This window comes from Amycolatopsis sp. NPDC003865 (genome assembly GCF_053605345.1).
The window spans coordinates 221,335-325,786 of record NZ_JBSGJA010000012.1 but is presented as its reverse complement, the minus strand read 5'-3'; the positions used below and the strand labels follow the sequence as shown (position 1 = coordinate 325,786).

At 72.9% G+C, this 104,452-nt stretch carries 103 protein-coding genes (1 of these 103 cut by a window edge); 55 read left to right on the top strand and 48 right to left on the bottom strand.

The features are described 5' to 3' along the window. Positions 1–112 precede the first annotated feature (112 nt). The 4 genes from ACWEVP_RS28320 to ACWEVP_RS28305 all read right to left on the bottom strand — a co-directional run bounded on the left by ACWEVP_RS28320 (position 113) and on the right by ACWEVP_RS28305 (position 4,925). Complete coding sequence (locus ACWEVP_RS28320) at positions 113–1,225, bottom strand: family 2 encapsulin nanocompartment cargo protein terpene cyclase (protein WP_452065599.1); 1,113 nt, start codon at positions 1,223–1,225, stop codon at positions 113–115. Between the two features lie 28 nt (positions 1,226–1,253). After that, positions 1,254–2,105: a geranyl diphosphate 2-C-methyltransferase gene (locus tag ACWEVP_RS28315; RefSeq protein ID WP_452065598.1), complete on the bottom strand. Its 852-nt coding sequence runs from the start codon at positions 2,103–2,105 to the stop codon at positions 1,254–1,256. A 263-nt stretch (positions 2,106–2,368) separates the two neighbouring features. After that, a complete protein-coding gene (locus tag ACWEVP_RS28310; protein ID WP_452065597.1) occupies positions 2,369–3,472 on the bottom strand; it encodes a DUF3152 domain-containing protein in 1,104 nt (367 codons plus the stop codon). 454 nt (positions 3,473–3,926) lie between these two features. Next, the gene (locus ACWEVP_RS28305; protein WP_452065596.1) at positions 3,927–4,925 is read right to left on the bottom strand and encodes a polysaccharide deacetylase family protein; all 999 of its coding nucleotides are present in this window, start codon (positions 4,923–4,925) and stop codon (positions 3,927–3,929) included. A 195-nt stretch (positions 4,926–5,120) separates the two neighbouring features. On the opposite strand from ACWEVP_RS28305, the gene ACWEVP_RS28300 reads away from it, so the two are divergent. Continuing rightward, positions 5,121–6,059 carry a hypothetical protein gene (locus ACWEVP_RS28300; protein WP_452065595.1) on the top strand — a complete coding sequence of 313 codons (939 nt, stop codon included), beginning with the start codon at positions 5,121–5,123 and terminating at the stop codon, positions 6,057–6,059. A gap of 134 nt (positions 6,060–6,193) precedes the next feature. On the opposite strand, the gene ACWEVP_RS28295 is transcribed toward ACWEVP_RS28300, so the two are convergent. After that, positions 6,194–6,664: a hypothetical protein gene (locus ACWEVP_RS28295; RefSeq protein ID WP_452065594.1), complete on the bottom strand. Its 471-nt coding sequence runs from the start codon at positions 6,662–6,664 to the stop codon at positions 6,194–6,196. A gap of 728 nt (positions 6,665–7,392) precedes the next feature. Next, positions 7,393–7,722, bottom strand: a complete 330-nt coding sequence (locus ACWEVP_RS28290; protein WP_452065593.1) for a WGxxGxxG family protein — start codon at positions 7,720–7,722, stop codon at positions 7,393–7,395. A 254-nt stretch (positions 7,723–7,976) separates the two neighbouring features. Between ACWEVP_RS28290 and ACWEVP_RS28285 the strand changes: the two genes are divergently transcribed. The 3 genes from ACWEVP_RS28285 (at position 7,977) to ACWEVP_RS28275 (ending at position 9,667) form a co-directional block, all read left to right on the top strand. Next, positions 7,977–8,318: a hypothetical protein gene (locus ACWEVP_RS28285; RefSeq protein ID WP_452065592.1), complete on the top strand. Its 342-nt coding sequence runs from the start codon at positions 7,977–7,979 to the stop codon at positions 8,316–8,318. A gap of 307 nt (positions 8,319–8,625) precedes the next feature. Further along, a complete protein-coding gene (locus ACWEVP_RS28280) occupies positions 8,626–8,994 on the top strand; it encodes a hypothetical protein (RefSeq protein WP_452065591.1) in 369 nt (122 codons plus the stop codon). Between the two features lie 322 nt (positions 8,995–9,316). After that, positions 9,317–9,667 (top strand): hypothetical protein, encoded by a 351-nt coding sequence (locus ACWEVP_RS28275; RefSeq protein WP_452065590.1) that lies wholly within the window; start codon positions 9,317–9,319, stop codon positions 9,665–9,667. A 47-nt stretch (positions 9,668–9,714) separates the two neighbouring features. Here the strand turns inward: ACWEVP_RS28275 and ACWEVP_RS28270 are convergent, their stop codons facing one another. Beyond that, on the bottom strand, positions 9,715–10,812 hold the full coding sequence (locus ACWEVP_RS28270; protein ID WP_452065589.1) for an AI-2E family transporter: 1,098 nt from the start codon (positions 10,810–10,812) through the stop codon (positions 9,715–9,717). A 118-nt stretch (positions 10,813–10,930) separates the two neighbouring features. Here ACWEVP_RS28270 and ACWEVP_RS28265 point away from each other — a divergent pair, with 118 nt between their 5' ends. Both ACWEVP_RS28265 and ACWEVP_RS28260 read left to right on the top strand, forming a co-directional pair. Beyond that, positions 10,931–11,872 carry a glycoside hydrolase family 43 protein gene (locus ACWEVP_RS28265; protein ID WP_452065588.1) on the top strand — a complete coding sequence of 314 codons (942 nt, stop codon included), beginning with the start codon at positions 10,931–10,933 and terminating at the stop codon, positions 11,870–11,872. A gap of 81 nt (positions 11,873–11,953) precedes the next feature. Then, positions 11,954–12,640 (top strand): hypothetical protein, encoded by a 687-nt coding sequence (locus ACWEVP_RS28260; RefSeq protein ID WP_452065587.1) that lies wholly within the window; start codon positions 11,954–11,956, stop codon positions 12,638–12,640. On the opposite strand, the gene ligD is transcribed toward ACWEVP_RS28260, so the two are convergent. The 3 genes from ligD to ACWEVP_RS28245 form a co-directional block, all read right to left on the bottom strand. Beyond that, positions 12,637–14,619, bottom strand: a complete 1,983-nt coding sequence (ligD, locus tag ACWEVP_RS28255) for a DNA ligase D (protein ID WP_452065586.1) — start codon at positions 14,617–14,619, stop codon at positions 12,637–12,639. The two genes, ACWEVP_RS28260 and ligD, sit on opposite strands and share 4 nt — an antisense overlap. A gap of 72 nt (positions 14,620–14,691) precedes the next feature. Next, positions 14,692–16,233: an FUSC family protein gene (locus ACWEVP_RS28250; protein WP_452065585.1), complete on the bottom strand. Its 1,542-nt coding sequence runs from the start codon at positions 16,231–16,233 to the stop codon at positions 14,692–14,694. 197 nt (positions 16,234–16,430) lie between these two features. After that, positions 16,431–16,988 (bottom strand): TetR/AcrR family transcriptional regulator, encoded by a 558-nt coding sequence (locus tag ACWEVP_RS28245; protein ID WP_452065584.1) that lies wholly within the window; start codon positions 16,986–16,988, stop codon positions 16,431–16,433. 121 nt (positions 16,989–17,109) lie between these two features. Between ACWEVP_RS28245 and ACWEVP_RS28240 the strand changes: the two genes are divergently transcribed. Further along, positions 17,110–17,808 (top strand): alpha/beta fold hydrolase, encoded by a 699-nt coding sequence (locus tag ACWEVP_RS28240; RefSeq protein ID WP_452065583.1) that lies wholly within the window; start codon positions 17,110–17,112, stop codon positions 17,806–17,808. A gap of 128 nt (positions 17,809–17,936) precedes the next feature. Here ACWEVP_RS28240 and ACWEVP_RS28235 read toward each other — a convergent pair whose 3' ends face one another. Continuing rightward, positions 17,937–18,815 carry an RNA polymerase sigma-70 factor gene (locus ACWEVP_RS28235; RefSeq protein ID WP_452065582.1) on the bottom strand — a complete coding sequence of 293 codons (879 nt, stop codon included), beginning with the start codon at positions 18,813–18,815 and terminating at the stop codon, positions 17,937–17,939. Between the two features lie 152 nt (positions 18,816–18,967). On the opposite strand from ACWEVP_RS28235, the gene ACWEVP_RS28230 reads away from it, so the two are divergent. Both ACWEVP_RS28230 and ACWEVP_RS28225 read left to right on the top strand, forming a co-directional pair. Further along, positions 18,968–19,441, top strand: a complete 474-nt coding sequence (locus ACWEVP_RS28230; protein ID WP_452065581.1) for a carboxymuconolactone decarboxylase family protein — start codon at positions 18,968–18,970, stop codon at positions 19,439–19,441. 55 nt (positions 19,442–19,496) lie between these two features. Next, on the top strand, positions 19,497–20,114 hold the full coding sequence (locus ACWEVP_RS28225) for a class I SAM-dependent methyltransferase (RefSeq protein WP_452065580.1): 618 nt from the start codon (positions 19,497–19,499) through the stop codon (positions 20,112–20,114). Here the strand turns inward: ACWEVP_RS28225 and ACWEVP_RS28220 are convergent. Both ACWEVP_RS28220 and ACWEVP_RS28215 read right to left on the bottom strand, forming a co-directional pair. Beyond that, positions 20,107–20,841 (bottom strand): HAD family hydrolase, encoded by a 735-nt coding sequence (locus ACWEVP_RS28220; protein WP_452065579.1) that lies wholly within the window; start codon positions 20,839–20,841, stop codon positions 20,107–20,109. The two genes, ACWEVP_RS28225 and ACWEVP_RS28220, sit on opposite strands and share 8 nt — an antisense overlap. Before the next feature lie 16 nt (positions 20,842–20,857). Further along, positions 20,858–21,313: a DUF4383 domain-containing protein gene (locus ACWEVP_RS28215; protein ID WP_452065578.1), complete on the bottom strand. Its 456-nt coding sequence runs from the start codon at positions 21,311–21,313 to the stop codon at positions 20,858–20,860. A gap of 140 nt (positions 21,314–21,453) precedes the next feature. Here ACWEVP_RS28215 and ACWEVP_RS28210 point away from each other — a divergent pair, with 140 nt between their 5' ends. Beyond that, entirely contained in the window at positions 21,454–21,612 is a 159-nt protein-coding gene (locus ACWEVP_RS28210) for a hypothetical protein (RefSeq protein WP_452065577.1), read from the top strand. A gap of 71 nt (positions 21,613–21,683) precedes the next feature. Next, positions 21,684–22,409 (top strand): ATP-binding protein, encoded by a 726-nt coding sequence (locus ACWEVP_RS28205; protein ID WP_452065576.1) that lies wholly within the window; start codon positions 21,684–21,686, stop codon positions 22,407–22,409. Positions 22,410–22,516: 107 nt separating this feature from the next. Here the strand turns inward: ACWEVP_RS28205 and ACWEVP_RS28200 are convergent, their stop codons facing one another. The 6 genes from ACWEVP_RS28200 to ACWEVP_RS28175 form a co-directional block, all read right to left on the bottom strand. Next, positions 22,517–22,738: a DUF2188 domain-containing protein gene (locus ACWEVP_RS28200; protein WP_452065605.1), complete on the bottom strand. Its 222-nt coding sequence runs from the start codon at positions 22,736–22,738 to the stop codon at positions 22,517–22,519. Between the two features lie 80 nt (positions 22,739–22,818). Further along, positions 22,819–23,685: a 4-hydroxyphenyl-beta-ketoacyl-CoA hydrolase gene (gene couO / locus ACWEVP_RS28195; protein WP_452065575.1), complete on the bottom strand. Its 867-nt coding sequence runs from the start codon at positions 23,683–23,685 to the stop codon at positions 22,819–22,821. Positions 23,686–23,700: 15 nt separating this feature from the next. Further along, positions 23,701–24,594 carry a 3-hydroxyacyl-CoA dehydrogenase NAD-binding domain-containing protein gene (locus ACWEVP_RS28190; RefSeq protein ID WP_452065574.1) on the bottom strand — a complete coding sequence of 298 codons (894 nt, stop codon included), beginning with the start codon at positions 24,592–24,594 and terminating at the stop codon, positions 23,701–23,703. Continuing rightward, on the bottom strand, positions 24,591–26,507 hold the full coding sequence (locus ACWEVP_RS28185) for an acetoacetate--CoA ligase (RefSeq protein WP_452065573.1): 1,917 nt from the start codon (positions 26,505–26,507) through the stop codon (positions 24,591–24,593). The genes ACWEVP_RS28190 and ACWEVP_RS28185 overlap by 4 nt, the downstream gene beginning before the upstream one ends. Beyond that, positions 26,504–27,280, bottom strand: a complete 777-nt coding sequence (locus ACWEVP_RS28180; protein WP_452065572.1) for a crotonase/enoyl-CoA hydratase family protein — start codon at positions 27,278–27,280, stop codon at positions 26,504–26,506. The genes ACWEVP_RS28185 and ACWEVP_RS28180 overlap by 4 nt, the downstream gene beginning before the upstream one ends. Further along, the gene (locus tag ACWEVP_RS28175; protein ID WP_452065571.1) at positions 27,277–28,833 is read right to left on the bottom strand and encodes an acyl-CoA synthetase; all 1,557 of its coding nucleotides are present in this window, start codon (positions 28,831–28,833) and stop codon (positions 27,277–27,279) included. The genes ACWEVP_RS28180 and ACWEVP_RS28175 overlap by 4 nt, the downstream gene beginning before the upstream one ends. Positions 28,834–29,180: 347 nt before the next feature. On the opposite strand from ACWEVP_RS28175, the gene ACWEVP_RS28170 reads away from it, so the two are divergent. Both ACWEVP_RS28170 and ACWEVP_RS28165 read left to right on the top strand, forming a co-directional pair. Then, a complete protein-coding gene (locus ACWEVP_RS28170) occupies positions 29,181–29,546 on the top strand; it encodes an STAS domain-containing protein (protein WP_452065570.1) in 366 nt (121 codons plus the stop codon). A 39-nt stretch (positions 29,547–29,585) separates the two neighbouring features. After that, on the top strand, positions 29,586–30,146 hold the full coding sequence (locus tag ACWEVP_RS28165) for a hypothetical protein (protein ID WP_452065569.1): 561 nt from the start codon (positions 29,586–29,588) through the stop codon (positions 30,144–30,146). On the opposite strand, the gene ACWEVP_RS28160 is transcribed toward ACWEVP_RS28165, so the two are convergent. Beyond that, positions 30,100–31,056, bottom strand: coding sequence for an NAD-dependent epimerase/dehydratase family protein (locus ACWEVP_RS28160; protein ID WP_452065568.1), 957 nt, complete (start codon positions 31,054–31,056; stop codon positions 30,100–30,102). The two genes, ACWEVP_RS28165 and ACWEVP_RS28160, sit on opposite strands and share 47 nt — an antisense overlap. A 104-nt stretch (positions 31,057–31,160) precedes the next feature. Between ACWEVP_RS28160 and ACWEVP_RS28155 the strand changes: the two genes are divergently transcribed. Next, positions 31,161–31,835: a TetR/AcrR family transcriptional regulator gene (locus tag ACWEVP_RS28155; protein ID WP_452065567.1), complete on the top strand. Its 675-nt coding sequence runs from the start codon at positions 31,161–31,163 to the stop codon at positions 31,833–31,835. A gap of 7 nt (positions 31,836–31,842) precedes the next feature. Here the strand turns inward: ACWEVP_RS28155 and ACWEVP_RS28150 are convergent, their stop codons facing one another. Next, positions 31,843–32,766 carry an anti-sigma factor RsbA family regulatory protein gene (locus ACWEVP_RS28150; protein ID WP_452065566.1) on the bottom strand — a complete coding sequence of 308 codons (924 nt, stop codon included), beginning with the start codon at positions 32,764–32,766 and terminating at the stop codon, positions 31,843–31,845. Between the two features lie 107 nt (positions 32,767–32,873). Beyond that, positions 32,874–34,667, bottom strand: a complete 1,794-nt coding sequence (locus tag ACWEVP_RS28145; protein ID WP_452065565.1) for a thiamine pyrophosphate-requiring protein — start codon at positions 34,665–34,667, stop codon at positions 32,874–32,876. A gap of 95 nt (positions 34,668–34,762) precedes the next feature. Here ACWEVP_RS28145 and ACWEVP_RS28140 point away from each other — a divergent pair, with 95 nt between their 5' ends. Genes ACWEVP_RS28140 through ACWEVP_RS28130 form a run of 3 tightly spaced genes read left to right on the top strand, consistent with a single transcriptional unit; the run spans position 34,763 to position 38,154 of the window. Continuing rightward, positions 34,763–35,245: a MarR family winged helix-turn-helix transcriptional regulator gene (locus ACWEVP_RS28140; protein ID WP_452065564.1), complete on the top strand. Its 483-nt coding sequence runs from the start codon at positions 34,763–34,765 to the stop codon at positions 35,243–35,245. 54 nt (positions 35,246–35,299) lie between these two features. Next, positions 35,300–37,684 (top strand): molybdopterin oxidoreductase family protein, encoded by a 2,385-nt coding sequence (locus ACWEVP_RS28135; protein WP_452065563.1) that lies wholly within the window; start codon positions 35,300–35,302, stop codon positions 37,682–37,684. Next, positions 37,681–38,154 (top strand): hypothetical protein, encoded by a 474-nt coding sequence (locus tag ACWEVP_RS28130; RefSeq protein WP_452065562.1) that lies wholly within the window; start codon positions 37,681–37,683, stop codon positions 38,152–38,154. Before ACWEVP_RS28135 ends, ACWEVP_RS28130 begins: the two co-directional genes overlap by 4 nt. Here the strand turns inward: ACWEVP_RS28130 and ACWEVP_RS28125 are convergent. Further along, entirely contained in the window at positions 38,151–39,416 is a 1,266-nt protein-coding gene (locus tag ACWEVP_RS28125) for a low temperature requirement protein A (protein ID WP_452065561.1), read from the bottom strand. The genes ACWEVP_RS28130 and ACWEVP_RS28125 overlap by 4 nt on opposite strands. Positions 39,417–39,835: 419 nt before the next feature. Here ACWEVP_RS28125 and ACWEVP_RS28120 point away from each other — a divergent pair, with 419 nt between their 5' ends. Genes ACWEVP_RS28120 through ACWEVP_RS28105 form a run of 4 tightly spaced genes read left to right on the top strand, consistent with a single transcriptional unit; the run spans position 39,836 to position 44,134 of the window. Then, a complete protein-coding gene (locus tag ACWEVP_RS28120) occupies positions 39,836–42,472 on the top strand; it encodes an ATP-binding protein (protein ID WP_452065560.1) in 2,637 nt (878 codons plus the stop codon). Further along, entirely contained in the window at positions 42,469–42,975 is a 507-nt protein-coding gene (locus ACWEVP_RS28115) for a roadblock/LC7 domain-containing protein (RefSeq protein ID WP_452065559.1), read from the top strand. Before ACWEVP_RS28120 ends, ACWEVP_RS28115 begins: the two co-directional genes overlap by 4 nt. Continuing rightward, positions 42,972–43,364 (top strand): DUF742 domain-containing protein, encoded by a 393-nt coding sequence (locus ACWEVP_RS28110; RefSeq protein WP_452065558.1) that lies wholly within the window; start codon positions 42,972–42,974, stop codon positions 43,362–43,364. Before ACWEVP_RS28115 ends, ACWEVP_RS28110 begins: the two co-directional genes overlap by 4 nt. A gap of 14 nt (positions 43,365–43,378) precedes the next feature. Then, positions 43,379–44,134 carry an MHYT domain-containing protein gene (locus tag ACWEVP_RS28105; RefSeq protein WP_452065557.1) on the top strand — a complete coding sequence of 252 codons (756 nt, stop codon included), beginning with the start codon at positions 43,379–43,381 and terminating at the stop codon, positions 44,132–44,134. Here ACWEVP_RS28105 and ACWEVP_RS28100 read toward each other — a convergent pair. From ACWEVP_RS28100 to ACWEVP_RS28065, 8 genes are all read right to left on the bottom strand, one after another. After that, positions 44,124–44,510 carry an ester cyclase gene (locus tag ACWEVP_RS28100; RefSeq protein ID WP_452065556.1) on the bottom strand — a complete coding sequence of 129 codons (387 nt, stop codon included), beginning with the start codon at positions 44,508–44,510 and terminating at the stop codon, positions 44,124–44,126. The two genes, ACWEVP_RS28105 and ACWEVP_RS28100, sit on opposite strands and share 11 nt — an antisense overlap. Positions 44,511–44,576: 66 nt before the next feature. Continuing rightward, a complete protein-coding gene (locus ACWEVP_RS28095; RefSeq protein WP_452065555.1) occupies positions 44,577–46,970 on the bottom strand; it encodes a DUF7617 domain-containing protein in 2,394 nt (797 codons plus the stop codon). Positions 46,971–47,260: 290 nt separating this feature from the next. After that, complete coding sequence (locus ACWEVP_RS28090; RefSeq protein ID WP_452065554.1) at positions 47,261–47,959, bottom strand: GntR family transcriptional regulator; 699 nt, start codon at positions 47,957–47,959, stop codon at positions 47,261–47,263. A gap of 95 nt (positions 47,960–48,054) precedes the next feature. Beyond that, positions 48,055–49,578, bottom strand: coding sequence for a beta-N-acetylhexosaminidase (locus ACWEVP_RS28085; RefSeq protein WP_452065553.1), 1,524 nt, complete (start codon positions 49,576–49,578; stop codon positions 48,055–48,057). After that, complete coding sequence (locus tag ACWEVP_RS28080) at positions 49,578–50,396, bottom strand: carbohydrate ABC transporter permease (protein ID WP_452065552.1); 819 nt, start codon at positions 50,394–50,396, stop codon at positions 49,578–49,580. The genes ACWEVP_RS28085 and ACWEVP_RS28080 overlap by 1 nt, the downstream gene beginning before the upstream one ends. Then, entirely contained in the window at positions 50,393–51,334 is a 942-nt protein-coding gene (locus ACWEVP_RS28075) for a carbohydrate ABC transporter permease (RefSeq protein WP_452065551.1), read from the bottom strand. The genes ACWEVP_RS28080 and ACWEVP_RS28075 overlap by 4 nt, the downstream gene beginning before the upstream one ends. 70 nt (positions 51,335–51,404) lie before the next feature. Next, on the bottom strand, positions 51,405–52,685 hold the full coding sequence (locus tag ACWEVP_RS28070) for an extracellular solute-binding protein (protein WP_452065550.1): 1,281 nt from the start codon (positions 52,683–52,685) through the stop codon (positions 51,405–51,407). 98 nt (positions 52,686–52,783) lie between these two features. After that, positions 52,784–53,959 carry a carbohydrate-binding protein gene (locus tag ACWEVP_RS28065; protein ID WP_452065549.1) on the bottom strand — a complete coding sequence of 392 codons (1,176 nt, stop codon included), beginning with the start codon at positions 53,957–53,959 and terminating at the stop codon, positions 52,784–52,786. Between the two features lie 278 nt (positions 53,960–54,237). Here ACWEVP_RS28065 and ACWEVP_RS28060 point away from each other — a divergent pair, with 278 nt between their 5' ends. From ACWEVP_RS28060 to ACWEVP_RS28045, 4 genes are all read left to right on the top strand, one after another. Next, positions 54,238–54,387: a hypothetical protein gene (locus ACWEVP_RS28060; RefSeq protein WP_452065548.1), complete on the top strand. Its 150-nt coding sequence runs from the start codon at positions 54,238–54,240 to the stop codon at positions 54,385–54,387. An 85-nt stretch (positions 54,388–54,472) separates the two neighbouring features. Continuing rightward, positions 54,473–54,844, top strand: a complete 372-nt coding sequence (locus tag ACWEVP_RS28055) for a YciI family protein (RefSeq protein ID WP_452065547.1) — start codon at positions 54,473–54,475, stop codon at positions 54,842–54,844. Beyond that, complete coding sequence (locus tag ACWEVP_RS28050) at positions 54,837–56,066, top strand: RNA polymerase sigma factor (protein ID WP_452065546.1); 1,230 nt, start codon at positions 54,837–54,839, stop codon at positions 56,064–56,066. Before ACWEVP_RS28055 ends, ACWEVP_RS28050 begins: the two co-directional genes overlap by 8 nt. Next, on the top strand, positions 56,066–56,890 hold the full coding sequence (locus ACWEVP_RS28045) for a hypothetical protein (protein WP_452065545.1): 825 nt from the start codon (positions 56,066–56,068) through the stop codon (positions 56,888–56,890). Before ACWEVP_RS28050 ends, ACWEVP_RS28045 begins: the two co-directional genes overlap by 1 nt. Here ACWEVP_RS28045 and ACWEVP_RS28040 read toward each other — a convergent pair. From ACWEVP_RS28040 to ACWEVP_RS28020, 5 genes are all read right to left on the bottom strand, one after another. Beyond that, positions 56,887–57,261: a VOC family protein gene (locus ACWEVP_RS28040; protein ID WP_452065544.1), complete on the bottom strand. Its 375-nt coding sequence runs from the start codon at positions 57,259–57,261 to the stop codon at positions 56,887–56,889. The two genes, ACWEVP_RS28045 and ACWEVP_RS28040, sit on opposite strands and share 4 nt — an antisense overlap. Beyond that, positions 57,258–57,977, bottom strand: a complete 720-nt coding sequence (locus tag ACWEVP_RS28035) for an arsenate reductase/protein-tyrosine-phosphatase family protein (protein WP_452065543.1) — start codon at positions 57,975–57,977, stop codon at positions 57,258–57,260. The genes ACWEVP_RS28040 and ACWEVP_RS28035 overlap by 4 nt, the downstream gene beginning before the upstream one ends. 72 nt (positions 57,978–58,049) lie before the next feature. Next, positions 58,050–59,405 carry an MFS transporter gene (locus ACWEVP_RS28030; protein WP_452065542.1) on the bottom strand — a complete coding sequence of 452 codons (1,356 nt, stop codon included), beginning with the start codon at positions 59,403–59,405 and terminating at the stop codon, positions 58,050–58,052. Positions 59,406–59,423: 18 nt separating this feature from the next. Continuing rightward, a complete protein-coding gene (locus ACWEVP_RS28025) occupies positions 59,424–60,332 on the bottom strand; it encodes an amidohydrolase family protein (protein ID WP_452065541.1) in 909 nt (302 codons plus the stop codon). Beyond that, complete coding sequence (locus ACWEVP_RS28020; RefSeq protein ID WP_452065540.1) at positions 60,329–61,354, bottom strand: amidohydrolase family protein; 1,026 nt, start codon at positions 61,352–61,354, stop codon at positions 60,329–60,331. Before ACWEVP_RS28020 ends, ACWEVP_RS28025 begins: the two co-directional genes overlap by 4 nt. A gap of 202 nt (positions 61,355–61,556) precedes the next feature. Between ACWEVP_RS28020 and ACWEVP_RS28015 the strand changes: the two genes are divergently transcribed. Next, the gene (locus ACWEVP_RS28015; RefSeq protein WP_452065539.1) at positions 61,557–62,390 is read left to right on the top strand and encodes a hypothetical protein; all 834 of its coding nucleotides are present in this window, start codon (positions 61,557–61,559) and stop codon (positions 62,388–62,390) included. Positions 62,391–62,399: 9 nt separating this feature from the next. Here the strand turns inward: ACWEVP_RS28015 and ACWEVP_RS28010 are convergent, their stop codons facing one another. Together ACWEVP_RS28010 and ACWEVP_RS28005 are read right to left on the bottom strand one after the other, a co-directional pair. Next, the gene (locus ACWEVP_RS28010) at positions 62,400–63,722 is read right to left on the bottom strand and encodes an MFS transporter (RefSeq protein WP_452065538.1); all 1,323 of its coding nucleotides are present in this window, start codon (positions 63,720–63,722) and stop codon (positions 62,400–62,402) included. Between the two features lie 83 nt (positions 63,723–63,805). Then, complete coding sequence (locus tag ACWEVP_RS28005; protein ID WP_452065537.1) at positions 63,806–64,582, bottom strand: DUF1932 domain-containing protein; 777 nt, start codon at positions 64,580–64,582, stop codon at positions 63,806–63,808. 93 nt (positions 64,583–64,675) lie between these two features. Here ACWEVP_RS28005 and ACWEVP_RS28000 point away from each other — a divergent pair, with 93 nt between their 5' ends. The 4 genes from ACWEVP_RS28000 to ACWEVP_RS27985 all read left to right on the top strand — a co-directional run bounded on the left by ACWEVP_RS28000 (position 64,676) and on the right by ACWEVP_RS27985 (position 68,444). Next, positions 64,676–65,353 carry a GntR family transcriptional regulator gene (locus tag ACWEVP_RS28000; protein ID WP_452065536.1) on the top strand — a complete coding sequence of 226 codons (678 nt, stop codon included), beginning with the start codon at positions 64,676–64,678 and terminating at the stop codon, positions 65,351–65,353. A gap of 403 nt (positions 65,354–65,756) precedes the next feature. Beyond that, positions 65,757–66,461, top strand: a complete 705-nt coding sequence (locus tag ACWEVP_RS27995; RefSeq protein WP_452065535.1) for a 4-carboxy-4-hydroxy-2-oxoadipate aldolase/oxaloacetate decarboxylase — start codon at positions 65,757–65,759, stop codon at positions 66,459–66,461. Continuing rightward, a complete protein-coding gene (locus ACWEVP_RS27990) occupies positions 66,458–67,477 on the top strand; it encodes a 4-oxalomesaconate tautomerase (protein ID WP_452065534.1) in 1,020 nt (339 codons plus the stop codon). The genes ACWEVP_RS27995 and ACWEVP_RS27990 overlap by 4 nt, the downstream gene beginning before the upstream one ends. Before the next feature lie 10 nt (positions 67,478–67,487). Further along, positions 67,488–68,444 carry a catechol 2,3-dioxygenase gene (locus tag ACWEVP_RS27985; protein WP_452065533.1) on the top strand — a complete coding sequence of 319 codons (957 nt, stop codon included), beginning with the start codon at positions 67,488–67,490 and terminating at the stop codon, positions 68,442–68,444. On the opposite strand, the gene ACWEVP_RS27980 is transcribed toward ACWEVP_RS27985, so the two are convergent. The 3 genes from ACWEVP_RS27980 to ACWEVP_RS27970 all read right to left on the bottom strand — a co-directional run bounded on the left by ACWEVP_RS27980 (position 68,445) and on the right by ACWEVP_RS27970 (position 70,546). Beyond that, the gene (locus ACWEVP_RS27980) at positions 68,445–69,467 is read right to left on the bottom strand and encodes an MAB_1171c family putative transporter (RefSeq protein WP_452065532.1); all 1,023 of its coding nucleotides are present in this window, start codon (positions 69,465–69,467) and stop codon (positions 68,445–68,447) included. Between the two features lie 144 nt (positions 69,468–69,611). Continuing rightward, positions 69,612–70,112 (bottom strand): hypothetical protein, encoded by a 501-nt coding sequence (locus ACWEVP_RS27975; protein WP_452065531.1) that lies wholly within the window; start codon positions 70,110–70,112, stop codon positions 69,612–69,614. Continuing rightward, positions 70,109–70,546: a helix-turn-helix domain-containing protein gene (locus ACWEVP_RS27970; RefSeq protein ID WP_452065530.1), complete on the bottom strand. Its 438-nt coding sequence runs from the start codon at positions 70,544–70,546 to the stop codon at positions 70,109–70,111. Before ACWEVP_RS27970 ends, ACWEVP_RS27975 begins: the two co-directional genes overlap by 4 nt. Before the next feature lie 608 nt (positions 70,547–71,154). Between ACWEVP_RS27970 and ACWEVP_RS27965 the strand changes: the two genes are divergently transcribed. Beyond that, positions 71,155–72,018 (top strand): carbohydrate-binding protein, encoded by an 864-nt coding sequence (locus ACWEVP_RS27965; RefSeq protein WP_452065529.1) that lies wholly within the window; start codon positions 71,155–71,157, stop codon positions 72,016–72,018. On the opposite strand, the gene ACWEVP_RS27960 is transcribed toward ACWEVP_RS27965, so the two are convergent. The 3 genes from ACWEVP_RS27960 to ACWEVP_RS27950 all read right to left on the bottom strand — a co-directional run bounded on the left by ACWEVP_RS27960 (position 72,008) and on the right by ACWEVP_RS27950 (position 75,353). Beyond that, a complete protein-coding gene (locus ACWEVP_RS27960) occupies positions 72,008–72,973 on the bottom strand; it encodes a LysR family transcriptional regulator (protein WP_452065528.1) in 966 nt (321 codons plus the stop codon). The genes ACWEVP_RS27965 and ACWEVP_RS27960 overlap by 11 nt on opposite strands. A 167-nt stretch (positions 72,974–73,140) precedes the next feature. Beyond that, positions 73,141–74,817 carry an MOSC domain-containing protein gene (locus tag ACWEVP_RS27955; RefSeq protein ID WP_452065527.1) on the bottom strand — a complete coding sequence of 559 codons (1,677 nt, stop codon included), beginning with the start codon at positions 74,815–74,817 and terminating at the stop codon, positions 73,141–73,143. Between the two features lie 11 nt (positions 74,818–74,828). Next, positions 74,829–75,353: a CGNR zinc finger domain-containing protein gene (locus ACWEVP_RS27950; RefSeq protein ID WP_452065526.1), complete on the bottom strand. Its 525-nt coding sequence runs from the start codon at positions 75,351–75,353 to the stop codon at positions 74,829–74,831. A 67-nt stretch (positions 75,354–75,420) separates the two neighbouring features. Between ACWEVP_RS27950 and ACWEVP_RS27945 the strand changes: the two genes are divergently transcribed. Genes ACWEVP_RS27945 through ACWEVP_RS27935 form a run of 3 tightly spaced genes read left to right on the top strand, consistent with a single transcriptional unit; the run spans position 75,421 to position 77,429 of the window. Continuing rightward, positions 75,421–76,290, top strand: coding sequence for a DUF427 domain-containing protein (locus ACWEVP_RS27945; RefSeq protein ID WP_452065525.1), 870 nt, complete (start codon positions 75,421–75,423; stop codon positions 76,288–76,290). 1 nt (position 76,291) lies between these two features. After that, positions 76,292–77,005 (top strand): SDR family oxidoreductase, encoded by a 714-nt coding sequence (locus tag ACWEVP_RS27940; protein ID WP_452065524.1) that lies wholly within the window; start codon positions 76,292–76,294, stop codon positions 77,003–77,005. After that, the gene (locus tag ACWEVP_RS27935; RefSeq protein WP_452065523.1) at positions 76,989–77,429 is read left to right on the top strand and encodes a VOC family protein; all 441 of its coding nucleotides are present in this window, start codon (positions 76,989–76,991) and stop codon (positions 77,427–77,429) included. Before ACWEVP_RS27940 ends, ACWEVP_RS27935 begins: the two co-directional genes overlap by 17 nt. On the opposite strand, the gene ACWEVP_RS27930 is transcribed toward ACWEVP_RS27935, so the two are convergent. From ACWEVP_RS27930 to ACWEVP_RS27915, 4 genes are all read right to left on the bottom strand, one after another. After that, complete coding sequence (locus ACWEVP_RS27930) at positions 77,414–78,193, bottom strand: glycoside hydrolase family protein (RefSeq protein ID WP_452065604.1); 780 nt, start codon at positions 78,191–78,193, stop codon at positions 77,414–77,416. The genes ACWEVP_RS27935 and ACWEVP_RS27930 overlap by 16 nt on opposite strands. A 113-nt stretch (positions 78,194–78,306) precedes the next feature. Continuing rightward, complete coding sequence (locus tag ACWEVP_RS27925) at positions 78,307–79,299, bottom strand: response regulator transcription factor (RefSeq protein WP_452065522.1); 993 nt, start codon at positions 79,297–79,299, stop codon at positions 78,307–78,309. Positions 79,300–79,501: 202 nt separating this feature from the next. Beyond that, positions 79,502–80,227 carry an AfsR/SARP family transcriptional regulator gene (locus tag ACWEVP_RS27920; RefSeq protein WP_452065521.1) on the bottom strand — a complete coding sequence of 242 codons (726 nt, stop codon included), beginning with the start codon at positions 80,225–80,227 and terminating at the stop codon, positions 79,502–79,504. 112 nt (positions 80,228–80,339) lie between these two features. Beyond that, positions 80,340–80,546 carry a hypothetical protein gene (locus ACWEVP_RS27915; protein WP_452065520.1) on the bottom strand — a complete coding sequence of 69 codons (207 nt, stop codon included), beginning with the start codon at positions 80,544–80,546 and terminating at the stop codon, positions 80,340–80,342. Positions 80,547–80,701: 155 nt separating this feature from the next. Between ACWEVP_RS27915 and ACWEVP_RS27910 the strand changes: the two genes are divergently transcribed. The 21 genes in view from ACWEVP_RS27910 to ACWEVP_RS27810 are tightly spaced (at most 19 nt apart) and all read left to right on the top strand, a layout consistent with a single transcriptional unit that may run on beyond the window. Then, entirely contained in the window at positions 80,702–81,274 is a 573-nt protein-coding gene (locus ACWEVP_RS27910; RefSeq protein ID WP_452065519.1) for a DUF4255 domain-containing protein, read from the top strand. Then, positions 81,271–82,008, top strand: a complete 738-nt coding sequence (locus tag ACWEVP_RS27905) for a carboxypeptidase regulatory-like domain-containing protein (protein ID WP_452065518.1) — start codon at positions 81,271–81,273, stop codon at positions 82,006–82,008. The genes ACWEVP_RS27910 and ACWEVP_RS27905 overlap by 4 nt, the downstream gene beginning before the upstream one ends. Before the next feature lie 4 nt (positions 82,009–82,012). Further along, positions 82,013–84,280 carry a phage tail sheath family protein gene (locus tag ACWEVP_RS27900; RefSeq protein ID WP_452065517.1) on the top strand — a complete coding sequence of 756 codons (2,268 nt, stop codon included), beginning with the start codon at positions 82,013–82,015 and terminating at the stop codon, positions 84,278–84,280. A 19-nt stretch (positions 84,281–84,299) separates the two neighbouring features. Next, complete coding sequence (locus tag ACWEVP_RS27895; RefSeq protein ID WP_452065516.1) at positions 84,300–84,758, top strand: phage tail protein; 459 nt, start codon at positions 84,300–84,302, stop codon at positions 84,756–84,758. After that, positions 84,758–86,230, top strand: coding sequence for a phage tail sheath subtilisin-like domain-containing protein (locus ACWEVP_RS27890; RefSeq protein ID WP_452065515.1), 1,473 nt, complete (start codon positions 84,758–84,760; stop codon positions 86,228–86,230). Before ACWEVP_RS27895 ends, ACWEVP_RS27890 begins: the two co-directional genes overlap by 1 nt. Beyond that, positions 86,227–86,727 (top strand): phage tail protein, encoded by a 501-nt coding sequence (locus ACWEVP_RS27885; protein ID WP_452065514.1) that lies wholly within the window; start codon positions 86,227–86,229, stop codon positions 86,725–86,727. The genes ACWEVP_RS27890 and ACWEVP_RS27885 overlap by 4 nt, the downstream gene beginning before the upstream one ends. 10 nt (positions 86,728–86,737) lie before the next feature. After that, a complete protein-coding gene (locus ACWEVP_RS27880) occupies positions 86,738–86,926 on the top strand; it encodes a putative phage tail protein (RefSeq protein WP_452065513.1) in 189 nt (62 codons plus the stop codon). Then, positions 86,923–87,591: a CIS tube protein gene (locus tag ACWEVP_RS27875; RefSeq protein ID WP_452065512.1), complete on the top strand. Its 669-nt coding sequence runs from the start codon at positions 86,923–86,925 to the stop codon at positions 87,589–87,591. The genes ACWEVP_RS27880 and ACWEVP_RS27875 overlap by 4 nt, the downstream gene beginning before the upstream one ends. A gap of 10 nt (positions 87,592–87,601) precedes the next feature. Further along, a complete protein-coding gene (locus tag ACWEVP_RS27870) occupies positions 87,602–88,795 on the top strand; it encodes a phage late control D family protein (RefSeq protein ID WP_452065511.1) in 1,194 nt (397 codons plus the stop codon). Continuing rightward, a complete protein-coding gene (locus ACWEVP_RS27865; RefSeq protein ID WP_452065510.1) occupies positions 88,792–89,424 on the top strand; it encodes a phage baseplate assembly protein V in 633 nt (210 codons plus the stop codon). Before ACWEVP_RS27870 ends, ACWEVP_RS27865 begins: the two co-directional genes overlap by 4 nt. Beyond that, positions 89,421–89,825: a GPW/gp25 family protein gene (locus ACWEVP_RS27860; protein WP_452065509.1), complete on the top strand. Its 405-nt coding sequence runs from the start codon at positions 89,421–89,423 to the stop codon at positions 89,823–89,825. The genes ACWEVP_RS27865 and ACWEVP_RS27860 overlap by 4 nt, the downstream gene beginning before the upstream one ends. After that, the gene (locus ACWEVP_RS27855; RefSeq protein ID WP_452065508.1) at positions 89,822–91,711 is read left to right on the top strand and encodes a baseplate J/gp47 family protein; all 1,890 of its coding nucleotides are present in this window, start codon (positions 89,822–89,824) and stop codon (positions 91,709–91,711) included. Before ACWEVP_RS27860 ends, ACWEVP_RS27855 begins: the two co-directional genes overlap by 4 nt. Next, entirely contained in the window at positions 91,708–93,747 is a 2,040-nt protein-coding gene (locus tag ACWEVP_RS27850; protein ID WP_452065507.1) for a putative baseplate assembly protein, read from the top strand. The genes ACWEVP_RS27855 and ACWEVP_RS27850 overlap by 4 nt, the downstream gene beginning before the upstream one ends. Then, a complete protein-coding gene (locus tag ACWEVP_RS27845; protein ID WP_452065506.1) occupies positions 93,744–95,660 on the top strand; it encodes a phage tail protein in 1,917 nt (638 codons plus the stop codon). Before ACWEVP_RS27850 ends, ACWEVP_RS27845 begins: the two co-directional genes overlap by 4 nt. Before the next feature lie 15 nt (positions 95,661–95,675). Next, positions 95,676–96,875: a hypothetical protein gene (locus ACWEVP_RS27840; protein WP_452065505.1), complete on the top strand. Its 1,200-nt coding sequence runs from the start codon at positions 95,676–95,678 to the stop codon at positions 96,873–96,875. Continuing rightward, the gene (locus ACWEVP_RS27835; RefSeq protein ID WP_452065504.1) at positions 96,872–98,848 is read left to right on the top strand and encodes a hypothetical protein; all 1,977 of its coding nucleotides are present in this window, start codon (positions 96,872–96,874) and stop codon (positions 98,846–98,848) included. The genes ACWEVP_RS27840 and ACWEVP_RS27835 overlap by 4 nt, the downstream gene beginning before the upstream one ends. Next, positions 98,845–99,981: a hypothetical protein gene (locus ACWEVP_RS27830; protein ID WP_452065503.1), complete on the top strand. Its 1,137-nt coding sequence runs from the start codon at positions 98,845–98,847 to the stop codon at positions 99,979–99,981. Before ACWEVP_RS27835 ends, ACWEVP_RS27830 begins: the two co-directional genes overlap by 4 nt. Positions 99,982–99,983: 2 nt before the next feature. Next, positions 99,984–100,511 (top strand): hypothetical protein, encoded by a 528-nt coding sequence (locus tag ACWEVP_RS27825; protein ID WP_452065502.1) that lies wholly within the window; start codon positions 99,984–99,986, stop codon positions 100,509–100,511. Then, positions 100,508–102,163: a hypothetical protein gene (locus tag ACWEVP_RS27820; protein WP_452065501.1), complete on the top strand. Its 1,656-nt coding sequence runs from the start codon at positions 100,508–100,510 to the stop codon at positions 102,161–102,163. Before ACWEVP_RS27825 ends, ACWEVP_RS27820 begins: the two co-directional genes overlap by 4 nt. Position 102,164: 1 nt before the next feature. Beyond that, positions 102,165–104,228 carry an ATP-binding protein gene (locus ACWEVP_RS27815; protein WP_452065500.1) on the top strand — a complete coding sequence of 688 codons (2,064 nt, stop codon included), beginning with the start codon at positions 102,165–102,167 and terminating at the stop codon, positions 104,226–104,228. Next, positions 104,228–104,452 carry the 5' portion of a hypothetical protein gene (locus tag ACWEVP_RS27810; protein WP_452065499.1) on the top strand. Its footprint extends 72 nt past the window's final position, so 225 of the gene's 297 nt are visible here — the first part of the coding sequence; its start codon is at positions 104,228–104,230; its stop codon lies beyond the right edge, outside the window. The genes ACWEVP_RS27815 and ACWEVP_RS27810 overlap by 1 nt, the downstream gene beginning before the upstream one ends.

Here is a 104,452-nt window from a genome sequence, read left to right as displayed (position 1 = left end):
CGTGGTGGCCAGGGTGCGGGCCGCGGCCCGGCCGAGGCTCAGCGGTGCCTGGTCGGTGTCCACCGGGTCGGTGACGGTCACAGCGAAAACCACCCAATCAATTCGTAGGTCACTACTGGTAACGGGGATTGGTGGCGTGCCAGGTGAAGCCGCCGCCCATCCAGGAACGGACGCCCACGAGGAACCGCTGCAGCTCCGGCGACGGCACCGCCATCAGCTCCCGGTGGCTGTCCTCGAACTCGTGGACGATCTTGTTGTGCAGTGCGACGGTGGCCTCGACCGCCTCCTCGACCGAGCACCCCCGGTCGGCGGCGATCTGCAGCACCATGTTGCAGACGGGCTTCTCGTCCGCCGCGTCCCTGGCCACCGAGTGCAGGTCGTTGACCAGCACCGCCGCCGTCCCGGCCCGCATCATCGCCTCCCGCACGCGCGGGTCGTAGTAGAACGGCGCGGCCAGCTCGTAGCCGCCGACGGCGTCCACGAGGGTCATCGACGTGTAGAAGCTGTCGTGCTGGCGCGCGGCCAGGTACTCCCACGCCGGTGGGTAGCGGCCGGTGTGCCGCCACGCCGCGTAGGCGTCCCAGCTCACGAACATCGAGAACGTCGCGTAGCAGACCCGCTGCACCAGCACGGGGGAGCCGTGCCGGCCCAGGTGGCCGACCGCCGAGTGCAGGCCGACGAGGATCGGGTCGGCCCGCAGCGCCTCTTCCAGGGGCGCCGAGAACTCCCCGGCCGGCGCGACCGGGTCCATGGCCGCCATGACGAGCGCCAGGCGTGGCGGCAGTTCGGTCGGCGCCGCGCCCAGCGTGCTGTCGTCGGCGTAGAAGTCGTCGGCCGCCCACCAGACCGCGTTCAGCTGCGCCGCGACGAGCAGCCGGTCCGGGTCGTCGCAGTCGGGGTGGACGAGCATCACCAGCCTGCCGAAGCCGGCGTGGGCGATCTGGTCGAGGCCCGCGCCGGTGAAGCCGCAGTCCCCGGCCCACGCGACCAGCCGCCGGTCGACCTCCCCGGCGAGGGCGTCGTCGACGCGGCCGGCGACCGGGCAGTACAACGGCGGCCCGCTGCCGTCTCCCCACGGCAGGTGGGCGTAGGCCGGGTCCTGCCCAGGCGCCGGCGCGAACTGCGTCGCGATCCGGGCCGCCGCGGTGCCGAGGCCGAACGGGCCCGCGAGCAGGCTCGCGGGGCCACCGTTCGTCCACTGTGGACACTCGGTGCCGGTCGTCATGGTGCTCTCCCTCGTCGCCCGGCCCGCCTCAGACGCGGTCGGCGGCGATGAGCAGGTAGTGGAAGCTGCCTTCGCGATAAGCGGTCAGGAACGGCTTCTCGACGCCGGTGGCGACCGACGAGCGCTCCCGCAGCTCCCAGTACGGGATCGTCGCGGCCGTCAGGTCGACGACGTTGATCGGTACGAACCCGGTGTCCGACAACGCCTTGAAGTAGTCGCCACGGGCGTGGATGTTGCAGATGTAGTGCTGGTCGATCTGGCTCACCGCCCGCGACCGGCCGCCGGTGACGTCGTTGTAGCACCCGGTGATGGTCACGTACCGGCCGCCGGGCTTGAGCTGCCGCGCGTGCTCGGCGAACAGGTCGTGCAGGTCGACGTACATCGTGCTCTCGTTGTTCCAGATGCCCTGGAACACCCCGGATTCGAAGCCGGTGTCGAGCATGTTGCGCAGGTGGTAGCGCACCGAGCCGTCGATCCCGCGCTGCCGCACGTGCGCGTTGGCGAACCCGACCTGCTGCTCGGAGATCGAGATCCCGTCGACCTGGCAGCCGAAGCGCTGGTGGGCCATGACACTCGTGCCACCGCGGCCGCAGCCTGCGTCGAGCAGCCGGTCGGCGGGCCCGATCGGGCCGAGGTGGTCGAGGAGGACGTCGGCCTGCGCGGTCTCGAGCCGGTGCATCTCGGCGATGATCGCCTGGTCGCGCTGGGCTTCCGGGGCCTCGAGCACGGCCGGGTCGTAGTCGCCGAGGCCGTAGTGGTGGTGGTAGAGACCGTCGACGTCGCCCAGCCGGAGGTTCACCGGGTCCTTCTCCGCGTTCCAGTAGTCGGCGACCGACTGCTGGTACGCGGTGCGGGTCACGGGCTGGTCGAGAGCCGTCATCGAAGAAACTCCTCGCTCGCGTTTTCCTTGGTGTGCAAGGAACTCCCCGGACAGCCCGGCGTCGTCCCCTCTTCCTCGACGCTAGCGAGGGAAGATCGGCGGGGACAAGGAGCTTCACTCGCGCTGGCCGGGCGTGGCCCGTCTGGCCCAGCGGCGGCCCTGCGCGGGGTGGTGGGCGGCGAGCGCACAGGAACCCGTTCGGGACCGGCCGTGACTCGTCCGGCTGACGAGGCGCGACCCTGGGTCGCCGGACCCGGCCGGCGTCACCCGACCCAGGGGTTCGGGCGGCAGACGGCGCCGTCGGCCCGGATCCGCGTGGCGGCCGCGGGTTCGGCGCGGTTGAGCTCGGCGAGGTAGGTGTTCGAGAGGCCGAAGGTCTGCTGCATCATCACCGGCGCGGGCGCGCCGGGAGCGGGGCAGCCGACGTGCCCGAAGCCGAGGGCGTGCCCCATCTCGTGGTTGACGGCGTAGGCGCGGTAGCCGGCGAGGTCGCCGCCGAAGGAGTGCGCGCCCCGGATCCACCGGGCGAGGTTGAGGACGATCCGGTGGCTCAGGTGGCACGAGGAGTCGTAGGGGATGGCGAAGCCGCAGAGCCGCCGGCTGGTACCGGGGGTGGTGAGGCTGATCCGCACGTCCGGTCGCGCGCCGGGTGCGGTTTCCCGCCGGAAGGAGACTTTGCCCTGGCCGATCCAGCCGCGCGGGTCGGTGAGGACGGCGTCCACCTGCTCGGCGAATCCCGGTGCGTCGACGCCGTCTTCGAGTTCGACGGTGTAGGTGAGTTCTTCGGCGCCGTCGCCGGCTCCGGCGAGGGTGGCGGGGCCGGGCAGGACGTGCCAGGTCCCGTGTCCGGCCGGGGTGACCGGTGGGCCGTCGGGAAGAGCGGCGGGTTCCGGCGGCCGGGAGGCGGCCGGCGCGGCGGTGGGGGAGAGGGCGGCGGGAGTGCCGCCGAGGCGTCGCGGTTCGGCGGCACGGGGGAGCAGGAGCAGGGCAACGGCGAGAGCGACGGCGAAAACCAGCACCGCGGGCGGCCACCACGCCGTCGGCCCGGCGGGATCGGCCGGGACATCCAGCAGGGCGGCGGTGGTTTCTTCGGCGGTGCGCCGGGGTTCGGTGGCGAGCGGGAGAACGGTGGTGGTGGGCGGCGCGGGTTCCGGCCCGGACGGCCAGACGATGGGAGCAGGCTCCGGCGGAGTGAGGGGATCGGCCGCCGGGAGCGGATCGGTCGCGGGGCTGGTTTGTGGTGGTGGGGTGGTTTCGGTGGGTGTGGTGGGGTGTGCGGCCGGGGGCTTGGTCGCGAGGGTGGCGTGAGCTTGCGAGGCAGAACGCCCAGCCGCCAGGCCGATCGGAGGCTGCGGCAGCTCGGACACCGCCCGCCGCACGGGTTCCGTTGGCGGCTCGGCCCTCGATGGCACCCGCACCGCCGCCGCGGATTCGGTCGCGGGGGCCGCTTGTGGTGGTGGGGTGGTTTCGGCGGCCGTGGTCTGGTGTGCGGCCGGAGACTTGGTCGCGGAGCCCCCTTGTGCTTGCGAGGCAGAACGCTCAACCGCCAGGCCGAGCGGAGGCTGCGGCCGCTCGGACACCGCCCGCCGCGCGGGTTCCGTTGGCGGCTCGGCCCTCGATGGCACCCGCACCGCCGCCGCGGGCGCCTCCGGACCCTCCGGCGAACACCGATCCGCGGCCGATCGCGGCCTGGGAACCGCCCCCGCGCGGCGGAGCCGCAGCCGCCGCCGGGCTCTCGGCACTCCCGCCGCCGGGGGCTCCTCCTCCACCGGCCGGGCCGTCCTCGGCCGGGGCTGGGGCAGCCAGTCGACGCGCGCCGGTTCAGTAGGCAAGGCCCACGCTCGCGCACGCCGGGCCCGGGGCCGCCGCCGATCGGGGGTACGCCACCGTCGACGGGTCGCCGTCGGAGGTGTACCGGTGGCCGTGCGGTCCGGCCAGCACGTCGAGCCAGTGGGACGATCCGTACTCCGCCTCCGCGCCGCTCGACTGCGACCGGATCCGCGGGATCGCCCCGGGGTCGAACCCGTCCGCGCACGGTGAAGGCGCCGGCCCGGCCCCCACCAGCAGCGCGCCCTCGTACGCGTAGCCCGGCCCCCGCAACGCCGAGTCCGCGTGCCGCGGGCGCGTCCCGTACGGCAGCGCCAACGTCCGCGGCCGGTAGCCGCTCGCGCGGATCGCCGCGTCCTCCTTTACGATCGCCGTCGTCACCTCGCTCTCCGACGCCGTGCGCAGGTTCGTGTGGTGGCGCGTGTGGTTGCCGATCTCGAAGCCGTGGGCGGCCAGCCAGCGCAGCGCCGGCCCGTCGTCCGGCGTGCCGAACGGGTGCTCGTTGACGTACAGGCTCGCCACGGGGCGGAACCGCGGGTGCGCCGCCGCGACGTCCAGCAGGATCCGGATCGCCGTGCCCGCCGCCGGCTGTCCCTGCGGCGTCAGGGCGAACGCGCTCGGGTCGCCGTCGTCGAAGGTCAGGACCACCGGGTGCGCGCCGGCCGGGAGGTCGAGCCGGCGCGACACCAGCTCGGCCGTCGTCACCGGGACGTAGTCCTCCGCCGCCAGCCGCTCGAGCTCGGCGGTGAAGTCGGCGGGCGTGCGGTCGTAGACCGATCGCGGCCGCTCGGCGATCCGGTGGTACATCAGGATCGGCACCCGCCCGAGCTCGTCGGCGCCGACCTGGCGCGCGAACGCGGGCGTGACGCGGGCGGGTGTGGCGGCGGCGGGTGCCGGACCGGGCACCGGGGACTCGGCGGGCGCCGGGCCGCCGCACGCCGTCACGGCGGCCACGACGGCGAACCCCGTGCCGAACCGGAAAAGGCTACGCATGCGGGGAAGTGTGGGGCCGGACCCGCCGCGGCGCGGCCCGGTCCACCGGGTCGGGTGAGCGCGGATTTCCCCGCCACCGGCCGGAATTCTCCGTTTCCGCAGGCAGCGGCCGGGGTCGCGAAACGGCCCCCGGCACGATGCGGTGATCGCCGCCCGTGAAGTTTGCGCGAAGATCACCGCGGGTATTTCCCTGCGATGGTCCCGAAAACGGCGTGCACCGCCGCCCAGCGCACCTTCGATCGACGTCTGGTCCTCACCGCCGCCCTGGCCGGTCTCGCGGCGAGCGCGTGCGGCGCCCGCCGGCCGGGCCGCGCCCTCGCCGTGCCGGTCACCGCGACGCCGGCCCCGCCGTCGCCACCGCCGAATCCCCTGGACACCGGCCTGCTCGTCGGCTTCTGCGGAGCCCCCGGGTCCCCGGCGCTCGGCCGGATGACCGGTGACCTGACGGCGGCGAGCCGTGAGCTGCGCCAGCGGATCCGGGCCTTCCCGGCCGGCCGGCCGATCACCCCGGTCGTCGAGCTGATCGCGACCACCGTGCACCGCTCACCCGGCGACGACGGCATGTACCGCAGCCGGTGCGCGGAGGAGACGGTCCGGGACTACCTCGACGCCGCCCGGGCCCTGAACGGCTTGCTGCTGCTGAACATCCAGCCCGGCCGCGCCGACTTCCTGCCCGAAGTCCAGGCGTACGAACGCTGGCTGACCGAGCCCGACGTCGGCGTCGCGCTCGACCCCGAGTGGGCCGTGGAGCCGGGGGTGGTGCCGGGGAAGAAGTTCGGCCGCACGACCGGGGACGAGCTCGACGGCGTCGCGCGCTACCTCGGCGGACTGGCCGGAGCGCACCGCCTGCCCGCCAAGGTCATGGTGTACCACCAGGTGGCGTCGTCGGTGGTGCGAAACGAGGAGCTCCTGCTCGCGCACCCCGGGGTCGCGCCGGTGAAGGTCGTCGACGGCATCGGGTCGGCGGCGGCGAAGAGGGCGACGTGGCGGACGCTCATGACAACCCGCCCGGCGCACGTGCGGCCCGGGTTCAAGCTGTTCTTCGACGAGGACACCCGTCGCGGCGCGGCGTTGATGACCCCGGCGGAGGTGCTGGCGCTGAGCCCGGTGCCCGCCTACGTCGTCTACGAATAGCTGCGGCGGCGAGAAGGCCCGGTGCGGACCGCACCGGGCTTTTTCGCGGGTGTTCGAAGACGACGAAAGCCCGGTGCGGGGAGGTGAGCCGCACCGGGCCGTCGCCGGCTGTCCGTCCGGGGTCCGGTCGGCCCCTAGCCGACCGGGACGGGCAGCCCGCCGAGAAGGTCGTTCACGAGAGCGGACAGCGAGATCAGCACGCGCTGCAGCAACGCGTTGAGGAGCGCGGAGACCGGCGGGAGGCTCTGGCGGGCCTTCAGGTCCGCCGCCAGCCGGTCGACGCCTTCGCGTGCTTCGGCGGTGTCGTGCCGGGCCGTCGCCGCCTTGTCGCGGGTCTCGGCCTGGATGGTGTACCGGTTGCCCTGGGCCAGATCCGTGAGCACCGGATCGAGGTCGGTCAGCGTGACCCGCGTGCCGTCGACGTCGCCGCCGTCCGCGCGCGAGACCAGCTGATCGCGCAGGGACTGGACCTGCGCCGCCGCGCTCGTCGTGCTCGACGAGCCGCTGCCGCCGGGCCCGCCCGCCGACGCCACGCCCACCCCGGCGAGGGTCACCGCGGTCGCGGTGAGAAAGACCGTGACCGCCCGGGTCAGTGCACTTTTCATGTCGTACTCCTCCGGAATTCCGATACCGACTGGAGATCATGGTGATCTCCGATGACGAATACCGCGAGCGGATCCGACGGCTTCCGGCGACCTGGCGATTCCGCTCGGTGCACGGCGGTCCGGGAAGTTCCGGAACAAACATCGAGTTCGCGTGAAGGCGGCGATCGACAATTCCGCACGCTGATGACTTATCGTGAGTGCATCACTCGATGGTGAGCGTTCGTTACGATGAACGGCTGAATTGAGCTGGGTTCCTTTACGGAAGGTATGACTGGAGTGGTTCTCGCGTGGCACGCGAGTTTCACTCGATCGTGAGGTTTGTCGGGGAAAATAATGGGTAACCATGCGCATTTGCCTACGGGCGGAAAGCCACTCTTAAGAAGGGTACGACGCGAAAGCACTTCTTGCGCGCTGAGTGCCTCGCTAATCTGGGTGGCGGCCGCCGGATCCGGTTTCCGGTCCTTCCGCGGCTTCCTCGGTGCCGAGACCTGACAACTGGGCGCCCAATGGAGAACACGAAAAAGCGGAACGTCCCGGCGCCACCGGTGCCGGGACGTTCCGTGCGGGAGAAGAGGGGATCGGGTGCGGTGCGCCACGGGAACCCGGGCAGCGGAAACGGTGCGCGGGAAGAGTTCCGACGCGCTCGGGTGCGCCGGCTCGGCCGATGGCGGCCCGAGACCCCGGGAAACCGGCCACCCCGCCGGATTTCCCGGGTCCCGGCACGAACCTCAGACGCCCGGTGGGGTGCGCCGGGGTTCGGCGGGCGGGTACGTGTTCACCGGCGGCGCCTGCCCCGCCCGTGAAGTTTCCGCGTCAGGGCGCGAAGTCCGCCCCGCGGCCGGATACCCCGCCATGGCCCCCGGCTTCGGCCCGCGCCGGGCCAATCCGGCCAAGCCGAGCAACCCGGCCAGTCCGAGCAACCCCCACAGGCCGTCATCGTCCGTCTGTGCCGCCGGTACCGGCTCGTCCGGCGCCGCGGCGGCCGCGGAAGCCCCGCTCATCGCGATGGCGGCCGCCGCGGTCGTGGCGGCCAGGACGTTTCGTGCCGTTCGGTTCATCTCGGTTCTTCCTTCCCTGCGGGCGGACGGTCACCGGCCGCGTACCCCGGCCCTCCGCCTTCACACGCACTGTCACGGGAACGGGCTACCCGACCCGGATTCCGGTGCCCCGGCGGCGTTTGTAGAATGGCCGTCGGTTCAAGCAGGAGCCGTGGAAGGACGTGTGCGTCCGCCACCGGCGTCCTTCCCCTTTCTCGCGCTGGTGCGCATCCGTATTCGGAAACACCGTCCACTGCCGTGGACCCGGGGGAGTAATGAACAGTCAGCTCGTGGTCGCCCCGCTGGGCGCGACCTTTTCAGCACGCTTGATCTGCACCACCGGCGACCGCCTGATCCACCCGGCGGACGCCCGCAACGATCTCGCCCGCATCGTCGTGCGCTGGGCCCGTGCCTGGGTTCCCGAAACCTGGCCCGCCCGCCAGTACTTCGCCGCGCTCGGCATCGGTGACGACGAAAACCCTTGCTACACCGACGAAGACGTCACCGGCTGGCACTTCATCGAACCCCGTCCCGGCTCGCTCGCGTGGCGGGTGCGGTCGGGCGAGATCGACGTGACGACGGCACTCACCGCCGAAGCGGAGGCGTGGCCCGGCTAGAAGACCGACAATGCCGGCCCTGCGCCGCCTCCACCGAGGCGGCGCAGGGCTCTTTGGCATGCCCGGAACATTTTTGCTGCTGCACAACCGATGCGTGGTCGTCAGGCCGGAAAAACGCTGGTGGGCAACCGGATCCGCGTAACCCGATCGGACCACAACCAGGCCGGTCAGGGGCTTGCGGCACCCACACGATGGTGGCGCGGAGTGGATCCGATGCGGCCACGTCAGTACGTTTCCCTCACACCAGGCGGAGAACACACCTTCACTGCCGCCCATCAGACGCAATCGTCGATCGAGGAGAAATCCCATGCTGAAGAAGCTCGGCTTCGTCACGGCCGCCGCCGCGGCGGGCGCTTTCCTGGCCGGGGGCGTCGCCGCCGCCGGCACCCCGGACGAGCACGGCCACCACGGCCACCACACCGGCGGCTACGACTACACGGGCCAGGTCGGCCTCGTGAACCTGAACAACACCGACGTGCTGCACAACGTCGACGTCACCCCGGGCCTCTGCGGCAACGACATCAACGTCCTCGGCGTGCAGGTCCCGATCCGCGACTCGCTCAACGGCGTCGGTGTGCCGATCCTGTCGCCGGGCGAGAGCGACGCCAGCGGCGACGCGCCCTACAACTGTGCTTCCAGCGCGCTGACCGACGGCGGCACGAGCCAGGGCAACTGAGGTTCCGTGCCGCCGCCGCCCGCTGTGTGTGCGGACGCCGGTGGCCGGCACGGGAAACGGCGATTCGCGTCGGCGTCGTGGCGCGGGCCCGGAACGCGGAGCGAGCTGCACACTCCGGTTCCGCGTCCCGGGCCCGCCGCGACGCCGGACGTCGCCGGCACGGGTGGGACCGGTCACGACCTGGAGAAAGTGCGCCGGTCCCACCCGGCGTGAACCGCACCCTAACCGACTTGCCGCGGCCCGGCGAACCGAAGCCGGGCCCGGTTCCCTTCCCCCGATCCCCCACCGGACGGTCCGGTGGGTTCTGTAAGGAGTTCTTCAAGTGATCAAGCAGCTCGGCTTCGTCGCCACCGCTCTCGCCGCCGGGATGGCGGTGCTCGGCGGATCCGCGTCCGCGACCGGCATCACCGTCGCCGGCCACCCGATCGACCACAGCGACCAGGTCGGCCTCGGCAACGTGCAGAACCTCGACGCGGTGCACAACCTGAACGCGGTCGGCGGCGTCTGCGACGACAACGTCAACGTGCTCGGCGTGCAGGTGCCGGTCCAGCACGTCGCCGACGGCATCGGCGTGCCGGTGCTCTCCCCGGGCGAGCACGACGCCGAGGGCGAGACCCCGTTCAACTGCGCCAGCGGTGCCATCTCCGACGGCGGGACGGCGCAGGACAACTGACCGGTCCCGGTCGAAGCCGCCGCGCGGTTGCCCCCCGCGCGGCGGTTTCACGTCCGGTCGAGGCGGTGCACGGCCACTTCCCGCACCACCAGGAGCACGGCCGCCGCGACGGGCACCGCCACGAACGCGCCGACCACGCCGAGCAGCTCGAAGCCGATCAGCACGGCGACGACCGTGACGAGCGCCGGGATCCGCACGGCCCGGCCGACGATCTTCGGCAGCAGCACGTAGTCCTCGAGCACGCGGTAGCCGACGAAGAAACCGGCGGTCGCGAGACCGGCGGGCACCGACACCGTCAGCGCGACGAGGGTGGTGCCGGCCCCGGCCACCACCGAACCCGCGACGGGTACCAGGTCGAGGACGGCGACGAGCAGGGCGAGCACCAGCGGGTAAGGCACGCCGAAGCCCCACAGCCAGGCGAACGTCAGGACACCCGCGATCAGCGACACCACGACGTTGCCGACCAGGTAGGCGCCGACCTTCCGGAAGACGGCGTCGCCGATGAGGATCACGCGCGGCCGCCGCGACCGGGGAGCCAGCCGGTAGAGCGCCGTGCGGACCCGCGGGAAGTCGGCGGCGAAGTACGTGCTCAGCACGACGACGATCGCGGCGTCGCCCAGCACGGCGGCGAACGACTTCGCGACGTCCGTCAGGTGGATACTCCGGAGCGCGGCTTCGAGCCCGAAGGTTTCGTTGGCGCGGCCGAGGAGCGTACCCGGGTCGCGCAGCAGCGCCAGGTAGTGCGGCGCGCCGTCGCGCAGCTGCCCGAGCTGGTCCGACAGCGGAACGGCGGCACCGGCGACGGCGGCGCCGAAGACGGCCAGCGCAGCCACGACGACCAGGCCGGCGGCGAGCGCGCGGGGCATCCGGCGGGTGAGCCGGGCGGTCACCGGCTCCAGCCCGACGGCGATGAAGAACGCGATGCCGATCAGCAGCAGCACGTCGGACGCCGCGAGCACGACCTCGACGACCGCGACCGTGACGGCCACCCCGGCCGCCGCGGTCAGGCCGGCGAAGAACGGCGACCGGCGGTCGAGCGGCTTTCCCGGCGTGCCAAGGGGTTTCCCCTGGCGTGTGGCCGCTCCTTCGGCTTCGCCGACGGCGTGCCCGGCGCGGTGGGCGCCACGGCCTTTCGGTGCGTGCATGCGACGGCGGCTACCCTCTGGCCGCCGGTCGAATCCACCCGATCCGGGCGCGCGGGCAAGTCCACACCTCCCGGTGACCACGATTGCCGAAACCCTCGGAACGTCAAGAGAATCGCTTATGAACACCCGGTACTGCCTGCTCGCTCCCGTGATCGCGCTGGCGGCCGCTTTCGCCGTCTCCCCGGCGGCTTCGGCCGTCGGCGAACCACGTCTGCTGATCAACCAGGACTTCCCCGACCCGGACGTCGTGAAGACCCCGGGCGGCTACTTCGCGTTCTCGACCAGCACCGGCTCGGGCCGGGTCCCGGTGGCGACCGCGCCGGCACCGGAGGGGCCGTGGCGGATCACCGGCGACGCGCTCGGCGCCGTGCCCGCGTGGGCCAAGCCGGACGGCGGGTTCTGGGCACCGGACGTCACCCAGCTGCCGGACGGCACCTTCGTCCTGTACTTCGCGGCGGCGAAGACGGCGGGCGGGGAGATGTGCCTCGGCGCCGCGACCGCGGCTGAAGCGACCGGGCCGTACACCCCGGCCGGCGACCAGCCACTGGTCTGCGTGCCCGAGGACCACGGCGACATCGACCCGCAGACGTTCCTCGACGCGGACGGAACCCGTTACCTGCTCTACAAAAGCGACGGTGCCGCGACCGGCGCACCGGCCGCGATCTTCCTGCAGGAGGTCGAAGCCGACGGGCGCACGCTCACGGGCCCGCGCACCGAGCTGCTGCGCGCGGACCTGAACGCGGAGAAGGCGGTCGTCGAGGCGCCGTCGGTGGTGAAGACCGCCAGCCGGTTCCTGTTGTTCTATTCGGCGGACACGTTCCGGAGTTCGGGGTACCACACGTGCTACGCGTCGGCGCCGACGGTGACCGGCCCGTTCGTGAAGGCGGACGCGCAGTTCCTCTCGACGGAGCTGCTGGGCGGCAAGGTGGACGGTCCGGGCGGCGCCGACGTCGTGGACGGCCACATCTACTTCCACGGCTGGCTGGACGGTGCGCGCACGGCGCGCGGGTTGTACGAACTGCCGATCTCGTTCCCGGGCGACGTGCCGCAGCTGGGGTGAGCTTCACTCACCCGGGTAGCGGTCCGGTTGGCGTGCGCGTGGCCGGTTATCCGGGGGCGAGCATCGAAAGGGAGGACGGTCATGACGGTCTTTTGGGGTCTCGCCGGCTTGCTCGGGCTGCTGGGGTGCGTCGGGTTGCTGCGGAGCCGGGCGGTGCCGACGGAGGCCGATCCGCTGGCCCGGTACCCGCAGGCGCGGGAACCGGCGCGGCCGAACGCCGACGCCGCGCACACGCCGCTGATGACGCCGGTCGTCACGCCGGACCTGCTCGGGTCGGAGCAGCCGCTGAACCAGCGTCGAGCGCCGGTCCGGCCGCGGGGGCGAGAGGCCCCCGAGCCCGCGCCGCGGAGCGACGTCCGGGCGCGGCCGCAGGTGCAAGCCGAAGCCCGCGCCGTACCGGATCTCCCGCGACAGCCCCGTCATGCTCCGGCGGCTCCTCCTCTCCCGGTGAAGTCCGTGGCCGCACCGGCGCGGGCCGCCGAGCCGCGGGCCGCTGAGTCGCGGGCCGGTGAGCCGCGGGCCGCTGAGCCGCGGGCCGCTGAGCCGCGGGCCGCCGAGCCGCGGCCCACCGAACCGCACCCGGTCGAATCGCGGCCGGAGGCCCCGGCGGCCGAGTCGGGAACGATCGCCGGCGAAATCCCCGCGCCGCGAACCCGATCCGTCGAGGAAACACCCACCGGGGAACCGGCGCCGGGCAAGACCACGGCCGGCCGGAAAGCCTGGCGGGGCCTGCTGAACCAGGCCAGGCGCGTCCTCAAGCGACACTAGGGGAGCGGAGCCCGGCTCCCGGGCAAGCCGTCGAGCACATCACCGAACTCGTCGACGCGGTCGAGGACGTCCTCCGCCGTGAACGTCAAATGGTTCACGTGGCGGCACGCGCGGACCTCGTCCCACGTCACCGGCGTCGAGACCGTCGGGTGGTCGCGGCCGCGCAGGGAGTACGGCGCGACCGTCGTCTTGGCCGGGTTGTTCTGGCTCCAGTCGATGAACACCCGGCCGCCGCGCTGTGCCTTGGCCATCACCGCGGTCACCGAGCCGGGCGTCTCCCGCGCGAGCTGCTGCGCGAGCCGCTTGGCGTACGCCGACGGCGCGGCCGGGTCGTCGGTCCGGATGCCGCAGTACAGCTGCATCCCCTTCGACCCGGACGTCTTCGCGAACGGGGTCAGGCCTGCGGCGACCAGGACGTCGTGGAGGCGTTCGGCGACGCGCGCGCAGTCGACGACCGTCGTGCCCGGCCCGGGATCGAGGTCGAACACCAGGCGGTCGGGCGGACGGCGCGTCGCCGCCGACGTCACAGTCCATTGTGGAACGTGCAGTTCGAGCGCCGCCATGTTCGCCGCCCACACCAGTGCCGGGAGGTCGTCGAGGAGCGGGTAGTCGATCGTGTCACCGCTGCCGCGCGATCCCGTGCTCGGCAGCCGGACCGTGCGCAGCCACGACGGCGCGCCGTGGGGGACGTTCTTCTCGAACCACTTCTCCCCGCCGACGCCGTTCGGGTAGCGGATGAACGTCACCGGCCGGCCGGCCAGGTGCGGCAGCAGGACCGGCGCGATCCGCGAGTAGTAGTTGATCACCTCGCCCTTGGTGAACCCGCCCGCCGGGTACAGCACCTTGTCCAAATTGGACAGGGTGAGCCGCCGGTTCCCGGCCTGCACGGTGATCCGCTGACCGGCCGGTGCCGGCGGCGGGGGCGGGGCCGGTACGGGTTCCGCCGCTCGCGGGGCGACGACGTCCGCCGGCTTCTTGTCGGCGCGCAGGCCGCGCCAGGCGGTGTGGCGGACGCGGCCGCCGCGCGTGAACTGCCGGTAGACGATCTCCCCGACGAGCCGCGGCTCGACCCAGCGCGCGCGGACGGTGTCCTCTCGCGGCGGCGTCGCCGCGAACGGGTGGGTGCGGCGTTCGAGCTGCTGCAGCTGCGCCATCAGGTCGGCGCGGGTGGCCTGGCTGAAGCCGGTGCCGACATCGCCGATGTACACGAGGTCGCCGGTGCCGGGGTCGTGCGCCCCGAGCAGGAGACCGCCGAGGGTGCCGGTGAAGCTGCGCTGCCCGGGGCGCCAGCCGCAGACGATGACCTCCTGGGTGCGGATCAGCGGGTGCTTGAGCCAGGAGTCCGGCCGCTGCCCGGGCACGTAGGCGGAGCTGCGCAGCTTCGCGACGACGCCCTCGTAACCGGCCGCCGCGGCGTGGGCCAGGAAGTCCGCCGGCGTGCGGCGGTCGGCGGCGAGCTCGTCGAAGGTGACGGCGCGGACCACCGAGACGCGGTAGGGGTCGGGCATCGGCAGGCCGGCCAGCAGGCGGCGGCGCTCGTCGTAGGGTTCCTTCAGCAGGTCACGGTCGCCGAGCCGGAGCAGGTCGAAGGCGAGGAACCGGACGGCGACGTCGTCGAACGGCCGCCCCCGCGGCCCGCTCTGGTGCCGGACCCAGCGGCCGCGGCGCTCCTGCATGAGCTCGAAGTCGATCCGGCCGTCCTCGTCGTAGACGACGACCTCGCCGTCGAGGTAGGCGGCCCGGCCGTCGAGCGCCGGGGCGAGGACGCCGGCGAGCTCGGCGAACTCGGCGGTGAAGTCGATGTTGTTGCGGCTGGTGAGCACGGTGGTGCCGGCCGGGGCGATCCGCATGGCGGCGCGGTACCCGTCCAGTTTGTACTCGTACGCCCACTCGGCGCCGCTGCGCAGGCGGCCGCCGTCGGCCTTGGCCAGCATCGGCTCGACCCACGCGGGGACGCCGGACGCGTCGTGAGCAGCCATGCCGAACCTCCGTGTGTGCCCCTCGAAGGTAACCCGTTCGGCCTAGCCCCGCTGGGTTTGCGCAGGTGAAAGCTACCGGAACGCTTGTTCCCATTCCTCGGCGCGCAGTTCGCCCGGCGCCGACGTCCAGCAGGCGGCGAGCAGGTCGTGACCGCGGTGGACGAGCTCCGCGTGCCCGGCCCAGTGCCGTCGCGTCCAGGCGAGGTCGTTGTGGGCCGAGTCGACCGCCGCGCGCGTCGTGCCTTCGAGCTCGAACTGCAGGTCGCGCCGGAGGTCCATGGCCGCGGGGCCGGTCGCGAGCAGCGCCAGCGCGGCGGCGCGGACGCGCGACTCGGTCCAGCCGAACGTCGTGCGGTGGGCGTTCGGGGCGAGCAGGTACTGGGCGAGGACCGCGAGCACGACACCGATGAGCGTCTCCAGCAGGCGGTCGCGGACGACCGGGCCGATCGCGCCGGCCGCCGCGGCGCCACCGGCCAGCAGGGCCACCGGCGTGATGAAGACGACGGCCACCGCGTAGTTGCGCGGGACGAACAGCTCGATGCAGAACTGCAGCGCCGCGACGGTGGCGACCAGGGCGATCCCGGCCGGCGCGAACAGCGAGATCACGGCGAAGAGCGCCAAGCCGACGGCGGTTCCGGCGAAGCGCTGCAGGCCGCGTACGTTCGCGTGGAGACGGTCGGTGCCCTGCTGCAGGACGACGAGCGCGCTGAGGACCGCCCAGTGCGGGCGCGCCAGGCCGAGCGACGCGCTGAGGGTCCCGGCGAGCACGCAGGTGCCGCCGACGCGCAGGGCCGTCACCGTGGCGTGGGAGCGCGGGGACGCCGACCGCCGCAGCCGGTAACCGACGCCGGGCCGGGGGAGCGGCAGGGTCCCGGCTTCCTCGTCGGCCGCGGCGGTGAAGCGCCGGTGGGCGGCGATGAGCGTCGTGGCCAGGCCGGAGCCCGGGCCGTGACCGGCGTCGTGGACGGCGTTCCAGGCGGCCGAGAGGGCCGAGCCGGCGGCGTGGCGGGTCGCTTCGCCATCCAGGAACGCATCGACGGCTTTGCCGGCTTGGTGGACGGCCGCGCGTTCGGGCTTGTGGCGGTCGGCGAGGACGCCGGCCATGGACACGACGGCGGAGGACGCCCCGCCGAGCGCGGTGCAGAGAAGCAGGGTGAGGGGAGCGGCGCCGGCTTCGGTGGCGATGAGGGCGCCGCCGCAGACGAGGGCGAAGAAGAGGGCGCCGGGCGGCCCGAGCCGCAGGGCGTCGACGGTGTAGACGGCCAGCACGGCGACGGCGCTGACGACGATGACGACGCCGGTCTTGGTGCCGGTGGCGCCGACGGCGGTCCCGAGCCCGGCGGCGAGGAGAAGCATGGCGGCGGCGGTGAGGACGACCCGGGCGCGGACGCGGTAGGGGCGGCCTTCGCCGTAGAGGACGGCGAAGGCGCCGAAGGTGACGAAGAGCGCTTCGGCGGGACGGCCGGCGAGGACGACGAGGGTGCTGGGCAGGAGAACGGCGGCCGCGGCGCGAAGCCCGGCGCTCCACCGCCGCCCGGCGGCGGGGAGGGCGAAGAGCAGGGCTCGCGGCCGGGCGATGCGGGGAAGCGGATCTCCGGACGGCACGGCGTTCATTCCAGCACGCCGGGTGGGCCGGGCCGGAGCGGACGGAGCGCAGGGGTGAGGTAGGTCGCTGCGCGAGCGGCGGAAGCCCGGGGCCAGGTGCGGCGGTGGCGGCGCGGAAACCGGTGCGACCGTGTAGGGCGCATCGAGGGACCCAGCGTCCGCGAACGTGCCGATCACGGAGCCGCCGAGCGGCGCCGGGCGCGAGGTCAAGCCGGGAAGAACTCTTCGACCGCTCGCCGGAGCGTTGCCCGCACGGTCTCCGCGTCGTCCAGCTCGCCGCCGTGCAGTGCGCCGTCGCGGAGGAGGACCAGCACCCGGGCCGCGTGGCCGGGGTCCGGGTGGCCCATCTCCGCCGCGTCGGACCTCAGTACCTCGAAGAACCACTTTCTGTGGTCCTCGATCACCCGGCGGACCTGGTGGTCCGGGTCCGGGTACTCGGCCGCCGCGTTGAGGAACTGGCAGCCGCGGAAGTCTTCACCGCACGTCGCCTCGCCCACCACCGACAACGCCGCCGCCAGCGCCTCGCGCGGGGGCTTGCCCGCCCGGGCCGCGTCCACCGCCTCGCGGATCCGGCGGCTCGTCTCCGCCAGGTACGCCGCCACCAGGTCGTCCTTCGTGGGGTAGTGCCGGTAGAACGTCGCCCGCGTCACCGACGCCTCGGAAACCAGCCGCTCCACCCCGACCGCGTGGATGCCCTCGGCGTAGAACAGCCGGGACGCGGTCGCCAGCAGCCGGTCCTTCGGGTGCACGTCGGCAGTCGCCATCCCCTCACCGTAGAGAAAGAATGGTCGTTCTGCAAGATCGCCTACATCACGTTGCCACGCCGCCCCGGAGCGGCCAGAGTGTGGAGACAGAAAGACTGATCGTTCTCCCAAGGAGCCAGCCATGAGCAAGCCCACCATCGTCCTGGGGCACGGCGCTTTCGCCGACTCGTCGAGCTGGACGGGTGTCGTCGCGAAGCTGCAGGAGCAGGGCTTCCCGGTCGTCGCGGTGGCGAACCCACTGCGCGGCGTCGAGTCCGACGCGGCGTACGTCGCGGACGTGGTCAAGGGCGTCGAAGGCCCCGTCGTCCTCGCCGGCCACTCCTACGGCGGCGCCCTGATCACCCGCGCGGCGACCGAGACCCCGAACGTCCGCGCCCTGGTCTACATCGCCGCGTTCCAGCCCGACGCGGGGGAGAGCGTCTTCGAGCTGTCCGGCCGCTACCCGGGCGCGAAGCTCGGTCCGGAGACCACGAACGTCCTGGTCCACGACGGAACGCCGGAGCTGTCGATCAAGCCCGAGGACTTCTCCGAGGTCTTCGCGGCCGACGTCCCGGCGGAGACGGCCGCGGTCCTGGCCGTGACCCAGCGCCCGGTGGCCCAGCAGGCCCTGGCCGCGCCGTTCGAGGGCACGCCGGCGTGGACGAAGCTCCCGTCGTGGACGCTCATCGCCAACCAGGACAACGCCATCCCGGCCGCGGCCCAGGAGTTCATGGCCGAGCGCGCGTCCTCGACGGTCCGGCGGATCGACGCTTCGCACGCCGTCGCGGTGTCCCAGCCCGGCGTCGTCGCCGAGGTGATCGTGGCGGCCGCGGGCGAGTGACCCGCGGGTGATCGGCGGGAGGCCGGCGCGCGCCGTCCGGTACTCCCGCACGATCCGGGTCACGAGCTCGGCCGCGCGCCGAACTGCGCGGCACCCGCCGCCGAGAGCCGGCCGGAGGCGTGAAAAGGTCAGCGCCGCAGGGTGGTCTCTTCGTCCAAACGCGACAGTTTCGCCGGGTTCCGCACCGCGTAGAGCCCCGTGACGAGCCCGTCGTCGACGCGCAGCGCCAACACCGTGTCGACCTCGCCGTCGCGGCGCAGGACCAAAGCCGGGTGGCCGTTGACCTGGACCGCCGTCAGGGAGCCGGTCGAGAAGTTGTCCAGACCCGCCGTGAGCAGGCGGGCCACCGCCGGGGCGCCGGCCACCGGCTCCAGCACCGCCTGGACCACCCCGCCGCCGTCGCCGAGGAACACCACGTCCGGGGCGAGGACTTCCAGCAGCTCGCGCAGGTCGCCCGTCGCGACCGCGCGCCGGAACGCCTCGAGCGCGTCACGGGACGTCGCGGGGGACACGGCGCCGCGGGGCCGGCGCGCCGCGACGTGGGAGCGGGCGCGGTGGGCGATCTGGCGCACCGCCGCCGCCGTCTTGCCGACGGCTTCGGCGATCTCGTCGTAGTCCAGGGCGAACACCTCGCGCAGCACGAACACCGCGCGCTCGGCCGGCGTCAGCGTCTCCAGCACCAGCAGCATCGCCATCGAGACGCTGTCGGCCAGTTCGACGTCCTCGGCGACGTCCGGCGCCGTCAGCAACGGCTCGGGCAGCCACGGGCCGACGTAGGACTCCTTGCGGCGGCCCAAAGTCCGCAGCCGCATCAGCGCCAGGCGCGTCGTGATCCGGACCAGGTACGCCCGCTCGTCGCGCACCGCGGCACGGTCCACGCCCGCCCAGCGCAGCCACGTCTCCTGCAGGACGTCTTCGGCGTCGGCCGCCGAGCCGAGCATCTGGTAGGCGACGGTGAACAGCAGGTTCCGGTGCGCGACGAACGCCTCGGTCGCGGGGTCGGGCACGGGGAACTCCTCGGTCGGTGTCGAGTTTCCCACCAGATGCCGCTCACCACCGCGCTGTGACAGTGACCGTCGTCACGCGCCCGTCGTGTCACGGCCGCCGGGTGGTCCGGCATCTCCTGGCCGACCGTTCCGCGACCACGAAGTGAGCAACCATGGAACCCCGGTTCACCTTGACCGACAACGAAATCGGCGCGAAGTTCGCCAAGCGGTTCGGCACCGCGAGCCTGGCCATCGTCCAGTCGCCGCTGCCGAAGATCACGCAAGAGCTCGTGTCCCTGCGCGTCAGCCAGATCAACGGCTGCGGCTGGTGCGTCGACATCCACACGAAGGAGCTGGCCGCCGCCGGGGACTCCGCGGTCCGGATCAACCTCGTCGCGGCCTGGCGCGAGGCCACGGTGTACACCGGCGCCGAGCGGGCCGCGCTGGCGCTGGCGGAGGAGGGCACCCGGATCGCCGACGCCGCCCCGGGCGTCTCCGACGGCACCTGGGCCGCCGTGCGCGAGCACTTCGACGACGACCGGACCGCCGCGCTGGTCGCGCTGGTGGCCCAGATGAACTCGGCCAACCGGCTCGCGGTGATCCTGCACCAGCGGGGCGGGGCGTACGAACCCGGCATGTTCGGCTGAGCGCTCCCGGCCCGGGAACACCCGATCCCGGGCCGGTTCGTGCTTCGCTGGGGGCATGACGAAGGCGCAGCGCTGGAACCGGTACTGGGACCGCAAGTCCGCGAGCTACGACGCGGAGATGGGTGTCTGGGACCGGCGTCTCTTCGGCGACTCCCGGCAGTGGGCCTGCGGGCAGGCGGCGGGCGAAGTGCTGGAGGTCGCCGTCGGCACCGGGCTCAACCTGCCCTGGTACCCGGCCGGGGTGCCGCTCACCGGCCTCGACCTCAGCGGCGGGATGCTGGAGATCGCCCGGTCCCGGGCCCGTGAACTGGGCCGCGAGGTCACGTTCCGGCAGGGCAGCGCCCACGAGCTGCCGTTCGCGGACGCTTCGTTCGACACGGTCGTGTGCACGTTCGGGCTCTGCGCGATCCCGGACCCCGCGGCGGCGGTGGCGCAGATGCACCGTGTCCTGCGCCCGGACGGGCGGCTGATCCTGGTCGACCACGTCGCCGGCTCGCCTGCCGTCGTCCGGGCGGCGCAGTGGCTGGTGGAGCTGGCGAGCGTCCCGCTGGCGGGCGAGCACTTCCGGCGCCGTCCGCTGAAGCTGGTGGAAGCGCTCGGGATGCCGATCGAGCGGCGGGAGCGGTTCAAGCTGGGGCTGGTCGAACGGCTGGTGGCCCGCAAGGTCAGCTGAACAGCTCCGCCAGCGGGCTCTGCTCCAGATCGGCCAGCAGCGCGGCGACGTCGTCGTAGGTCGCGACCGCGCCGGCTTCCTTCAGTTCCGCCTCGCCGACGCCGCCCGACAGCACACCGATCGTGCGCACCCCGGCCTTCGTCGCGGCTCGCACGTCCCAAACCGCGTCGCCGACGAAGATCGTGTCCTCCGGTGCCGTGCCCGCCTTCTCGAGGGCCACCCGCACCGGTTCCGGGTCGGGTTTCGTCGCTTCGACGTCGGCACCGGCGACGATGTCCCGCACGACGTCGTCGACGCCGAGGGTCTTGCGCAGCACGTCCAGCTCGTCGGGACCCGCCGACGTCGCCAGGACCACCCGCACGCCCTTCGCCGCCAGGGCCCGCACCAGCTCCGGGGCCTGGGCGAACGGCCGCAGCAGCTCGGCGGTCTCCAGGTAGAAGCGGCTGTGCAGCTCCTTCGCGTCGTCGCCGGCGCGCTCGGCGTCCTCGGCACCCAGCAGGGTGCTCAGCAGCTTGCCGGCCCCCTTGCCGATCGCGCGGTGCACGCGCCAGGAGTCGACCTCGCGGCCGAGCTCGTGAAAGGCCCGCCGCCAGGCGTGGACGTGGAGGTAGTTGGAGTCGACGAGCGTGCCGTCGACGTCGAACAGGACCGCGGTGGCGATGGCCGTCTCCTCGGGTTTCGGCGGGTGTCGGCGAGGTGGGTACCCGCCGCGGGCGGCCCTACACACGACGAGGCCGCACGGTTCACCGCGAGTCGGCGACGGGGCCGCGCGTGGCGCCCAGCGGGATCAGGCCGAGCGCGAGCATGCCGACACCCAGGCCGAAGTGCAGCCAGTTGTCGGCCGTGTCGACCGGGACGAAGTTGGCCGCGCTGTCCTGGTCGATCAGCAGGCCGTAGAGCCACAGCACCAGGTAGACCACGCCGCCGCCGACGAGGAACGCCTTGGCCCCGCCCGGGGTCCGCGCCAGCGCGAGCCCGGCGACGCCGAACGCCAGGTGGACGATGTTGTGCAGGATCGACACGGTGAAGATCCCCAGCAGCATGGCCCCGGAGTGGTGCCCGGCGCCGGTGAGCATGTCGTAGTTCGTGGTCACGCCGGGGATGAACCCCAGCACGCCGACCAGCAGGAAGACCACTCCCACGATCGCCGCGAGCAGCTGGCGCGGGGTGCGCCGGACGGCGGTTTCGGTCGATGCCATGGTGGTTCCTCCGATTCGGGTGGGACGGGCCCTCGGCCGGGGGCCGCGCCCGGGGCGCATGCCCGGCTTCGGGCCGGGCAAACGCGTTTCGCCACGCGGGCCGCCGGGTATGCCCCGGTTTCGCCCGATCGGAGGAAGCGATGAGCACTCCCGAAATCGACCCCGTGACCGCCGAAAGCATGGAAGAGGACGCGGACGTCGGCGGCGAGCACACGGAGCCCACGTTCCGCGACCAGGACCCCGTCCCGCCGCCGTCCGACGAGGACGACGCCGATCACGGCGGCATGCCCGCCGGGTGAGGGCGACCCGGCCGTTTGAGCGCCGGGTGACCGGATATCCGATCCGAGGTCTTTCGCCAGGAGGTGGTCCGGTGCTCGCCCGGCACAATTCCGTGTGGCTGGTTTCCGCGGCGGGGTCGGCCGCCACCGCCTCCGTCGTCGGCGTGCTCGACCGGACGACGTACCCGCGGCTGCGCGACAGCCTGCTCGAACTCGCCGCCGACGCCGAAAGCGCCGTGCTCGTCGACGTCGAACGGCTCGTCCTGCGCGACCCGGCGCTGCTGCGGGTGTTCGCGCTGGTCGCGCTGCGGATCCGGGACTGGCCCGCCGTGCCCTTCGCCCTCGTGACCGGGCGCGCCGACCAGCGGGCGGTCTTGGCCGGACTTCGGATCCCCGTGTACGCCGACGTCGCCGCCGCCGAAGCCGCGCTGGGCCGCCCCGCGGCGAGACGGGCCCGGCGCGTGCTGGCCCGGTCCCCACGCACCTCCGCGTGCGCCCGCGAGTTCGCCCGCGACACCTGCGCCGGGTGGGGCGTGCCCGAACTGGCCGAGGACGCCCGGCTGATCGCGACCGAACTCGTCGAAAACACGCTGCGGCACACGGATTCGGCGCCCCGGCTGCGGCTGGAGCTGCGCCGCGGGCGGCTGTCGGTCGAGGTGGCCGACGAAAGCTCACGCCCCGCCGTCGTCCGGGAAGGGCTGGACCTCACCGAGACGGGAGTCGGATTGCGCATGGTGGCGAAGGTCGCGAAGACGTGGGGGAGCAGCCGGCGCCGGTCCGGCGGCAAGACCGTGTGGGCCGTGCTGGCCCGTCGCTGAGGTCCGCGTCACGTCGGGGAACACCGCCGTTTCCCGCGCGTTGTAACGGATACCGGCTCCCGCTCGCAGGTAACCCCCAGCCTTCGCCGGGCGGGGCCGGCCTTTGTCTACTGTGGACGCTTCAGGCGCGGCCGGTAGTCGCGCTCGGTTTCGACGTCGCCCTCGGGCGTGTGGACCACGTGCCCGACCCGCCGCTTCTTCGCGATCAGCCGGCCGGACAGCACCGCGTCGGTCCGGCGGGGCGAGGTGTTGGACGCCCGGCTGCCGCCTTCGACGCGGTTCTTCCAGAGCCCGTCCTCGAAGTAGGTGTGCACGTCACCCTCGGCCACGACGTCCGCCTCCGTCCGCACTGTGCCTGTGGTTACTGCGCCAGACTCGGCGGGTGCCCGGGGACGGACCGGACAAACGTTCAGGCCAGGCCGAGTACCCGGACGGCGTTCTCCTTGAGGATCAACGGACGCACCTCGTCCTTCAGGTCGAGGGCGGCGAAGTCGGCGAGCCAGCGGTCCGGGGTGATGACCGGGAAGTCCGAGCCGAACAGCACCTTGCGCTTGAGCAGCGAATTCGCCGCGCGGACCAGCTGCGGCGGAAAGTACTTCGGCGACCAGCCGGACAGGTCGATGTACACGTTCGCCTTGTGCGTCGCGACCGAGATCGCCTCGTCCTGCCACGGCACCGACGGGTGGGCCAGGATGATCGTCAGCTCCGGGAAGTCGGCGGCGACGTCGTCGAGCAGCATCGGGTTCGAGTAGCGCAGCTTGATGCCGTGCCCGCCCGGCAGGCCCGCGCCGATGCCGGTCTGCCCGGTGTGGAACAGCGCCGGGACACCCAGCTCCTGGATCGCCTCGTACAGCGGGTAGTAGCGGACGTCGTTCGGCTCGAACGCCTGCAGGCTCGGGTGGAACTTGAAGCCGCGGACGCCGTGCTCGCCGACCAGGCGCCGCGCGCGGCGCACGGCGGCCTTCCCGGCGTGCGGGTCGACCGAGCCGAACGGGATGAGCACGTCCGCGTGCTCGGCCGCCGCGTCGGCGATCTCTTCGCTCGACAGCGCCGGGTGCCCCGTCGCGGCCGGCGCCTCGACCGTGAAGACGACGGCGGCCATGTTCCGCGCCCGGTAGTGCTCGGCGATCGAGGTCACCGTCGGCGTGCGGTCCTGGTCGGCGCGGAAGTACTTCGCCGACGCGTCCAGCAGCTCCTGGTCGAGGGCGAAGCAGCCGTGCCCGTCCTGTTCGACGTGGGTGTGGACGTCGATGGCGGTCAGTGCGGAAAGGTCCACGGGGGTCTCCGGTGCTCAGGGCAGGTCGGGCTGGGCGGCTTTCGCGGCCAGCAGCTGGTGCAGGACGGCGTCGCGGGCGGCGACGAGGGACTGGTCGTCGGTGCCGGCCAGTTCGGCGCCGACCCCGGCGACGAGCGTTTCGGCCAGTTCCGGGGTCAGGTGGACGCGGCCGAGGTCGCGCCACCACTCCTCCGTCGGCGGCCCGAGGTGCGCGAGGACGTGCGCGAGCCCGCCGGCACCGCCGGAGAGGTGCTGGTTGGCGAACGGGCCGAGCACGGCCCAGCGCAGGCCCGGTCCGTTGGCGATCGCGGCGTCGATGTCGGCGACGGTCGCGACTCCGCGTTCCACCAGCGAGTACGCCTCCTGCCACAGCGCGGCCTGCAGCCGGTTCGCGACGTGGCCGGGCACCTCGCGCGTCAGCCGGATCGGCCGCTTCCCGACCGAGGTGTAGAACGCCACGGCCCGGTCGACGACCTCGGGCGCGGTCTCGCGGCCGGGCACGACCTCGACGAGCGGGATGAGGTGGGGCGGGTTGAACGGGTGCCCGACGACGACCCGCTCGGGGTGGTGCGGGCAGCCGCGGGCGATGGCGCTGGGCAGCAGCCCGGACGAGCTGCTCGCCAGGACCACGTCCGGCCGCGCGGCTTCGTCGAGGACGGCGAACAGCGCGTGCTTGACGTCTTCGCGCTCGGGGCCGTTCTCCTGGACGAAGTCCGCGACCGAAGCCGCAAGGCCGGCGTCGGTGACGAACCGCAGCCGCTCGACCGCCGCGCCTTCGAGCGCGATGCGCAGCCGCTCCTCGGCACCGGGTGCCGGATCGGTGGCGACGACGTCGAGGCCGTGGGCGAGGAACAGCCGCGCCCAGCTCGCGCCGATCACGCCGGTGCCGACCACCGCGACGGTGCTCATGCGGGCGTCCGGAAGGCGTCGAGGGCGGTGGGATCGGCCAGGACGTCCGTGCCGACGACGTCGCCTGCCCGGGCGCCGAGCAGGAGTTTCTTCACGGGCAGCTCCAGTTTCTTCCCGGTGCGGTTGCGGGGGATCACCGGGACGGCGGTGATCGAGTCCGGCACGTGCCGCGGCGAGAGCGAGCTCTTCAACGCCGCAGCGATCTTCTCGCGCAGCGGCGCGTCCAGGACAGCGTCGCGGAGCACCACGTAGAGGCGGAGGTCGCCGTTCCCGCCCGCCGGGTCTTCCAGGTGCACGACGAGGGAGTCCTCGACCTCCGGCAGCTCCTCGACGACGGCGTAGAACTCGGCGGTGCCGAGCCGGACGCCGCCGCGGTTGAGGGTGGCGTCCGAGCGCCCGGCGATGACGCAGCTTCCCTCCCGGGAGAACCGGATCCAGTCGCCGTGGCGCCAGACGCCCGGATAGACGTCGAAGTACGTCTCGCGGTAGCGGGAACCGGTGTCGTCGCCCCAGAACCCGACCGGCATGGACGGCATCGGCGCGGTGATCACGAGTTCGCCCAGCTCGCCGACGACTTCGGTGCCGTGCTCGTCGAACGCCTTCGCGTCGACCCCGAGGCAGGGCCCGGAGATCTCCCCGGCGAGCACGGGCTGCAGCGGGCCGCCCTGGACGATCCCGCTGCAGACGTCGGTGCCGCCGCTGCCGACGTTGAGCAGCACGTCGGGCCCGAAGACGTCCCGCACCCAGTGGTAGCCCTCGGCGGGCAGCGGGCTGCCGGCCGCGCCGAGCTGCCGCAGCGCGCTCAGGTCGTGGGACGCGGCCGGGTCGAGGCCGGCTTTCCGGCAGGCCATGAGGAAGCCGGGGCTCGCGCCCATCAGTGTCGCGCGGGTCTCGGCGGCCAGGCGCCACTGCCACGCCAGGTCCGGGTGCAGCGGGTTGCCGTCGACCAGCACGATCGACGCTCCGGTCAGCAGCCCCGAGACCAGCGCGTTCCACATCATCCAGGCGGTGGTGGAGAACCACAGGATCCGGTCGCCGGGGCGCAGGTCCCAGCTGAGGCCGTGGTTCTTGAGGTGCTCGAGGAGGATCCCGCCGTGGCCGTGCACGATCGCCTTCGGCTTGCCGGTGGTCCCGGAGGAGAACAGGACGCACAGCGGGTGCGCGAAACCGACCGGCTCGAACCCGGGCGCGCTCTCGGTGAGCAGCTCGGGCCAGGAGAGCGTGTCCGGGAGGTCGTACTCGCCGTAGGGGACGTGCACGACGTGCTCGACGGTCGGCAGGCCGGCGCGGATCTCGGCCACCTCGGCGCGGCGGTCGACGTCCTTGGCGCCGTAGCGGTAGCCGGCGACGGTCAGCAGCACCCGCGGTCCGATCTGGCCGAACCGGTCGACGACCGAGCGGGCGCCGAACTCGGGCGCGCAGGACGCCCACACCGCGCCGAGGCTCGCGGTCGCCAGGTAGGCCACCACGGTCTCGGGGATGTTCGGCAGGTAGGCCGCGACGCGGTCGCCGCGCCCGACGCCGAGCCGGATCAGGCCCGCGCGGGCTCTCGCGACCTGGTCGCGCAGCTCGTCCCACGTCAGTTCGGCGCGGTCGCGGGTCTGCGAGTACGCGACGACGGCGACTTCGCCGCCGGGGCCGCCGAGGGCGTGCTCGGCGTAGTTGAGGGTCGCGCCGGGGAACCACGCGGTGCCCGGCATCCGCCGGTCCCCGGCGACCGCGGTCGCCGGGGAGTGGAACCGCACGCCGAAGAACTCCTTGATCGACGTCCAGAAGCCGTCGAGGTCGGTGACCGACCAGCGGTGCAGCGCGGCGTAGTCCTCGAAAGGGCGGCCGCGTTCGGCCAGCCAGGTCAGGTACCGGCCGATTTCGGTGGTTTCGCGGACGTCGGGCGCGACCGGGCGCAGGATCATCGGCCGACCTTCCCGGCGCGCTTGTCCAGGAACGCCTGCATCCGGTCCTTGGCCTCGGCGCTGCCACCGGCGACGGCCGCCATCAGTGCCTCCAGCAGGTAGCCCTCGGCCGGGTTGGCCTCGGCGATGCGGGGCAGCGCCTGCAGCACGGCGAAGTTCGTGACCGGGGAGTTCGCGGCGATCTTGCGGGCCAGGTCGAGGGCGTGCGCCGAGCCGTCGTCGACGAGGTAGTGCGACAGCCCGGCGTGGTGGCCTTCGCCGGCGTCGAGGACGCGGCCGGTGAGCATCATGTCGGTCATCCGGTGCGCGCCGATCAGCCGCGGCACCCGCACCGACGCGCCGCCGCCGACGAACAGGCCGCGCTGGCCTTCGGGCAGCGCGTAGAACGCCGAGGGCTCGGCGACGCGGATGTGCGCGGCCGCCGCCAGTTCCAGGCCGCCGCCGATGACCGCGCCCCGTAGCACGGCGACGACCGGGACGCGCCCGCGTTCGAGCCGCTCGAACGCGCGGTGCCACATCATCGAGTGCTCCAGGCCTTCGAACGTGTCGCGCTCGGTCAGCTCGGCGAGGTCGAGCCCGGCGGAGAAGTGCTCGCCGACGGCGTCCAGCACGACGGCCTTGACGCCGCGGGGTGGCGCGCCGAAGAACGCTTCGAGGCCCAGCACGGTGGCGTCGTCGAGGGCGTTGCGCTTCTCGGGCCGGGCGAGCCGCAGCACGGCGACGTCGTCGTGCAGGTCGAGGCGCAGGGACGGGGGCAGGAAAGCGGTGGTCATGCGGGTCCGTTCGGGAAGGCTTCGGCGGCCCGCGCGCGGAGTTCGACGCGGCGGATCTTGCCGGTGGCGTTGCGGGGCAGGGCGTCGGTGAACTGGATGTGCTTCGGGATCTTGTAGCGGGCGAGGTGCTGTTCGAGGTGGCCGCGGAAGGTGGCTTCGTCGAGTTCGGCGCCGGCGCGGCGGACGACGAAGGCGGCGCCGACCTCGCCCCAGCGCGCGTCGGGCACGCCCACGACGGCGCAGTCGCCGACCGCGTCGAGCCGGACCGCGACGGCCTCGATCTCGGCCGGGTACACGTTCTCGCCGCCGGAGATGATCATGTCCTTGACGCGGTCGACGACGTGGGCCCAGCCGTCGTCGTCGACCTTGACGACATCGCCGGTGCGGAACCAGTCGTCGTCGACGAAGCTCGCCTTCGACTCGTCCGGCCGGTTCCAGTAGCCGCCGAAGACGTGCGGGCCGCGCACGAGCAGCTCCGCCGGCGTCCCGGACAGCGGCTCGGGGGCGAGGCCGGGGCCGAGCCCGGCCACGTCGGTGAAGAAGTGCGGCACGCCCGCGGCGACCGGGTGGTCCAGGGTGCCCTCGTGGGTGGCCATCGAGACGCCGGGGGAGGCCTCGGTCATGCCGTAGCCCTGGAGGAGTTTCACGCCGCGGTCGAGCCACGCGCGGGCGACGCGCTCGGCGACCGGCGAGCCGCCGTAGAGCACGCACGTCAGCGAGCTCAGGTCCGTGCGCTCCCAGTCTTCGTGGCGGCACAGCAGCTCGAGCATGGTGGGGACGGCGGAGAAGCTCGTGATCCCGGCCTCGCCGATCCGGCCGAGGATCGTGCCGGGGTCGAACTTCGCCACCGGTTCCACGCTGCCGCCCTTGAACAGCGTCGGCAGCGTGATCTGGCCCAGCCCGACGCAGTGGAACAGCGGCGCGATGCACAGCGCCTTGTCGGTGCCCAGGACGTCGAGGTGGGCGAGCTGGTTGACGGTGTTCCAGGTGAGGTTCCCGTGGGTGAGGACCGCCGCCTTGGGCCGTCCCGTGGTGCCGGAGGTGTAGAGCAGCAGGCACGGGTCCTCGAGCCGCACGCCGGGCGACGGCGGGTCCCCGGCGGCGGCGGCTTCGGCCTCGTAGTCCAGCCCGCCCGCCGGGCACGACGCCGGGTCGGTCGCGACGACGTGCCGGAGCGTTTCCGGCAGCGGGCCGGTCAGCAGGGCGTCGGTGTCGGGGCTGTGCACCAGCACCGATGCGCCGCTGTCGTCGAGCATGTAGCGGATCTCGGTGGGGGAGAGGCGGTAGTTGAGCGGCACGAAGAGCGCGCCGAGGCGAGCGGTGGCGAAGAGCGTCTCGAAGACGGTGACGTCGTTGACGCCGAGGTAGGCGACGCGGTCGCCCCGGCGGACGCCGAGCCGGGCGAGCGCGCCGGCCAGCCGTTCGACGCGCTCGGCGAGCCCGGCGTAGGTGCGCGTGCGGCCGGGCTGGACGAGCGCGGTGCGCCCGGGGGAGATCCGCGCTCGGCGCGCGGGCCAGCTGCCGAGGCCGAAGTCGGCCGGGCCGAGGGTCATGCCGCACACCTCCTATGTCAGGAACCCTGAGATATCGACGAGCATGACTGTCACCCGCGCGGGCTGTCAAGAGCGGGCCGTCCGGCGGCGGGTTCTGGTGCCTGTGCCGGGAAGACGTGCTTTCGGCCGACAGCGGTCCGCCGCCGGTTCGGCCGTTGGCGGGGTTGCGCCGTTTGGATCAAGTACTAGGCTGCAAGGGTGCGGTTCAGGAGCAGCCGCCCTCCCCCCGACTTGCCGGCGTTCGAGCGGGCAGTGGACACCGCTCGGCACGCCATCCGCGACTGAAGGCGTACAAGATGTTGGTCGTGCAGCACCCCGCGACGGCAATCCCCGTGCCGTCTCCCCGCGTGGAACGAAGTTCCTTCGCCATCAAGGTCATCCGGCCGTACTTCGGCGCGGTGATGGTCCGGATCAGCGGCGCCCTCGACGAGGACAGCGCCGCCGAGCTCGGCTCGGTCCTCGCCACCTGGGCGCACCGGCGGTTCCCGACGCTGGTGCTCGACCTCTCCGAGGTCGACTTCCTGGACTCGGCCGGGCTTTCCGTGCTCGCGGACATCCACGTCCGGACGGTCCGCGAGAACACCACCCTCCGCATCGTCACCGGCGACAACCGCGTGGTGCGCCGGGCGCTGGCCGGCAGCGGCCTCGACCACGCGCTGAACCTCAGCCCGCTGCCGTCGGGCTGGGAACGGGCGACGGAGATCCCGAACTAGCGGAACCGGGCCCGGCCCGCGCGGCGGTATCTTGGCGGTATGCAGGATCCGGACGATTCGGCGCGGCAGGTCCTGCTGGCCGAGTACGCGGCCCTGCGCACCGAAGCCGAGCGGCGCGCGACGGTGCAGTGGAACGTGTTCGCGCTGCAGCTCGCCTCGGCGGGGGCGATCGCGAGCGTCGCCATTTCGGCGAACCCGGCGCTGCTCCTGCTGATCCCGGTGTCGTCGTACCTGTTCGGCGGCCGGTACATCCTGCACGACTTCCACCTCAAGCTCATCCGGCGCTACCTGCGGGAGTCGCTGGCGGAGCGGCTCGGCGGGCACATCCAGTGGGAGACCTGGCGGTCCGCCGAGCTCGCCGCGCCGACCGCCCGCGGGTGGTTCAGCGTCACCGGCTGGAACTTCGTCCACCCGACCCGCCTGGCGTTCGAAGGCGTCGGGTGGCTCGCCGTCGCCGCCGCCGGGGTGGCGGGCGGTTACCAGTGGTGGCTGAGGTCGCCGCCGTGGCCGGTGATCGCCGCGTTCGCCGCCGGCTGGCTGGTGGGGCCGGCCGTCACCGTGCTGCTGCACCGGGCCTTCCGGCGCGCTTCGGACCTGTGATCGCCTCGATCGTCTCGCGCAGCGCGTCGTCCGTCGGCGTGGGCTCGATGCCGAACTCCGCCGTCGCCGCCGACGAATCCAGCACGAACGGCCCGCGCAGCTGGTAGTCGACTTCCGGCAGCTCCCGTGCCGTCGGGTTGACCAGGCCCGCCAGCCGCAACGCGATCCGCGGCATCGTCGTCACGCGGGCCGCCGGGGCGCCCGCCAGCTCCGCCGCTCGCGTCGCCAGCTCGCGCACCGACATCGGCGGGGGCGTCGGCGCGTGCCACGGCCGGCCCCACGCGCCTTCGTCCGCCGCGACCGCGACCAGCGTGCGGGCGACGTCGCCGACGTAGGTCCAGCTGTGCGGCGCGTCGAGGGCGGCCGGGGCCGCCGCGCGTTCGCCCGCCAGGACCTTCGGCAGCACCATCGCCGTGAACGACGACAGCGCGCCCGCGCCGAGGTAGTCCGACCCGCGGACCTCGGCCGTGCGGATCCGGCCCGCTTCGTGCGCCGCCAGCGCGTCGGCCCAGAGCTTCGCCCGCACTTCGCCCTTGACCGAGTTCGGGCGCAGCGGCAGCTGCTCGGTCATCGGACCCTCGACCGCGCCGTACGCGTACAGGTTCCCGGTCGTGACCAGCACCGCGCCGCTCGCTTCGGCCGCGTGCAGGAGGGCCGCGCCCAAGGGCGGCCAGTCGGTGGGCCAGCGGTGGTACGCCGGCCCGGCGCAGCTGTACAGCGCGGCCGCGCCGGCCGTGTGGCGGGCGAGCGCGGCGGCGTCGGCCGCGTCCGCGGCCACCAGCTCGACGCCGTCGACGGCCGGGCCGCCCCCGCGCCGGCTGAGCAGGCGGACTTCGCCGCCACGGGCGGCGAGCAGGCGCGCGGTGGCCGAACCGACCGGACCGGCGCCGACGACGACGTGCAGAGCCACGGGAACCCCCAGGATAGAGAACACTGTTCTCGAACAAGAACACCGTACGACCGCCGCTCCCGTCACGTCAAGAACAGTGTTCTCGCCTGTGCGACACTGGGGCCGTGTCCGCCTCGTCGCTGCGTGCCCGGGTCCGCTCGGAGATGCACCAGGAGATCAAGGAAGTCGCCCGCCGGCGCCTCGCCGAGGAGGGTGCGAACCTGTCGCTGCGCGCCGTGGCACGGGACATGGGCATCGTCGCTTCGGCGCTGTACCGGTACTTCCCGAGCCGGGACGCGCTGCTGACGGCGTTGATCATCGACGCCTACGACGGGCTCGGCGACGCGGCCGCCGACGCCGAAGCGGCGCTCCCGCGCGAAGACCTGCGCGGCCGGTGGCTGGCGACCTGCCACGCGGTCCGGTCGTGGGCCCTCGCGCACCCGGCCGAGTACGGCCTGCTCTACGGCAACCCCGTCCCCGGCTACGCGGCGCCGCAGGACACGGTGGCCCCGGCGGCCAAGGTGATCCTGCTGCTGGCGGCCATCGTCGCCGAGGCACCGGCGCTCCCGGCCGGGCCGCCGGTGCCGGCCCCGGTCCGCGCCGACCTGCGCCGCCTCGTCGCCGAGCAGGGGGGCGAGCTACCGGAAGAACGCCTGGACCGGGCGCTGCTCGCCTGGACGCACCTGTTCGGCCAGGTCAACTTCGAAGTCTTCCACCGCCTCGACGACATGATCCAGGCGCGCTCGGAGTACTTCGGGCACCACATGACCGTGCTGGCGGACCTCGCCGGCCTGCCCTGACCGGCTCTCAGACGCGGAAGTACGCGCGGAACGTCGTGCCGTGGTCGCCGGTGTGCAGGCGGACCAGGTCGGCCAGGTAGTTGACCAGCAGCAGCCCGCGCCCCCGGGGCTGTTCGGGCGTCGCCGGGCGCCGGCCGGCCAGCGGGTCGGCCAGGGTCCCGCTGTCCTCGACCTCGCAGACGAACTCGCCGCCTTCGCTCCACAGCCGGACCGTGCCCGTGCCGCCGCCGTGTTCGACGCAGTTGGACAGCAGCTCCGTCACGACCACCTCGACGTCGGCGATCTGGTCGGCGCTCAGCCCGCCGGCCGCCGCCTGGACGTGGGCCAGTGCCCGGGCCGCGGCGAGGTCCGTCGTGCCCGCCAGCTCCGCCACCCGGTCCGCCGCGGGGCCCGGCGGCAACGGGCGGTTGTACCGGGCCAGGACCTCGTCGGGTGCGTACGCGGTGCTGGCGCGGCGGCCGGCGCCGTCGATCAGGACCGGGTGCGTGGCTTCGGCGTCGGCCAGCGCGGCCGGGGTGAGGCCCGTGACGTCGTAGGGGCACAGGATCGTCACGTCCCGGCCGGCGAACGCGTGGTTGATCAGCGCTTCGTGCTGCACGCACGCCGGGTACTCGACGTCCGACCGCCCGGCCCGCACCGGCTCGCCGACGATCCGCACCGGACCGGCCGGGTGCCCGTCCGCGAAAGCCCGCAGCACGCGCGGGATGATCCGCCCGGGGTTGCGCCCGGCTTCGGTCATGTCCAGGAGCCGGACCTTCTCCGCGTCGGCGCCGAGTTCGCGGCGCAGCAGCTCGAGACGGGGCCCCGGCACGGCGACGGCGACCGGCTCGCCGGCGGCCAGCCCGCCCCACACGAACGGAACGGTTCCGGCCACGTACTCGGTGTCGTCGCGGTAGAACAACGCGGGGTGCACGAAGGGATCCGCGCGCAATCTGGCCTCCTCCGGGTGCCGAGGACGCCTCCCAGTATGCGCGACCGGCGTCACCGGTTCGGGGGAACCCGGCGGGAACGCCCGGGCGAGCGGGACTCGGCCGGGCGTCACCGGTGCTTGCCGGGCAGGAACTCCTGCAGCTTCGTCTTGACCCCCTGCGCCACGAGGTGGAACGCGTCGGGGTCGCCCTTCAGCACCGCCTGAGCGGCCGACTTGACCTGCTCGAACGTCGCGTGCGGCGGGATCGGCGGCACCTCGGGGTCGCAGCGGACGTCCAGCACCGCCGGCTTCCCCGCCGACAGCGCGGTGTCCCAGGCCGAGGCGAGCTGCTCCGGCTTGTCGACGGTGACGGCGGTGAGCCCGAGCGACAGCGCGAAGCCGGCGTAGTCGACGTCCGGCAGGCTCTGGGACTCCTCGAACTTGGGCGCACCGCCCATCGCGCGCAGCTCCCAGGTGACCTGGTTCAGGTCGTTGTTGTGGAACACGCAGACCACGCAGCGCGGGTCGCTCCACAAATGCTGGTAGCGGGCGATGGTGATCAGCTCGGCGAGGCCGTTCATCTGCATCGCGCCGTCGCCGACGAGGGCGATCACCGGCCGGTCGGGGTGGGCGAACTTCGCGCCGATGGCGTACGGCACGCCCGGGCCCATGGTGGCCAGCGTCCCCGACAGCGACCCGCGGATGTCGCCGCGGATGCGGAGGTTGCGGGCGTACCAGTTGGTGGACGAGCCGGAGTCCGCGGTGACGAGCGCGTTCTCCGGGATCCGCTTCGACAGCTCCGACACGACGGCCATCGGGTTGACCGGCTCGGCGTCGACCGAGGCTTCCTTCTCGACGGTCTCCCACCAGGAAGCGACGTTCTTCTCGACCGTCTCGCGCCACGCCCGGTCCGGCTTGCTCGCCAGCCGGGGCAGCAGCGCGCGCAGCGTGGCCGCGCTGTCACCGACGAGGTTGACCTCGGTCGGGTAGCGCATCCCGATGAGCCGGCCGTCGAGGTCGATCTGCACCGCCCGCGCCTGGCCGAAGTCCGGCAGGAACTGGCTGTAGGGGAAGTTGGAGCCGACGATGAGCAGGGTGTCGCAGTCGCGCATGAGCTCGTAGCTCGGCCGGGTGCCGAGCAGCCCGATCGCGCCGGTCACGTACGGCAGCTCGTCGGAGAGGACGTCCTTGCCCAGCAACGCTTTCGCGACGCCGGCGCCGGTGACCTCGGCGAGCTGCCGCACTTCTTCGGCGGCGCCGCGCGCACCTTGTCCGACCAGGACGGCGACCTTTTCGCCGGCGTTGAGCACCTCGGCCGCCGCGTCGAGGTCCCGCTCGGGCGGGACCGGCGCGGGCCACGCCGTGCCCGGGCGGCTGGAGGGCACCTGCTTGAAGACGTGCTTCGGTGCTTCGTACGGTTCTTCCTGCAAGTCGGCCGGGATGATCAGCGCGGTCGGGCAGCGGGACGACTCGGCGATGCGGATCGCCCGGTCGAGCGCGTTCGGCAGCTGCTCGGCGACGTTGACCTCGACGAGGTATTCGCTCGCGACGTCCTTGTAAAGCGCTTGCAGGTCGATTTCCTGCTGGTAGCTGCCGCCCATCGCGCTGCGCGCGGTCTGCCCGACGATCGCCACCACCGGGACGTGGTCGAGCTTGGCGTCGTAGAGCCCGTTGAGCAGGTGGATCGCGCCGGGGCCGGACGTCGCCATGCAGACGCCGACCTTGCCGCTGAACTTCGCGTAACCGACCGCCGCGAAGGCGGCCATCTCCTCGTGGCGCGCCTGGACGAACCGCGGCTGGTTGTCCGCTTTGCCGAACGAGGCGACGAGACCGTTGATCCCGTCGCCGGGGTAGGCGAAGACCTGCTCGACACCCCATTCGCGCAAGCGCTGGAGCAGGTGATCGCCGACTGTCTGGGTCATGAGCACTCCCTGTGCGTCCTGGGGTTCCGGTCGTCGGTTACCCGTGTGGCGCCCAGGGAATCGCGATACCCGCTGACGGGCCGTAGCATGCTTGCGTGACGCAAACGTCCTCGGAGTCCGCTGGGACCGGTGCCGCCATGGCCGTGCTCCGGGCCATGGTGACCATCGCCGACGCGACCGTCGAGCGGAACACCGAGCAGCTGACGCTCACCCAGTTCCGCGCGCTGCGGGTGGTGGCCGGGCGCACCCCCGTCACGGTGGGCAAGGTGGCCGCTGAGCTGGCGTTGAACCCCTCGTCGGTCACCCGGGCGTGTGCGCGGCTGATGGAGCTGGGCCTGCTGGAAAAGGCGGCGAACCCGCTGAACCGGCGCGAGACCCTCCTCGCGCCGACGGCCGCGGGCCGCCGGCTGGTGGACCGCGTCGACCGCGACCGGCGGCAGGTGCTCGCGGCCGTGCTGGGGCAGCTGGACGCCGAGGGCCGGGAGGCGGCGACGGCGGCCTTCGCGCGGTTCGCCGAGGCCGTCAAAGCGTACGAAACGGATTTCCGTCCACTGTTGCGCGACGCAAAGCAGGTTTGACCCCACCGGCGATGGGTATTCGCGCGAAGACTCGATCTCCGGGAGGTCTTCGCGGTGGCACAGCGAGACGGAATCACCGAACCGTGGGGGACCAGGACGCCCTACGGCCCGGGGGAGCCGTGGCCGGCCCGGGTCGACACCCGGCTGGCCGACGGCGTGCGGCCCGAGGACGTCGACCGCTGGGTCCGCAGCGCCGCCGTGCTGCACTCCAACGGCGACGGCCTGGACATCGCGGTCGCCGGCGGCCGGATCGCGGGCGTCCGCGGCCGCGCCGACGACCGCGTCAACCGTGGCCGCCTCGACCCGAAGGACCTGTTCGGCTGGCAGGCCAACAACGCGTCCGACCGGCTGACGACGCCGCTGGTGCGCAAGCATGGTGAGCTCACCGAGGCGAGCTGGGACGAGGCGCTGGACCTGATCGCCCGGCGCAGCAAGGATCTCCTCGACGAGCAAGGCCCGGGCGCGCTTGGCTTCTACACCAGCGGCCAGCTGTTCGCCGAGGAGTACTACACGCTCGCCGCGATCGCGCGCGGCGGCCTGGGCACCAACCACCTCGACGGCAACACGCGGCTCTGCACGGCGACGGCGGCCGCGGCTCTCAAGGAGTCCTTCGGCTGCGACGGCCAGCCGGCGTCCTACGCGGACGTCGACCACGCCGACGTCATCGCGCTCTTCGGGCACAACGTGGCCGAAACGCAGGCCGTGCTGTGGTCGCGGATGCTCGACCGGCTCGCCGGCCCGAACCCGCCGGCGCTGCTGTGCGTCGACCCGCGCGACACCCCGGTCGCCCGCGCGGCGACGCTGCACCTCGCGCCGCTGCCCGGGACCAACCTCGCGCTGATGAACGGGCTGCTGCACGAGGTCGTCGGAAACGGCTGGGTCGACCGCGAGTACGTCGAGCGCAGCACGGTCGGCTACGAGGACCTCGTGCGGACGGTCGCGGACTACCCGCCCGAGCGCGTCGCGGAGATCTGCGGCCTCGAAGCGCGGGAGATCCGCGAAGCCGCCCGGCTGGTCGGCACGGCGTCGCGGCTGTTGTGCACGGTGCTACAGGGCTTCTACCAGTCGCACCAGGCGTCCGCGGCCGCCGTGCAGGTCAACAACCTCGTCCTGCTGCGCGGCATGCTCGGCAAGCCCGGCGCCGGCGTCCTGCAGATGAACGGCCAGCCCACCGCGGAGAACACCCGCGAGTGCGGCGCCGACGGCGATCTGACCGGGTTCCGCAATTGGGCCAACGACGCGCACGTCGAGGAGCTGGCGTCGCTGTGGAACGTCGACGTCGGCAAGATCCCGCACTACGGGCCCCCGACGCACCTGATGCAGATGCTCCGTTACGTGGAGACCGGCACCTTGCGGCTGCTCTGGGTGTCGGCCACCAACCCGGCGGTCTCGCTGCCCGAGCTGCGGCGCATCCGGTCCATTCTGGACTCCTCGCGGCTATTCCTGGTCGTGCAGGACGCGTTCCGCACGGAGACGGCGGAGTACGCCGACGTTGTGCTGCCCGCGGCGCTGTGGGGCGAGAAGACCGGCACGTTCACCAACGCCGACCGCACGGTGCACCTGTCGGAGAAGGCCGTCGACCCGCCCGGGCAGGCGCGGCCGGACCTCGACATCTTCCTGGACTACGCGCGGCGCATGGACTTCCGCGGTCGCGACGGCGAGCCGTTCCCGCAGTGGCACGACGCGGAAACCGCGTTCGACGCGTGGAAACGCGCGTCGGCGGGGCGCCCCTGTGACTACAGCGGGTTGAGCTACCGGAAGCTGCGCGAGGTGAGCGGCATCCAGTGGCCGTGCACTTCGGACCGTCCTGAAGGGACCGACCGGCTCTACACGGACGGGAAGTTCTTCGCCCAGCCCGACTATTGCGAGAGCTACGGCCGCGACCTCGTCACCGGTGCGCCGGTGGAGCCCGCCGAGTACCGGGCGATGAACCCGGAGGGGAAGGCCATGCTCAAGGGAGCCGGGTACGTGCCGCCGCACGAGGCACCCGACGACGACCACCCGTTCTTCCTCGTCAACGGCCGGACGATCGTCCACTTCCACACGCGGACGAAGACCGGCCGGACCCCGGAACTGCGGGCCGCCGCGCCGGAGGTCTGGCTGCAGGTGTCCGAACGGGACGCGGCCGCCGCCGCGCTCGCCGAAGGCGACCTCGCCGAGGTCTCGACACCGCGCGGCAGCGTCCGCGCCCGCGTCCGGATCGGCGGCATCCGGGACGGCGTGCTGTTCCTGCCGTTCCACTACGGCTACTGGGACGTCGACCACCCGGCGGGCAAGGACGGCGACCGGGCGGCCAACGAGCTGACGTTCACCGACTGGGACCCGGTGTCCAAACAGCCGCTGTTCAAGACGGCCGCGGCCGCGCTGCGCAAGATCGGGTCCGTGGCGGCGCCGGCGGCCGAGCCGGTGCCCGCGCCGGTGGAGGAGGACGTCCGATGAAGCTCGACCTGGTCCTGCGCGAACTGCACCGCGCGGAGAAAACCCTGGCCGGGGACCTGCTGAAGACGTCGGACCGCCACCACGCGGAACACGAGGTCCACCACCTCGCCCGCGACCTGGCGGCGTGGTCGGCGGATCACGTGCGCGAGATCGCCCGCGCCGGGCGGGCGTTCGACCTGGACGAGGACGTGCCGGGACCGGGTCGGCTGGAACCGCTGCGCACGGCACTGGCCGACCTGACCGGCCGCCGCCCGGAGCCGGGCGTGCTGCTGCTGGCCGACCTGCGCCGCCTGCACCGCCGGGCGGCGGGCGTGTCGCTGGACTGGGAACTGCTCGCGCAGGGGGCGCAGGCGGCTCGCGACGACGACTTGCTCGGGCTGGCGAGCCGGTGCCACCCGCAGACGCTGCGGCAGCTGAAGTGGACGAACGCGATGCTGAAGGTGCTCTCGCCGCAGATCCTGACCAGCTAGCCCGGCTCCCGGCCCGAAGCGTCGCGCCGGGCCGTCTCGATGCTCCGCAGGAACGCGACGGGGTCCGCGCCGAAGCGGTCGAGCGCCCGGTGGCGGATTCCCGCCGCGACGAACGTCGATCCCACCGTCCACACCGCGATCACCACGATCACCGCGGGCGCCGGGAGCACGCGGCCCAGCAACGCCAGGCACACCGTGGCGGCCATGGCCGCGGTGCGGGCCAGCTCGCCGTACCAGCGCTCCGCCGGGCCCGCCGAGAACACCCGCGTTCCCGACAGGTACAGCGCCAGGCCCGCCGTCGTGAACCAGCCCGCCGCCTGGGGCGGGGACTCGTGCAGTGACAGGTTCACCCCCGCCGCGATGAGCAGCAGCGCGAACGCCGGGAACAGGTGGCCACCCGCGTACAGCGAATAGGCGAGCGCCGGGTTGCCGCCCGACAGGTCGAGCATGCGTTCGTAGATCAGCGCCGCCGACGTGAAGTACAGCCACCACAGCGCGCCCGCCATCACCAGGCCGGCGGCCAGGGACGCCCAGTACGCGAGGTCGTCGGCCGGGCGCTCGAGCGCCGCCGTGCCGACCGTGATCACCAGTTCGCCGAGCAGCAGGATCATGAACAGCCCGAACCGCTCCGCCAGGTGCGCCGAGTCGACCGCCAGGTTCGGGTCGCTCGGCGGCGCCCACATCTTCCGCCACCTCGCCTCGCGCGTGGGCCGCTCCCGGCGCTCGCCGCGACGCCGTTTCGGCCGGTCGCCGAGCAGCAGGAACCCCGCCTCCTGCAGCAGCGCGAACACCCACAGCGCCCACGTGTACGGGACGACCGCCGACACGCCGAAGAGGACCGCCGAGATCGTGTAGCCCCAGCTGATCCGCCGCTGGTCGAGCCCCTCGCGCGCCGGCCACCGGTGCGCGGCCGCCAGGATGAGCCGGACCCCGGCCATGGCCGCCGCGAAGATCGCCGGGTGCCCTTCGAACACGTGGTGGGCCTGGGTCGCGGCGATCCCGCAGGGGATCGTCCCGGCGAGCACGAACAGCCGGTCGGCGACGCGGGTGTCGTCGCCGCGGCGGTTGTACAGCACGGCGAAACCGATCCACGTCCACCACAGCGTCGCGAACAGGCCGAGCGCGGCGGCCACGCGCGTCCAGTGCGGGTCCGCGACGACGCCGTGCGCCACCTGGCCCACCGCGAACACGAAGACCAGGTCGAAGTACAGCTCGACCCAGCCGACCCGCTTGCCGCCGCCGGTTTCGTCCACATCGGTCACGACGGCGATTCTGCCGGGTCCGTGGCGGGGCTCCGCAGCCGGGCGGCAGGGGAATTAATAACCCACCATTCGAACAATGGCGGAATTCGCCCCGGAGACCGCTGTGGGTAATTCTGCCGCCACTGCGACGCGGGGGGTCTTTTACCGTCCGGTAGGCCCTGGAGCTGCGCGAACACGCTTGTACGGTGTACAAGCAGCGATCGCCGGAACACGATGCGTAAACCACCGGAGAGAATCGCGATCAATTCGACCGGCGCGTTCCGAAACGCCGCTGCTTAGGGTTGACAAGGATGCCGGGCGTGAGGTTCTCTGCTGGTCGGTTCGATCACGCCACGTCCTCCGTGGTCGGCCCTGGGGCCCTCGTCCTGTCCGAGTTCGACGTCAGCCGTGCGCGCGGCTGGGAATCGAGCGATTCCGCCATGCACGAAAGCAGATCCACGCCCCGCCTGCCGGTGGACGCCGCGTGGTGGCCGGCGCACTGGAGCGTCCGCACCAAGATCAGCGTCGTCCTCCTGCTGCCGGTCCTGGTCGCGGTGGCGCTCGCGGAAATCCGGATCCAGGGCGAGCTCGACCGCGCGACCGCGCTCAGCGCCGCCCGCGACCGGCTGCCCGTGCTGCGCGACACGATCGACCTGACCAAGTCGCTGGGTGAGGAAATGGTCGCCGCGGTCGCCGTCCCGGCCGGCGCGCCGAACACGCTGACCGCGTCCGTCGACGCGAAGGTGGCCGCCGTCCAGCGCGACACCGGGTTCGCGCCGCTGCCCGCCGACAGCGGCCGCGCGCTGAACACCGCGCTGGGCAAGCTCGCCGGGATCCGCGCGGCCGGCACCGGCGGCGGCGACGTCCGGAGCAAGGCCGACGGCTACAACGACATCATCGCCAGCCTCGGCGACCTCGTGCCGGCGTTCGTCCCGGCCGACGCCGGCGCCGAAACCGCGGCCGGCGCGGAGACCACCCGGCTGCTGGTGCACCTGCGCGCCGAGCTGGCCACCGAGGAGACCTACGCGCGAGCGGCGCAGAACAGCCCCGACGACGCGTCGCTGCGCCCGGCCGCCGTGCAGACCGCCGCCGAGCAGGAGGTCCTCGGCGAGCAGGTCGAGCACCAGCTCGCGGGTGACGGGCTGAACCGGTTCAAGGCGGCGGTGAGTTCCGCCGAAGAACGCCTCGACACGCTGCAGGACACCGGGAACGGAAGCACCGCGGCGCTGGCGTCGTTCGCCCCTTCGATCGCCGCCGAGACCACCGGCGTGACGGCCGTGCTGAGCGACGTCTCGGCGAAACTGGCGGCCGACGTCTCGGCCGCGGCCGACCGCGCCCGGTCGGACTCGCTGCGCGACACGGCACTGGTCCTCGGCGCGCTGCTCGGGGCGCTCGCGATCGCGTTGCTGGTGGTGCGTTCGCTGGTGACGCCGGTGCGCCGGCTGCGCGCGGCCGCCCTGCGCGCGGCGAACGAACAGCTGCCGGAGACCGTCCGGCAGGTCCGGGAGGGCCACGACGTCGACTGGCGCGCGGTGCCCGACTCCGGCGTCAAGACCGAGGAGGAGATCGGGCAGCTGGCGAGCGCCTTCGACGACATGCACCGGCAGGCGGTCCGGCTCGCCGTCGAACAGGCCGAGCTGCGCAAGCAGGTCAGCGAGATGTTCATGACGCTGTCGCGGCGGAGCCAGTCGCTGGTCGAGCAGCAGCTGTCGATCATCGAAGACCTCGAAGCGGGCGAGCAGAACCCGAAGCGGCTCGACGAGCTGTTCCGGATCGACCACATCGCGACCCGGCTGCGCCGCAACGGCGAGAACCTGCACGTCCTGGCGGGCGGCCGCCCGGTCCGGCACGGCCGCGAACCGGTGCCGACGCGCGACCTGCTGCGCGCGGCGACGTCGGAGGTCAAGGACTACCGGCGGGTGGCGATGGGCAACGCGCCGCGCAGCTCGGTGCAGCCCGAAGCGGCGGCGGACGTGGTGCACATCCTCGCGGAGCTGCTGGAGAACGCGACGCGCTTCTCGCCACCGGAGCACAAGGTGGCGCTGACGGCCGACCGCGGCGCCGACGGCGGCCTGCTCATCGAGGTCGTCGACCAGGGGCTGGGCATGACCCCGGCGGAGCTCGCGGCGGTCAACGAGCGGCTGGCGGCGGCCGGCACGGTCGGCCCGGAGACGACCCGCCGGATGGGGCTGTTCGTGGTCGGCAGGCTGGCGGCGCTGCACGGGGTGACGGTCCGGCTGCGCGCGACGGGCACGGGCACCCGCCACGCGGGGGTGACGGCGAGTGTTCACGTCCCGGGCGCGCTGGTGATCGCGGACCTGGCCCGCCCGATCGGCGGCGGGAGGCTGGTGTCCGCGGGCGCGAACCGCAACGGCCACCCCCGGCCCCCGGTCGTGCCGGCGCAGGCGTCGACGCCGATCTTCGAGCAGGTGGTGACGAGCTGGTTCACCGAGCCGGCCGCGAAACCGGTGGTCCGCCGGAACGGGTCGGCGGCGCCGGGGGAGTGGCCGGCGGTGGGGAAGCAGGCACCGTCGGAGGCCGAGCCGGTGGAGCCCGCGGAGTGGCCCGGCGGCGGGACCGTTGCCGCGCAAGGGACTTCTGCCGCCGAGCCGGCCGGTCGCGGCGAGGGGGCGGAGTGGCCCGGTGGGGTCGAAACCGCGGCGGCGCCGACTGCTTCGGCCGCCGGGCCGGCGGAGCCGGCCGCCCGGCCCGAACCCGCTTCGGCGCACGCCGACTGGCCGACCTCCGTCGAAAAGCCCGTCACCCGGGCCGAAAAGCCCGTCATCGGCGAGTGGGACACCCCCGCCGATCGCGCGCGGCAAGCCGCCGAAAGCGCTCTCAAGCCCGCCGTGGCGCAGCGGCTCACCGACGCCGGCCTGCCCACCCGGCGGCCCGGTGCCCAGCTCGCCCCCGGGGCGGCCGTTCCGCGCGTGCGCGAGCAGAACGGCGGGTCGTTCCGCGACGCCGCCGCCGTGCGCAGCAGTCTCTCCCGCCACTACCAGGGCATGCGCGCGGCCCGGCAGGAGACCGCCGCCCGCGCCGAAGAACCACGAAAGGACGAAGTGGATCCGCGATGACGGAACTTCCCGACGTGCCGCGCCGGGCCGGCACCGAACCGTCGGCCCGATCCCTCAGCGGGACGCTGGCCTTCCCCGGGCCGGCCGCACCGGCCGAACGGACGGCGACGCTGAACTGGCTGGTCAACGGGTTCGTCCAGGACGTGTCGGGGGTCGCGCACGCCGTGCTCGTCTCCGCCGACGGCCTGCTCGTGGCCGCCGACGAGACGCTGCCCCGCGAGCGCGCCGACCAGCTGGCGGCCATCGCGGCCGGCCTGTCCAGCCTGTCGCTGGGCACCGCCGAGCTGTTCACCGCCGGGCGGGTGGTGCAGTCGGTCATCGAGATGGAGCAGGGGTTCCTGCTGCTGATGAGCGTGGGCGACGGCTCGAACCTCGTCGTGCTCGCCTCGACCGGCTGCGACATCGGGCTGGTCGGCTACGAGATGACGATGCTGGTCGAGCGGGTGGGGCAGAAGGTCGACGTGCCCGCGCGCGAGATGCCGGTGGCCCAGGACCACCGGTGATCGACGACCCGCCGCCCGGGCCGTCCGGGGAGGAGCCGCGGCGCAGCGCGTCGCTGGCCCGCCCGTACGCCTGGACGGAAGGCCGGACGGCGCCGGCGGTCGAGATCGCCGTCGAAGCGCTGGTCGAGACCACCGCGGCGGGCCGCGCCGAAGCCGGCTACCTCGGGTCGAGCGCGCTGGCGGAGGTCACCGAGCTGTGCCTGCGGCCGCGGTCGCTGATGGAGATCGCCGCGCTGCTGTCGCTGCCGCTCGGCGTCGTCCGCGTGCTCGTGTCGGACCTGATGCAGGACAACCTGGTGATCGTCCGCGACACGCTGTCGGACACCTCCACCTGGGACGAGCGCCACGACCTGATGGAACGCGTGCTGCACGGGCTGCGCGACCTGTAGGAAGGACTTTTGCGATGGAGCATTTCGCGCTGGGGCACTGGCTGCTCGTGCTCGCGTACCTGACGTCGGTGGTGGGCTGCGCGCTGGGGCTGGCGTGCGCGGTGCAGGCCCGGCACACGGCGAACCCCAGCTACCGCATGCGGTGGCTGGTGCTGGCGGCGGTCTCGATCGGCGGCGTCGGCATCTGGCTGATGCACTTCGTGGCGATGCTCGGCTTCAGCACGCCGGGGATGCCGGTCCGCTACGACGTCTTCCGCACGGTCCTGTCGGCCATCCTCGCGGTGGCGGCGGTGTTCGCGGGCCTGGTCGTGGTCGGCGGGCGCGCGAAGTTCGGCTGGTGGCGCCTCGCGCTCGGCGGCGTGATCACGGGCCTGGCGGTGAACGTCATGCACTACACGGGGATGTCGGCGCTGCGGGTGAAGGGCGACTTCGGCTACGACGGCGGCCTGGTGGCGCTGTCGGTGGTGATCGCGGTGGTGGCGGCGACGGCGGCGCTGTGGTTCGCGGTGTTCCTGGACCGGCTGTCGCTGCGGCTGCTGGCGGGGTTCGTGATGGGCGCGGCGGTGACGGGCATGCACTACACCGGCATGGCGGCGGTCGAGATGCACATGGACATGAACGCCCCGGACCCGGCCGGGGTGGAGGTGTTCTCCTTCCTGTTCCCGGTGTTCGTGCTGGCGGCGATCGCGATGGCGGTCCCGCTGTGCGCGGTGCTGATGGCGCCGGCGGTCTCCCCGAAGGTCGAAAAGCCGGAGCCGGTCACGGTGTGAGCTGCTCCCGGAGGGCGTCGGTGTCGACGAGGGACCAGATCTCGGCGATCTTGCCGCTGTCGTAGCGGTAGAAGACGTGCTCGACGAACGAAACGCGCTCGCCGGTGGGCGGGATGCCGCGGAAGGGCTCGGCCGGGGTGCAGTCGAACCGGATGCGGCACGCGACCTGGTCGCCTTGGACGACGAGGCGTTCGATGGCGTAGTGGAGATCGGGGATCTCGGTGGCGTCGCGCTTCAGGAGGTCCCGGAACTCGGCGACGCTCAGGGTGCGGCCGTTGTGGACGACCGGATCGTGCGTGAACGCGCCGAGATCGGCGAACCGCCGTTCGTTCAGGCAGGTGAGGTAGGCGCGGTAGCGCTCTTCGATGTCCGCCATGGTGCTCCTCGGTGGTGGGGACGGCCCGCGAGGGGACTTCCCCCGCGGGCCGTCACCTCAGGCCTCCTACAGGATGCACAACAGCGAACACGCGGTCGCCGACGACCACCCCGTGTGCGACGGCGGTGTCCCCGGCGGGACGTTCACCGGCACATAACCCACCTTCGCCTGGTTCGTGATCGGGAACAGGCTCAGCAACGCGTACGTCGAGCAGTACACCTGCTTCGACTGACCCGCCGCCAACGTGAAGTCCGCCGTCTGGCAGGACGGTTCCACGCTGTCCACCACGTGCGCGGACGTGATCCCGACCGGGCCGAGGTTCGTCACCGTGATCCGCCAGTACGCCGTCGCGTTCAGCAGGCCCAGGAGCCCGACCCCCGCCTGCTTCGCCCACGGTCCCGCGCCGCCCGGGCCGCACTTCGAAGCCGACGACGACGCGCAGATCTCCTTCTCCACCTTGACCTTCGGCGTGCACGACGCGCCCGGTGCCACCGGGAGCGTCACCGTGTTCGACGTGAACGATTCCGTCGAATCCGTGCCCGACGCCGTGTTCGCCACCGAGGACACCGCGCAGTCCGCCGAGATCGTGGTGCGGAAGCACAGCTGCGGCGCGTCGCCCGCGTAGTCCACCACCAGCCGGCCGGCGAACCCGGCCGCGGAGTGCAGGACCAGCGTCGTCGTCACCGTGATCGACGGGTGCGCCGCCACGGAGACCCCGGTCAGGTCGACCGAGCCGTCCGGCGCGAAGCCCGGCGTCGGCACCGTCGCGCCGCCGGAGTCGACGACCGTCACCCGCGACGCCGCGAAGTCGACGTTCGCCGGGTCGACGCCCGTCAGCCGCGCGGCCGTGTAGCCCTGGACGTGCGAGCCGCCGCCGTCGCAGTAGAAGTCACCCGGCTTCAGCGTCACCTGCCCGCCCGAACGGACGCACGGCGTGGCCCCGGTCGCCGGATCCATCGAGAACAGCACGCCCGCGTCGCCCAGCCCGATCAGGCAGCCGGACGGCGGGTCGTACGAATACCCGTAGTCCCGCGTGGCCCCGCCGTTCACCGTGGGGTGCGGGATCGGTCCCGGCAGACCCGCGCACGCCGCGCCCGTCGTCCAGTCGTGGCACAGCGCCGCACCCGCGTAGCCGCCGTTCCAGATCGGCAGGTAGCTGCGCACGTGGCCGCCGGGATCGGTGACGACCTCCGGCGGGAACGCGTACACGCCGGCCGGCAGCGCGGCCGGGCCCGCCGGGGCCGCGAGGGCGGACCCGTCCAGCGCGTAGCACGTCGTCACGTCGGGGCTGCCGGTCGTCGTCGCGCACGCGCCCACCGGGGCGCCGCCCGGGTCGAACGCCGTGTAGTCGTTGTAGTTGTAGTTGCCCGCGGGGCCGGTCGGGCGCGACGACGCCCAGTTCGCGCACGCCGTCGCGGTCGCGGGGTCGAAGCAGCCCAGCGACGGCTGCTGCCCGGTGCCCGGGTTCGACGTCGACGCGAACACCTTGCCCGCCGCGACCGTCACCCCGCCGTAGACGTACGGCTGGTTGGCCGCCGGCACGATCGGCGCGTACGGCTGGCCGCCGCAGGCACTCTGCGTGGCCATCGTCCAGCACACCACGGCACCGGAACTGACGATGCCGTAGAGGTTGCCGCCGGCCGCCACGAAGCCGCCGACGCTGTTCACCGCCGGGGAGCCGCCGGTGGGCGACAGCGCCCAGTAGCCGCAGTTGGCCGCGGCGGCCAGGTCGAGGCAGCCGACGCCGACCGAGGACGCGGTGACGGCGGGGTAGTAGACCTTCGCCGGCGCGGCGGGGTCCCGCACGTACTGCTCGACCATCGTGCTGGCGATGTCCCCGGCCCCCAGGGTGCCGAGCGGGCCGGGTGCGGTGTTGAGCACCTTCGGCCACGGGCCGCCCGGGCAGCGCTGCCCGGTGGCGAGGTCGGTGCAGACCACCTTCGGCGAAGTGGCCCCCAGGTGGTGGTAGATGTTCCAGGCCTGCAGCGTGCCGCCCGGCGTGCGGTACAGGATCGGGCTGAAGCCGTCGCCGCCGGTCGCCGTCGTGACCGCCTGCACGGGCGGGGTGAGGGCGCCGGACAGCGAGGTCGCGTCGGGCCCGGCGTCGGGGTCGCTCGCCCGCACCGCGGTGACGCCGGACGCGGGTTCGGTGCCGGTGAAGGTGGTGCCGTCGGTGGACCACGACGGCGTCCAGCCGGGCGGGGCGTGCAGCGAGCCGGACTGGAACGCCTGGCCCGCGCCGATCGCGTCGGTGATCGTGGCGGCGCCACTGCCGGTGGCCTGGTCGTCGTAGCCGATGACCCAGTTCGCGGTGGCGCCGTGGTCGGCGGGGGAACCGGTGCCCTGCACGGACTTCGTGAGCCCCGAGACGGCGGCGGCGTCGGCGGTGACCGGCAGTGCGACGGCGGAAGCCGCGACGAGCACGAGGGGCAGCACGGCGCCCAGCACGCGTCTTCGCATGAATGGTCCTCGATTCTTTCACGGGAGTGGATTCCGGGAATCGTTTTCCCGGCCGAAGGAAAATCCTATGCCGTGCCGGGAGTGCGTTGAAGCGCTCTCACCCGGGCGCCAGAAAGGCGATGCCAACAGCGCAGTTCGTTACCGATGCGAAACAACGTACACCTGCTGTGACAAGGGGATTTCCAAGGTCTGATCACCCGGATGTCGTCGCGATGTCACTCGATCGGGTAATGGCCGGTCGCGAAAACCGGCCGGATTCGACCGCGGTGATGATCTATTTACGGATGCGCTCAGCCGGATTCGGCGTCGAACCGGAGTTTCGACGTGATCCGGTACCGGTCGCCCCGGTACACCGAGCGCGTCAGCTCGACCACCCGGCCCGTCGTGTCGCGGGTGAGCCGCTCGATGTGCAGGATCGGCGCGTACACCGCGATTTCGAGCAGCTCGGCCTGCTCCGGGTTGGTCACCGCCGGCTCGATCGTCTGCACCGCGTCCGACACGACGATCCCGAACCGCTCGCGCAGCAGCCGGTAGAAGTTGCCCGATTCCAGGTCCGCGACGGCGAGCCCGGGGACCAGGGCCGCCGGCAGCGCCAGCTGTTCGATCGCGATCGGCTCGTCGTCGACGTGGCGGACCCGCGTCACGCGCAGCACCGGCGTCCCCGGCTCGAGGTCCAGGTCGGCGGCCAGGGACCGCGGGGCCGGGGCGAGGGCGAAGGCGACCACCCGGCTCGTCCAGTGCCCCTCCGCGGGCGGGACGGCCAGGCCCGTCGCGAGTTCCTGGGTCACCTTCTGCGGGCTCGTGAACGTCCCGCGCCCGCGCTGGCGCACCAAAAGCCCGGTGCGGGTCAGCTCGTCGATCGCCGCCCGGACGGTCGGGCGGGACACGCCCAGCTCCGCGGCCAGGTCGCGCTCCGAAGCCAGCCCGGTGCCGGGGCCGGCGTTCTCGATCACCTTGAGCAGGTGCCGCCGGACGCGGTCGCGCTTCACGGTGGGCGGGCGGTCCGCCGGCTCGCCACCGTTTTCCCGGGGGCTCCGGGTGGCGGAGCCCCCGGCCTGGGGCGAAGCCCCTGAGGGCACAGCGGTCAAGGCAGCGTCTTCCCGGAGGTTCCGAGCGCGCCGGCGAACCGGACGCGCTCCTTGGGCAGGGCGTTCAGGGCGCGCAGCCGCTCGAGGTGGCCGGCCAGGCGCTCCCGGAATTCAGCATAACTGCGCGCCGGTGGCGACCACGCGCGTTCGGCGAGCGCGCAGAGCCTCGGAAACGCCAGGTGCCGCACGTGGTCCGGGGTCGGGGCGTGCTCGGTCCACAGCTGGGCCTGCGTGCCGAGCACTCCGGGTCGCGTGCCGTCGCTGATCGGGAGCCCGCCCGCCAGTGGGTCGAAGCGGTACACGTCCCGGAGTGTCGTGACGTCCGCGCGCGGCGGTTCGCCCGGCTCTTCGCTCTGCCGGTAGTCGAAGTACGTCGACGTGTGCGGTGCCATGATCACCTGGTGGCCGCGGGCCACGGCGAGGGCGCCGTGCGCGGCGTCGCGCCAGGCGGTGACGACCAGGTCCGCGGGCAGCCGGCCGGCGGCGTGGCCGGTCTCGTCCCAGCAGACGGCCTGCCGGCCGAGGCCGGTCAGGAACCGGTGCAGCTCGCGGAGGAACCACGGGTGCAGCTCGGCCGTGTCGTCCAGGTCGAGCTGGGCCGCCTTGGCCCGTGCGAGCGGGTTCGCCGCCCACTGCGTCGTCGGGCACTCGTCGCCGCCGATGTGCAGGTGCCGCGCCGGGAAGACGTCCGCGACCTGCGTGAGGACCTCGCGGCAGAAGGCGAACGCGCCGTCGTGGACGCCGAGGATGTCCGGGCTGATGCCCCACGCGGTCCACACCGGCAGCCGCACGTCCGGCCGGTTGCCCAGTTCGGGGTAGGCGGCCAGGGCCGCGCGCACGTGCCCGGGCAGGTCGATCTCCGGCACGATCCGCACGCCGCGGTCGGCCGCGAAGGCGACGAGCTGCCGCAGCTCGCGCTGGGTGTAGAAGCCGCCGTGGGGAACGCCGTCGTAGACGTCGCTGCCGGCCGCCCCGACCATCGACTCCGTGCGCCACGCGCCGACCTCGGTCAGCCGCGGCCGTCCGTCGATCTCGATCCGCCAGCCCTGGTCGTCGGTCAGGTGCAGGTGCAGGACGTTGTACTTGTGCAGGGCGAGGAGATCGACGAACTCGCGCAGGAATTCCAGCGGCATGAAGTGCCGGGCGACGTCGAGCAGCACGCCCCGCCACGGCAGCCGCGGCGCGTCGTGGACGTGCAGGCAGGGCAGCCGCGGTGGCCCGTGCAGCGGCACCAGCTGGCGGAGGGTCTGCACGCCGTTGCGCAGCCCGGCTTCGGTCGACGCGGTCAGGAGCGCTCCGGTGGGTGTGACGTCGAGTTCGTAGCCTTCGAGCCCGTGCTTGCCGTCGGGTACGAGGTCGAGGCGGATCGCGGGTCCACTGTGGATCGACGGCCGGGGGAGGTAGCCGGCGAGCAGGCGCGCCGCGGGGCCGGCGCCGCGGCCGGCCAGCACGCGCAGCCCGCCGGCCGGCGCGAAGGAGCCGGCGCGGCGGGTCAGCCGCGCGGGGTGGGGGATGATCATCAGCCCTTCACCGCGCCCGCGGTCATGCCCTCGACCAGGTGGCGCTGCACGAGCGCGAAGAAGACGACGACCGGGAGCGCGAACAGCGTGGACGCGGCGATCAGGCCGCCGTAGTCGGTGCCGGTGCTCGTGCTGAACGACACCAGCCACACCGGCAGCGTGTAGCCGGAACTGTCCTTCATGATCACGTAGGCGAAGAGGAAGTCGTTCCACGCCGTGATGAACGCGAACACGCTGGTCGCGATCAGCCCGGGCAACACCAGCGGCAGCAGGACCGAGCGCATGACCCGTCCGCGCGTCGCGCCGTCGACCATCGCCGCCTCCTCCAGTTCGACCGGGATGCCGTGCAGGAACCCGCGCAACGTCCAGATCGTGAACGGCAGCACGAGCGCCACGTACGTCAGGACCAGCCCGAACAGCGTGTCGAGCAGGTGCGCGCTCTTGAGGCCGAGGAACAGCGGGATGACCAGCGCGGGCACCGGCACCATCTGCAGCACCAGGACGCCGATCAGGAAGCCGCGGCGCCCGAAGAACCGGAAGCGCGTCAGCGCCGTCGCGGCCAGGAACGCGACCACGATGGACAGCGCGACCACCGCGACGACGACCACCACGCTGTTGACGAGGTCCGGCACGAACCCCGGCTTGGCGAGGGCGTCGGCGAAGTTGGCGAAGGTGACGTCGAAGGGCAGGAACTCCGGTGTCGGCTGGAGGATCTTGCCCGCGGGCTTGAACGCCGTGAGCACCATCCAGTAGACCGGGAAGATCCACACGAGACAGAAGACGACGGCCGCGGTGTTGCGGCCGATCCGCCGGATCACAGGTCCTCCCCGGAGCGGACGAGCCGGCGCACGTACACGGCCGTCATGCCGACCAGCAGCGCGACCGAGACGACGGCGATCGCCGCGCCCTGCCCGAAGTCGTTGCGGCTGAACGCGCGGGTGAACGTCCAGATGCCCAGGGTCGTCGTGCCGTCGTTCGGGCCGCCCTGGGTGAGGATCCAGATCTGGTTGAACACGGTGAAGTCCCAGATCACCGAGAGGATGGTGACCAGGCCGAGGATCGGCTGGAGGAACGGGACGGTGATGGTGCGGTGCACCCGCCACGCCCCGGCGCCGTCGAGGGCGGCGGCTTCGTAGTAGGACCGCGGGATCTGTGCCAGGCCCGCGTAGAGCGTGAGGGCGACGAACGGCACGGACTGCCAGACGACGAGCAGCCAGACCAGGGTGAACGCCGACGCCGGTGACGTCGTCCAGTCGTGCTGGGTGAGGTCGCCGAAACCGAGCTTCGTGAGCAGCCAGTTGACCACGCCGTAGCCGGGCTGGAAGAGCCACTGCCAGACCAAAGTGGACGCCACGTTCGGCAGTGCCCAGGCGGCGATCAGGCAGAGCGTGACCGCGGTGCGCATGCCGCGGCCGAGGCGGTGCAGGAGCAGCGCGACGCCGAACCCGACGACCAGCGTGCCGGCCACCAGGGCCGCGCAGAACCCGATGCTGCGGGCGAGGACCGGGAGCAGCTGGTCGTCGCCGAGGACCGCGGCGTAGTTGGCCAAGCCCGCGAAGGACGTCGTGCCGGTGAACAGGGACCGCAGGCTGTAGTGCTGCAGCGAAATGACGATCAGCCGGACCAGCGGGTAGCCCAGGACGAGTCCCAGCAGGACGGTCGCGGGCAGCAGCAGGCCGTAGGGCAGCAGCGCGCGACGCCGGCGCGGCGCGGCCGGTCTCGGCGGGGCTTCGGGCGGCGCTTTCTCCAGCAACACGAGGACTCCTTCGCGGAAAGGGGCGGGGTGGCCCGGTTGGGGACGGCAGTCGGCCGGGCCACCCCGCCGGTCAGCGGGCGTTCAGCGCCTCGGTCAGGTGAGCGTCGAAGTCCTTGGCGGCGTCGGCGATCGGCCGGCGCCCGGTGGCGATGTCCGCGAAGAACGTGTTGATCGACTTGTCGCTCTCGATGGTCGCCCAGCCGGGCGCGGCCGGGGTGGCGACGCTCGTCTTGGCCGCGGTGGCGAAGGCGGCGTTGAGCGGCGGCAGCGTCGGGGTGATCCGGTCGATCAGCTGGGTGGAGATGGGGGTCCAGCCGTCGATGCCGACGATCGCGTCGCGCTGGACGGCGGGGTCCGTCGCGGCCTTCAGGTAGGCGAGCGCGAGGTCGGAGTTGCGGCTCTTGGCGGCGATGGCGAGGTCGGACCCGCCGAGGAAGACCGGCTGCGTCTTGCCGGGGGTCGCGCTGGGGAACGGGAAGGTGCCCAGGCGGTCCTTCAGCTCCGGCTTGTTCTTGACGACCGTGTTGACGCTCGTGTCGAGGATCGCCCCGGCGCCGCCGGCGGAGAAGATCGCGGCCTGGTCGGGGGCCTTGGTGTCGACGTTGCGGGACGCGGGGGAGGAGTAGGCGTTCTGGAAGTCCTTCCAGGCCTGGAGTCCCTTCTGGGCTTCCGGGCTTTCCAGCGCGCCGGCCCACTTGCCGTCCTTCTGCGTGGCGATCTGCCCGCCGGCGTCCCAGACGAACTGCAGCGCGCCGAACCAGTACTTGCCGGGGAAGTGGAAGGCGGAGTAGTCGGCGGCCGGGTGCTTGGCCTTGATCTTGTCGAGGTCCTGGGTGAGCTCGGTGAACGTCTTCGGGGGTGCGGTGATCCCGGCGTCGGCCCAGACCTGCTTGTCGTAGACGACCGCGCGGTTGCCGGCGAACAGCGGGGCGCCGTAGAGGTGTCCGTCCACAGTGGCCGGTCCGGCCAGGCCGTCCAGCCAGGTCTGCCCGGCGGCGAGCTCGTCGCGGTGGGGGTTCAGGTCGGCGAGTGCGCCGTTGGCGGCGAAGAGCGGGACGTCGGTGTTGCCGATCTCGATGACGTCGGGGGTGTTGTCCTGCGCGAGGGCGGTGCTGATCTTGGTGTTGATGTTGTCCCACTCCTGGATCTGCACGGTGACCTTCGCGCCGGTGGCCTTCTCGAACGCGGCGTTGATCGCCGCGGTGGCCTTGTCGGAGAGGTCGCCGTTCATCAGCCAGACGGTCAGCTGCCCGCCGCCCTGGGCGGCGGGGGCGGGGGTGTCGGTACCGCAGGCGGCGGTGGCGGTCACGGCGGCGACGGCCAGGGCGGCGGCGAAAGTGCGTCTGCGCATGGGAGTTCCCGGGGAGTGAGGGAGGTGGGTGGGGCGCTTCGGATGGGTGGGTGGCCGCGGCCCGGGGTGGTCCCTGTGACCCGGGCCGCGGCCGGACTTCAGCAGTGGCCGAGGTCGGCCCACTGGGCGGTGAGGCCGGGTTCGGACCCCTGGGTCCACCAGTTCGCCTGCCAGAGGTGCGCGTTGTGCTTCACCCGCTGGCCGCCGAGGTACACCGTGCCCCAGTCCCATTCGGGCGCTGTCGAGCAGTCGGCGGGCTGCGAAGGCGTCGTGGGTGTGGCCGGTGTGGTCGGCGTCGTGGGAGTCGTGGTCGCCGGCGGGGTGGTCGGCGTGGTGCAGCCGTTGACGGTGTCCACATGGGACGTTCCGGCCGTGCGGTACGAACCCGCGCGGGCGACGGCGTCCGAAGGCGAAACCACCTGGTTGCCCGCGTAGTACGTCCAGTCGACCTGTTCGGTGTAGACGCTGTTTCCGCTCGTGTGCCCGGCCGTGTCGATGAACCACATGTTGTAGTTGATCGACATCGGCGTCCGCGGGTACACCGGGTCGCCCTGCGCGTCGGTGGTGTGGTCCGCGGTGAGCACGCCGTCGATGTAGTACTTCACGTGGCCGCCCGACACCTGCGTGACGATGTCGTGCCAGCCCGCGAAACTGCGGTTCTGCGCGGTGGAGGTGCGCAGGCCGTCCCACGTCGGGCTGTTCCAGTAGGTGTACCAGCTGGTCTGGTAGTTCGCCGTGGGGCCGCCCCAGCCGCCGTTGGGCAGGTATTCCGAGAAATCCAGCTCGCTGTAGAGCGGGTCGCGGTCGTACCGCAGCGGCGAGATCGTGAAGTACGTTTCGTTGACGTGGTCGCCGTCGGTGCCGCTGTCCGGCGCGTCGGTGAAGCGGACCCGGCTGGCGTACGTGCCTTCGAAGAACCGCAGCTGGTTCTGGTACATCTCCGAATGCGTCGTGCCGGCCGCGCTGCCGTCGGTGCTCGCGGCGAGCTGGGCGACGCGCTCGCCGTTCACCGTCGGGAAGGTGACGTTGCCGGTCAGCCACCGTGCGCCCGGCACGCCGGGGCTGCCCACGTCGTTGCGCGTGGTCCAGCCGGCGCCGCTGAACGCGGAGTCGGTGGGGGAGCCGTAGTGGAAGTCGTCGAACAGCACCCCGCAGTCGGCGGCCGCCGCGGCCGTCGGGCTCGCGGCGGCCCCGCCGGAGAGGATCAGGGCCGTCGCGGCCACGGTCGCGGCGCTCGTGAGGACTGCGGTGGTGGTCCGGGTTCTGCGGGACATGGGTCTCCTCCTGAGGATGGCCGTCCGCCGGAGCTCCCTAATTGGTCTAGACGAATCAGGTGGCGAGGACTCTCCTCCTGACCATTGGTAAAGTCAAGATGGCAACAGAAGTTACCTTTGGTAATTTCCGGCCCGTCGGGTTGAGGTGCGCCCCGGCCGGGTAGTAAACGTCGGTGGCGTCCGGCGGTAAACCGGAGAAGGTGGGGCTGACCGCGGTTCGAGGCGGCTTGGTCCCGACTTGGCGTAGCTATCAGGCGCTGGCGGCGACGTGGTCGGCGATGGCTGTCACGAACGAGGACACCGCGGCGCGCGCCAGTGACCCCGAGCGCGCCGAGCTGTTCCGGCTGCGTGCCGCCCGGGCTCGCGGTCACGCACGGCGGCTCCAGGACCAGGCCGACCGGATCCGGCGACGGCGCCAGGGGGGCTGATCGCCGGCGAGTGCCGCCGCACCTGTCGAGATACCGTCGTCCCGTTCGTCATCCTCTTCGACCGACGCCGGACGAAGGAGCGCGCGTGCTCTACATGCTGCTGATCTACAACTGCGAACGGCCCGAGCCGGGTGACCCCGGGTTCGAGGAGGCGCTGGCCGCCGTCAACGCCTACGCCGACGAATGCCGCCGTCGCGGGGTCTTCGTCTCCGGCCACCCGCTGCAGGGCGAGCACACGGCCACGACGGTGACCGTGCAGGAGGGCCGGACACTCATCACGGACGGACCCTTCGCCGAAACCCACGAGCACCTCGGCGGCGTGTACGTCTTCGACTGCCGCGACCTCGACGAAGCCCTGGAGCTCGCGGCGCTGTGCCCGATGGCCTCCCAGGGGTCGATCGAGGTCCGCCCGGTCGCCGGCGTGCCCGGGCTGGACCACCGCGCCGCCCGTGGCTGACCCGGCCGCCGTCGTCGAACGCGTCTACCGCGAGGACCGCGCGCGGCTGCTGGCCGCGCTGGTCCGGGTGCTCGGCGACTTCGAGCTCGCCGAAGACGCCCTGCAGGACGCGGTCGCGCGGGCACTGCGGACCTGGGAGGGGAGCGTCCCGGACGACCCCGCGGCCTGGCTGCTGACCGCGGCGCGCAACAGCGCCGTGGACCGGATCCGCCGGGCCCGCGTCGGCCGGGCCAAGCTGGCCGAGCTCGCGGCCAGGGAAAGCGGGGTGACCACGGTGCGCCTGCCCGACGACCGGCTCGCCGAGGTCGGCGACGACCGCCTGAGCCTGCTGTTCACGTGCTGCCACCCGGCCCTGGCCGAAGACGCCCGCGTGGCGCTGACGCTGCAGGCGGTCGCGGGCCTGACCGCCGCGCAGATCGCCCGGTTGTTCCTCGTCGCCGAGCCGGCGCTGGCGCAGCGGCTGGTGCGGGCGAAACGCAAGATCCGCGACGCGGGCATTTCGCTGAGCGTCCCCCCGGACCACCTGCTGCCCGACCGCCTGGCCGGCGTCCTCGCGGTCATCTACCTCGTCTTCACCCGGGGCTACGCGTCGCCGTCGGGCCGGGACGAGCCCGCCGAACTGCGGCGCGAAGCGATCCGGCTGGCGAAACTGCTGGCCGCCCTGATGCCGGACGAGCCGGAGGCGCTCGGCCTGGTCGCGCTGCTCCTGCTGCAGGACTCGCGCTCGGCCGCGCGCTACACCTCCGGCGGCGACGTCGTCCTGCTCGAGGACCAGGACCGCGGCCGGTGGGACCGCGCCGAGATCGCCGAAGGGCTCGGCGTGCTCGGGCGGGCGCTGCGCCACGGCACCGTCGGGCCGTACCAGCTGCAGGCGGCGATCGCGGCCCAGCACGCGCAGGCCCGCGTCGCCGCCGACACCGACTGGGCTCGCATCGCCGCGCTCTACGCCCGGCTCCGGGCGCTCACGCCGTCACCCGTGGTCGCGCTCAACCACGCCGTGGCCGTCGCGATGGCGGCCGGCCCCGAGCCCGGCCTGGCCGCGGTCGACGCCGTCGACGGGCTCGACCGCTACCACCTGTGGCACGCCGCCCGCGCGGACCTGCTGCGCCGCCTCGGCCGTCCCGAGGACGCCGCCGTCGCGTACCGGCGGGCCCGCGAACTCACCGAAGCCCCGGCCGACCGGCGTTTCCTCGACCGCCGCCTCCGCGAACTGGAGTCCTGATGCGACTGTCCATCCTGGACCACGGCCACCGCCGCCGGGCCCGGCTCTTCATGGCCGTCACGGGCAAGCTCTCCGGCGTCACGAGCCCCGACATCGTCAAACTGCTGCTGTACCGGCCGGGCTTCCTGACCCGGCCGCTGCTGGACCTGACGGCACCCGCGATGCGCGGCGAGTCGTACTGGACGGCCGCCGAGCGCGAACACCTCGCGATGAGCACGGCGCGGGTGCACGAGTGCCCGTTCTGCGTGGTGACGCACGCCGAACTGGTGCGCGTCGCCGGGGGCGGTGACCTCGAGCCCCGTCCGGAACTGCTTGCCGTGCAACGGTTTCTCGAGGACGTCTCGCGGGACGCCGAGCTCGGCACCGCGCCGCTGCGCACCCTGCCGGCGCACGCCGTTTCGGAAGCGCTGAACGTCAACCTGGTGTGGAACATCGTCAACCGCCTCGCGAACGCGTTCGGCTTCGAGCTGCTCGACGGGCAGCTGAAGGCGGGCACGCGGGCGCTGCACCGCGCGGGCTACCGGTTCCCGGGCTTCCTGCTCGCCGACGGCCCGGCCGACCTCCGGGAGAGCGTCTTCGACCAGCCGGCGCACACGAGCCCCGAGCTGCGCCGGGCCGCGGGCACGGGCGAGGGGCTGCCCGCGCCGTGGGCCGGCTACGCGGCGCTGGTCCGCGACGCGTCCCACCGCGTGCGTGACGACGACGTCCGCGCGTTGCTCGCCGCCGGGTGCGGCGAGGACGAGATCTTCGAGGTCACGGTGGCCGCCGCGGTGGGCGCGGCGCTGCGCAGCTTCGACGCCGGCCACGCCGCGCTGACGACCTAGTGGGCGGACTCGAACAGCTCGACGAGGTTGCCTGCGGGGTCGGCCAGCAGGATCTGCCGCCCGCCGGGCCCGGCGACGACGTCCCCGCGGAAGGTGAGGCCCGCGTCGGTCAGCCGGGCGATCTCGGCGTCGAGGTCGGGCACGACCAGGTGGATGCGGTTGCGGCCGGCGGCCGCGGCGTCGGCGGGGGTGGCGCGGGCGCCGGAGCTGGCGGGCCCGGACAGCAGCAGCCGCAGCGGCCCGCGGACGACGTCGGCGAACGCGGGCCCCGCGCTCATCCGGACGGTGAAGCCGAGGTGGGTGGTGTAGAAGTCGAGGGCCGCCGGGACGTCGTCGACGACGTACCGGACGCTGGCGTACTCCTCGGTCACGGCTGGGCCTCCTTGCCTTGTGCCACCACGAGATCCGGCAGCAGGTGCCGGACGCGGACGTCGATTTCGGCCGCCGTCCGGCGGAACGCGGCGTACCCGTCGGGCTCGGCCAGGCTCCAGTGGCGGCGGCTGGGGAACTCGGGGCAGACCTCGCGGGCCTTGTCGCACAAGGTGACGACGTGGTCGAACCGCCGTCCGGCGAGGGCGTCGAGGGCCCGCGGCCGCTGCCCGGCGAGGTCGATGCCGAAGTCGTCCCGCAGCACTCGCAGCGTGTCGGGGTGCAGCGCGGCTTTGGGCCGCGTACCGGCGCTGGCGACATCGATGCGGCCGCCGGCGCGCCGGTGCAGCAGGGCTTCGGCGATGGGGGAGCGGGCGCTGTTGCCGGTGCAGACGAAGAGCACGGCGATGGTTCCGTGCGTCACCGGAGGTGTCTCGCCGCGCAACGCGGGGTGCAATGCCGCACCGGTCTCGGCCAACGCGGTCGCGCAGCGGTCCAGGTCGAGGTGGTAGTAGCTGTCCCGGCCGTCGTAGCTGCTGCGCGTGGCGGCGACGAGCCCGCCGTCGCGGAGCAGCCGCAGGTGGTAGGAGACGAGGTTCTGCGGTTGACCGAGGCGTTCGGTCAGCTCGCGCACGCGGAGGTCGCTCCCGGCCAGCGCCGACAGCAGCGCCCACCGGAGGGGGTGGGCGGCCAGCCGGACGAACGCGGGCGGCTCCATGCGGGTAAAATACATCAAATTGGCTTGATGGACCAGGGCCGCCGCGTTCCGCCGCGGCCCCGGTCCGGTGGCTCAGACCCCGGCGGGCTTGGCCGCGGGCGCGCTTCGGAGCCGAGCCGCGCGGGTCTTCGGGCCGAACACCGCCAGCACGACCGCGCCCACCAGCCACGTCCCCGCGATGAACAGGAACACGCTCTGGTAGCCGCTCCCGTTGTACAACGCGGCCACGATCAGCGGCCCCGCCGCGTTGGACAGCCGGCCGAGGCCGTACGACACTCCCGTTCCCAGCGAGCGGCCCCGCGTGTCGAACAGCTCCGGCGAGTACGCGTACCCCAGTGCCGTGTAGCCGCGCTCGAACAGGTTCACCAGGAAGCCGAACACCACGATCAGGACCGGGTTGAACGTCAGCCCGTAGAACAGACCGCACAGCGCGATGACCGTGCCGAACGCGACCAGGCACCACTTGCGCTCGAAGCGGTCCGTCACCAGCGCCGCCAGGTACGAGCCCAGCGGCGCGCCCACCGTCGTCAGCGCCACGTAGAAGACCGACTTCTCGACGCTGAAGCCCTCCTTGGCCAGCAGCGTCGGCGCCCAGCTCGAGTAGCCGAAGAAGCCGATCGTCTGCGTCACCCACAGCACCGTCAGCAGCAACGTCGGCATCAGGTACTTCTTCTGCAGCAGCAACCGCAGCGGTGCCTTGGTCACCGGCGCCTCGTCGACCGGCGGGGCCGGCTCCGGCAGCGGGCCCTTCTCCGCCGCGACGCGCTCTTCGATCTCGCGCAGCACCGCGTCCGCCTTGGCGTGCTCGCCGCGGCTTTCGTACCAGCGCGGGGATTCCTTCAGCTGCCGCGTGAACAGCACCAGCAGCACGCCGAGCGCGCCCCACAGGTACACCAGCCGCCACGACCACGAGCTGATCGGCACCACCGCGCTCGCGATCAGGTTCGTCACCGGCGTGCCGCAGATGCCGATCACGATCGCGTACGCCTGGTACTTGCCGCGGCTCGCCGCCGGGTAGAGCTCGCTGACGTAGATCACCGCGACGACCGTCATCGCCGACAGCCCCGCCGACGTCAGGACGCGGAACACCCCGAGCGACACGATGTCCCAGGAGAACACCGCCGCGAACGAGAAGGCGCCGAACCACACGGTGGTCCACATGAGCGCGTTCTTCCGGCCCCAGCGGTCGGCGAGCTTGCTCGCGATGACCGAGCCGAAGAACATCCCCACGAACGACAGCGAGGTCACGTAGGCGACCTGGTCGACCGTGACGCCCCACAGCTTGATCAGCTTGGGCGCGGTGGTGGCGAAGCTGTTGATGTCCGCGAACTCGAAGAAGTACGCGAACGAGACGGCGAGCAGGGTGAGCTTGTGGAACCGTGAGATCGGCAGCCGGTTCAGCCGGTTGAGCGCGTTGGCGTGCTGCATTGCATGCCCTTCGGGGTTTCAGGCGGTTTCGCCGGGCCAGTAGAGGCGCATCGGGTTGTCGACGAGCAGCTTCCGCCGCAGCTCCCGCGTTTCCGCGATGTGCGGGACGTGGTCGACGAGCAGCCCGTCGTCGGGCATGTGGTTCTTCAGGTTCGGGTGTGGCCAGTCGGTGCCCCACAGCACCCGGTCCGGGAACTCCGTCACGACGCGCCGGGCGAAGGGCACGACGTCGGTGTACGCGTGCCGTTCGCCGTCGAGGGCCGGTGGGCCGGTGACGGTGAGGCGCTCGGGGCAGCTCACCTTCACGTGGACGTCGTTGCGGTCCACGAACTTCAGGAACCGCGAGAACTCCGGGCCGTCGACGGGTTTCGTGACGTCCGGGCGTCCCATGTGGTCGATCACCAGCGGTGCGGGCAGCTCGCCGAAGAAGTCTTCGAGCTCGGGCAGGTCGGCGGCTTCGAAGTAGAGCACCACGTGCCAGCCGAGCGGCGCGATCTTCTTCGCGATGGTGCTCAAGTCCTCTTCGGGCGAGGCGTCGACGAGCCGTTTCACGAAGTTGAACCGCACCCCGCGTACGCCGGCGGCGTCGAGTGCGCGCAGCTGCGCGTCATCGACGTCCGGGCGGACGGTAGCGATCCCGCGGGCCCGGCCGTCCGCCGCTTTCACCGCGTCGACCATGGCCGAGTTGTCGGCGCCGTGGCAGGTGGCCTGCACGATGACGTTCCGCGCGACGCCGAGGTGGTCCCGCAACGCGAAGAGCTGTTCCTTGCTCGCGTCACACGGCGTGTACTTGCGTTCGGGCGCGAAGGGGAACTGGTCCTGCGGGCCGAAGACATGGCAGTGCGCGTCCACAGTGCCCGGTGGGAGCCGGAAGTCCGGAGTGGACGGATGTGCGTACCAGTCCAGCCAGCCGGGTGTCTTGGTCATCGGCCCTGTCCTTTGAGGAGGGTGTCCAGTCGCGGGTAGACGGCGCGGGCGTTGTGTTCGCGGATGGCCGCCCAGTCCTCTTCGGACAGTTTCGCGGCTTCGGCGTACCGGCGCGTGTCGTCGAAGTGGTGGCCGGTGCGGGGGTCGACGCCGCGGACCGCGCCGATCATCTCGGACGCGAACAGGATGTTGCGCGCCGGGACGACGTCGAAGAGCAGGTCCGAGCCGGGCTGGTGGTAGACGCAGGTGTCGAAGAAGACGTTGTTCAGCACGTGGTCTTCCAGCTCGGGCTTGCCCAGCGCCATCGCGAGGCCGCGGAACCGGCCCCAGTGGTAGGGCACCGCGCCGCCGCCGTGCGGGATGATCAGCCGCAGCGTCGGGAAGTCGGTGAACAGGTCGCCCTGCACGAGCTGCATGAACGCGGTCGTGTCGGCGTTGAGGTAGTGCGCGCCGGTGGTGTGGAACGCGGGGTTCACGCTGGTGCTGACGTGCACCATGGCCGGGATGTCGTACTCGACCATCTTTTCGTAGATCGGGTACCACGACCGGTCGGTGAGCGGCGGCGCGGTCCAGTGGCCGCCGCTGGGATCGGGGTTGAGGTTGAGCGCGACGGCGCCGTACTCCTCGACGCAGCGGGTCAGCTCGGGCAGGCAGGTGGCGGGGTCGGCGCCCGGCGACTGGGGGAGCATCGCGGCGGGGGCGAACCGCTCGGGGTAGAGCGCGCTGACGCGGTGGCAGAGCTCGTTGCAGAGTGCGGCCCACGCCCGGGAAGTCTCGAAGTCCCCGATGTGGTGGGCCATGAACGACGCGCGCGGCGAGAAGATCGTGAGGTCGATGCCGCGTTCGTCCATCAGGCGCAGCTGGTTCGGCTCGATCGTTTCGCGCAGTTCGTCGTCGCTGATGCGCAGGTCGGCCGGCCTGGGCGAGGTGGCCTCTCCGGCCAGCGCCGCGATCTGCCGCTCACGCCACGCCGCGAGGGCGGGCGGGGCGGTGGTGTAGTGGCCGTGGCAGTCGATGATCAAGGTGGTTCCTCGTCGCTTCTGGGCTTCGATACTCGCACACTAATCGTCGATGAAATTGTTGACAATATCTACGACGAGATTGATCTGATCGAGATGCTCCGACCGGCCCGACGCGGGCCGGGTCGGCGTGAGAGACTGCGCCCGAACCGCCGGGGGCCGGAGTCGGCGCGCATGGGGGCGGTCAGCCGAGACCGAGGACGCCATGACGAATCCGCAGTACCCCGGGTCGCCGGGGCAGCAGCCGTACCCCGGACCGAGCCAGCAGCCGTATGGCGCGCCTTCCGGTGGTTTCCCGGCTCAGCCGGAGGCGGGGCAGCCGTACCCGGCGCCTTCGGGTGGGTTTCCGGCGCAGCAGGATCCGGCCCAGCCGGGGTATCCCGCGCCTTCGGGTGGTTTCCCGGCTCAGCAGGATCCGGCTCAGCCGGGCTTTCCCGCTCCCTCGGGTGGGTTCCCGGCGCAGCCGTACCCAGCCCAGCAGTCGTATCCGCCGGCCGGCTTCCCCGCGCCGCCCGCGCCCGGCCACCCGTCTTACCCGGGCGGGTTCGCCGCCCAGCCCTACCCGCAGGCGCCCTACCCCGGCTACGGGCTGCAGCCGCCGAAGCCCGGCGGAGCGACCGCGATCATCGCCGGCGTCCTCGCCGTGCTCGGCGGGTTGTTCGCGCTCCTCGGCCTGATCGGCAGTCTCGCCGCGATCGGGAGCCTCGGGTTCGTCCACTGGCTGTTCATCGTCGCCCTGGTCCAGGAAGTGGTCCTCGTGGGCACGCTGATCCCCGGCGGCATCCTCCTGTTCCTGCGCAAGCCGGCGGGCCGGCTGCTCACGATCGTCGGCAGCGGGTTCGCGATCTTCATGGCCATCGCGACCCTCGTGTTCAGCATGGTCGGGTTTGGGTACTACGGCGCCGGGCCGCTCGCCGCGACGTCCATCCTCGGCTTCGCGTTCGTCCTGATCCCCGCGTCGGCGACGCTCGTCCTCGCGATCGTGAAGCCGACCGCGGTCTGGTGCGGCCGGGGCGACGCCGCGTACCCGCCACGCTGACCGGAACGGTCAGGCGGCCGCGGCCCGGTCCGGGGCGGGTGTCGTCGTGAGGGCGCCGTTTCGCCGCACCAGGCTCACCATGGCCGCGCCGAGCACGCCCGCGATCGCGAACACGACGAAGCCCGAAGAGGACAGTCCGCTCGCGACCAGGACGCCGCCCAGCCACGGGCCGAACACCGCGCCCAGCCTGCCGACGCCGGACACCCAGCCGAGCGCCGTGGCCCGGCTGTCGGCGGGGTAGTACGCGCCGACCGCCGCGTAGATCAGCGTCTGCGCGCTGAACAGCCACGCGCCGGTGAGGAACACGACCACGTACGTCACGGCCAGCGGCAGGTGGATCGCCAGTAGCCCGACACCGCACGCGGTCAGCGCGAACCAGACGATCGCGACCGGCCGGGCGCCGAACCGGTCGGCGAGCCGTCCGGCGACGAGCATGCCCGCGATGCCGCCCAGGTTGATCACCAGCAGGAAGCTGATCGCGGAACCGAGGTTGTAGCCGTTGCCGCGCATCATCGTCGGCAGCCAGGTGTTCACGCCGTACACCAGCAGCAGGCCGGCGAACGACGCGATCCAGAACAGCGGTGTCGTCATCCGCACCGACGGCGTGAACAGGCCGCGCAGGCCGCCGCGCCGGTCCTTCGCCGGCTCCGGCGCGAACGTGTCGAGGGAGACCGCGTACTTGTCCGCGATGGCCCGCGCCCGGTCGGTTTGGCCCTTGGCCAGCAGGAACGTCAGCGACTCCGGCAGCAGGAAGACCACCGCCGGCAGCACCACCACGAGCGGCAGCGCGCCGATCCAGTACACCGAGCGCCAGCCCAGCGACTGGACGAGCGTCATCCCCAGCGCGCCGGCCAGTGCCCCGCCGGCCTGGTGGGCCGTCATCACCGTGGTGACGGCGAGGTTCTTCCGCCACGCGGGCGCGTACTCCATGACCATCGCGATCGCCGACGGCAGCAGGCCGCCGAGCCCGACCCCGGCGACGAACCGCGCCGCGCCGAAGAACCCGGCCGACGGCGCGGCGGCGCACGCGGCCGCGGCCAGCGAGAACACGACGACGCCGGTGATGATGATCTTCCGCCGGCCGACGCGGTCGGTGACGATGCCGGAACCGAGCGCCCCGAGCATCATCCCGAACGTCGTCAGGCTGCCGATGGTCCCGCCGGTGACCGCGGTCAGGCCGAAATCCTTGTCGGCCAGCACACCCGGCAGCGTCGCCCCGTAGACGAACAGGTCCAGGCCATCGAGCAGCACGAGGACCCAGCACAACGCGGTCACCCGGATCGACAGCCGGAGCGTGGCGGCGGCCGCGCCGCCGAGTTCTCGTGCGGACATCCTCGTCCCTTTCGTTTCGGGGCGGCGAAGTGTCCGAAGCTACATCGTGTGAGATATTGAACACAAGACTTGCGGCAAGATTGTTAACAATCCTGTGAATCAGCTATGTGCGCGAGCTGGTCGCGGGACGCGCCGGCGACGTCGGCTCGCACGCCCAGCTCGGCCAGCATCTCCGCGGCCGCCGCCATCTCGGCGCTGCGGCGGACGGCGTGCTTGTACGAGCCGCCGACGAGCCGGTCGACGGTGGCCGCGTTCGCCGCGGTGAGCTCGTCGACGACGATCTTGCGCAGCCAGTCTTCGCAGCCCGCGGCGCGCGCGGCGGTCAGCGCTTCGACCACGGCGGCCGACATGCCCTTGAAGAACACGCTGCGCAGCAGCTTGCGCTCGGCGGCGAGCCCGGCCTCACCCGTCATGACCTCGACCGCGGCGCCGAACGGGTTGAGTGAATCGGCGACCACCTCGGCGGCGGCACCGGTGGCGAGCATCGGCACGCGCAGGCCGCGCCCGGGGACCGGTGCCATGATCGCGATGTCGGCGAACGGCACCCCGTTCCCGGCGGCGATGGCGGCGAGCTCGCGCTTGGTGCCGGGGGAAGCGGTGTTCAGGTCGGCCCAGGCGGCGCCGGTCTTCAAGCCGGCCAGCCCGGCTTCGAGCGCGCCGACGGCCGCGTGCGCGCTGTTCACGCTGAGCACCAGGTCGGCGCACTCGGCGGCTTCGGCTTCGGAGCCCGTGGCGACGACCCCTTCAGCGGCGGCGACGGCCGGGTCGTAGCCGCGCACGACGGCCCCGGCGGCGGCCAGATCGCGGGCGAGCGCGCTGCCCGCCTCGCCGAGCCCGAGTACCGCGATGGTTCCGGACATAGCAGAATCCTCTCGACAAGCTACGATCGAGTACACGATGTGCTCGACAAAATTGTCAACAAACGACGGTTCTTCAGCAAACGGAGTCGGGGTATGACGGAAAGTGCTGCGGACGGGCAGCCGGGGGAGCGTTCCGTGGTGGCGGCGGTCCGCGACGCGATCGTCCGCGGCGAGTTCGTGCCCAACCAGCGGCTGGTGGAGGCGGACCTGTCCGACCGGTTCGCCGCGAGCCGCGCGACGGTGCGCGCGGCGCTGATCGAGCTGACCAACGAAGGGCTCGTCGAACGCGTGCAGAACCGGGGTGCCCGGGTGCGCGCGGTATCGCTGGAAGAGGCCGTCGAGATTTCCGAGGTCCGGATGATGCTGGAGTCGCTGTGCGCGGCGAAGGCGGCGGAACGCGTTTCCGATGCGGAGATCAACGAGCTGGAAGAACTCGGCGAGCTGATGCAGCAGGCGGTGGCGGCCGGCGACGTGGTCGGGTATTCGGGTCTCAACCAGCGGCTGCACCGCCGGGTTCGCGAGATCAGCGGCCAGCGCACGGCGGCGCAGGTGCTGGAGCGGCTGCGCGGGCAGAGCGTGCGCCACCAGTTCCGGCTGGCGATGCGGCCGGGCCGGCCGCAGGTGTCGTTGCCGGAGCACCTGGCGATCATCGACGCGATCTGCGCGCACCGCCCGGAGCGGGCGGCGGAAGCGGCGCGGGTGCACTTGGAAAGCGTGATCGAGGCGCTCAAGGCCGCTGATGCCGCGGAGGTTGCGCACCTGCGCCCGTGAGGGTGGTGCGGTGGCGGCAGTGGTTGCGCCGCGGGGGTGCGCACCTGCGCCCCGTGAGGGTGGCGCGGTGGCGAGAGTGGATGCGCCGCGAAGGTTGTGCACTTGGGGCTGTGAGGCGAGCGCGGTGGGGACGGCGGTTGCGCCGCGGGGGTTGCGCCGTTGTGGCCGTGAGGGTGGCGCAGTAGCGAGAGTTGTTGCGCCGCCGGGTTGCGCACTTGGGGCTGCGAGGCGAGCGCCGTAGCGCCGCGGGGGTTGCGCACCTGCGCCCGTGAGTGCGGCGCGAGCGGCCACTGCGGTTGTGCCGCGGCGGTCTTCGCCTGCTCTCGCCGAGTCACGAAGCCTCCTTCAACGCTGGCGCCAAGATTGTTGACAATTTCGTCTACCGAACCGTACCGTAGCCGGTATGAAGCCCGTCATCGTCACCGATCCGCCGCGTGCCGACCTCGCGCAGGTCGCGCAACTGGCCGATTACGGCGTCGCCACCGTTCACGAGGCGCTCGGGCGCTCCGGGCTGCTCGGGCCCGATCTGCGCCCGATCCAGGACGGCGTGCGGATCGGTGGCACCGCTGTCACCGCGCTCTGCTGGCCCGGGGACAACCTCATGATCCACGCCGCCGTCGAGCAGTGCCGCGAAGGCGACGTCCTCGTCGTCACCACCACCTCGCCCTGCCGCGACGGGCTCTTCGGTGAGCTCTTCGCCACCGCGCTGCGGTACCGGGGCGTGAAAGGCCTGGTCATCACCACCGGCGTCCGCGACGTCGCCGACCTGCGCGCCCTCGAGTTTCCCGTCTGGTCGGCCGCCGTCAGCGCGCAGGGCACCGTCAAGGCGACCGCCGGCGCCGTCAACGTCCCGATCGTCGTCGGCGGGCAGGTGATCCGCCCGGGCGATGCCATTATCGCCGACGACGACGGTGTCCTGCGCGTGCGCCGCGAGGATGTCCACATCGGACTCGAAGCGTCGCAGGCCCGGCTGGAAAAGGAAGCCGCCGCACGGGAAGCGTTCGCCCAGGGGCAGCTCGGGCTGGACCGCTACGGGCTGCGCGCGAAGCTCGAGGCCCTCGGGGTCCGGTACCTGACCGCCGAGGAGTACGAGAAGGAGCAGGCATGACCGGCGTGCGCTGCATGCTCATGCGCGGCGGCACCTCCAAAGGCGCGTACTTCCTCGCCGAGGACCTCCCCACCGACCCGGAAGCCCGCGACGACCTCCTGATGCGGATCATGGGCACCCCCGACCCGCGCCAGATCGACGGCCTCGGCGGGGCCCAGCCGGTCACCAGCAAGGTCGCCATCGTGTCCAAAGCGGACGGACCCGACCACGACGTCGACTACCTGTTCCTGCAGCTCGGCGTCGAAGAACCGACCGTCTCCGACCGGCAGACCTGCGGCAACCTCCTGGCCGGCGTCGGGCAGTTCGCCGTCGAACGCGGGCTCGTGCCCGCCGGCCCGGACCGCACGACCGTGCGCGTGCGGCTGGTCAACACCGGCACCATCGCCGTCTCGACCTTCGCCACGCCCGGCGGCGCCGTCGACTACGGCGGCGACACGGCCATTTCCGGCGTGCCCGGCACCGCGGCGCCCGTCGAGCTGGACTTCACCGAGACCGAAGGGTCGGTCTGCGGCAGCCTGCTGCCCACCGGCAACGTCCGCGACGACATCGGCGGCATCGCGGTCACCTGCGTGGACAACGGGATGCCGGTCGTCGTGGCCCGCGCCGAGGACCTCGGCGAGGAACCGGGACTCGCCGACCGGATCGACGCCCTGCGGATCGAAGCGGGGAAGCTGATGGGCCTCGGCGACGTCCGCGGATCCTCGGTCCCGAAGACGACGCTCGTTTCCGCGCCCCGCGCCGGCGGTGCCATCGCCACCCGCACGTTCATCCCGGTCAAGCAGCACCCGTCGATCGGCGTGCTCGGCGGGGTCAGCGTGGTGACGGCGTTGCTGCTCGAGGGTGCCGTGGGGGCGGAACTCCTTCGCAGGCCGGCGGCCGGCGAGCCCGTCCAGATCGAGCACCCGAGCGGCAAGCTCGCCGTGGCGATCGAGTTCGAAGACTCCCGCGTCCGCCGGTCGACCGTAATCCGCACCGCGCGGAAGCTGTTCGACGGCACCGTTTTCCCGCGTCCTTGAGGAGCTGTCGATGCCCGATCCCTCGCCGCGCCACGAAATCGCGCACCTCGGCCACGTCGAGCTGCTGACGCCGGAGCCGGAGAAGAGCCTGGACTTCTTCGTCCGCGTGCTCGGCCTGACCGAGAACGGCACCGACGGCGACTCCGTCTACCTGCGCACCTGGGACGACTACGAGCACCACAGCCTGAAGCTCACCGCGGCGAAGACGTCCGGGGTCGGGCGGACGGCGTTGCGCGCTTCCAGCGAAGATGCCCTCAAGCGGCGCGTCGTCGCCCTCGAAGAGCGCGGGCTCGGCGTCGGCTGGGTCGACGGCGACACCGGCATCGGCGCGACCTACCTGTTCCGTGACCCGGACGGCCACGAGCTCGAGATCTACTGGGAAACCGAGCGCTACCAGCCGCCCGAGCACCTGCGGCCCGCGTTGAAGAACCAGGCGCAGGCGTACCCCGGACGCGGGGTGGGCGTCCGGCGCCTCGACCACGTCAACTACCTCGCGCGCGAGGCCGAGGTCAACGGCCGGTTCATCTGCGACGCGCTGGGTGGCCGTGTCACCGAACAGATCCAGCTCGACAACGGCGTGATTTCGGGGCAGTGGACGCACTTCGCGCAGAAGTCGTACGACCTCGTGTACACGAACGACTGGACGAAGTCGAGCGGCCGGCTGCACCACATCGCGTTCGCCACCGACACGCGCGAGGACATCCTGCGCGCGGCCGACATCGCGCTCGACAACGACGTCCACATCGAGACCGGGCCGCACAAGCACGCGATCCAGCAGACGTTCTTCCTCTACCTCTACGAGCCCGGAGGCAACCGGATCGAGCTGTGCAACCCGACCGGGCGGCTGATCTTCGCGCCGGACTGGGAACCGGTCACCTGGACCGAGGCTGAGCGCGCGAAGGGGCAGGCGTGGGGGTTGAAGACGATCGGGTCGTTCCACACGCACGGGACGCCGCCGGTGGCGTGATCAGCGCGTGAGCTGCCGGTAGGCGTCGGAGACGCGGCAGAGGTACTCGGTGTCGCTGACGAGGTCCCGTCCACCGTGGACGGCCGGATCGGCCGCACGCGGTGGCGCGCCCTCTTCGCGGGCGTGCAGGGCGGCGGCGATCTCGGCGGCTTCCTGCTGTTCGCCGGTGCCGGATCCGGTGCGGTAGGGGCGAATGGCGAGCAGGCCGTCGCGGATCTCGATGACGCGCCGGTAGAGGTGCAGCCGCGTCGGGAACAGCGTCGTGCGCGGTGGTTCGAGCGCGATCGCGGGCTCGGCGCGGTAGAGGGCGAGCCAGAGCGGGGCGAGCCTGCGGTACTGGCGGTGGCGGCGCAGCCAGCCGGCCGCCGCGGGCACGCCGACGCCGACGAGCACGAGCACGTGCGCCGCGGTCGGAAGTGCCTTGCTCAGCAGGAAACCCCGGCCGTAGTCGAAGGTGAAGGGCGCGCGGGCGGTGACGGCGATGACGGTCCGGATCACCATGTAGGCGGCCGCGGCGACCACCCCGGCGACGACCAGGCCGAGGCCGGCGCGCACGACGCGGTCGGCGGTGCGGCGGGCGTCCTGCAGGCACAGCACCGCGATGACCGCGAATTCGGGCAGCAGCGCGACCGCGTAGGCGATGCAGTACTCCATGACGAACGGCGACTGCGGCATCATGTTCGGCGCCAGCGCGAAGAACGTGATCATCACGGCGCCGCCGGTGGCGGCCCAGGCGCTGTGGCGGTGGGCGCTTTCGCGGAGCCCGTGCACGGTGAGGAGGAGCTGGGCGCCGGCCCAGACCGCACCGACCATGGCGAGGTGGGCGACGAGCAGTTCGACGTTGGTGGCGCCGAGCTGGCGGGTGAGGGCGCGGACGGCGGGGGTGAGCGCGGTCTGGGAGACGGCGAGGCCGAGCACGCAGAACCGCACGAGCCGGCGGCCGGGAGTGGGGCTGGGCCGCAGCCAGAGCAGGAGGGCCCAGGCCAGGACGGCGGGCCCGTAGCGGCGGACGAGTTCACCCACACGAGCCTCGCTTTGCCGAGGCGGTGGCGCGGAAGGTCGGCGCCGCCGCGCCTCGGGAACTCTTCACTTCACCCACGCGAGCCTCGCTTCGCCGAGGCGGTGGCGCGGAAGATCGGCGCCGCCGCCTCTCGGGAACTCCGCACCTCACCCACGGTCGCCGCCGTCCTCCAGCGCCGAGCGCAGGCGGTCCGCCGCCGAGTCGCCCCGCGGGGCGAACCCCGTGTGCTGGCCCAGCATCGAGGCGAACAGCTCCGCCTCCCGCTCCTCCTCGCTCGAGTACCCCGCGCGCCCCAGTACCCGCCGGACCATCGCCGGGTCCAGGTTCGGGAGCAGCACGTGCGCCTGCTCGGCCGGGGTGAGCGTCGCCGGGTAGTGGTCGCACAGCAGGTGACCGATCTCGTGCAGCACGATGTGGTCCTGGTGCGGGGGGCTCGTGTGCCTCTCGTACGCGATCAGGTCCGTCGTCGCGGTCGCGATCCACAGGCCGCACACCTCCGACAGCCCGGGCAGGGGCAGCAGCCGGATCGGGCGGCCGCGCCGCTCGCCCAGCGCCGCGCACAGCGTCCGCACGTCGAACCGGGGCGGCAGGTTCAGGTCCCGCAGCACCTCGGCGTACCGCTTCCGCAGCCGGCGCCGCGAGGTCATCGTTCGGCGTCGCTCGCCGGTTCGGGCAGGCCCTCGAGCTCGCGCACCCGGTCGACCATGTCGCTGATCGCTTCGAGGCTCTTCGCCGACAACCCGCGTGCGCGAAGGGCGATCTGCCGGACCGGGGCGTCCCGTAGCGCGCTGAGCAACGTCAGTTCCGCGTCGATGCGCTCGGCTTCCGCGTCGTCGAAGAAGTACGCGGGGGGCACGCCGAAGAACCCGGCGAGCGCTTCGAGGTGGCGCTTGGTCGGGTTGTCGCGCAGACCCTTGCGCAGCTGCCACAGGTAGGTGGCCGAGATCGTGGGGCCGCCCTGCGCGCGGATGGATTCGGCGACTTCGTCGAAGGTGTACTCGGCACCGTCGGCGGGGCGCACGACCCCGAACAGGTGATTCAGCTTCGCCGCCAGTGTCCCCGCGGCGATCTCCTCCGGCATGGCGCGAGTCTACCGTTGACCTCCTCACCCACGTCAGTTTACGATCGCGGCCGAGTTCACCAACTGATGTGAATGGGCGAGGGGGCGGTTCACATTCCGAGGAAGCACCCGAGGACGACGACAACCGGACGGCTGGCCGTGGTGGGGGCCGCCGCGCTGCTCTACGCCCACTGCATCGGAGGCGCCGGCTGCCCTGCGGGGCAGCGAACCTGAACCTCCGACGACCCCGTGGCGCTCGCCGCCGTCACGACACCTGCGTGCGGAACGGCACCCCTGCTGCACCTGACTCGTATAACGGTCTATACGACGCTGCTCGGCCGAGCCGAACCCGTCGCGCTGACGCGCGTGGTCGCGATCGAGCGGCAGGGGCCGGGCACGTGCGGCGGAACCAGCCGGTGACCGGCCGGCCCCGCGCGGAAACCGGCACGTTCGTCGATCGGTGAGCCGGACGGCGGCATAACACCGGCGCCGCGCGGAATCGCATACCCGCAGCGACCGGCCGCGATCCCGGTCGCCCGACGAAAGTCGGTGCCACACAACGGAAACCGCGGCTTAGCCTCCGAATCCCGCGGGCGGCCCTCGTCCGCCGAGGACGAGGAGACGCGCCGATGCGGAAACTGCTTGCCGTTCTGTGCTGTGCCGTCGTGGCCACGACCGCCGCGGCCACGACCGCCGTGGCCGGGCCGGCGTCCGCCGCGGGGACCGTGCCCGGCCTCACCGGCGCCGCCGCGAAGGCCGCCGCCGGGCCCATGGCCGACCGGTTCCTCCAGCTGCGGCGGGGAAGCGCCGCCGCGCAGCGGCACACCTTCTGGGGCCCGGAACCCCAGCTCGCCACCAGCGCGGACGGGCTGGTCGTCACCCAGAGCGTCACGCCGTCGCTGCGCATCTCGAACCGCAACGACGTGGTCTACGCGCCCACGATGAAGCCCACCGGGCACTCGTGCGTCGAGGTCGTCACCGCCTACGGCCTCGGCGAGGCGGCGCAGGTCTGGGCGTGGGACTGGTGCCGCTCGGTGGCGCCGGCCAAGGTCGTGCCGATCGACAGCGCTTTCCTCGCCACCTACACCAGCACCGTCGACGGGCACCCCGCCTACACCGTGCAGGAGGTCCGGACCAACGCGACGGCCAACACCTGGACGGCTTCCCTGCGCAACGTGAAAACCGGAGCGTGGGACACGTTGTTCACCCAGAGCGGCGGCGACCAGAGCTCGCTGGACGAAGGCTGGGACATCTTCGAGCTGTACTCGACGCGCAATCCCGCGACGGGCAACGCGTACTACTGCTCCGACGCCCGCGGCGCGGTCTTCGAGTCCAGCTCGCTGCAGCTGCGCGTCGCCGGGCACTGGGTGAACGCGTCGCCGACGAACTCGCCGCTGCGCCCGACCGCGAACCCGCGGCCGGCCGACTACGACTGCTCGACGTTGCGCTTCGAAGTCCCGGCGCCGAACAGCACCTGGCGGGTCACCGTGTGAGCAGCAGCTCGCGGCCGCGTTCGTGCCACCAGGTGTCGAACGCGGCGCTGCAGCCGAGCCGGCCGGCGTAGCTCGCGACGACGGCGGCGTGGATCTCCTCGGCGTGCGCCGCGACCGGGGTGCCCGGCCGGAAGCACAACCGCAGCTCCTGCCACAGCGGCGCGCCTTCGATCGCGCGCACGGCGACGCTCGCGGGCCGGTCTTCGCGGGTCGCCAGCGCCGGCGCGACCGCCATGCCCGCGCGGACGAGGTCCAGCAGCGTCGCCAGGCACTGCGGCCGGTGCGGCTGGTCGAGTGCGACGCCGTGGCGGCGGCAGACGCGCTGCAGATACGCCGACCACCGCGTCGTGCCCGGCGGGTCGTCCGCCCACGGGTGCTCGCCGAGGCCGGCGAAGGGCACTTCCCGCGTACCGGCGAGCGGGTGGTCGGGGGCGAGGATCACGAACACCGGTTCGCGGGGGTGGACCACGAGGGTCTCGACGCCCTCGGGCACCACGGGATCGGGCAGCGGCGGCAGGTAGACGAGCGCCAGGTCGAGGGCGCCGGTGGCGAGCCGGTGCAGGGTGGCCGTCTCGTCCTGGTCCTCGTGGACGCTCACGCCGTGGCTCCACGGCTGGTCACGCAGCCAGCGCGACACGGCGAGGTGCAGGAAGCCGCAGTACCCGCCGACGCGCAGCGGCCCGGTGGGCGCGCGCCGCTCGCCGAGCCGCTCGGTCAGCGCGGACACGCCGGCGAGCACGGTCCGCGCGTCGGCGACGACGTCCGCGCCGAGCCGGGTGGGCACGCAGCCGGTGGGGGAGCGGACGAACAGCGGCCCGCCGACGGACCGTTCGACGCGGCGCAGGAGCCCGGACAGCGCGGGCTGCGAGACGTGCAGCACGCGGGCGGCGCGGGTGAGGCTGCGCGTGTCGGCCACGGTCACGAGCGCGCGCAGGTGGCGCAGTTCCAGGTCCACGACGCCTCCCGGTGCCCGCTCGGCTGGATCCACTGTAAGGCCGGTGATCACCGGGATCATCCGACCTGAGTCGGGCGGTCGGCGGGTGGCGACCCGAATCGACAAATCGGCCCGGCCGTCCGGCCCGGCGATGGCGCCCACGCTCCCGGCAGCGACCTCCGCCGCCCTCACAGGTCCAGGACGACGTCCTCGCGCGGCCGCGAGCAGCAGACGAGTGCTTCGCCCGCCGCCGGGGGTTCGAGGGGCTCGGGGGCGTACTCGACACCGCCCGACAGCACCGGCGTGGCGCAGGTGTGGCAGACGCCGGTCCGGCACGACCAGCGCGTCGGCACGTCGCACGCCTCCGCGAACTCCAGCAGGCTCGGGTACCGCTCGCTCCACGGCACGGTGATCCCGCTGCGGGCGAACGTCACCGCGGGTCCGGTCCCGGCCTCGCCCGCCGGCGCGTGCGGGTTCTTGCGGACCACACCCGTCAGGCCCGGGTTGATCGCCGGCACGCCGCCGAACAGTTCACTGTGGACGCGGGCCGCGTCGAAGCCCAGGGACACCAGGGCTTCCCGCATCGCCGTCATGAACGCGTCCGGGCCGCACAGGTACGCGGTGCCGTCGGCGGGAAGCTCCAAAGCGGACAGTGCGGCGAGTGTCAGGCGACCGCTTTCCGCCGAGTGGAAGACGTGCTCGCGGGCGTGGGGCAGGCTCGCCACCAGCCGGTGCGCCTCGGCCGCGAACGCCTGCTCGGCGGCCGACCGGGCGATGTGCACCCACCGGACCTCCCGCGGGCTCCGGCGGGCCGCGAGCGCGTGCAGCATCGCCAAGACCGGCGTCACGCCGATGCCCGCCGACAGCAGCACCACCGGCCGGTCTTCGTCGGCCAGGACGAAGTCGCCGCGCGGCGCCGCGACGTCCACCACCGCGCCGGGCGCCAGCTTCTCGTGGAGGTAGCTGCTGACCACGCCGTCGCGCTTGACGCTGATGCGGTACTCGCGGTCCGACGGCGCCGCCGACAGCGAGTAGCTGCGGACCGGTGCGGGGTCGCCGGCGCCGGGGACGCGCAGCGTGAGGTACTGGCCCGGTTCGGGCCGGGGGAGCGGCTCCCCGTCGCCGGCGGTCAGGCGGATCGACGTGACCGTCGTGCTCTCGGGCACCACGCCGGCCACGCGCATCGGCCGGAAGCCGCGCCACCCGCCCGGCGCGGGCGCGGGCGGTGCCGCGAGCAGGTCGCGGAACGACGCTTGCCAGCCGGGGCTCAGCGCCGGGATGTCGACGGCCTTGCGGAGCGTGTCCCGGTCGTGGCCGGGCAGGTAGAGCAGCGCGTCGACGTCCGCGACGCTCAGTTCGTGGCGGCCGGTCCGGGTGCGGACGATCTCGTCGCCCGCCTGGACGTGGCCTTCGGTGATGACGCGCAGGTAGAAGCCGGGCCGGTGGTGCGCGACCAGCAGCGACGGCATCCGCGGCTCGCCCAGGCGCAGGCCGACGCGGAAGCAGGTGACCCGCGGCTGGGTGACCTCGAACTCGGCCTCGCCGATCCGGTACCGGTCGCCGATGTGCACCTCGTCGTCGGGCAGGCCGTCGACGGTGAAGTTCTCGCCGAACTGGCCGTCTTCGAGGTCGTCCCGGCCGAGGAACCGCCGCCAGTGTTCGTAGGACTGGCGCTGGTAGACGAGCACGGCGCGGTTCTCGCCGCCGTGACCGCCCAGGTCGCCCTGGCCGTCGCCGTCGACGTTGAGCCGGCGGACCATCCGGCGGCCCTCGACCGGGTACTTGAAGATTCCCGTGTGGACGGTCCGCCCCTCCCAGGGCACGTCCCGCGGCATCCCGACGTTCAGTGACACCAACCGGGCCATGGTCGTCTCCTTCAGTCCGCCGCGGTGCGGGAGCGCCGGTAGTGGCGCCGGGCCTTCATGCGGTTGCCGCACACGGCCATCGAACACCAGCGGGCGCTGTTGGGCTTGCTGTGGTCGATCAGGAACAGCCGGCACTCCGGGTTGGCGCACGGGCGCAGCCGGCCGGGGCTCGACTTGGCGAGCGCGTCCCAGGCGAGGACGGCCCGCGCGGCGGCGGACCGGCCGGCCGGGACGTCGAGGACCCACTCGACGCCCTCGTCGCCGAAGGCCGCCCGGTAGCCCGCGCCGTCGACGAACCGGGCGGCGGAGGCCGGGACGTCCTGGCCCCGCACGATTCCCTGCAGCACGGTTCGCGCCTCGAGCAGCGCGCGGTGCTCGTCGCCGGTGGCCGGCTGCCCGTGGGCGCCGAGCCATTCCCGGGCCGCCCCTGGATCGGCCAGGTCGTCCGCGGGGACGCCGTCGCGCACCGGGGTCGTGTTGAGCAGGTCCAGGAGCAGCGTCTCGTCGGTCATCTCCGGCCTAACCTCCAAACTCATGCTTGACAGGTTACAGTACCGGTGCTTGCATGTCTAACCATCAAACTCAATTAGAAAGGTTAGAGCGATGGGACTGGCCTGGCAGCAAGGACCACTGGCCACGCGGTCGGTGGGGCACTTCCTGGTCGAACAGCCGCTGCCCGAACGGCTGCTGTTCGCCGAGCCGCTGCGGCGGCGGATGCGCGTGCGGTTCGGCGGGGAGTGGGTGGCCGACAGCGAGGACGTCGTCCTGCTGCACGAGCCCGGCCGCTACCCGGTGGCGTACTTCCCGCTCGCCGACGTCCGCGAGGACGTGCTCGCGCCCGAGAACCGGACGACGACGCACCGCGAACTCGGCCCCACCGAGTGGTTCACCGTCCGCGCGGGGGAGCGGGAGACGGCGCGCGCGGCCTGGCGGTACACCGGCCTCCCCGGCCACGCGGACGTCCTGCGCGACCGCGTCGCCTTCGCGTGGCGGGCGATGGACGCCTTCTACGAGGAGGACGAGCGGATCGTCGGGCACGCGGCCGACCCGTACCACCGCATCGACCTCCGCCAGACCTCACGCCGGCTCGTCGTGCGCGACGGCGACCGCGTCGTCGCCGACACCCGGCGCCCGGTCGTGCTCTACGAATCCGGCTTCGCGCCCCGTTGGTACGTGCCGCGCGAGGACATCGACCTGGCGGCGCTGACGCCGGTCGAGGGCGAGACGTTCTGCCCGTACAAGGGGCTGGCCGGGTACTTCGACATCGGCGCCGGCAGGCGCGCGGCCTGGTCGTACCCGCAGGCGTGGCCCGAGGTCGGGCGCGTGTCCGGCTTCGTGTCCTTCGAGCCCGACGTCGTCGACGTGACCCTCGACGGCCGCAAGCTCGCCCTCGAACCGGGCCAGACGGTCACCCCGCACGGCATCGACCGCGGCCTGGACCCCGACGAGCTGCTGACCCGGAAGGGCGACTGAGATGACCACCTTGAAGGACCGCACAGTGCTGGTCGTCGGCCGCGGCAGCGGCATCGCCCGCGCGGTGACGCTCGCCGTCCGGGACGCCGGGGGGAGCGTCGTGGTCGCCGGGCGCGACGAAGCCGCCTTGGCCGCCGCCTACGACGACCCGGGCGTCACGGCGGCCGCCGTCGACCTGACCGACGAAGCCTCCGTCGCCGCGCTCGCCGGGCGGCTCGGCCGGGTCGACCACGTCGTCTCGACGGCGTCGGCCCGGGCGCGCGGCGCGGTGGGCGAGCTCGCCCACGACGTCGTGCTCCGGTCGTTCGACGTCAAGGTGCTCGGTCCGCTGCTGCTGGCCAAGCACTTCGCGCCCCGGCTGCCCGCGGACGGCTCGTTCGTGTTCTTCTCCGGTTCGTCGGCGCGCAAGCCGGCCGCGGGCATGCTCGCCGTCGGCGCCACGAACGCCGCGGTCGACGCGCTGACCCGCGGGCTCGCGGTGGAGCTGGCGCCGATCCGGGTGAACGCGATCTCGCCCGGCACGATCGACACGGGCGCCTACGACGCGCTCGGGGCCGGGAAGAAGGCCGAGCTGTTCGCCGCTCGCGCCGCCACCAGCCCGGCGCGGCGGGTCGGCCGGCCCGAAGAGATCGCCGAAGCCGTCGTCTTCGCGCTCGGCAGCACTTTCCTGACCGGGGTCTCGCTCGGGGTCGACGGGGGTGAACCCCTTGTCTGAGTTCAGCTTGGAAGTCCTCACCCTGCCGGTCGCCGACGTCGACCGGGCGGTGCGGTTCTACACCGAGCAGGTGGGCTTCGGTCTCGACGTCGACTACGCACCGAACGAGGGCTTCCGGGTCGTCCAGCTGACGCCGCCCGGGTCGGCGGCGTCGGTCCAGCTCGGCGTCGGCCTGACCGACGCGGTCCCCGGCTCGGCGCGGGAGCACTACCTCGTGGTCGCCGACATCGTGGCGGCGCACGGGAAACTGGCCGCACGCGGTGTCCCGGTGAGCGGGGTGCGGCACAAGAAGTCCGTGGACTGGCAGGGGGACTTCGCCTCCGGCGTCGACCCGGACCGGCGCGACTACGCCAGCTTCTTCGGCTTCGCCGACCCGGACGGCAACACCTGGACCGTCCAGGAACGCGGTCACCGCGCCCGGTAGGCGACGCCGCTCGCGTTCGGGGTCGTCCCCGAGTACAGCCCGGTCGGCGACGTCGAGGTCGACAGCGAGAACCACGCGTACCGCTCGACGTAGGACTGCCCTTCCAGCATCGCCGTGGAGCGGGTGACGAAATCCGCCTGCTGCGCGGACGACGGGTAGCGCGGGGCCGAGCCGGAGAAATCGATCAGCGCGTACTCGGTCAGCCAGACCGGGAGGTGGTAGCGGTCGTGCACCTTCTGCAGGTACGACTGCAGCTGCCCGGTCGCCGCCGTCGAGAAGTCGCCGCCGTACCAGTGCAGCGGGATGAAGTCGACGCGGTAGCCGCGCGCCGCCGCGCCGCTCATGAACCGGTCCAGCCAGCCGCCCGCGACGTCGCCGCCGTACGCCACCGCGGGCGCGCCCAGCCGCATCCCGGTGGACTGCAGCCGCGGCCACAGGTCGAGCGCCGTCTCGACGGACATGCTCGCCTGGCCCGCCAGATCGGGTTCGTTGAACGCCAGCAGGGTGCTGCCCGCCGCCTTCGCGCGGTCGAGCTGGTCCTGCGTGACCGAGTCCCGGCCCCAGATCATCGGCACGAACTCGGTGCCGGACGGCACGGCGATGCCCTGCGGATCGGCGGCCCAGGTGTAGAACCAGCGCGCCCCCACGTCCTTGAGCGCGGTGGCGGCGCCGGCGTACGGGTTGGCGCTGACGCCCTTCTTGCCGGTGGCCGCGGCCGCGGGGACGGCGAAGGCGAGCAGGACGACGGCGACGATGGCGAGCATCTTCTTCACGAGCCGCTCCTCGGTCGACGGGACGTCCTGGATAACTCCCGGCGCGCCCGGGCGGCAAGATCGCGGCCGTATCCGGGGTACGCGGGGGAACCGGCCGTGCCCGATCAGCGAGCCAGGTGCTTGCGGACGTCGTCGGCCACCGCGGCCCGGCCGCTCATCCGGTACTTGGCCAGGATGTTGCGCACGTGCGTCTTGACGGTGTGCGGGCTGATGCCCAGCTCGCGGGCGATCCGCTCGTTCGGCAGGCCGCTGCCGAGCAGGACCGCGACCCCCTGCTCGGCGGCGGTGAGCGACCGGAACCGTTCCTCGGGGCCGTTGTCGATGTTGAGCGTCAGCTCGACGAGGTCCGACTGGAGCTGCTGGCAGTCGGTGACGATGCGCCCCAAGGCCTCGCGCAGCGCGCCCGCGTCCGGGGTTTCGAGCGCGTCCTGGGCCCGCTGCCGGACGTCGGCCACCCGGGACGAGAGGAACTCGACGATGTGGTCGGCGGTGACCACCGGCGGTGCCCCGGCGACGTCGGCGGGCAGCCGGCGCAGCGCGTCGAGGTTCTCGGCTTCCGCCGTCAGCACGCGGGCGACCAGGTCGGCCAGCCACTCGAACGCGCGGACCGAGTTGTCGTCGAAGGTGTCCGGCCGGTAGCTCTGCATGGACATCATGCCGAACACCACCGGCTCGCCCGCGCGGCCGCGGCGGAACAGCGGGGTGGTGACGGCGTCGGCGGACATCCGGCTGGTGTCGCCCGAGGCGACGCCGGCGTTGAGGGCGGCGCCGTTGTCGTACTGCATCCGGTAGGTCTGGCGGTGCTTCAGCAGCCAGGCGGCCTGGCCGTGCGGCCCGTAGATGTGCGACGCCGGGTCGGTGTACATGCCACCGTCGTAGCCGTACGGGTAGCGGACGCGGTTCGCGCCGTGGAAGAAGCCGATGTAGAAGTGGTCCAGGGGCACGATCTTGCTCATCACGGCCCGGGCGTAGTCGTAGAGGCCGTAGTGGTCGCTGCGGTAGTTCGCGTCGATCTTGTGGAACGCCTCCCGCAGGATCAGCGTCGTCTCGGCGTCGACCCGCAGCCGGGCCGGCGCGTCCGCGCGATGAGGTTCCACGCCGATTCCCCTCACCCCGCGAGCGATGGAACCGCGGCCGCCGCGCTGCGACCGTGGACGGGTTCCGACGATCGACGACAGGAGTGCCGTGGAGACCCATTCAATGCGAATCCCACACACGCCGAGCCGATTCCCTGCGAATTCGCCGTGAATCGACGACCGGCCTGACCAGAATGACGTTCGCCCATTCCCGGAATCACGTTCAGTGCACGGGCAGGTGCGGAAGCAGGTCGCGGAGGGACTCCGACGGTTCCAGTCCCAGCTCCTCGCGCAACGTTCCCCGGCACTGCTCGTACTGGTGCTGGGCCGCCGCGCGGTTGCCGGCCGCGAGGTGGGCGTCGATCAGCACGCGGTGTGCGCTCTCCCGCAACGGTTCCGCGCGCACCGCGGCCAGGCCGGCCGCGACCGCTTCGCCGTGGCGGCCCGCCGTGGTGAGCCGTTTCGCCATGGCCTCCAACGCGTACAGCCGCAACTGGTGGTACTGCTCCTGCTCGATGAGCACCCACTCGTTGTCCGACCACTCGGGGAGCAGGTCGGCCGAAAGATCGTCGCGGGTCTGGCGGTTGAGGATGTCGTCGCACCCGCACGACTTGTCGAGCAGCCGGTGCGCGCGGACGACGGCGTCGTGGATGTCGACGCTGATGTTGCCCGCCAGCGCCATTTCGTGCACCGACGCGTCGATGACCTGGTGCCCGCTGCGCGACGCCCGCCACAGTGACGAGCGCAGGTTCGCGTTGGCGCGGCTCGTGGTCGCCTCCGGCCAGAGCGTTCTCGCCACGTAGGTGCGCGTGCGCGGGCGGTCCTGCAGCGCGAGGAACGCGAGCAGCCGCTGCGCGCTGAACGACAACGCCACCGGGTCGTCTTCCACGAGCAGCGTGAACCCTTTCAGCAGCCGCAATGTCACGATCTGTGTCACGTCAGTGCGCATCGGCTCCCCAACCTACGCCCGCCACCGATCGGATCGACCTCACCGCACAGCAATTCGCGACCCGTGTGGGAAATGTTACGCGAATTATCGGACGGGTGGCGTCAACAGGGCGTCACGGAAACGTCATCGGGCCTGATCCGAGCTCGTCGAGCCAGCTTTGCACGGCCGCGAGCACCGCTTCGGCCGACGTCACCGCAAGCGGTTTCGCCTCGGCCGTGCCGACGGTGGAGAGGATGCGTACGCGCAGTTCGCCGGGCCGGCCGCCTTCCAGCCAGGCACGAAGGACCATGCTGCCGGACCGTTCTTCGGGAGCCTCCACCGACGCAGGATGCGCGCCGGCCTGTCACCGCCGCGTCGCCGCCGCGTCAACGTCCGGGTCGGGAACGCGGTGGTGACGCTCGCGCGACGCGCGGATCGCGGTCCCGCCACGCCACCCCTGCGATGCTGCGCCGCGGCAGGCAGGGGAGGACCGGCATGGGTGATTTCGGTGTCGTCGCCGACGTTTCGACGATCATCGTGGAACGGCTCACCGAAGCGCTGCGCACCCTGGACCCGGTCGAGCCGCCGAGGGCGCAGCTGAGCGACCTCGAAGACCGCCCGAGCAGCGCGACGCTCACGGTGTTCCTGTACGAGATCGCCGAAGACCCGACCTCGCGCAACCGGCCACCGGTCCGGTCGCTGCCGCCGGCCGCGCCCACGAGCCGCAAGCCGCCGATGGCGCTGCTGCTGCGGTACCTGATCACGCCGTGGGGTGGCAGCCAGGAGACCCAGCACCAGATGATCGGCCGGGCGCTGCAGGTGTTCTACGACGACGCGATCTGGGCGGGCGAGGAGCTGACCGGCAGCATGGCCGGCACCACCGAGGCGCTGCAGTTCACGCTGACCCCGCTGACGCTCGACCAGAAGTCGTGGATCTGGTACGCGATCCAGAAGCCCTACCGGCTGTCGCTGAACTACGAAGTCCGGGTCGTGAACCTCGACTCCCTCGACGTTTCCGAGCTGAAGCTCGTGCGCAGCCGGACGATCACCGGGGCGCCGCTGCCATGACCCGCTTCCGCCCCGTCGAGACCTCCGTCCTGCACAGCCCGGCGTGGTTCGTGCCCTTCGACGAGTTCGCCCAGCGCCCGCGGGCCGCCGGCGTCGGTACCGAGCTGGACCGCTTCGACCCGGACGGGAACGTCTGGGTACCGCAGGACACCGTGGCGATCCGCACGCCGAGCGCCGCGATCGCCTACCCCGAGCTGGGCCGGCGCCGGGGCCCCGGCGCGCAGCCCGAGCGGTTCCGCGTCCGGTTCGGCGCCAGCGGGCTCGTGCCGCTGTACCCGGCCGACGGCGAGGACTTCGACGCGGCCGTGGCCGGGGTCGAGTTCGTCGCCGTCCCGTACGACGACACCACGCCGCCGGCCGCGGACAGCGAGCCGCGGGTGGTGCGGCTGCTGCCGGGCGTCGCGTTCCCGTACGCACCCGGCGTCCGCACGGTGCACGGCGTCGTCGTCGACGCGGTCACCAAGGGGCCGGTCGCCAACGCGCTCGTCGAGGCCCGGGGCGTCACGAGCCGCGACGGGATCGCGTGGCTGGAGCGGACGCTGACCGACGCGGCGGGGGCGTTCCGGCTCGCGCTGCGCTGGGAAGGCGAGCCGGTCGCCGGGCCGCCGCCCGTGCAGGTCTTCCACCTCACCGCCACCGAGCGGCCGGGGCGGACCGGCGCACTCGACGTCCGGTTGCCCACCGAACGGGACGTCCGGCACGTCATCCCCATCGTCGAGAGTCAGAGGAGCTGAAACCATGCCCGAGTACCTGAGCCCCGGCGTCTACGTCGAGGAGGTCGACGCGGGGCCGCGGCCGATCGCGGGGGTGAGCACCAGCACGGCGGGCATGGTCGGGGTCACCCAGCGCGGCCCGACCGACGGCAAACCCAAGCTGGTCAACAACTTCCTGGAGTTCCAGACGACCTTCGGCGGGTTCCTGCCCGAGCCGGACCCGGCGATCCGGGACGCCTGGGCGAACAACCCCGCCGAAGGCGGCCGCTGGTGGCTGTTCCCGCTGGCGGTCAAGGGCTTCTTCGACAACGGCGGCCAGCGCCTCTACGTCAAGCGGGTCGCCGCCGCCGGTGCCGAGGCCGCGTCCGGCACCGTCGGCTCCGGCCTGGTCAGCGCGATCACCCAGGACGCCGCGGCCGGGGCCACCGCCCTGCAGCTCGCGCACGTCGTCGGGTTCACCGGAACGGACGAGCTGACCGTCTTCCGCGGCAGCGACAACGTCCAGATCGGCACCGCGACGATCACCGCGTACAACGCCGCCACCGGCCGCGTCGCGCTCGGCGCCCCGCTGACGGCGGAGGTCAAGGCGGCGCGCGGGGACTACGTGCAGAAGGGCGACCGCGTCGACACGCCGAGCCTGCGGTTTTCCGCGTCGAGCCCCGGCTCGTGGGGAAAGGCGGTCCAGGTGCGGATCCAGCCGTCGGTGAGCGCCTCGCTGCCGGTGCTGCCCGACCCGAACGAGGGGCCGCTGTTCATCACCGCCCTGGCCGCCGACGCCGACCGGGACGCCGCGTCCATCGAGGTGAACGCCGTGCCCGGGCTCGACCCGGGCCCGCTGCCCGACGACGTCTGGATCCTGATCAACAACCGGCGGTTCCCGGTCACCGTCGCGCAGCCGGCCGGCGGGAAGGTGACGCTCACCTTCCCGGACGGCACCACGCACGCGCCGTGGCAGGCCGGTCTCACCGTGCGCCGGGCGCGCCTGGCCAATGCCGGCGCCGGCCCGCAGCTGCGGATCAGCGGTTCCGGACGGCTGTACGAGGGCGCGGTCACCCAGCTCGACACCGGCGACCGGCTGACCACCCTGAACGTGGTGTCGGTGGGGCCGGACGACGTCGTCACGTTCGACGCCGACACCCCGGAGCAGGTGTTCGAGACCGCGCGCCTCCGGCTGGTCGAGTCCACTGTGGACACCCGGTTCACCGACCCGGGCGGCGGCTCGGTGACCGAGACGTTCCGCAACCTGCGGCTGACCGGCGACGCGCCCGGCAGCGTGGTGGGCACCCTGGCGAGCCAGTCGCGGCTGGTGCGGGCCACCACACTCGGCGGCATCAGCACCGATCCCGCGAAGTTCCCCGCACCCGGGTCCGGCTCGTGGCTGAGCCTGGCCGACGAGGGTGACGACGCCTTCGACGGGCTCACGGTCGCCGACTTCGTCGGCACCGACGGCGGGAGCGGCAAGCGCACGGGCATCGTGGCACTGGAGGACATCGACGAGATCGCGATCTGCGCGGTGCCCGGCGTGTGGGCAGGCACCGTCGAATCGGCGCTGGTCACCCACTGCGAGCAGCTCAAGGACCGTTTCGCCGTCCTCGACCCGCAGGACGGCCTCGACATCGAAGGCATCCAGGCGTTCCGGGAGCCGTTCGACACCAAGTACGCGGCGCTGTACTACCCGTGGCTGGTCGTCAACGACCCTTCGACGAACCAGTTCGTCGAAGCGCCGCCGTCCGGGCACATCATCGGCATCTACGCCCGCACCGACGTCGAGCGGGGCGTGCACAAGGCGCCCGCCAACGCCGTCATCCGCGGCATCCGGCTGACCGACGGCATCGCCCAGGACGTCACCAAGCGGCACCAGGACGTGCTGAACCCACGCGGCATCAACGCGCTGCGCTTCTTCCCCGGCCTCGGCCAGCGGGTCTGGGGCGCGCGCACGCTGTCCTCGGACACCTCGTGGAAGTACGTCAACGTGCGCCGGCTCTTCCTGTTCCTCGAAGAGTCGATCGACGAGGGCACGCAGTGGGTCGTGTTCGAGCCGAACGACGAATCGCTGTGGGCACTGGTGCGCCAGACCGTCGCGAACTTCCTCACCACCGTCTGGCGCGGCGGGGCGCTCGCCGGCACCACCGCGGACGAGGCGTTCTTCGTCCAGTGCGACCGCTCCACGATGACCGACGACGACATCGCGAACGGCAGGCTCATCTGCGTGATCGGGGTGGCGCCCGTGTTCCCGGCGGAGTTCGTGATCTTCCGGATCCAGCAGAAGACCCGCGAGCCCCAGCTCGTCTGACCACTGAAAGGCAAGGGACATGCCACCTGTGACGCGGGACGACCCGTACGCCGCGTATAACTTCCTGGTCATCGTGACCAACGTCAGCGACGACGGCGTCGCGGTGAGCGGGTCGTTCACCGAGGCCAGCGGGTTCGACATCGAGCTGCCGGTGATCGAGTACCGGACCGGCAGCGAGGACATCACGGTCCGCAAGCTCGTGGGGCTCAAGAAGTTCCCGAGCGCGCTGACGTTCAAGCGCGGGGTCACCGGCCACATCGGCTTCTGGAACTGGGTGAAGGAGGCCCTCGACGGCCGGGTGCGGCGCACGTCCGGCTCGATCGTCATGCTCGACGAGAACCGCCAGGAGGTCATGCGCTGGAACTTCGACCGGGCCTGGCCGACGAAGTACACCGGACCGTCGTTCAACGCGACCAAGAACGAGATCGCCATGGAGACGCTCGTGCTGGCCGTCGAGAGCTTCGGCATCGACACGTGATGGCCGGCCCGGCGCTTCCCGGCGTCTCCCTGACCTTCGACCGCGCGGCCGCCGTCGACGAGCCGCTGCGCACGGACGTGGCCGTGTTCCTGGGCCGCACCCGGCGCGGCCCGGTCGGCCGTCCCGTGCGCGTCGAAAGCTGGAACGACGTCGTCGGCGAGTTCGGGCCCCCGGACGGCACGTCGGCGACGCCGTACGCGCTGCGCGGGTTCTTCGAGAACGAGGGCCGGACGGCGTGGGTGCTGCGCGTGTCCGGGCCCGCCGAGCCCGCCAGTGCACTGTGGACGGACGGCTTCCTCGTGGTGGCCGCCAGTCCCGGGGCGTGGGCGAACGGCGGCCGGGTGAGCGTGCGGTACCGGGGCAGCAGCGTCGCGGGCCCGCCGGCGGTCACCGTGCGGGTGCTCGTGCCCGGCGAGCCGGCGGAGGTCTTCGCCGGCATGGCCCCCGGCGAGGTGGTCGAGCGGGTCGCCGCGTCCCGGCTGATCCGGGTGGTCCCGGTCGGCGGGACGGAGCCGATCCCGCCGTCCGCGCCGATCTCGCTGTCGTGGGAGCTGACGCTCGCCGGCGGCACGGACGCCCCGCCCGGCCGCGCCGACTACGCGGCCGCCGTGACGACGCAAGCCGAACTGCCGGAGCCGGCGCTGGTGGCGCTGCCGGACCTGGGCAGCGACCTGACCGGCGACGACCACACCGGCCTGGTGCTGGACCTGCTGGGAACCGTCGCACCGCTGCTGGACCGGCTGGTGCTGCTGGACGTCCCGCCTTCACGGTCCACAGTGGACGATGTGCTGGCGTGGGCGGGCGAGCTGGCGGGCTTCGGCGACGAGGCACTGCTGGCCGCGGCGGCGGTGTACCACCCGCCGCTGCGGGCGCCCTCGCTCGAGGGCGGCGGGTTGCGGACCGTCCCGGCCGCCGGGCACGTCGCCGGCTTGGTCGCGCGGCTCGACGCCGAGCGCGGCGCCGCCGCGACCCCGGCGAACGCCACGCTGCTGGACGCCGTCGACCTCGACGTCGAGTACCCGGAAGCGCAGCAGGTGCGGCTGTTCGAGGCCGGCGTCGACCTGGTGCGGTGCGTGCGCGGCCGCGGCCTGGTCGTGTGGGGCGGCCGGACGTTGGCGGCCGACCCGCGCCGGGTGTACGTCGCCCACCGCCGGCTGCTGCACCTGCTGGTGCGGGCCATCCGGCGGGCCGCCGCGCCGCTGGTGTTCGAGGTGAACTCGCCGGAGCTGCGGCTGTCACTGGTCCGGGCGATCACCTCGGTGCTGCTGGAGGCGTTCCGCACCGGGGCGCTCGCCGGCACCCGGCCGGAGGACGCGTTCCGCGTGGTGTGCGACGAGACGAACAACCCGCCGGAGCAGGACCCCGGCCGGGTCGTGTGCGAGATCGACGTCGCGCCGGCCGTGCCGATGGAGTTCATCGCGCTGCGGCTGGTGCTCGGCCAGGACCGCGGGCTGGAGGTGATCGAGCGGTGAGCACCCCGGTCGACCAGCTGCTCGCGCTGAACGAGCCGCTCGGCAAGTTCCGCTTCCTCGTGACGCTCGCCCCGGCGGACGTCTACCTGCCGCCGGCGCAGGCCCTGCTGCTGCCGGTCGTCGCGGCGGGCGCCTTCCAGGAGGTCACCGGCATGGGGGCGCAGCTGGAGGTGGTGACCTACGCCGAGGGCGGCCGCAACGACTCGGTGCACCGGCTGCCGCTGCGCCACTCGTGGAACCCGATCACCCTCAAGCGGGGCGTGGTCCGCGACCGGCTCCTGTGGTCCTGGTACGAGACCGGCCTGCACGACTCGCTGGGCGCCCGCCGCGACGGCGCGGTGATCATGCTCGACGAGGCAGGCCTGCCGGCGAAGTCGTGGATCTTCCACGGCGGCCTGGCCGCCAAGTGGACCGGACCGGACCTGCACGCCGAGCAGAACGCGGTCGCGATCGAGCAGCTGGAAATCGCCCACGAGGGCCTGACGGCCGTTCTCTAGGAGAAGCAGCGTGCCCAAGAACCTGATCATCCACAACCTCGAGGTGCGGTTCCAGGTGGACGGCGACGACGGGGCGCTGTTCACCCGCCTGTTCACCAAGCACATCCAGGCGTGGTCACGGCTCTACGAAGAAGAGTGCGCGCGGGCCGAGCGCAGTGACAGCGACCGCAGGCTCGGGGACACGGGAGGCGGCCGGTGAGCACCACCCCGTTCTCGCTGGTGAGCCAGGGCGCCGACGCGCACCTGGAGATCGAGCAGCCGGCGAACCCCCAAGGAGTGCCGAAGCGGATCCCGCTGAAGTTCAACCCGACCGAGTACAAGCTGAGCAAGAGCAACACCTTCGCCGAGATCACCATCCCCGGCCTGGAAACGCCGCCCATCCAGTACATCCGGGGCGGCAGCGAGTCGCTGTCGGTGCAGGCGCTGGTGGACACCTCCGACACGCTCGACGACGTCCGAAAGTCCTATGTGGACAACATCAGGAAGCTGATGCGCCCGCAGAACACGCTGCACGCGCCGCCGATCGTCAGGTTCGTGTGGGACAGGACGGTGTTCCGGGGCGTGGTGGAGAAGCTGGACGTGAACTACGTGCTGTTCGCCAAGAACGGCGTGCCGCTGCGGGCCCAGCTCGACCTCACCCTCAAGGAGTACCGGCCGGCGAAAGACCAGGCCAACGACCCGCCGCGGTCGTCGCCGACGGTGGAGAAGAGCTACGTGGTGCGCCGCGGCGACACGTGGGACCGCATCTCAGCCGCCGTCTACCGGCGCCCCGACGCGTGGCGGGAACTGGCGCGTGCCAACGGGATCTCCGATCCCCGCGACCTGCGGCCGGGGCTGGTGCTGACCGTGCCCCGGCTGCCGTGAGGGGGCGGCGATGACCGCGCCCGCGGGCACGAAGCCCGAGATCGCCGACCCGGACCGCTACGCGCCCGGGTTCGAAGTGGTCATCGACGGCCTCCAGGCCGACCCGACGACCCGCAACGACATCCTCGACATCAAGGTGCACCGCGACCTCGACGAGATGTCCGGCTTCGACCTGGAGCTCAACAACTGGGACGACGTCACCCTCAAGTTCAAGCACAGCGACTCCGAACAGCTGCGCATCGGCACGCGCGTGTCCGTCCGGCTCGGCTACGCCGACCAGCTGCTGACCGTCGGCACCGGGACGATCAGCTCGCTCGCGCCCAAGTTCCCGGACGCCGCGTCGCCGACCGTCTCGATCACCTGCGTGGACGGGATGCTCGCGCTCAAGGACCGCAAGCCCACCAAGGACGAGGACAAGAACTTCGTCGGCAAGACCGACTGGGAGATCGCCGAGCAGATCGCCCGGCGCAACAAGCTGGCGGTCAAGACGACCCACGAGGGCCCGCGCCACGACCTCGTGGTGCAGAAGAACCAGTCCGACGCGCAGTTCCTGATGGAACGGGCGAAGCGGATCGACTTCGACTGCTACATCCTGCCGGACCCGAAGACGGGCGAGCAGACGCTCTACTTCGTCAAGCCCACCGACGGCCGCGACAGCGCCCCCATCCGGCTGTTCCGCCTCGCCTACAGCCCCGGCCTGGCGACCGGGCCGAGCGGGCAGCCGGCCGGGCTGGTGCCGAACCTGCTCGACTTCACCCCGACGATGACCGTGTCCAACCAGGTCAGCAAGCTCACCGTGCACGGCTGGGACCCGGTGAAGGCCGAGCCGATCGAATACGTCGCGACCGCGAAGGACCTGCCCGGCGGGCAGAACCAGAGCGACGGGCAGAGCGGGCCGGAAGCGGCGGACAGCGCCGCGGGCGGGCGGCAGGAAGTGGTCGTCGACGCGCCGGTGCTCAGCCAGGAAGAGGCCAAGGAGCTGGCCATCGCGCTGCTGCGGGAGCGGGCGTACGAGTTCATCACCGCGACCGGCCGGGTCGCCGGGCTGCCGGAGCTGCGACCGGGGGACAACCTGGAGATCTTCGGCCTCGGCAAGCGGTTCTCCGGCACCTACTTCGTCAAGCGGGTCGAGCACGCCCTGAACTCCAGCGGCTTCTTCACCACGTTCACCGGCCGGAAGATCTTCCAGGGGGACAAGAAATGACGGCGATGCCCCGGGCCATGGCGACCGACCGGCGCTTCTACGGCGTCGCGCCGGCGGAGGTCGTGCAGAACGACGGCGACGACGAGGGCCGCGTGAAGGTCAAGTACTACTGGCTGGACGGCGGCGCGTCGATCAGCCCGTGGATCCGGGTCAGCCAGCTGTACGCCGGCGCCGGCTACGGCTCGGTGTTCGTGCCCGAGGTCGGCGACGAGGTGCTCGTCGCGTTCTTCCAGGGTGACATGCGGCAGCCGTACGTGCTCGGCGGGCTCTACAACGGCAAGAAGAAGCCGCCCGTCGCGCACTCCGGCGGTGTGGACCAAAAGATCGTCCGCACCAAGGCGGGGCACCGGATCCTCTTCGACGACAAGGAGAGGGAGATCACCATCAGCACCGCCTCGGGCGCGAAGGTGGTGCTGAAGGACAGCGGCGAGATCACCGTCGAGGCCAAGACCGTCACGGTCAAGGCGGACGGCGTCGACCTCGGCGGCGGGTCGACCGAGCCCGTCGTGCTCGGCAACGCGCTGCTGCAGGCGTTCGTCCAGCACACCCACCCGGCACCGGGCGGCGTCACCGGCCCCGCGTCGCCGCTGCCGCCGTCCGTGCTCGCGAAGAAGGTGAAGGCGACGTGACCGAACCCTTCCTGGGCACCGGCTGGCGCTTCCCGATCCTGCCCGACGAGGCGGGGCGGCTCGCCTACGCCGTCGGCGAAACCAGCATCGAGCACTGCCTGCGCGCGCTGCTGCTCACCGCGACGGGAGAACGCGTGATGCGGCCCGACCTCGGCACCACGGTGAGCGAGTCGGTGTTCGCGCCCGGCAGCGTGCAGAACCTGCGCGAGCTGGAACGGTCGGTCGCCGACGCCGTGCGCGACTTCGAACCGCGGGTCGAGCTCTCGAGCGTGCTGGCCGAGGCCGACCCGGCCGACGCGTCGCACGTCACGATCTCGGTCGAGTACCGGATCCGGCGCACCAACACCAAGGCCAACCTGGTGTTCCCGTTCTACCTCGGGATGACGGGAACCACGCCATGACGCTGCCCGTGCCGAAGCTCGACGACCTGACCTGGGCCGACCTGATGGCGGCCGTCACCCGCCGCATCCCGGCGGAGTCGGACGGCACCTGGACGCTGCACGCGCCCGTCGACCCCGGCGTCACGCTGCTCGAACTGTTCGCCTACCTGCTGGAGCAGCGGCTCTACTGGCTCGACCAGGCCCCGGACGAGCTGATCGTCGCGATCCTGAAGCTCCTGGACCTCGAACCGCCGCGGCCCGCGCGGCCGGCGGCGACGGTGCTGGCGCTGACCGCCGAGCGGGAGACGCCGGAGGTCGTGCCCGCGGGCACCGTCTTCGCCCGCGACCCCGCCGCGGCCATCCGGTTCAGCCTGGACGACGACGTCACCGCGTTCCCGGTCGAGGGGGAGCCGACGGTCTTCACCGACCGCGACCGCACCGCGGACCTGCTCGCCCGGCGCGGGGTTCCGCTGCTGGCGAGCGACGGCTCCGCCGCGTCGGCCCGCTTCACCCTGCCGCTGGCCGGTGCGCACCCGGCGTCCGGGTGGCTGTCGGTGTTCTTCGAGCTGGACACACCGGTGCCGCCGTCCTGGTCGGTGCTCGCGGCCACCGCCGCTCCGCCCGCCGAGCTGACCTGGTCGTGGTTCCGCCCGAGTGGCGACGCCGCCGGCGAGTTCGCCGAGGTCGAAGACGGCACCGGCGGGCTGCGCCGGTCCGGGGTGGTGCGCCTGCGGCCGCCGGAATCATGGTCCACAATGGACAGAGGCCTGATCGTGTCGACCCCGGCGGCGACGTACGCGTCGGCGCCGCGGCTGCTGCGGCTGGCGGTCAACGTCTCGGTGGCCCGCCACCGCGAACGCCGCACGGCCACCGGGTTCACCGACCAGACCCGCGGCTGGCTGAAGCTGCCCGGCCAGCGCCTGGTGCTGCCCGACGCGGCCGGCCGGCTGCTCACCGCCGCGCTGGAACTGGCGGGCGAGGACTGGACGCCGGTCGGGGACTTCACCTTCGGCGCTTCCCGCGACCGGACCTTCCTGCCGGACCGCGAAGACGGCGCGCTCGTGTTCGGAGACGGGCTCACCGGCCGGATCCCGCGCCCGGACGGCGACGGGACCGTCTCGTACACGATCGGCGGCGGCCGCGCCGGGAACGGTGGCGTGACCGGCAACTGGCTGCCGGTCACGGCCGGCTCCCCGGTGCGCGCGGCGAACCTCGTCCAGGCCGAGGGCGGCACGGACCCGGAGACCCTCGACCAGGCCCGCGACCGGGCCGCGGGCGCGCTCGGCGAGGTGACCAGGGCGGTCACCGCCGAGGACTTCGTCACGCTGGCGGTGACGACGCCCGGGGTGGCGGTCGGCCGGGCCCACGCGGCGGTGGGGGAGCACCCGGGTTTCCCGTGCGTCCCGGTGCCCGGCGCGGTGACCGTCCACCTCGTCCCGTCGGTGCCTCCCGGCGTGGTCGCGCCGGAGCCGGACCCGGGGATGCTGTGCACCGTCGCCCGCCGGCTGGCCGGAACGCGGTTGCTGACGGCCGAGGTGTTCGTGCGCCCGCCGGCGTACCGCGACGTGCGGTTGCGGGTCGACCTGTCCGGCACGCCCGCGGACCGGGTGCAGGTGTCCACAGTGGTCGGTGACGCCCTGCGCCGGTTCCTCGACCCGCTGGCCGGCGGGGACGACGGCACCGGCTGGCCGTTCGGCGGGGCCCTGCGGCCCTCGGCGTTGCTCCGGGCGGCCCAGCAGGCGCTCGGCGACCTGGCGGACGTGACCGCGGTCGCGATCGGCGTCGACGGCGCGGCCCCGGCGGAGACCTGCGCCGACGTCGAGCTGCGCGACGGGGAACTGCCCGTGGTGCGCGAGGTCCGGACGCACGTGGTGCCCGTCGCGGAACCGGGCGAGGGGTTGCTGTGACCGACGTCTGGTGGGCCCGCGACTCGGGCGAGGAAGCGCGCATGGTCCCCGGTCCCGGGCCGTCCGGGGTGCAGCCGGAACTCGTCGACGCGACGCGGGAAGCGGTGCGGGCCGCCGTGCGCGATCGCATCCCCGGTTACACCCCGGACTGGACCAATCCCGACCAGCAGGACGCCGGCGTCGCGCTCGTCCGGCTCTTCGGCGCTGAAGCCGAACCCGTGCTCGCCCGGGTCAACCGGCTGCCGGAGAAGATCCTCGCCGAGCACCTGAACACCGCCGGCGTGCGCCGCCGTCCGGCCACCGCGGCCGCCGCGCTGCTGGAGTTCACCGTGACCCCGCCGGACGGCGCCTCGGTGCTCGTACCGGCCGGCTTCCAGGCCGCCGCCTCCGGCACCGACGGCGACATCGTCTTCGAAACCGACCAGGACCTCTACGCCACGCCCGCCACCCTCGCCGTGCTCGCGGTGCAGCGGGGCGGCGTGCTCGAACCGGTCCCGCTCGGCCCCAGCGGCCCCGGCCGCCCGTTCGCGCCGTTCGGCACGGAACCCCAGCCCGGCAACGCCCTCTGGCTCGGCCTCGACGGCACCGCGAGCCCGTTCCCGTCGCTGTCGCTGGGCTTCGTGATCGCCGCCGCGCCGCCGGCCCCGGCGGCCGAAGGCGGCCTCACGCCGCTGCCGCCGGCGCCGCAGCCGCTGCTGCGCTGGGACGTGCTGGACGGCGGCCGGTTCGTGCCCGCCGAAGTCGTCCGCGACGAAACGCGGGGCCTGCGCGCCGGCGGGACGATCGAGCTGCGGCCGCCGCGCACCTGGGCACCCGGGCAGCCGCCGACCGCCCGGCCCGGCCCGGCGTTGCGCTGGCTGCGGCTGCAGGTCACCAACGGCCTCGTCACGGTCGCCCCGCCGCTCGTCTCGGGGCTGCGGCTGAACACGGTCGCCGCCACCGCCGCCCGCACGATCCGCGACGAGGCCCTGGAACCGATCCAGGACCCGGCGGCACCGTCGCAGCGGCGCCAGTTGCGGCTGAGCCAGGTCCCGGTCCTGGCCGGCAGCGTCGAAATCGAGGTCGACGACGATCCCGGCACCGATCTTTTCGGCACCACCGAAGAGAACGCGTCGCGGTGGCAGGAGGTGCCGAGCCTCGCCGGGTACGGGCCGGACGACCGCGTGTTCGTCGTCGACTACGACACCGGGGTCGTCACCTTCGGCGACGGCGTCACCGGCGCACCCGTCCCACCGGGCTTCCGCAACGTCCGGGCCGTGCGGTACCGCGTCGGTGGCGGCGCGGCCGGCGCGGTGGCGGCCGGTGCGGTCACCGGGGTCGTGACCGCGCGGCCGTTCGTGACCGGGGTGACCAACCCGTTCCCGGCCACCGGCGGCACGGACGCCGAGGCGGACGCCGACGTCGTGCGGCGCGGGGTGGGGGAGCTGCGCTCCCGCGGCCGCGCGGTCGCCCCCGCCGACTACGGCCTGCTGGCGCTGCGCGCGCCGGGTGCCTCGATCGCCCGCGCGCACGGCGTCCCCGGCCGGCACCCGGACTTCGCCGGCACGCCCATCCCCGGTGTCGTCGGCGTCCTCGTGGTGCCGCCGTTCGACGCAGGCGCCACCGAGCCGCCCGTGCCCGGCGCCGAAACCCTGCGCGCGGTGGCGGCCTACCTCTCCCGCGAGGTGGCGCCCGCCGGCATCACGGTCGTCACGGGCCCGGTCGCGTTCCGGCGGATCGCCGTGGAGGCCCGGGTCGTGCTCGACCCGGACCAGGACCGGGCCGCCGTCCTCGCCCGGGCGGCCGACGCCGTGACCACCTACCTCGACCCGCTGCGCGGCGGGGAGAACGGCGGCGGCTGGCCGTTCGGCGGCGCCGTGCGGCACACCCCGCTCGTGCGCCGGCTGCTCTCGGTGGACGGCGTCCTGGCGGTGTCCGGGCTCTCGCTCACCGCCGACGGGCTGCGGCTGCCGCCGTGCGCCGACCACCCGATCCCGCCGGACGACCTGGTGTGGCCGGAGCGCCCGCTGCTGATCCCGGTGGAGGAGTCCCCATGACCTGTGCCCCGGCCACCGTCACGTTCCGGCTCCTCGACGACGTCGTCGGGTGGGACCAGGACGCCGTGACGGACCTCGTCGGCTTCGCGGAGGAGACCGGCGTCCGGCTCGCCCACGACGGCCCTTCCCCGGACGGGCCGACGCGGACGCAGCTGCTGCCGTGGTTCCCCGACCCGCGGCTCGCGCCCGGATGCGGGCCGTGCGACTGGTACCTGCTCTCCGGCGAGCGATTGCTGCGCCGCGACACCTGCACCGGCGGCTGGCTGCCCGGCTGGGCCCCGTACTGCGACCCCCGGCTGCTGCGCGCGCCGACCGCGGTCGCCGCGCGCGGGCACCGCGTCGCCGTGGTCGACTCGGGCCGGATCTTCGTGTGGCGCAACGAAGGCGACCAGCTGACCGCGGTGATCGGGCTCGAAGACGCCACGGTCGTCGCGCTCGCCCAGGACGAGCAGGTGCTCGTCGCCCGCGCCGGCAGCGAGCGGCTGTGGCGGTACGGCGCCGACGGACGGCTGTGCGAGGTCGTCCGGACCCCCGTCCGCGGTGAGATCATCGGGATCCGCACCGGGCCGGGCCGCACGGTCTGGCTGCTGACCGAGAAGAACGGCCGCCTCCGCCTCTACCGTGACCAGCACCTGTCCACTGTGGACGAACTCGCGGCCGCGCTGCCGCCCAGCTCGCTCGCCGGCGCGGATGCCGACGGCTTCTGCCTGCGGGAGAAGGGGCCGGACGGTACCGTGACCTCCTGCTACGACTGGGCGGGCGAGCCGCGCGAAGAACCCGCGCCGGCTTCGGGGCAGTTCGTGACCGAGGGCGAGTTCACCACCGGCCTGATCGACAGCGGCCTCTCGCGCTGCCGCTGGCACCGGGTGCGGGTGTCGGCCGACGTGCCGGCGGGCACGGCGCTGTCGGTGGCGGTGGTCGTTTCGGAGGACGGCCAGTTCGCCGACAGCGACTGGCAGACCGCGCCCGCCGGCGTCACGGACTTCCTCGTCGACCAGCCGCCCGGCCGGTACCTCACGGCCCGGGTGCGGCTGTCCGGCGATTCGTCGGCGACGCCGGTGCTGCACCGGATCCGGCTCGACTTCCCGCGCGCGACCAGCGCGGACCTGCTGCCCGCGGCGTTCCGGCAGGACCCCGCGGCGGACGACTTCACCGAGCGGTTCCTGTCGCTGTTCGACGCCACCACGGCCGAGATCGACCGGGTCGTCGAGCGGTACCCGGCGCTGCTCGACCCGGCGGGCGTGCCGGACGGGGCGCTGCCGTGGCTGGCCGGGCTGCTCGGCCTGTCGTTCGAGGCCGGCTGGGACGCGGGCACGCGCCGGAAGCTGATCCGGGCCGCCCCCGGGCTGTACCGGCGGCGGGGCACGCCCCGCGCCCTGAAGGACGCGATCGAGATCGTCTTCGGTGTCCGGCCGGTGGTCGAGGAGCTGGCCGGCGACCGCCACTGGGCGCAGGTGCGCGCGACCGCGGGACCGCCGTCCGCCCGCGGCCTCGGCTCGGTGCGGCTGTTCGGCCGCTCGGCGGCGCGGCTGCGGCTGGGCACCTCGACGCTGGGCGGGGCGCCGCTGCGGGCGTTCGGCGACCCGGACACCGACCCCCTCACCGAGCACGCCCACCGGTTCCGCGTCCTGCTGCCCGCCGCCACGGCCGACGAGGACGCGGTGCGGCGCCTGGTCGTCCGGCAGGCGCCCGCGCACACGAAGGGGTCGGTGCGGGCCGGCGGGACGGGGTTCGTGGTCGGCGCGCGCTCGGCGGTCGGGGTGGACACCGCGTTCGTCCCGTTGCCGCCGCCGGTGGTGGGCGGGGTGCGCCTGAACCACGACGGAGTACTGCGACCAGGGCCACGGGGTGCCCGCCACGGGGTGGGCGTCGGCGTGGTGTCCGCGGTCGGGGTCCACACGCGAGTGTCTTGAGAGGACAGAAGAGAGATGACCGAGGCAACGACACACGACCAGCCCTTCCGCCGGCTGCGGTACTTCCACGGGCAGCTGCTGACCGCCCGCGACTTCCAGCGCGAGCAGGAGTACTTCCGCGAGAAGCTGAAGCTGCGGATGCGCTGCCTGCTCGGCTACGGCGTGGTGTGCGGGCTGCTGGTGGAACCCGCCCCGCCCGCCGACGACAAGGAAAAGCACGAACACCAGGCCAGGGTGCACCTCACCGCCGGGCTCGGCGTCGACTGCGACGGCAACGAGGTGGTCGTTCCCGGTGCCTGCGCGATCGACCTGTGGGAAGCGCTGCACGAGGACGAACGCACCGGCGGGACGACGGTGTGGGTCGGCGTCGAGTACACCGAGCGCGCGGTCGAGCCGACCCGGACCGTCTTCACCTCCGCCTGCGCCGACACCTCCGACTGCGACTTCGGCTACACCGAAGAGAGCTACTGCGTCCGGGTCACGACCAAGACGCCGCCGAAGGACGAGCGGTGCGAGACCTGCTGCACCCCGTGCGAGCACAAGGTCCTCTGGCTGGCCCGGATCGACGACATCGACTTCGGCAAGCCCGTGCGCGAGGACCAGATCCACCTGAACGTCCGCCGCTTCTTCGGCAGGCACGTGCCGACCGTGATCACCGGGATCAACTGGCGCCACGGCCACACCTACACCGTGGACGAAGCCAAGGAGCTGCTCGGCACGCAGAAGAACTCCGGCGGCCTCGTCGTCGAGTTCTCCGACGACGTCCGCGTCGACAGCCTCCGCCGCGGCGTGGTGGAGATCCAGGTGATCGAGGGCGGCGCCGGCCGCAACGCCGACACCTGGTACATGGGCGGGAAGTTCGAGGAGCCCACCGAGAAGGACGGCGAGTTCACCCGGCACTTCCGCTACCGGCAGACGACCCGCGAGACGCTGCAGGACGGCGACCGCGTGCTGGTCACGGTCCGCGCGGCGTTCCTGCTCGACCGCTGCTGCCGCCCGGTGGACGGTACCAACGTCGGCGGCCGGGTCCCCTTCACCGGCGCGGCGGCGGCCGACGCCGAAACCGAAACCGGGCACGGCCACGACCCGAAGCCCGAGCCCGACCCGACGGGCTGCCTGGTGCCGCCGTCGGGCATCGGGCCGTGGACGTCGGGCACCGGCGCGGGCGGCGACGTCTTCGAGAGCTGGTTCTTCATCACCGAGGAGCGTTCATGAGCAAGCCTGATTGCGGGTGCGGGTGCGGCGGGACGTCGGCCTTCCCGGCCGCGTTCGTGCGGCCGCGGTTCTTCGCGGGCCAGCTGCTCACCGAGGACGACCTGTCCCTGCTGACCGACTACGTCGCCGGGAAGGACCGGCTGCACAACCGGACGCTGTCCGGCCCGGGCGTCGTGTGCGGGCTCGAGGTGTCCTGCGACTCGTGCGTGGGCGGCACGGTGCTGGTGCACCCCGGGCACGCGCTCGACTGCTGCGGCAACGACATCGTGCTGTCCTGCAAGGAGAAGGTCGACGTGCAGGCGCTCGTGCGCGAGCTGCGGGTGTCCTCGCCGGGGGTCGAGTGCGGCGACCCGTGCGACGACGGCTCGCGCCACTTCGGGCTGTACGTGCGGTACGAGGAGACGATGGCCGACCCGGTGGCGCCCTTCGCCACCGAGGAGCCCTGCCCGGCGCCGGGCTGCGTGCCCTCGCGCGTCGAGGAGGGCTTCCGGTTCGTCGTCAAGTGCGACACCGCCGACGACCACCGCTACAACCCGGGCACGCGGCTGCTGGAACGGATCGGCCCGCTGGAGCGGTACGAGGCGGTGCGCCTGCGAGCCCAGCGGCTCGGCCGCTATCTGGACGCGATGTCGCTCGCCAAGTCCGGGTCGGCCCGGACGATCGAGTTCGCGCCGGCCGACCGCGCGCGGTACCAGGACTCCCTCGAGTGGCTGCAGGACAACGCCGAGGCGGTGCCGACCCCGCCGGTCGTCGCGGAGACGACCGAGCGCGTCCGCGCGCTGGCCGCCTCGCTCGCCCGGTACGACACCTACGACGCCGAGGGGCAGCGGGGGCTGGACCTCGGGGACGTCGATTCCGCCCGGCAGGTCCTCGGCGCGGCCTGCGAACGGCTGGCCGGCACCGACGCGGAGGAGATGTGGCCGGAGCCGCTGCACCGCTCGATCGCCGTCGCCGTCGTGGCCGAAGCGCGGGCCAGGGTCGTCCAGCCGGCCCGCGACGCGCCGCTCGAGGTCCGCCTGCTCGCGCAGGGCACGCCGATCGGCAACGTGCTGGAGGCCGAATTCCGGTCCGACCTGGTCCAGCTCCGGGAATGGCTGCTGGGCCGCCTCGACCGGGTGCCCGGCGTCGCGGACTGCGCGCTGCGCGACCAGGTCCGGCGGGTGGCGGTGCCGCAGCCGCTGCCCACGCCCGAACCCGACCCCGCCCAGCGCCTCACCATGACCGGCCTGGACCAGCTCGTCGACGCCGCGGGCAAGCTCACCCGGCACCTGGAGCGGTTCGTCGTCGACGCCGCCTGCGCCACCCTGAACCCGCCCTGCGGCGACTGCGCCGACAACGACGTGCTGCTCGCGCACCTGGAACTCGACGGCTGCGACGTGGTGCGCGTCTGCTCGGCGACGCGGGAGCAGGTGCTGCCGGGCGGGTCCGCCTACGGCGAATGGCTGCCGAAGCTCTACCGGCTGCGCGAGCTGGCCGAGGGGCTCTGCTGCCGGCCGGCGCCGGTGTACCGCGAGCCCGTGCCGGCGCCGGACGGCCTGGTGCCGGCGGCCTACGTGGCGGGGCTGCTGGCCCGCTGGCCCCGCGACACCGACCTGGACCGGATGTGGAGCCTGCTGGTCCGGCCCGCGCCGGGGGAGACCCCGCCCAAGCCCCTGCACGAGCAGGTGTACACCGTGCCGGCCGAGGTGACCGACAGCCTGCAGGAGATGAACGCGCTGCGGAGCCAGGTGAGCGAGCTCGTCGCCACCGTGGAGGCGTTGCGCGGGCAGCTGGACTCCGCGCGGGAGCAGGTTTCCCGGGTACGGGAGGAACTGCCGGAACGGCTGTCCGACCGGCTTTCGGAGCTCGAGAACGCCCCGGAGCCGGACTCCGCCGCGCCGGCGGACGAGGAGCGGACGGTGAAGCCGAAGCCGCCGCCGCGCCGGTCCCGGTCGACGTCGGCCCGCAAGCCGCGGTCGGGTGAGTCGTCGTGACCGGTCCACTGCGCCCGGAGTTCCGCGAGGGCCAGGTGCTCGCCGCCGCCGACCTGGCGGCGACCGTCGCGTACGCCCGCGCGACGGCGGTCCGGCACGCCCGCCTGGCGCACGACTGGGGCATCGCCGACGGGCTCGCCCTGACGAAGGAGAACCGGACCGATCCGGCGACGGGCGCCCGGTACGTCGAGGTGAGCGTGCAGGCCGGGCTGGCGGTCGACGGGACCGGGCGCGAGATCGTGGTGCCGGCGCCGGTCGTGCTGTCGGAGGCGGACTTCGCGGCCGTCAACGGCGCCGACCGGCCGACGGCCGAGCCGTACCCGGTGTTCCTGACCGCCGCCGACCGGGCCCAGCCGGCCACCGGGCCGGCGTCGTGCGCCGGCTCGTCGGGACCGGCGCGCGTGGAGGAGTCCTACCAGGTCCTCTTCCGGCGGCTGGGCGACGAACGGCTGGTCGCCGACCAGCAGCCGCCCGCGGTGAACGCCGCGCCGGCCGCCCCGCCGGTCCAGTGGCTGGTGCTGCTGGGTTTCGTCCAGTGGACCGCCGGCCACTTCACCGAGGTGTTCCCCGCGGCCCGCGGTGCCGCCCCGCGGTACCTCGGCGTGCGCGCGGACACCGTGTCGGCCCGGTCCGGCTCGCTCGCGCTGCGGACCCAGCCCGCGGTGCAGGAGGGCAGACCGGCGCTGGTGTTGTCCGGTTCGGACGCTCCGACGCTGGTCTACGGGCTCTACAAGGGAACCGGTGTCGTCGACCCGCTGCTGACGGTGGAGTCCAACGGCAACCTGACCATCGCGGGGAGCTTCTCGGGCCGGATCTCCGCGGGCAGCGTGCTGGCGACCTCCGGCAGCGCGACCGACGGCGTGGTGCTGCCGCTGCCGTCCGGGGTGACGCCGGAGGAGGTCGCCGACGGCCGGGTGTCGCTGCACGTCCACGTGACGCCGCGGATCCCGCCGACCGTGACGGGTTCGACCCTGACCAGCCCGGCCGAGGCCACCGTGGACAGTCAGCGGCGGGTGCGGTGCCGGATCCGGGTGTACGACCCGACGGCGGCCCCGGCGCAGGTCTTCGAACAGCCCGGCGTGGTCGACTTTCTGGTCCTGGCAACGGTCGCGGCGACGGGTGGTGGTGGCTGACCATGAGCCTCTTCGTGGTGTACGTGAAGAAGACCGGCCACGTCGTCGGCGCGGTCCGGTCGATCGGCGCCGTCCTGCCGACCGTGGCCGAAATCGCCGGCGACGCACTGCCGGTGCGCGTCTCCCTCCTCCCGGAGGAGGTCGCGACGCTCACCCTGGACGCCGGCGAACTGGGTGTCCAGGAGGCCGACGACGAGCCGGGCGTGTTCCTCGACCCGCTCGCCTTCGGCGTCGAGCCGGTACCGGAGGGGCAGCCGGCGAAACCGGCGCTCGTGCCGCTGCCGGCGTCGAGCAAGCCGCTGGTGTTCCAGGGCAACGGCCTGCGCGTCGAGGTGGACAACCCGGTCGGGGCCGACACCGTCGTGCGCGCCTTCCTCTCCGCCGGGCAGGCGACGACCGTGCTGCCCGGGCAGATCAACAAGGGCGACACCGCCACGACGCTCCCGACGGCCGTCGACGGCGACCCGCACGGCGTGCTGGTCCTGGTCCCCGGCTGGGCGGGCCGGCTGGAGAAGGTCGAGCAGCCGTGAGCGCGCCGACCACCGGCGAGATCACCGTGCGGGAGTGCGTGGTGCACGTGGTCCGGCGGGGTGGGTGGAGCTGGGGGCCCGATCCGCGCGGGCTCGTCCGGCGGGTGCTCGACGCGCTGCCGGAGCTGCTGGCCGCGGAGTTCGACGAGTACCTCGCGGGCGACGGGCCGGATCTGGAGATCACCGAGCCGGTGCGGCTGTCCGTCCGGTTGTCCGCGCACGGGGGAGGGGGGCTGGTGCCGTCCGGTCTCGTCGTCGAACCCGTGGCGGACGGGGGTGCGCGGGCCGAACCGGTGGCCGTCCCGGGCGATCCGGCGTCCACAGTGGACTTCGCGACCGGGCTTCCGTCCTTCGGCCCGGGCTTTCCGGAAGCCACGGTGGCCGCGCTCTTCGAGGAACTCGCCGTGCGGGGCGAACTCGGGGCGTTGCTCGCCCTGCTGCCCGAGGAGACCGTGCGGACGTACCTCTCGGCGCTGCTCGAGGCGTCTCCCGGCGAAGGCACCGGCTCGTCCGCGGCCGGCGACCTCGACGGACCGGCGGCCGAACTGGCGCGGGAACTGGCCCGCCGGTGGCCGCTTGCCCGGCCGCCGGCCACGCGCGCGGAACTCGCCGGACTACCGGGTTCCCCGGGGGGAGCGGTCGACGAGACGATGGCCGGAGGCGTGAGCGTCTCGCCGCGGCCGGCCGGGGCGACGAAGGTCGGCTCGGTGCTGCCGTTCCTGCTGGCCGGCCCGCTGGCGCGGACCGGCTACCTGGACGCGCTCGGTCCCGCGCTGTCCGGAGTGGACCTGTTCCGCGAGACGCCGTTGTTCGCCGCGGCCCTGGCGTACAAGGTGCTGGGCGCACCGCAGCGGGGCTGGCGGCGAACACCCGGAGACGACGCCGCGGCGGCGGCGTTCGCCGGTCTGGACCCGGTGCCGGACCTGGTCACCTTCGCGCGCCGGGTGGCTCCCGCCCTGCCGGTGCTGGACGGCGTGCTCGCGCTGTCGCTGTGCCGCGGCCACGACCCGGCCGGCCCCTTGCTCGTCGCGGGCGTGGACGACGGCCTCCTGCTCGTCGACGCCGACGGGCTGTTCCCGGTGGCGTGGGCGTCCACAGTGGACGGGCTGCTGCCGCACTGGGAAGCGTGCGGCCGGCCGCCGGTGCTGGTCCGGTCCGGTCCGCTCCCGCCGTCGTTCCTGCGCGACCTGGCCGCGGCGGGCGTCCGCTTCCTGACGGACGCGCGCCCGGTGCGCGACGACCCGCTGACCCGCCTGCGCCTGCGTACTCCACTGTGGACGACCGGCGGCGTGGAACCCCGGCTGGCCGCGGACTTCCCCGGCGAACGCCTGGACGAACTGGTGCGCACGGTGTTCGTCGAGCACCGTGCCGTGCCCCTGGCGGCGGACCGCGCGCTGGACCGCAGCGCCGGGCTGGCGGCGTCCCTGGCGCTGGGCATGATCGCCGGGCAGCTGTGGGGCGGCGGCACCCCGGTCCTGGCCCTGACCAGGTTCGCCGGCCTGGAGGCCACGGTCCGGTTCTCCGGCGACGCGGTGCGGGTGACGATTCCGCTGGGCCGGCGCCACACGGACCTGTGGCGGGGCGGTGCCCTCACCGACGTGCCGAACGTGGTCTGGCTCGGCGGCCGGACCCTGACCTTCTCCGGTGGCTGACGTGAGCGCTGTGGCGGTCGAGCACCTCAGAGCGCGCCTGGCCGAGCTGCACCAGGCGCTGCGGATCGCCGTCGCGGCGCAGGCGCGCGCGGCGGCGGCGCTGACGCGCCCGGACCTGACCCCGTTCTGCGTGACGGACGAGCAGGTGGACGCGTTGCTGGACCGCGTCGACGCGTTCACCGAGGCGATGACCGAGCCGCCGTCGCCGGCCCGGCCGGACCCGGAGTCCGAACAGCAGCTGCGGCGCCTGGCCGCGTCGCGCGGGGTCACGCTGCCGCTGGACGCGCTGGCGGCCCGGTACGGCCTGTCCCGGGTCGAGCAGGACGCGCTGCTGCTGGTGGCCGCGCCGGAGCTGGACCCCGGCTACGAGCGCGTCTACGCCTACATCGTGGACAACCTCAACCGGCGCGCCCCGTGCGTGGAGCTGCTGGTCACGGTGCTCGGGCAGACGCCGGCGGACCGGCTGGCGCTGCGCCGCGAGCTCGGCGCGGCCGGCCGGCTGCGCCGCTACGGCCTGCTGCGCGCGTACGGCGAGGCACCGGCCGAGCCGGCCCGGGAACTGGCGCTCGGCGACGGCGTGTTCGAACACCTGCTGGGCTGGGGCGGCGACGTCGGCACCCTGGGCGACGACCCGGGCGAAGTCGCGCCGGCGGCGGCGCCGGTCCACCTCGGGTCGCCCCGGCTGACCCGGCTCGGCCAGGCGGTGCGCGCCGGCGACGTCGACGTGGTCGGCCTGTGGGGGCTCGCGGCCGACAGCCAGCCCGACGCGGCCCAGGCGCTGGCGGCCGCGGCCGGCCGGCCCCTGCGCCGCGTCGGCGCCGACGTCGCCCGCGACCTGCGCACCGCGGCCGCGCTCGGGGCGATCCTGTGGGTCCCGGCCGACGGCCGGGCGGCCCAGCCCGACGAGGCGCTGGTGCGCTCGGGCGTGCCGCTGTGCCTGACCGGTGTCACGCCGTGGCGCCCGCCCCGGCTGCTGGCCGCGCGCACGTACGCGGAGGTGACGATCCCGGCGCCGGGTTTCCCGGAGCGGCGCGCGATGTGGTCGTCGGCGTTCCCGGTGCTCGAGGAGGAGGTGCTGACGGACCTCGCGGCCCGCTACCGCATGAGCGGCGGCGAGCTGCGCGCGGTGGCGTCGGTCGCGGACACCGGCGCGCGCCTCTCCGGCATCGGCACCCCGATCACCGAGCACGTCGAGCCGGCGATCGCGACGGTGACCCGGGGCCGCACCAGCGGCGCGGTCCAGTCGATCATCCCGCGCCGGGGCCTGGCCGACCTGGTGCTGCCGGCCGCCCAGATGAGCCAGATCGCCGAGATCGCGTCGGCGTTCCGGGCGTGGCCCCGCATCGCGGAGTCCTGGGGCTTCGCCCGCAAGCCGGCGACCGGCGGGGTGAAGGCGCTGTTCACCGGCGAGCCGGGCACGGGCAAGACGATGTCGGCGGAGGTCGTCACCGGGATCCTGGGCCTGGAGCTGCTGAAGGTGGACCTGGCGCAGGTGGTGTCGAAGTGGGTGGGGGAGACGGAGAAGAACATGGAGGCGGTGTTCCGCCAGGCGGAGGACAGCCACGCGGTGGTGCTGTTCGACGAGGCGGACGCGCTGTTCGGCAAGCGCGGCGAGGTCAAGCAGGGCACGGACCGGTACGCGAACCTGGAGGTCGGCTACCTGCTGCAGCGCCTGGAGGCGGGCGACGGGCTGATCATCTTGACGAGCAACCTCAAGGAGAACATCGACCCGGCGTTCACCCGCCGGTTCCACTTCGTGGTCCATTTCCCGCGTCCCGGGCAGGCGGAGCGCCGCCGGCTGTGGCAGCTGGCCTTCCCGCCGGAGGCGCCGTTGGCGCCGGACGTCGACGTGGACGTGTTGTGCCGCCTGGACATGACGGGAGCGGGGATCGCCTCGGCGGCCCGCACGGCGGCTCTTGCTGCTGCAGACGCTTCTTGTTCGTCGATCTCGATGCGGCACGTGGTCCGCGGGGTGTCGCGGCAGTTCCAGCGGGAGGCGCGGTTGTTCCGGCCGGCCGAGCTGGGCCGGTACGCCGGGTTGCTGGCCGAGAACGGGAGTGCATGATGGCCGAGTTGGTGCCCCCGCAGACGAAGCCCGCGGTACCGGTGACCGCCCACGAGCTGAGCACCGCCTCGGCGGCGGACCGGGGCAGGACCAAGCTCGTGCTGGTGCCGGCGGTCATCGGGAACGCCCAGGCCGCGAAGACGGCGATGGACGGGTCGTCGAAGACGGTGCCGTCGCACTTGGCGTCCACGCTGGCGGCGGGGCAGGACCGGGTGGGCAACGCG

Excerpts from the sequence above, each read along its gene's own strand:
- ACWEVP_RS28010 (WP_452065538.1), bottom strand. The coding sequence starts at position 63,722 with ATGTCCGCACGAGAACTCGGCGGCGCGGCCGCCGCCACGCTCCGGCTG.
- ACWEVP_RS27890 (WP_452065515.1), top strand. The coding sequence starts at position 84,758 with ATGGCCGGCCCGGCGCTTCCCGGCGTCTCCCTGACCTTCGACCGCGCG.
- ACWEVP_RS28270 (WP_452065589.1), bottom strand. The coding sequence starts at position 10,812 with ATGCACGCACCGAAAGGCCGTGGCGCCCACCGCGCCGGGCACGCCGTC.
- ACWEVP_RS28180 (WP_452065572.1), bottom strand. The coding sequence starts at position 27,280 with ATGACCACCGCTTTCCTGCCCCCGTCCCTGCGCCTCGACCTGCACGAC.
- ACWEVP_RS27835 (WP_452065504.1), top strand. The coding sequence starts at position 96,872 with ATGAGCAAGCCTGATTGCGGGTGCGGGTGCGGCGGGACGTCGGCCTTC.
- ACWEVP_RS28145 (WP_452065565.1), bottom strand. The coding sequence starts at position 34,667 with ATGACCCAGACAGTCGGCGATCACCTGCTCCAGCGCTTGCGCGAATGG.
- ACWEVP_RS27985 (WP_452065533.1), top strand. The coding sequence starts at position 67,488 with ATGCCCGATCCCTCGCCGCGCCACGAAATCGCGCACCTCGGCCACGTC.
- ligD (WP_452065586.1), bottom strand. The coding sequence starts at position 14,619 with ATGGCTGCTCACGACGCGTCCGGCGTCCCCGCGTGGGTCGAGCCGATG.
- ACWEVP_RS27920 (WP_452065521.1), bottom strand. The coding sequence starts at position 80,227 with ATGCGCACTGACGTGACACAGATCGTGACATTGCGGCTGCTGAAAGGG.
- ACWEVP_RS28285 (WP_452065592.1), top strand. The coding sequence starts at position 7,977 with ATGAACAGTCAGCTCGTGGTCGCCCCGCTGGGCGCGACCTTTTCAGCA.
- ACWEVP_RS27865 (WP_452065510.1), top strand. The coding sequence starts at position 88,792 with ATGACGGCGATGCCCCGGGCCATGGCGACCGACCGGCGCTTCTACGGC.
- ACWEVP_RS28035 (WP_452065543.1), bottom strand. The coding sequence starts at position 57,977 with ATGGAGCCGCCCGCGTTCGTCCGGCTGGCCGCCCACCCCCTCCGGTGG.
- ACWEVP_RS28025 (WP_452065541.1), bottom strand. The coding sequence starts at position 60,332 with ATGACCAAGACACCCGGCTGGCTGGACTGGTACGCACATCCGTCCACT.
- ACWEVP_RS28295 (WP_452065594.1), bottom strand. The coding sequence starts at position 6,664 with ATGAAAAGTGCACTGACCCGGGCGGTCACGGTCTTTCTCACCGCGACC.
- ACWEVP_RS28320 (WP_452065599.1), bottom strand. The coding sequence starts at position 1,225 with ATGACGACCGGCACCGAGTGTCCACAGTGGACGAACGGTGGCCCCGCG.
- ACWEVP_RS27995 (WP_452065535.1), top strand. The coding sequence starts at position 65,757 with ATGAAGCCCGTCATCGTCACCGATCCGCCGCGTGCCGACCTCGCGCAG.
- ACWEVP_RS28030 (WP_452065542.1), bottom strand. The coding sequence starts at position 59,405 with ATGCAGCACGCCAACGCGCTCAACCGGCTGAACCGGCTGCCGATCTCA.
- ACWEVP_RS28130 (WP_452065562.1), top strand. The coding sequence starts at position 37,681 with ATGAAGCTCGACCTGGTCCTGCGCGAACTGCACCGCGCGGAGAAAACC.
- ACWEVP_RS28280 (WP_452065591.1), top strand. The coding sequence starts at position 8,626 with ATGCTGAAGAAGCTCGGCTTCGTCACGGCCGCCGCCGCGGCGGGCGCT.
- ACWEVP_RS27845 (WP_452065506.1), top strand. The coding sequence starts at position 93,744 with ATGACCTGTGCCCCGGCCACCGTCACGTTCCGGCTCCTCGACGACGTC.
- ACWEVP_RS28045 (WP_452065545.1), top strand. The coding sequence starts at position 56,066 with ATGCGACTGTCCATCCTGGACCACGGCCACCGCCGCCGGGCCCGGCTC.
- ACWEVP_RS27905 (WP_452065518.1), top strand. The coding sequence starts at position 81,271 with ATGACCCGCTTCCGCCCCGTCGAGACCTCCGTCCTGCACAGCCCGGCG.
- ACWEVP_RS28120 (WP_452065560.1), top strand. The coding sequence starts at position 39,836 with ATGCACGAAAGCAGATCCACGCCCCGCCTGCCGGTGGACGCCGCGTGG.
- ACWEVP_RS28315 (WP_452065598.1), bottom strand. The coding sequence starts at position 2,105 with ATGACGGCTCTCGACCAGCCCGTGACCCGCACCGCGTACCAGCAGTCG.
- ACWEVP_RS28290 (WP_452065593.1), bottom strand. The coding sequence starts at position 7,722 with ATGAACCGAACGGCACGAAACGTCCTGGCCGCCACGACCGCGGCGGCC.
- ACWEVP_RS27945 (WP_452065525.1), top strand. The coding sequence starts at position 75,421 with ATGGGACTGGCCTGGCAGCAAGGACCACTGGCCACGCGGTCGGTGGGG.
- ACWEVP_RS27940 (WP_452065524.1), top strand. The coding sequence starts at position 76,292 with ATGACCACCTTGAAGGACCGCACAGTGCTGGTCGTCGGCCGCGGCAGC.
- ACWEVP_RS27930 (WP_452065604.1), bottom strand. The coding sequence starts at position 78,193 with ATGCTCGCCATCGTCGCCGTCGTCCTGCTCGCCTTCGCCGTCCCCGCG.
- ACWEVP_RS27825 (WP_452065502.1), top strand. The coding sequence starts at position 99,984 with ATGAGCCTCTTCGTGGTGTACGTGAAGAAGACCGGCCACGTCGTCGGC.
- ACWEVP_RS27900 (WP_452065517.1), top strand. The coding sequence starts at position 82,013 with ATGCCCGAGTACCTGAGCCCCGGCGTCTACGTCGAGGAGGTCGACGCG.
- ACWEVP_RS28215 (WP_452065578.1), bottom strand. The coding sequence starts at position 21,313 with ATGGCATCGACCGAAACCGCCGTCCGGCGCACCCCGCGCCAGCTGCTC.
- ACWEVP_RS27955 (WP_452065527.1), bottom strand. The coding sequence starts at position 74,817 with ATGGCCCGGTTGGTGTCACTGAACGTCGGGATGCCGCGGGACGTGCCC.
- ACWEVP_RS28065 (WP_452065549.1), bottom strand. The coding sequence starts at position 53,959 with ATGTCCCGCAGAACCCGGACCACCACCGCAGTCCTCACGAGCGCCGCG.
- ACWEVP_RS28070 (WP_452065550.1), bottom strand. The coding sequence starts at position 52,685 with ATGCGCAGACGCACTTTCGCCGCCGCCCTGGCCGTCGCCGCCGTGACC.
- ACWEVP_RS27840 (WP_452065505.1), top strand. The coding sequence starts at position 95,676 with ATGACCGAGGCAACGACACACGACCAGCCCTTCCGCCGGCTGCGGTAC.
- ACWEVP_RS27990 (WP_452065534.1), top strand. The coding sequence starts at position 66,458 with ATGACCGGCGTGCGCTGCATGCTCATGCGCGGCGGCACCTCCAAAGGC.
- ACWEVP_RS28250 (WP_452065585.1), bottom strand. The coding sequence starts at position 16,233 with ATGAACGCCGTGCCGTCCGGAGATCCGCTTCCCCGCATCGCCCGGCCG.
- ACWEVP_RS27855 (WP_452065508.1), top strand. The coding sequence starts at position 89,822 with ATGACGCTGCCCGTGCCGAAGCTCGACGACCTGACCTGGGCCGACCTG.
- ACWEVP_RS28060 (WP_452065548.1), top strand. The coding sequence starts at position 54,238 with ATGGCTGTCACGAACGAGGACACCGCGGCGCGCGCCAGTGACCCCGAG.
- ACWEVP_RS28230 (WP_452065581.1), top strand. The coding sequence starts at position 18,968 with ATGGAACCCCGGTTCACCTTGACCGACAACGAAATCGGCGCGAAGTTC.
- ACWEVP_RS28300 (WP_452065595.1), top strand. The coding sequence starts at position 5,121 with ATGGTCCCGAAAACGGCGTGCACCGCCGCCCAGCGCACCTTCGATCGA.
- ACWEVP_RS28225 (WP_452065580.1), top strand. The coding sequence starts at position 19,497 with ATGACGAAGGCGCAGCGCTGGAACCGGTACTGGGACCGCAAGTCCGCG.
- ACWEVP_RS28165 (WP_452065569.1), top strand. The coding sequence starts at position 29,586 with ATGCAGGATCCGGACGATTCGGCGCGGCAGGTCCTGCTGGCCGAGTAC.
- ACWEVP_RS28240 (WP_452065583.1), top strand. The coding sequence starts at position 17,110 with ATGAGCAAGCCCACCATCGTCCTGGGGCACGGCGCTTTCGCCGACTCG.
- ACWEVP_RS28105 (WP_452065557.1), top strand. The coding sequence starts at position 43,379 with ATGGAGCATTTCGCGCTGGGGCACTGGCTGCTCGTGCTCGCGTACCTG.
- ACWEVP_RS27895 (WP_452065516.1), top strand. The coding sequence starts at position 84,300 with ATGCCACCTGTGACGCGGGACGACCCGTACGCCGCGTATAACTTCCTG.
- ACWEVP_RS28265 (WP_452065588.1), top strand. The coding sequence starts at position 10,931 with ATGAACACCCGGTACTGCCTGCTCGCTCCCGTGATCGCGCTGGCGGCC.
- ACWEVP_RS27965 (WP_452065529.1), top strand. The coding sequence starts at position 71,155 with ATGCGGAAACTGCTTGCCGTTCTGTGCTGTGCCGTCGTGGCCACGACC.
- ACWEVP_RS27870 (WP_452065511.1), top strand. The coding sequence starts at position 87,602 with ATGACCGCGCCCGCGGGCACGAAGCCCGAGATCGCCGACCCGGACCGC.
- ACWEVP_RS27975 (WP_452065531.1), bottom strand. The coding sequence starts at position 70,112 with ATGACCTCGCGGCGCCGGCTGCGGAAGCGGTACGCCGAGGTGCTGCGG.
- ACWEVP_RS28100 (WP_452065556.1), bottom strand. The coding sequence starts at position 44,510 with ATGGCGGACATCGAAGAGCGCTACCGCGCCTACCTCACCTGCCTGAAC.
- ACWEVP_RS28000 (WP_452065536.1), top strand. The coding sequence starts at position 64,676 with ATGACGGAAAGTGCTGCGGACGGGCAGCCGGGGGAGCGTTCCGTGGTG.
- ACWEVP_RS28095 (WP_452065555.1), bottom strand. The coding sequence starts at position 46,970 with ATGCGAAGACGCGTGCTGGGCGCCGTGCTGCCCCTCGTGCTCGTCGCG.
- ACWEVP_RS28005 (WP_452065537.1), bottom strand. The coding sequence starts at position 64,582 with ATGTCCGGAACCATCGCGGTACTCGGGCTCGGCGAGGCGGGCAGCGCG.
- ACWEVP_RS28085 (WP_452065553.1), bottom strand. The coding sequence starts at position 49,578 with ATGATCATCCCCCACCCCGCGCGGCTGACCCGCCGCGCCGGCTCCTTC.
- ACWEVP_RS28115 (WP_452065559.1), top strand. The coding sequence starts at position 42,469 with ATGACGGAACTTCCCGACGTGCCGCGCCGGGCCGGCACCGAACCGTCG.
- ACWEVP_RS28210 (WP_452065577.1), top strand. The coding sequence starts at position 21,454 with ATGAGCACTCCCGAAATCGACCCCGTGACCGCCGAAAGCATGGAAGAG.
- ACWEVP_RS28245 (WP_452065584.1), bottom strand. The coding sequence starts at position 16,988 with ATGGCGACTGCCGACGTGCACCCGAAGGACCGGCTGCTGGCGACCGCG.
- ACWEVP_RS28305 (WP_452065596.1), bottom strand. The coding sequence starts at position 4,925 with ATGCGTAGCCTTTTCCGGTTCGGCACGGGGTTCGCCGTCGTGGCCGCC.
- ACWEVP_RS28015 (WP_452065539.1), top strand. The coding sequence starts at position 61,557 with ATGACGAATCCGCAGTACCCCGGGTCGCCGGGGCAGCAGCCGTACCCC.
- ACWEVP_RS27910 (WP_452065519.1), top strand. The coding sequence starts at position 80,702 with ATGGGTGATTTCGGTGTCGTCGCCGACGTTTCGACGATCATCGTGGAA.
- ACWEVP_RS28185 (WP_452065573.1), bottom strand. The coding sequence starts at position 26,507 with ATGATCCTGCGCCCGGTCGCGCCCGACGTCCGCGAAACCACCGAAATC.
- ACWEVP_RS28190 (WP_452065574.1), bottom strand. The coding sequence starts at position 24,594 with ATGAGCACCGTCGCGGTGGTCGGCACCGGCGTGATCGGCGCGAGCTGG.
- ACWEVP_RS27950 (WP_452065526.1), bottom strand. The coding sequence starts at position 75,353 with ATGAGTTTGGAGGTTAGGCCGGAGATGACCGACGAGACGCTGCTCCTG.
- ACWEVP_RS28260 (WP_452065587.1), top strand. The coding sequence starts at position 11,954 with ATGACGGTCTTTTGGGGTCTCGCCGGCTTGCTCGGGCTGCTGGGGTGC.
- ACWEVP_RS28175 (WP_452065571.1), bottom strand. The coding sequence starts at position 28,833 with ATGACCCTCGGCCCGGCCGACTTCGGCCTCGGCAGCTGGCCCGCGCGC.
- ACWEVP_RS27970 (WP_452065530.1), bottom strand. The coding sequence starts at position 70,546 with ATGCCGGAGGAGATCGCCGCGGGGACACTGGCGGCGAAGCTGAATCAC.